We start from the raw sequence: 81258 nt of genomic DNA on the forward strand, positions 1-81258 counted from the left end.
TTGCCAGTCACTCGGCCTGTGGCCCACCATCACGCAACCCCCGTCGACACCTACCGGTGACATCAACAACTCTTGTGCACCCGTGAACCTACAAGGCACAGAAGTTCGAAGAGAAGGGGCTCCCCGCGACCGATGCCACCGCCTCGCAGAGGCCATGTCGTGAGGGTTCGATCAGCATGGCAACGTCGTCCGGCCAGGCGTGGCCGAGAACTTGGGGGCAGCATGACGGCGGATCAGTTCAATGCGCGTGAGGGCTGCGGTCACTGAGATCTTCTCGGCAACGTGACGGTTGCGGGGCTTGATGATGCCGGACGGTGGGATGGTGATTCGACGTCAGGCGTGAGCGAAGCCTCAAGAAGGAACAAGTGTGCGAAGTTCGTTCCGTACGCCAGAGGCTCCACGTGTCATCCAGTACCACCTACACCGCTGTGCTCGATGCCCGCAGGGCGACCGCCGAGCACCTCGCGAAGTTGCTGCGGGACCACCGAGAACGGCTCAGGACCCGCAGGGTTACCCGCGCCATGGGCGTCGTCAGGCAGGCCGTGCTCGTGCTGCGCTGGTTCGTCGACGGCACCCGGCTGGCCCAACTCGCCCGGGACAAGGGCGTATCCGCGCCGGCCGCCGCATCTGTGGGGTTCCCAGTTTCGCCAGAACGAACTACTCCAAGAATCGGGGTAATTCGGAGTCACTGGGATGTTTCGGTCTCTCTCGGTGCCCTTTCAAGGCGATGGTCACCGTGATGTCGGAGCCGCACGGGGGCGGGGTACGGGCGGACTGCGGAGATTCCGTACGGTCAGCCGGTCAGCTTCACGCTGGCCACCGGGGAGCGGGTCGAGATCGGCACGGCGACCTTCCCGACACGGACTGCGGGACAGGACTGATTCCGCAGCGCTCCGGCGCGGTGGGCGTAGACGTGCCTCGCGTGCCTGCTCGGCGCGGGACTGTGACTCGTTGCAGCCTGGATGTTTGCGTGGTCTCGACCGGCGTTTAATCACTTGACCTGGTCCGTACGGTGTTCGAGTGAAGGACACCCTGATCGGCGAACTCCGCACCGCGTATGACGCCCAACTCCGTGATGTAGCCCCGCCTGGCGGCAGCGCCCGCGTCGAGACGGACGGCCCATTGACCCGTGTCGTCGGTTGGCACCGTGGCTTTGTCACGGGCCCACGCGACCTCGGTCTGTGCGGGGCAGAACTCGACACGCTCATAGAGCGGCAGCGTGCCTTCTACGCTGCCCGTGGTGAGGCGGTCGAATGGAAGACTCGCGCCCATGACCTCCCCGCCGACCTCATTGACCGGCTCACGGCGGCCGGCTTCGTCGCCGAGGACAGTGAGACCGTGCTCATTGGGCACTCCGCAGACCTTGCCGCCGATCCCGTCCTGCCCGACGGCGTGACTCTGCGCCGTGTCACCGCCAGGTCAGACCTCCAGCGCATCGCTGCTATGGAGAGCGTGGTCTGGGGCGAGGACCGGGGTTGGCTCGCCGAGGACTTGGCCGCCCGGGTCGAGAACACCCCAGAGAACATCGTCGTCCTCGTCGCCGAGGCGCGCACCGAAGTCGTGTGCGCCGCCTGGCTGGTGTTCAAAGACGGCGTCGACTTTGGCGGCCTCTGGGGCGGCTCAACGGTCAAGGAATGGCGCGGACAGGGCATCTACCGGGCCATGGTCGCCCACCGAGCCCAACTCGCTGCTGCTCGCGATGTCCCCTACGTCTATGTCGACGCCTCGGCCGACAGCGCGCCGATCCTCACCCGCCTCGGCCTGCACGCGGTCACCACCACGACACCGTATGTCTGGTCGCCCTGAGCTCAGCCGGCCTTCGCCGACTCCTCAGCTCGCGCCCGGATGTGGTCTTCCAGCTCTCGAGGGTTTCGGTGATGTCGTCCGAATGCTTCCCTGTCGGCCGTTCAGTGGTGTCGCCCAAAAGCGTCAGGGGTAGTCGACGTTGCTGGTACGGACACATCGACCCTCGTGATCTTGTCGTTGTCGCTGGACTTGTCGTCCCCGCCCCCGCACGCCGTCAGCAGCAGGGCTGCTGAGGCGGTGTGCGTGGCAGCAACGGGCAAAGAGCAGTGCTTCTCAGGAAGCGTTACGGTGCCCTGCACGCGCGAGGAGTTAATGGGGGCGAAGAGTCACGTGGCTGACGACATATCCAGGGCCAGGGCAGGGCTCAGGGGCAGGTCCGGTGTTCGGCAGGATCCGGCCGGTGCGAGAGCCTGGTGGCAGGCGGATGTGGTGCGGTGGCTGGCGTTCAGCCTGGTGTGCGCCGGGGGGTCGTTGGGGCTGTCCTGGCTGGGGCCCGTAGTGCCGTTTCCGTCCGTGGTGCGTGGGGCGGGGGGCTGCTCGCGATTCTGGTTCTTCCCCTGGCGTCGCTCCTGGTCCCGATGCTCCTGCTGCGTCGCGCACCGCTCAAGAAGCGGAAGCTGGCGTGGCAGTTGATCGTGCCGCTGATCGCCGGAATGGCCATGGGGTTCCTCGGCATGGCCGCCGGGGGCACGGCCGCACTGGCGGACCGGGGTGTGTGGGCCGACGCGGTGGTCGTCAGTGCGGACTACAGCAGCACCAACCACTGCGAACTGCGCACCGTCGACGGACGGGACATCTCGCCCTCGCTCTCGGAGAGCGACGGCTGCGGGGACTGGACGTCGAAGGGCGACGAGCTGCGCGTGCGGTACGACCCCGAAGGCATCGCGAGTCCCGATGACGGGCGCGCCGGCTCCGACGGAGCGGTCCTCGCGACGCTCTTCGGGGCGGCCGTTGTGATGGGTACCTGGGGTGGCGTGCGCCAGAGCAAGTGGGACCGGGCGTATGACGAGGCGTGAGCGAGGGAGCGGACAAGTGGAGCAAGGGCATCCGCGTCAGTCTCGGTTCCGGGGGCGGGACGGGGTCGTGATTGCGCTGTCCGTCGTCGCCGCCGGAGTCGTCGTCGTCTTCGGTATCGGCAGTGTGCGCTGGGTCGCGCGTGAGGGTGCGCCCGTGCTGTACGGGCTGCCCGGAGGTGCCTGGAGCGCCGGGGGCGTTCTGGGGCTGGTCACTCTTCTCGGTTGGGGTGGCGCTCTGTCGGAGAGGCTCGAGAGCCGTACCGCGGCGGCCGGCTCTGGGAAGGCGTCCAGGATGCTGCGCAGGGTGGCCCGCGGCGCGTGCTGGGTGGCTGCCGTAGCGCCCGGCTACTTCCTGATCAGCGGGCTTCCGGGCAAGAACTGTCAGTCGGACGCGCCGGGTTGCTCGTACGTCGCGGGGACCGGTCCCGCGCTCCTCGTGTACGTCGGTTGCGTGGCCACGGTGGGATGGCTCACCTACCGCTGGCGTCGCGCCGTCCTCGAAGAGCGCCGTGCCCGGGAGCGTGAACGCCTGCGGAAGCTGCGCAAGAAGGGAAAGGGGAAGAGCCGCGCCGCCCGGCAGGCGTAGTCGGCAGCACCCAGCCCCGGCGACTGGGGCACGCCCAGGCAGCAGACGAGGGGGCGCCCGCCGCGACGCGCAACCCGTGGTCTCTCGCGGCCTCAGCCCAGCTTCCCGTTCTGCGCCTTCACCACCGTCGGCGAGAGCTTCGCGTCGCTCGGCCTGCCGTTGGCGATCGCCATGCCGTCGACCGAGAAGTAGACGGCGAGCACGTCGCCGCTGCGGACGAACTCGCCGTGCAGGACGTGCTGGACGTCGCGGAAGGTCATCGTGGACGTGAAGCCGAGCGACTCGTCGCCGGCCGGGGTGACCTTCTCCGCCGTGACGGAGTCGTACGGGCTCTCGTTGCCGTTCGCCTTGGCCGTGAAGCCGTCCCCGCACGCGTCCACGGCCTTCCGCGCGTCGGCGAAGGTGGCCTGTGCATTCCCCGGGGCGTAGGACGCCAGGGTGACGTACGTGTAGGTGATGCCCTTCGTAAGCTGTGTCGGCGCGTCCGTCGGTCCCGAGGTCACCCGGGTCAGGTCGGCCTCGGGGGTGCCGAGCGGCAGTTGGTTCATGGCGTACGCGAGGGGTGCGCAGACGGGCTTGTCGACCGTCACCTCGTCCGTCGACTTGGCGAAGGCGTACTCCTCCGTCGGCTCGTCCACGTTGAAGCCGTCCGTGTCGGCCTTCGTGACGATCGTCGCGGCCAGGTGCTCCGCGGGGGAGGGGGCCTCGGCCGTGGATGCCGACGCGGACGCCGACGCGCCTGCCTTCGGCTTGTCGGTCGCCGAGTCCGAGTCGGAGTTGCCGCCGCCGCACGCCGTGAGTGCGGCGAGGGAGAGCAGGGACAGGGAGACGAGGGCTGCCGATGTGGGGCGGTTCACGGGGGACTCCGTTGCTCCGTAGGTTGGCGGGTGTGCGGTGGTCCGGGTGCCGGATCTGAGGGGAGGACGAAGTCAGTCCTTGTCGACCAGTGCGCGCAGTTGCGGGGAGAGTTCCGGTACGTGGGCGCCCGCCGCCTGTGCTGCCTCCAGTGCCTTGACGTACTTCAGGGCCTCCTCGCGCAGCTCGTTCTTCTCGTCGCCCTGGCGGCTGCCCGCCAGCCAGACGAAGACGGCCATGGGGACGAGAAAGACGGTGGCGTATCCGATCGGGGAGCCGTCGGTGTAGGCCCAGGCGGTGCCGATCACGCCGGCGAAGATGAGGAGCCAGCCTGTCTCGTCGTGCCAGCCGCCTACGTCGGCCATGCGTTCGTAGTCCTCGACCTTCGAGGGCTTCGGCGGTACGGGTACGGCGGGGGCGGGGGTGGAGGCAGGGGCCGATGGCTCGGGGGTGGATTCCGATGCCGGGCTTTCGTCGTCCGGTGCGTTGCCGTCCCGATCCGGTGTTGTCGGAACGGGTGTTGCCTGCGCGGCGGCCGGTTGTACCGGCGGATACGTCGGGACGGGGGCGGCGCCCTTCCCTCCTCCGGTCGACGACCGGCCCTCCAGCCACGCCGGTATGTGTGTCAGCGGTACCCCGTGGGCGCGGGCGACGCCCAGCGTCTCGCGGTAGCCGGCGAGTACCGGGTGGATCAACTCGCGCTTCCATCGGACGCGTACGAGTGTGAGGGCCGCGACGGCGACGACAAGGAGGGGTCCCGCAGGAGCGGCCACCAGAAACGGATCTTTGCCCGCGAACGCCGGGAGGATCGGGCCGATGAACGGCCAGACGACCCCCATTATCAGTGTTGATCCGCCCAGCCAGATGAGCGTGCCGTGCTGCGTCGCCTGCAACGCCTGCCGCCGCTCCGCCAGCAGGGCCGTCACCGCCGCGTCATCGGTGTAGTCGACGCCGTGGCGTGTGCCGACGGCGCGTATGGCCTCTGCCGCCCTCGGGTCGGCCGACAGCGCCGCTCCGTTGACCGGGAGTAGATCCACCGTTTCCCCCACTGCTCTCCCCATGCTCCCTGCGTACTCGCCCCGTTACAGTTCCGAACTGTTCCGAGCGAAGATCATGGCACGGGTGGTCGGCCTCCTCGTGAGTGAATCGTGCAGGGCTCATGTGCGCACCGTGACGAACAGCACGCGGATGGTGTCCGGCCCTGGCCGTTTTCCATTCGCGTGAGCACAGTGGGAGTGGCTGCCTGGCGGCCCGTGCTCAAGGGGGTTCCACCGGTGCGAAGTTGCAGATGAGTAACGCTGTGCGGGGTGGGTGGGCAGGGGGCGGGCGCGCCTTGAGGGGCTTATGTGCGGCTGATACGGTGCGATGGCTTGACACTCGCCTTACTGCTGCTCATTTGCCCAGGTCGGGCGGGTGCGTCAGGGGATGTCCCCGGACGTCACCGGTCGGGCGGGCACGGGTGGAGTGTCCGAATTTGCAGATGATTCTGTGTACTTGGGTGATCGGTGCCCGAGTACGTACGTGGCAGACAATTTTCTTGGGTGTACGGGGAGCGGTTGCGTGAAGATCCAGGAGCGTACGGGGGCGGGCGCGGGGCGTTCCGCGGCTCCGGCTCAGCCGTCGGTCGGTGACCGGCTTCCCAGCCCTCCTCGCGAGCGCAAACCGGCGCTGGCCGCGCTGGCGGTGCTGCTGATCCTGCTGGGTGCGCTCGGTGCGACGATGCTCGTGCTGCGGGTCGGTGACCGGATCGAGGCGATCCAGGTGACCGCCGACATCAAGCCCGGAGAGTCCATCAACAAGGACAACATCAAGGTCGTCATGGTGAACGACGACTCCGGCGCCGACTTCGTGCCGTGGGACCAGCGTGAGGGCCTGAAGAAGCTCCAGGCGAAGTCCACGATCTACAAGGGCACCGTGGTCGTGGGCCAGATGTTCACCGGCAAGGCCGACATGGAGGAGGGCAAGGTCACGGTCGGCGTCTCCCTCAAGGAGGGCCAGTACCCGAAGGGCCTGGACTCGGGCGACAACGTCGCCGTCTACCGCGTCGGCAACAAGACCTCCGGCAGCGGCGACGAGGACGGCGCCTCCGGTTCGGCCGGTGCCGACAACTCCCTGCTGGTCGAGCGCGCGGTGGTCGAGGACGCCGAAACGGCCGGCGGCGACACCATCACCAGCACCAACCTGCCCGTCACGCTGACCGTCGACGCCGCCGACGCCGCGGCACTGACGCAGGCCGCGTCCGCCGGCGAGGTCGCCGTCGTTCTGATCCCCGGCAAGTAGAAGGCGGCCCAGAAGCCATGGCCCTCATCGCCCTCGCCGCCGACAAGGGTTCCCCCGGCGTCACCACCGCGGCCGTCGCCCTCGCGGCGGTCTGGCCGCGCCGTGTCCTGCTCGCCGAGACCGACCCGGCGGGCGGCGACCTGGTGTACCGGTCGGCCGCCGCGCACGGCGGTCCGCTGAACCCGAACACCGGCATGCTGTCGATCGCCGCCACCGCCCGCCGCGGGCTCGTACCCGACCAGCTCTGGGACCACGTACAGCCGCTCAGCGGTGGCCTCGAGGTCCTCGTCGGACTCGGCATCTCCGAGCAGGCCGCCGGGCTCGCGGGCCTGTGGCCGACCCTCGGCCGCGCCTTCGCCTCCCTCGCCGACTCCCCGAACGCGCCCGCCGACGTCATCGCCGACTGCGGCCGCGTCAGCGGGGACTCCCCGGCGACCGAGCTGTTTCCGCACGCGGCCCTGGTGCTGCTGGTCTCCCGTACCGAGCCCGAGGCCATCGCCCGGGTCCGGGACCGCGCCGCCGCGCTGAACAACAGGCTGCACGGCGGGCCGCGCGGTGCCGGGAGCCTCGGCACGCCGCTGATCGGCGTCGTCCTCGTCGCCGACACGAACAACGCCGCCAAGCTGTCGGGCCAGGTCAACGACATGCTCGTGCACGCCCAGACCGGCGCCCGCGTGGTCGGCACGATCGCCGACGACCCGGCCGGTGCCGACCAGTTGGCCGGACGCAGGCGCGGGCGGCTGGAGAAGTCGCTGCTCATCCGCTCGGCCCGCAAGGTCACCTCGGACCTGTACCAGCAGTTCGGCGCCGCCTGGTCCATGCCCACCGGACCCGGGCCCGCCGGCGCCGACCTGACCGGTCACCCGGGGGCCGGCCGATGACCGCTGTCGACCACTCCTTGGTCAAGCGGTTTAGGCAGGACGCCGGCGACCGCATCTCCGAGCAGCGCCGCCAGGACCAGGTCGGCGGCGTCACGCCGATGTCCACCGAGGACGAACGGCACTACGCGCGCGCCGTCATCGCGCAGATACTGGAGGAGTACGCCCGCGCCGAGATCAACGCCGGGCGTACGCCGCTGGACGCGGAGACGGAGGAGGCGTACGCCGCCGCCGTGCACGCCGCGCTCTTCGGCGTCGGGCGGCTTCAGCCGCTCCTCGACGACCCCGAGGTCGAGAACATCGACATCAACGGCTGCGACCACGTCTTCGTCGGCTACTCCGACGGGCACGAGACGCGCGGCGAGCCGGTCGCCGAGACCGACGAGGAACTCATCGAGCTGATCCAGATCCTCGGCGCCTACTCTGGCCTGTCCTCCCGCCCCTTCGACTCCGCCAACCCGCAGCTCGACCTGCGACTGCCCGACGGTTCGCGTCTGTCGGCGGTCATGGACGTCGCCCGGCGCCCGGCGCTGTCCATCCGCCGCGCCCGCCTGGGCAAGGTCTTCATCTCCGACATGGTCGGCAACGGCACCCTCACCCCCGAGCTGGGCCACTTCCTGGCCTGCGCGGTCCGCGCCCGCAAGAACATCATGATCGCCGGCGCCACCAACGCCGGAAAGACGACGCTGCTGCGCGCCCTCGCCAACGAGATCCCGCCGCACGAGCGGTTGATCACTGTCGAGCGGGCGCTGGAACTGGGCCTCGATACTTTCCCCGAACTCCACCCCAACGTCGTGGCGTTCGAAGAGCGGCTCCCCAACTCCGAGGGCCAGGGCACGATCGGCATGGCCGAACTGGTCCGCCGGTCCCTGCGTATGAACCCCTCCCGCGTCATCGTCGGTGAGGTGCTCGGCGACGAGATCGTCACCATGCTGAACGCGATGTCGCAGGGCAACGACGGCTCCCTCTCCACGATCCACGCCAACAGCTCGCACGAGGTCTTCAACCGCATCTCCACGTACGCCCTCCAGGCGACCGAGCGACTGCCGATCGAGGCCAGCCAGATGCTGGTGGCCGGCGCGGTCAACTTCGTCGTCTTCGTCCAGCGGCGCAACGACTTCCAGAGCGGCGGACGCCTCCAGCGCATGGTCACCTCGGTCCGCGAGGTCAACGGCGTCGACGGCCGCGTGCTGTCCAGCGAGGTGTTCGCCGAGACGCCCGACGGCCAGGTCGTACCGCACGCCCCCATCGCCTGCCTGGAGGATCTCATCGCCTACGGCTACCGGCCCAACGGAACGTGGGGGTGACGGACGTGACGGTACACACCGCAGAGACTGCACACACCGCAGGCGTGCCGCTCGCGGCACTGGACTCGCTCGGCTCCATGGGCGGGCTGTTCTCCACCACGGTCCTGTACGCGCTCGGCTGCGGCGTCGCCGTCGGGGGCGGCCTCGCCCTCTTCATGGTCGCCGTACGCGGACTGCCCGCCAAGCCCGAGCACGAGAAGCGGCAGGCCAGCGAGCGCGTCAACGAGCTGATCCGCTGGGCGGGCCGGCGCGGCTCCGCCGCGGCCATCGTCGGCCTCGTCGTCCTGCTCCTCACCCGCTGGGCGGTGCTGGGCATCGCGGCCGGCATCCTCGTCTTCTTCTGGGACCGCCTCTTCGGCGGCGCCTCCGAGGAACGCGCCGCCATGAAGCGGGTCGAGGCGCTCGCCTCCTGGACGGAGTCGCTGCGCGACACCATCGCGGGCGCGGTCGGCCTGGAGCAGGCCATCCCGGCCTCGGCCCGTGCCGCCGCGCCGGTCCTGCGGCCCCACCTGGACTCCCTCGTCGACCGGCTGCGCTCCCGCACCCCGCTGCCCGAGGCGCTCCAGCACCTGGCCGACGAGATCAACGACGCGTCCGCCGACATCATCGTCGCGGCGCTGATCCTCAACGCGCGGCTGCGCGGCCCCGGTCTGCGCCAGGTCCTCGGCGCGCTCGCCAAGTCGGCGCGCGAGGAGGTCGACATGCGCCAGCGCGTGATGGCGCAGCGCGCCTCGACCCGCCGGTCCGTGCAGATCGTGGTGGCGGTGTCGGTCCTGTTCGTCCTCGGCCTGTCCATCTTCAACCGGGACTTCGTCGAGCCGTACGGCTCGCCCGTCGGCCAGCTCGTCCTGGCTTGCGTGTGCGGCCTGTTCGCGCTGGGCTTCTGGTGGCTGCGCAAGCTGTCGACCATCGAGACGCCGGAACGCTTCCTGGTCCGGGACGGCTCCGACGTCCAGTTCGTGCGCCCCCGCACGCCGGGCCACCCGGGTCATCCGGGCCATCCGGGTCAGCCGGGCCCCTCCGGCCAGCCGGGACAGCCCGTACAGCGCCTGCCGCAACCGTCCCAGCCGTCGCCGGCGTCTGGAGACGAGGGGGTACGACGATGAACCTGACAATGCCGGTCCTGGTCGGCGCCGTCATCGGCCTGGGCATCTACGCCCTGGTCCGCGCCCTGATGCCGAGCAGACGCAGCCCGATCCAGCAGGTCGCCCGGATCGACGCGATGCGGGCGCGCGGGGCGGCGTACGAGTCGTCCCGCGCGGCGAAGGACACCAGCCGCCTCGGCTCGCTGCGCGCCCAGGTCGGCGCCCGCGTCGCCGAGCTGTACCTCCAGCAGGGCTGGGAGCAGCGCTCGCTGCGCGCGGACCTGGCGGTACTGGACCGTAGCTGGGAGAAGTTCCTGGCGACGAAGGCACTGCTGGCCGCGGGCGGGCTGTTCTTCGGCCCGTTCCTGTTCGCGATCGTCTGGCAGCTCGGCTTCGGCGACAGCCCGATCATCCCGGTCTGGATGGCCCTGCTCTGCGCGGCGCTCTTCTTCTTCCTCCCCGACCTGGAGGTACGCCGGGACGCCGCCGACAAACGCCGTGACCTGCGGCGCGTGATCGGCGCGTATCTGGACCTGGTCTCCATGAGCCTGGCCGGCGGCCGGGGTCTTCCGGAGGCCCTTATGGCGGCGGCGGAGGTGTCGGACGGCTGGGCGACCCACCGTATCCGCAACGCCCTGGCCGACGCCCGCATCACCGGCATCAGCCAGTGGCAGGCGCTGGGGCAGCTCGGTGAGGACCTGGGCGTCGAGGAACTCAAGGACCTCTCCGCCTCGCTCGCCCTGGTGGCGGACGACGGCGCCAAGGTCCGAGAGTCCCTCGCCTCCCGCGCCGAGACCATGCGGCACCGCGAACTCTCCGAGATCGAGGGCAGCGCGGGCGAGAAGTCCCAGTCGATGCTCGTGGCCCAGCTCCTGCTGTGCGCCGGGTTCCTGGTGTTCCTGATCTATCCGGCGGCGATGCGGGTGTTCCAGGTGTGACGCGGCTTTCGACGCAGTTATCTCGGTTCCGATACAGCAGCTCCGAGCCGCTTCGCTCCCAGAACTCCCCGAACTCCCAGAACTGATACGAGAGGACAGAACTCACCATGAACGGACGGAACCTCCGCACCGGCACCACGGGCATCGTGCCCATGGACTTCCTGATCACCTTCCTGCGGGCCCGCGTCGAGCGCGCCCGCTCCGGCGAACTGGACCGCGGCGCCTCGGCGGTCGAGTGGGTCATCATCTCCGCGGTCGTCGTCGCGATCGTCGGCGTGGTGGCCGCCATCATCAACGCCGCGCTCAGCGAGGGCGCCAACAAGGTCGGCGACTGCATCAAGGGTGCGGACGCGGGCAAGACCTGCTGACCGGCCGGTATACGGCTATACGACGGCTGTACGGACGTACAGACGTGCGGCTATACGGCGCTGACGGGGACGAAGTGACGGGACAGACGGGGAGGACGAGGATGCCGACCGGCGTGGGTGGCATCCTCGGGCGGGTGCGCCGCAGGGTGGACGCCGCGCGCGAGGCTGCGGCGACCCGCGGCGACGACTCCGGCATGACCGCGATCGAGTTCGTGCTGCTCACTCCCGTGCTGTTCTTCATGATCTTCGCGACGGTGCAGTTCGGGCTGTACTTCTTCGCCGACCACGTGGCGCAGGCCGCGGCCCAGGCCGGCGCACGCAAGGCCCGCGCGACGGCCGACGCCCAGCCGGGCGCGTGGCGGGGCGAGGCCCACGACGTGGTCGACAGCTACATCCGCCAGCTCGGCCCCCAACTGGTCCTGTCACCGGATGTGAAGACCCTCCAGCCGCAACAGAACACGGTCGGAGTGGAGATCACGGCCCGCATCCCCACCGTCTTCCCGGGCCTGGACCTGACGGTGCACGCCCAGTCGATGGGCCCGGTGGAGCGCTTCGTGCAGGAGGGGGAGAACTAGATGAACCTGCACGGGGACGGGGACGGGGACAAGGGCGGGGACGAGGGCGGGAACCGGGACGACCGGGGCCTGTCCACCATCGAGGTGGTCATCCTGGCCCCCGTGATGATCCTCTTCATCCTCGTCCTGGTGGCCTTCGGCCAACTGGTCGACGGCCGCGGCGCACTCGACGGCGCCGCCAGGGACGCGGCACGCGCGGGCTCGATCCAGAAGGACCACGGGACGGCGATCGCGGAGGCGAAGAAGGCCGCCGAGGCCAACCTCACGGACGTCTGCTCCGGCCCGGTCTCGGTCGTCCAGAAGAGCGCGGGCTTCGAACCGGACACCCTCTTCACGGTCGAGGTGAGCTGCGAGGTACGCGGCCTGGCCTCGATCGGCCTGAACATCCCGACGACGCTGTCGGCGACCTTCAGCTCCCCGCTGGACCCGTACCGGAGGACGGCGTGAGATCTCTCGTACGCGAGTGGCTCGCGGACCGGCGCACCCGCCTTGACGACCGGGGCTCGGGTGCCGGCGCGGTCATCATCTTCGCCCTGGTCTTCCTCTCCCTCTCGGCCTTCGTCATCGACGGCGGCATGTCCATCTCCAAGCGCGAACGCGCCGCGGACATCGCCGAACAGGCCGCGCGCTACGCCGCCCAGGACATCGACCGCGAGGCCCTCTACGACGACGTGGGCGGCCCCGCCCCCATCAACTACGAGAACTGCAACGCCCGGGTCAAGGCCTTCGCCGCCGAGATGGACATGACCGGCGCGGACATCGCCGCGACCCACTGCGTCACGGCCGACGCGGCCCAGGTGGAGGTCGAGGTCCAGCTCACGTACTCCCCGGTCTTCACCGGCATGTTCTACGGCGGCGACGTGGTCGTCCACGGGCAGGCGGTCGCGGAGAACCTGGTGGGCTGACAGGTGGGCTGACAGGTGGCTGACCGGACGGGCCGGGCTCAGGGCTGGTCGTCGCCCCGCATCTTGCGCAGTGCCTGGTCCGCGGTGGCGATCTCCGTGTAGTACTGCCGGTGCACCTTGTACGTGCGGTCGAGCTCGATGTTGTGGTACATGCCGGTCGGCTCGCCGAAGTGGAGGTCGCGGGGGAGGCGTTGCACGCCGCCGCGACGAATGATCAGAATCGCGCGGTCGGTGGCCACGAACGTCCACACCCGCGCGGTGAAGACCGACGAACCGCTCTGCGCGATGAATCCGGTCTGGATCTTCTCTCCGGGCTCCAGGTGCGGCGCAGCCCGTTTGGCGATCAGTGCGACACGTCGTTCCAGGTAGCCCACGATTTCCTTCCCTCCGCAGCGAGACGTGCGCACATCGTAGGGCGGTGCCCCGGGACCGGTCCCCACTACGACAGGCAGCTTCAGCCTCACCGGCCCTGCCTGCCGCCACTGTCGCCCTGCTGAGCAGTCACCCGTCAGTTCAGCGCCGGCGGAGTTGTTCAGCGAGCCGCAGCGCGCGTGCGGGCTGGGACGTCATCGAATATGGGTCAGGGCAGCGGCGGCGACGGACGCCCCCGCGGGACATGTTGTGTCCTGCGGTTCCCCGGGCTCCGGAATGGTGGTGGTGCCGACCAGACGATCGGTGTCGTGCACCGCGACGAAGATGAAGCAGATCCGCTGGAATTCGGCCTGGATGGCCTTGTGCTGCCCCACCGGCACCTGCGTGACGCGCCCGTTCTTGGTCATGGTCTTCGCGTAGGACAGGGGCAGGTCCAGGCCGAGGCTGACGTTCTGTCCAGCCAACTTCCACCTGCAGGTCGGTCCGTTCTTGCCGGACTCCTCCTCTCCCCGGCCGGTGATTCCGAGGGCGGCAAGGTCGTGCTCGTCGAGGGCGAGACACGGCTGCGACGCCAGTTGGCCTTGGCTGTACTTGCTCGGCTGCGCTGCGGCAGAGGGGGAAGCGGAGGACGAGGTGGCGGCGGCGGAGGACGATGTGGGATGCGGGGACGACGACCGCGGCGTGCCCTGCCCGCTCGAACACCCGGTGCCGAGCAGGCACACGGCAACTACAACCCCGAGTCCGGCTGTTCGGCGGGAGCGCCTGCCCCGGAGACGCTGATCAAGATCGAATCGCGGCATGTCGGCACGGTAGTGGCACTGTGCCGGGACCGGTCCCGGCACGGCCCTCAGCGGCGCTACTTGCCGCCGCTGTTGCCCTTGCCGCCCCGCTTGTCCTCCGTCTTCACGGCGTCGTTGACCTTTTTGGTGAGGTCGTCGTCGAGCTTCTTGACCTCGCGGACGACGGCATCCGACATGCTGCCGAGGGCGTCGAGCTGCTGGGTGATGTCCTCGCGGCCGTCCTCCCAGTTGGACTCGAAGTCGTCGAGCGCGTCGTTGACGCTGCCGTCGCCGATGTCGTCCCTGTACGACTCGAAGAGCTTCTTGGTGTGGTTCAGCCGCGTCTTGAGCGACCGCAGCCGGCGCCCGTAGTCCTCCAGCTCGGTCAACGGCAGTGCGAGGTCGCTCTTGCCCATGGCCGGCAGTCCCCTCTCAGATGGTGGTCGCCCTGAGGCTCCGAACCAGCGCGGTGAACGCGCCGCCCGGGACGGTAAGTGTGCCCTGGGAGGGGGCCTTCGAGCCACATATCGCGACTCGGGCGCGCAGTGATCTCCACGCACGTGTTGCCGTTGCCTCCCTCGGAGTAGGAGGACTTCCGCCAGTGGATGCGTCTGGTCACGCCTCGTGCCTCACAGTTCCTTCGTCAAGTGATGGATGAGATCCCGCGTCCGGCCGGGGCCCAGCGACGCCCTTTCCACACCGGGGGCAAGTACGTGTGGGGTGACCTTGTCGCGGCGTAGCTCGTTGATCACGTCGTACAGGAGGGAGAGCTGATGGTCGGCTCGTCGCACGAGGCGCTGCACTGGGTCTTTCAGAAGGACCCCGCGCTGCTGACGCGGGCATTCCAGAGAGTGCTGCACGTTCCGTTCCCGGAACCGCGTGACTTCGCGGTCCTGAACACGGACGTCACGGAGATCGAGCCCGTCGAGCGGCGTGTGGACACGCTGATGCGGGTGGAGACGGACGAAGGGGCCTACCTCCTCGTCATCGAGGCGCAGGGGAAGAAGGATGAGAAGAAGCGCGGAAGCTGGCCGTACTACCTCGCGTATTTGTACGAGAAGTATCGCTGTGAGCCGGTGCTCGTCGTGATCACGCAGAACAGCGCGACGGCACGCTGGGCGGCGCAGCCCATCCGGCGGGGACTGCCCGGCTGGGACTCGATGACGGTGCGACCGCTGGTGATCGGTCCGGACAACGTGCCGGTGATCGCGAATGAGCGGGAGGCCGAGCGGGACGTGCCGCTTGCCGTCCTGTCGGCCATGACACACGGGCGGGGCGCCAAGGCTGCCGCCATACTGGAGCCACTGGCTTTCGCTCTGCGGACCGTCGACGGCGACAGTGCGGCGATGTTCGGACAGCTCATCGAATCGTGCCTGGGGGATCCCCGGGCCAAGGACCTCTGGAGGGACCTGATGTCGGAGATCCGCTACTTCTTCAACAACCCGGTGGCCGAGAAGGTCCGTGAGGAAGGTCGGGTGGAAGGCCGCGTGGAAGGCCGAGTGGAAGGTCGGGAGGAGGGGCGGGCCGAGGTTCGTTCCGAGATCACGCTGGAGATCCTGGAGTGGCGGGGCATCCCGGTGCCCGGTGCCGTGCGGGAGCGGGTGCTCGCCTGCACGGATCCGAAGCAGCTCAAGATCTGGTCCCAGCGGGCGGTTCAGGTCACGCGTGCGGAAGATCTGTTCAGCGGTTGATGGACTGGATCTCCTGGACTTCCATGTCCTGGGTCGTCTCGAAGGTGCCGTCCGGCAGGTCGCCCTGGGCGCCGCCCGTGCCCTCCCAGGAGATTTCCCAGGTGATCGAGGCCTTGAGCTGGTACGGGTTACCGCCCGAGGCGCGCAGGTAGCGGATGCCGCAGGGCGGGGTCTGGTCGGCCTTGCCCTTCGTGTACGGCGTGCCGATGGAGCCGTCCGCGTTGATTTCGCAGTCGCCGGAGGCGGGGAACGTTTCGGCGTCGGCCGTGCCGGGCTCCAGGTGGAGGGCGACGGGCTTCGCGGTCGTCTCCGCCCACAGACCAGTGTGGGGCAGTTCGGCGCGGACCTTGACCTCCTTGAAGGTGCCTTTGTCCAGCCAGACCCAGGTGGGCAGGTTCACCGTGGATTTCGTCTGGGGCTTCAGCTCGACCTCGGTCTTGGGTACGTCGATCTGGTCGTACGCGTAGGCGGCGAGCGTCTCGGGAGTGGGCGCGTGTTCGTCGTCCGGGATGGTGCCGGCGTCCTGCCAGAACATGACGCGACCGCAGTCCCAGGCCTTGGTGTCGTCCTCGTGCCCCTTGCGGACCACGCTGCGCCAGAACATCCCGTCCTTGCCGACGTTGTAGTCCTTGTAGCCCTTGGCCATCGTGTTTTTGGACGAGTTGATGTCGAAGTTGTCCTGCTCCTCGCCCTCCTCGTAGTGATCGACGAAGATTCCCGAGGTCCAGAACTCATGGGCGTTCACGGCGCCCAGGCCGCCGTTCTTCTTCAGGTCCGCGACTGCGGACTTGAGCTGTTCCGGAGTGAAGGCCGGCTCGTACCAGCAAACAGGCGGCTCCCAGTTGGGGTCGACCGAGGTCAGGTCCTCCATCGAGCCGCTGCCGGTTCGGCCGTCGGGATAGGTGAGCTGAATCCTGGACTGGGAGACCGAGGCCAGCAGGGTGCTGCCCTGGCGGTTGCCCTCCGAACTCTCGTCCGCCGGAGGAGTCGTGGTGTTGCCAGGCGTTCCATTGGCATGAGCCGCAGGGGCCAGGCCTGCGATCAGGGCAGCCGAGAGAGCTGCGGACGACCAGTACAGGGCGTGACGAGGCATGGTCATCCCTTGCACTCCTTCACCCGGCCCTGCACCTCGATCTGCCGTGCCTGCCACACCGTGGCCGATTCCTCGGACGGGCTCATCAGCAGGCTGAACTTCTGGTAACTGTCCAGGTTCTCTTCGGTGACGTTGACCTTTCCCGTTTTGACCTTCTTGCTGTAGAACTTCGCCTGATTGCGGCAGAAGGTGACGAGTGTGGACTTGCCTTCACCCACGGGCTCGACGCCGGCGTCGAAGTACCGGTCGTTTCCGGTGACCGTCCAGCCGTCCTTCACCCACGCCTCGATCTGTGACTTGGCGTATTTCTCGGCACCGCCGGTCGAGTAGAACTGATAGGCCGGATCGTTGGGATCCTGCTGCGCGATGCCGTGGTCCAAGGCGCGGATGTAGTTGGCGGCGTCCTCGAGCGCTGCGGCCTGGTCCGCGTCCGACGGCTCCTCGAAGTCGAAGACCAGCTTCAGGTCCTTGGGCAGGCTCACGTCCGGCCGCTCCACGTCGGCCGCGCCCGACGCCGAAGCCGACGTCGAAGAACTCCCCGCCCCCGTCCCCGCCCCCTTGATGTCGTCCGGCGACGAGTCGTCGTCGCTTCCGCCGCAGGCGGTCAGGAGCAGGGCCGCCGTTGCGGTGAAGGTGGCGGCGGTCATGGTGAGGGCGCTGCTGCGGGCCACTGGTGTTCCCCCCGGGGTACGGCGTGTGCGACAGGGAACGAAGTTATCAGGGGGGCGTGCACGCGCTCTGGTCGGATTTCGGGGATTGTGTGCGGGGTGTGAAGGGGTGGCCGACGTAAGCGGGCAAACGGCGTGAAGCGGGCGGAAGTTGTGATGCGGGCCTCTCTCGCCCCTTCGCCGCTGTCGGTGGGAGTCCATAGGATCTCTGTAGGCTCAGCACACCCCTCATACCGGACGCCCCCGCGGCCTCCTCCGCCCACGACCACGACCCAGGACTCCACCCATGCCGCGACGCCGCACATCAAGCTCCTCCAGCTCGACGGCTCCCTCGGCTCCCCGGGCTCCTTCGGCTCCCTCGGGCCGTCCGGCTCCCTCGACTCCGAGGAACCGCACGCCCCAGCCGGTGCGGGTGCGGCGGCGGTCGTTCGGGGACTTCGTCAAGGCGTTCCTCGCCTTCCTGGTGCTGGCCGTGCTGGTCGTCGGGGTGCCCCTCGCGCTGGCCGTCACCGCCGGGTGGCCGTTCCCCGGCGGTGCGCCCAGCCTCGACTGGCTCCAGCGTGAGATCACCGTGCAGACCTTCCTGCACATCCTCACCGTCATCGTCTGGTTCGCGTGGGCGCAGTTCGCCGCCTGCGTGCTCGTCGAGGTCAAGGCCGCGCTGTCCGGCGTCGGGGTGCCGGGGCGGGTGCCCGGGTCCGGGCCCAGTCAGTTGCTGGCCCGGCAGCTCGTCGCCGCCCTGCTGCTCGTCGGCGCCACCGCGGCGAGCCTCACGCCGGGGCTGTCGCAGCTCGGGCAGAGCCTGGAGGGGAACCAGAGGCCGTCCGTCGCCGCCGCCCAGCAGACGCCCGGCGTCTTCGCCCAGCAGCAGGAGCAGGCCGCCGCCACCGCGAACGCCCTCGCCGAGCAGGCGGGACAGGCCGGGCAGGCCGCCGCCCGTGCCGACGGGGGTGCCTCGGCCGCGCACGGCGACACGAAGTACTACCGGATCCAGCCACCCGAGGGACGTCACCACGACTCCCTCTGGGAGGTCGCCGAGCGGCACCTCGGTGACGGGCGCCGGTACAAGGAGATCTTCGAGCTGAACAAGGACCGGGTGCAGCCCGACGGGTCGAGGCTGTCGGAGGCCTCGCTCATCCGGCCCGGATGGATCATGGAGATGCCCGGCGACGCCCGCGGCGGCGAGCTGGTCGAGATGCCCGACGAGGCGCCGAACGTCTCCGAGCAGGTGCAGCAGCAAATCAGCGACTACTCCCAGAGCGGCGACCACGCGCAGGGCGGAGGCGGAAGCGGCAGCGGAGCGCAGGGGAGCGGTGACGCCCAGGTCTCCCTGCCCGAGCAGCGGCCGGTGCCCGCGCCCACGCCCGCGACTCCCGCCACCCCCGTCACACCCGCGACCCCCGCTCCCGGCGCCGGGCAGGAGCACGCCACCCCCGCCGCCGGACAGGACGGGCGCTCCTTCGGGCTGCCCGAAGCCCTCCTCACCGCGCCCCTCCTCGCCGCCGGTCTCCTCGGCGCCCTCGGACGGCGACGCCGGCAGGCGATGTGGCAGTCGGCGCTCGGTGCCGTCGGCGGCCGGCGCGGCATGGAGCCGCCCACGCCGACCGGTGACGCCCAGAACGTGCAGGACGCGCTGCTCGTCGGCGCCGACCCCGAGGGCGTACGCCTGCTCGACCGGTCGCTGCGCGGGCTGGCCGCGTCCCTCGCCGCCGAGTCCCGCCCGCTGCCCGTCGTCTACGCGGCCTGGCTGAGCGGCAACGGCGACCTGCATCTCCAGCTCGCCCAGCCGTCCGGCAGGCCGCCCTCGCCCTGGCAGCAGGGACAGGACCAGACCTTCTGGATGCTGGCCCGCGCGGACGCCGAGCGGTACGAGGACGCCGACACGGCCGCGCCGTACCCCGGTCTCGTCAGCCTCGGCACCATGGACGACTCCCGGCTGCTGCTCAACCTGGAGGCCGTGCCCGGCATGGTCTCGCTCAGCGGCGACGAGGCCGACCGGGCCGCCGTGTTCGCGTCGGTCGCCGCCGAACTGGCCACCAACGGCTGGTCGGACCGTATGACCATCACGCTCGTCGGGTTCGGGGACGACCTCACGCCCCTCGCGCCCAACCGGATCCGTCACCTCGACGGGTTCGAGGACCTCTTCGAGACCATGTCCGCCGAGACCCGGCAGCGGCGCGGCGCGCTCGGGGCCGCCGGGCACGACTCCGTGCTCACCGGCCGCACCGGGCCCGCGCAGCACACGCGTTGGGCCCCGCACCTGGTGCTGCTCGCCGCCCAGCCGTCCGACGAGGACGCCCTGCGGCTCGCCGAACTCGCTGCCGACGCCGGGCGCCTCGGCATCGGCTACCTCGTCGGCACCGGGGGCGCCGACCTGCCGGGCGCCGCCTGGGAGATGGAGATCACCGGCGAGGGCAGGCTGCTCGCGCCGCTCCTCGGGCTCGAGCTGGACGCGCAACTGCTGCCGGCCGCCCAGCGGCGCGCCGTCGTCGAGCTGTTCAGCGACGCCGACCCCGGCTCCGGCTCCGGGCGCGGGCCCGGCTCCGGGCGCGGGCCCGGCCGGCCGGCCAACGCCCCGCCGTTCCTCGTCGACATCAGCGAGCAGGGGCGGCCCGCGGTGTACGCCCGCCTCGTCGGGTCGTACGAGATCATCGGCCTGGACGCGCCCGACGGCGAGCGCAGCGCCCTGCTCCACGAGGCGCTGGCGCTGCTCCTGCTGCACCGCGAGGGCGTCCACCCGCGGGTGCTGTCCTCCGCGTTGTGGCCGCGCGGGGTGACGGGCGACGTGCGCGACGCGCTCCTTGAGCGGCTGCACGCCTGGCTCGGCACCGACCCCGACGGCACGCCGAGGCTCGCCACCGACGCCACCGGGCGGCTCACCCTCGCCAAGTCCGTCGTCTCCGACCTCGACGTACTGCGCTCCCTCTACTACGAGGCCACGCAGGGCCGGGGCGTCGACAGCCGCCAGGTGCGCGGGCGGCTGCTCACCGACGCGCTGGTGCTGGTGCGCGGGCCGCTGCTCGCCGACCGGCCCGAGGGCCGCTACCGCTGGCTCACCCACGAGATCATCGACGCCCAGCTCCCGCTGCTCGTCGCCGACACCGGGCTCGCGCTCTCCGAGTTCCACCTGGAGAGGAACCGCGCGGAGAAGGCCATCGAGGCGCTGAACGCCGCCCTGCGCACCGCCCCGACCGACGAGCGGCTGTGGCACGAACTGCTGCGCGCCACGCACACCACCGACGACACCGGCCGGCTCCGCGCCCTCGCCGCCGACCTGATCGGCCGCAGCGGGGCGCGCGGTCTGCCGCCGCGCACCGAGGCACTGCTCGACGAGCTGCTGCCGACCTGGCGCGACGGCGTCGCGGCAGCGGGCTGAGAGCGGGCTGAGCCGAAGGGCCGGGTGGACCTCCTGATCGACATCGACATTGCCAGCGACATCGCCAGCGACATGGGCATCGACATCGACCTCCTGGTCGTCCTCGTCGCCGCGCTCTGGGGCGCGGCGACGGGTGCGCTGCTGCCACGCGCCGCCTACCGCTTCTCCGCCCCGTCCGGGGAGGCGTGGCGCGAACGGTGCCCCCGGGAACACCCGGTGCGCGGCTGGCTCGGGCGGGCCCGGTGCGGGCAGTGCGACACCGGCCACACGTCGTACGGCGCTCGTACCGCCTCCCTCGCCACCGTCACCGCCCTCGTCTGCGCCGCCCTCGCCGCCGCCACCGGCACCCGCCCCGAGCTGGCCGTCTGGCTGCTGCTCGCGCCGGCCGGCGTGCTGCTGGCCGTCGTAGACCTGAAGGTACGGCGGCTGCCCGACCCCCTGACCCTGCCGCTCGCCGCCGCCGCGCTCGTCCTGCTCGGCCTCGTCGCGCTCGTGCCCGAACACGCGGGGGAGTGGACCACCGCCCTGCTGGGCGCCCTCGCCCTCGGCGCCGGCTACCTCGTGCTGTTCCTCATCAACCCGGCCGGCATGGGCTTCGGCGACGTCAAGCTCGCCCTCACGGCCGGTGCCGTCCTCGGCTGGTACGGCTGGCCCACGCTGATGCTGGGCACCTTCGCAGGGTTCCTGCTCGGCGCGTTCTACGGCGGTGCCCTCCTCGTCGCGCGGCGCGCGGGGCGCAAGACGGCCATCCCGTTCGGGCCGTTCCTCATCGCGGGCGCCTTCCTCGGCCTCCTGATCGGGGCCTACGCGGCCTGAGGACCGACGCCCGACGCCCGACGCGCGAAGACCGGCGCCCGAAGACCGGCGACCGGCGTCCGAAAGGCCTGGCGTACGCTGGGCAGGTCTGTCCACAACCCTTACGAACCTTGCGAAAGGGACGCCGGTGACCGAGAAGGCCGACCTTCAGCCCATCCTCGACCGCGCCGCCGCCGGTGGGCGGATCACCCCGGAGGAAGCGCTCGACCTGTACCGCGACGCCCCGCTGCACGCGCTGGGCGCCGCCGCCGACGCCGTACGCAGGCGCCGGTACGCAGGTACGGAGCACATCGCCACGTACATCATCGAGCGCAACATCAACTACACGAACGTGTGCGTCACGGCGTGCAAGTTCTGCGCCTTCTACGCCGCGCCCAAGGACACCGCCAAGGGCTGGACCCGCGACCTCGACGACATCCTGCGCCGCTGCGCGGAGACGGTCGAGCTGGGCGGCACGCAGATCATGTTCCAGGGCGGCCACCACCCGGACTACGGCGTCGAGTACTACGAGAAGCACTTCGCCGCCATCAAGAAGGAGTTCCCGCAGCTCGTCATCCACAGCCTGGGGGCGAGCGAGGTCGAGCACATGGCGCGGATCTCGAAGGTGTCGGTCGAGGAGGCCGTCACCCGTATCCACGCCGCCGGGCTCGACTCCTTCGCCGGCGCCGGTGCCGAACTCCTGCCGGAGCGTCCGCGCAAGGCCATCGCGCCGCTGAAGGAGTCCGGCGAGCGCTGGCTGGAGATCATGGAGATCGCGCACGGGCTGGGCGTGGAGTCGACCTCCACCATGCTGATGGGCACCGGCGAGACCAACGCCGAGCGCATCGAGCACCTGCGCATGATCCGGGACGTGCAGGACCGCACCGGCGGCTTCCGCGCCTTCATCCCGTACACCTACCAGCCCGAGAACAACCACCTGAAGGGCCGCACCCAGGCCACGCTCTTCGAGTACCTGCGGATGATCGCCATCGCCCGCGTCTTCCTCGACAACGTCGCCCACATCCAGGGCTCCTGGCTGACGACCGGCAAGGAGGTCGGTCAGCTCTCCCTGCACTACGGCGCCGACGACCTCGGCTCGATCATGCTGGAGGAGAACGTGGTGTCGTCGGCCGGGGCCAAGCACCGGTCCAACCGGCTGGAGATCATCGACCTGATCCGCAGGGCGGGGCGCGTCCCGGCGCAGCGCGCCACGACGTACGAGCACCTCGTCGTGCACGACGACCCGGCGAACGACCCCGTCGACGAGCGGGTCGTCTCGCACATCTCGTCCACGGCGATCGAGGGCGGCACGGCGCATCCCGAGCTGAAGCTGCTCGCTTCCAACTGACGGCTGCCGTCCCGATGCTGACGATTCACGCCGCGGACGAGGTCCGGTACGTCTGGGACGAACCGGAGACCGTCAAGGGCGGCGCCGTCGCCGTCGACGGGGTCCGGATCGCCGCCGTGGGGCCGCTTGCCGAGCTGGCGGAGCGGTTCCCGGCGGCGCGGGTGCGGCGCTGGCCCGGTGTCCTCGGGCCCGCGCGCGTCCACGAGGGTCCGCTGCCGGACGCGCCCACGCCGCGCGAGCGGGTCCACGCCGTGCTGAAGCTGGGCGCGGTGGCCGTCCTGGCGGAGCACGCCGGCTCGCCCGCACTGCGGGCCGCGGCCGAGCGCAACGACGTCGCGGTGCTCGCCCGCACCCGTCCCGCCGCCCTCGTCGACCTCGGCCGGGCGGACCTCGCCGTCCTCGACGACGACGGCGCGTGCGTCGCCACCGTGTGCGCGGGGCGGCTGGTGCACCGCAGGCGCTGACCGCGGGTGCTGATGGCGGGTGCTGGTCGCGGGTGCTGAACGCGGGCCGCCGGCCGCATGCGCGCTGAACGCGGCCGTCAGCCCGCCGTCGTCAGCCCGCGAACGCCTCCCCGAAGGCCCCCGCCTCCTGCGTCACGCCGCTGCAGTCGGTCGCCGCGTCGTCCGCGTCGGTGTCGGTGTCGGCGTCGCCCGCGCCGGTGTCGTCCTCCGTGCACTGCTGGTCGCGGAAGGCCGCCCACATCGACACCCAGGCGATCCCCTTCTCCTCGGCGAAGGCGCGGACCTCCGCCGCGTCCGCGAGGGTGAATGTCTCGCCGGCGACGTCGTTGACGCCGAGCATCGAGGTGAGCGCCATGCCCCGCCAGGCGTCCGCGTCCGACGTTCCGAAGACCTTCCTTAGCTGGGTGTGGGCGGCCTTCGCCGAGGTGAGGGCGTACTCGCCCATGTCGCCGGTGTACGACTCGCCGTAGTTCATGGTCATGAGGTTGACCGTGGAGACCTGTACGGCGTGGTCGTTGGCGGACGCCAGCAGGGCCAGGCCGTCGGCGTCCAGGCCGGAGGGCATGACGGGGAGGGTGAAGGAGACCTTCAGGTCGGTGCGTTGCTTCTGGAGCAGCGCGATCGCCTCCGAGCGCAGGGCGACGGAATCGGCGTCGGTCAGCTCGTCGCCCTCGATGTCGAAGTCGGCCTGCGTGGAACCGGCCGCGTCCAGGGCCTCGCCGTACGCCGCCGCCAGTTCCGACGCGCTGTCGCAGGCCGCCGCCAGTTCCGTGCCGGAGGAGCCGCCGAAGGAGACGCGGACGGTGGCACCGGACTGCCCGGACTGCTTCAGCTTCTCGACGCGGGAGGCCACCGAGGCGTCGTCGATGTCCTGCACGCCGTTCCAACGCGGGGCGCAGTCGTCGCCGGAGGAGATGACGAACGCCAGGTTGTACGTCGCCGGGGAGCCCGCGGAGTCGTTCGCGGAGGCGGTGGTGGCGCTGACGTAGGGGGCGTAGGCGGTGGTCGTCGCGGACGACTCGGATGGTTCGGATGGTTCGGCGGGGGCCGCATCGGTGGTGCCGGTGGCGCTGTCCTGTCCCGCGCAGCCCGCGGTGGTCAGGGCGAGCAACAGGGCGCACCCGGCCGCCGCCTTCCGGTAAGCCCTCATGTGCGTACGCTCCCGATCTCGTCGGCTCTCGCCGGTGTCCGTGTTCGGACGAGTGAATGTCGCACGTCTAGCTGGGTCTTCGCTGAGGAAAAGGCGCGGTTCGGCGTCATCTCCCAGGAAACGGACAGCGTGGACCGCTTTTCACCGGGATCTCACAACAAGCGCCCAGTTCACGACTGGCAAAGCTCCCTAACGTCCCGGGAATGCACTCCGAGCCTGCCTACGCATCCCGCGCCGACGTGCGCGGTCGCCGTCGCAAACGCGGCAACGAGTCCGCCGAGGGACCCGTGTTCGTCGACAGCACCGGACGCCGCGCCCGGCTGCTGCGCCGGTTCGGCCTCCTGCTGGGTGCCGTGTGCGTCGGCTACGCGGCCATCCTGGGCCTGGCCTTCATGGGGGTCGGCATCTCGGTCAACCCGGCCTCGCTGCTGCCCTTCGGGGCCGGCGGTGGCGGAGGGGACGGCCCGGGGCCCGGCGGAGGCGGCGCACGCCCCCAGGGCGGTGTCGCTCCCACGGGCGCCCCGCCGAGTGGGGCTCCCACGGGCGCCCCGCGGAGCGGCGGCCCCGCCGCCTCCCCGAGCGCTCTCCCCACCGCAGGCGCCACCGCCGGCGCAGCCACCGCCACCGCTGCCCCCACCGACTGACCGGACGTCCCGCTTCCATGACCACGCCCACCACACCCCCTTCCCCGCCCGCACGGGGCCGCCGCCGCGCCCCCTCCCGCATCGAGCGGGCCGCCGGCCGGGCCGCCGCGCTGCAACGCCCACGCGTCCTGCTCGCCCTGCTGCTCCTGCTCGCGCTGACCTGCGCGATGCTCCTCGACGGCTATCTGCGCGCCGAGGTCGGCGGAGACGAGCGCGTCCGTACCGGCGCCAGTGCGAGCGACGTACCCGACGACGTCCTCGACGGCGGGCCGATCCTCTCCTTCCCCGGCGGACAGGCGACCACCGTCTCCGTCCCGGACAAGACGATCGTGCTGACCTTCGACGACGGTCCGGACCCCACCTGGACGCCGCAGGTGCTGGAGATCCTCGAGAAGTACGACGTGCCCGGCACGTTCTTCCTGGTCGGCTCGATGGTCTCGCGCAACCCGGACATCGTGCGTGACCTGGTCGAGCAGGGCAACGAGGTGGGCGTCCACACCTTCACCCACGTCGACCTCTCGTACCAGAGCGACGCCCGTGTCACGCGCGAGATCGAGCAGACCCAGCTCGCCCTGGCGGGCGCGGCCGGCATCACCACCACGCTGTTCCGGGCGCCGTACTCCTCCGAGACGGACGCCATCGACAACTACAGTTGGCCCGTCTACCAGAAACTCGGCGAGGACGGCTACACCAGCGTCTTCGTCGACACCGACAGCGACGACTGGAAGCAGCCCGGCGTCTCGAAGATCGTCAAGTGGGCCACGCCGGAGGACGACGAGGGCGCGGCCGTCCTCTTCCACGACGCCGGGGGCGACCGGGCGCAGACGATCAAGGCGCTGCCGAAGTACATCAAGAAGATGAAGGCGAAGGGCTACACCTTCACCACCGTCAGCGGCGTCACCGCCGAGCAGCAACAGCAGCAACAACAGCAACAACAGCAACAGCAGGAGCCCTCGGGTGGGCCCGCCGCCGCCCCTGGGACCGATTCCGGCAACGCCCTCCAGGCCGCCCACCACAAGGCCACCGGCGCGACCCTCTACGAGGGCAAGGCGCTCATCGCGGCCGTCGCCGTCGCCGAGTGGACGGTGCCGGCCCTGTCGGTGGGGCTGGTGATCGTGGGCGTGGCCGTGATGGGCCGGTTCGGGATGATGCTGATCCTCGCCCGCCGCCACTACAGACAGCGCAACAGACGCCGGTTTAGCTGGGGGCCGCCCGTCACCGGGCCGGTGAGCGTGATCGTCCCCGCGTACAACGAGAAGGAGTGCGTCGAGAGCACCCTCCGCTCGCTGGCGCGCAGCACGCACCCCATCGAGATCGTCCTGGTGGACGACGGTTCGACGGACGGCACCGCCGACATCGCCGAGTCCCTCGGCCTGCCGAACGTCCGCGTCGTCCGGCAGGACAACGCCGGCAAGCCCGCCGCCCTCAACAACGGCGTGCGGCACGCCCGGTACGACATCGTCGTGATGATGGACGGCGACACCGTCTTCGAGCCCGACACCGTACGGCACCTGGTGCAGCCCTTCGCCGACCCCGGCGTCGGCGCCGTCGCGGGCAACGCCAAGGTCGGCAACCGGCGCACCCTCATCGGCGCCTGGCAGCACATCGAGTACGTGATGGGCTTCAACCTCGACCGGCGCATGTACGACCTGCTGCGCTGCATGCCGACCATTCCGGGCGCGATCGGCGCGTTCCGGCGCGAGGCGGTCCTCCAGGTCGGCGGCATGAGCGACGACACCCTCGCCGAGGACACCGACATGACCATCGCCCTGCACCGCGCGGGATGGCGGGTGGTCTACGAGGAGCACGCCCGCGCCTGGACGGAGGCGCCGGGGTCGCTGGGCCAGCTCTGGTCGCAGCGCTACCGCTGGTCGTACGGCACGATGCAGGCGCTGTGGAAGCACCGCCGCTCCCTGACGGACAAGGGGCCCTCGGGCCGCTTCGGGCGGGTCGGCATGCCGCTGGTGGTGCTCTTCCAGGTGGTCACGCCGGTCTTCGCCCCGCTGATCGACGTCTTCACCCTCTACTCGATGATCTTCATCGACTTCCGGGCGGCGCTGCTCGCGTGGCTCGCGGTGCTGGGCGTGCAACTGGTGTGCGCGGCGTACGCCTTCCGGCTCGACCGGGAGAAGTACCGGTACCTGCTGATGATGCCGCTCCAGCAGTTGGCGTACCGGCAGATGATGTACCTCGTCCTCATCCACTCCTGCGTCACCGCCCTGACCGGCGGCCGGCTGCGCTGGCAGAAACTGAAGCGGACGGGCGAGGTGGGTACGCCGGCGGGGAACGGGTGATGGGGGCGCACAGCAAGGGGGCGACGCGTGGGGCAGGGGCGGCGGCGCGTCCTGACGGTGCCGGTGCCGGTGCCGCTGCCGGGGCCGTGGCCGGTGGGCCGGCGCGGGACCGGTACTTCGACACCCTGCGCGCCCTCGCCCTCGTCCGGGTCGTGGCGTACCACGCCTTCGGCTGGCCCTGGGCCGGGCTGGTCTTCCCGTCCATGGGGGTCATGTTCGGCCTGGCCGGCACGCTGATGGCGAAGTCGCTCCAGCGGCCCGCGGCAGCGGTGGTCCGCGGTCGGCTGCGCCGCCTGCTGCCGCCGTTCTGGTGCTGGGGTCTGTTCGTGGTCGGCGCGATGCTGGTGCGCGGCTGGATGCCGGGGTGGCAGATCGTCTACTGGGTCGTGCCGCTCGGCGACCCGCCGGGCAGCGCCTGGGCCGAGCAGGCCTGGGAGATCCTCTGGTACCTCAGGACGTACCTGTGGTTCGTGCTGCTCTCCCCGCTGCTGCTGCGGGTGTTCCGGCTCGCGCCCGTGCCGGTGCTGCTGCTGTCGCTCGCCCCGATCGTGGTGTTCCAGTTCCTCTGGCAGCCGCCGGAGAACCGCTTCGGCACCGGACTGCTCGACCTGGCGACGTACCTCTTCTGCTGGATCCTCGGCTTTGCGCACCGCGAGGGCGTGCTGGCACGTCTGAAGCCGGCCGCCGTCGTCGTCCTGTCGCTCGCGGCCCTAGCCTGCGGCGCCTGGTACGCCTTCGCGCACCAGGGGGAGTACGGCACCTACGACGTGGACGACATCCCGTTCGCGCAGGCCTTCTGGTCGGCCGGGTTCGTGACGCTGCTGATGTACTCCAAGGCGCGGCTCGGGCTCGACTTCTCGGGCCTGGTCCGGTGGCGCCGACTGGACCGGCTGGTGACCGTGTTCAACGCGCGTGCGGTGACGGTCTACCTCTGGCACGAGCTGGCCCTCGTCCTGGCGGTGCCGCTGATCGACCTGTTCTGGGACGTGCCCGCCTTCGAGGCGTATCTGCCGCTGGAGAGTCAGTGGTTCCTGCTGGGGGTGGGCTGGGTCCTGATCGCGGTGTTCGTGCTGCTGTTCGGGTGGGTGGAGGACGTCGCCGCGCGAAAGAGGCCGCGCCTGCTGCCGTGAGCCGCGCCTGCTGCCGTGAGTCGCGGCTGTGCTGCCGTGAGCCGGAGCTGCTGCCTGAGCCGCGCCTGCTGCCTGAGCCGGGGCTGCACCTCCGTGGCGCGACCCGGTGCTGCAACAATGGGCCCGTGACCCGCGCTTCCCTGAACAAGCAGCCGCACGAAGTCGCCTCGATGTTCGACCACGTCGCGGAACGGTACGACCTGACGAACGCCGTGCTCTCGCTCGGCCAGGACCGGGCGTGGCGCAAGGCGGTCGCCCAAGCCGTCGACGCCCGCCCGGCGCAGAAGGTCCTGGACCTCGCGGCCGGCACGGCGACCTCCTCCCTGCCCTTCGCCCGCACCGGTGCCTACGTCGTCCCGTGCGACTTCTCCCTCGGCATGCTCCAGGTCGGCAAGGAACGGCACTCCTGGCTGCCGTTCACCGCGGGCGACGCGACGCGGCTGCCCTTCAAGGACGACGCCTTCGACGCCGTGACCATCTCCTTCGGGCTGCGCAACGTGCAGGACACGGACGCCGCGCTGCGCGAGCTGTACCGGGTGACGCGGCCCGGCGGCCGGGTCGTCATCTGCGAGTTCTCGCACCCGACCTGGGCGCCGTTCCGGACCGTCTACACCGAGTACCTGATGCGCGCCCTGCCGCCGGTCGCCCGCGCGGTGTCGTCCAACCCCGACGCGTACGTCTACCTCGCCGAGTCCATCCGCGCGTGGCCCGACCAGCCGGCCCTCGCGGCGCGGCTGGGCAGGGCCGGCTGGTCCCGGGTGGCGTGGCGGAACCTGACGGGCGGCGTGGTGACGCTGCACCGGGGGTTCAAGGCAGGCTGAGGGCGGCGCAGCGGGGCTGCGGCGTCGGCTCGCCCGGCTCGGTCAGCTCCCGCTCGAGCCCGCCCAGCGGCGGCCTCGGCACGCGCGGCTCACGGATGCCCCCGCCGCCCTCGCCCTCACCCTCGCCGAAGTCGAACCACACGTACACCATCGACTCCCGCGGCACCTGCGCGCCGGGCTGCGGATACTGGCGTACGACGTAGTCGACGACGGCGAGCCGGACATCGGGCCGGTCCGGCGCGTTCAGGGACAGGTCCTGCGCGCGGGCGGCCTCGTGCGCGTCCACGGCCATCAGACCGACCAGGCGCGGTACGCGAACATCGGGACTCTTGGATACCAGGCGCACGGACGTCACCCCCAGCGGTACCCGGCAGAGTAGCTCCGCCGCGCACCGCCCGGAAGCGTCAAGTGGCTTACTGTGACAATTGATTACTCTACGTTATGTAGCGTGAAGGGGTGTGGAGGGAACGGGTGCGGAGGGAAGGGGAAGCGGGAGGGGGAGGCGGTAGCAGTGCCCCTGCCGCTCGGACGACGGGATCGTGAAGACCTCGGCGAGCCGCATGCCCAGCCGCTCCGTGACCGCGATGGAGCGGGTATTGCGCGCGTCGACCATCGCGACCACCTCCGCCACACCGGTGGCACCCACCCGCTCCAGGGTCTCCCGGGCCGCCGCCGTGACGTACCCCTTGCCCCAGTGTGCCCGCCCGAGGCGCCAGCCGATCTCGATCTCGCCCTTGGGGCCCCAGTCGCCCGGCCACGGCTGGGCGCCGGTGAAGCCTATGACCTGCCCGGAACCGTCCACCATGGTCCACAGACAGAAGCCGTGCTCGGCGTCGTGCCGGCGCTGGCGGGCGGTCAGCTCCTCGTAGACGGACAGCTCCGCGGACCTCCCGCCGTGGAACTCCATGACGTCCGGGTCGTCGAAGAGCCGGTGCCAGGCGACGGCGTCCTCGTCGGTGGGGACGCGCAACCGTACAACGGGGAGAGGTCGCTTCACTGGGCAGCCCTTCAGCCGGGTGATCGATGACGCTGAATAGACTGCCCATGTCCAGTGCCCGTCGGCACGCACATTTCCAACTCTGGGGAGATCCCGCCGTGACCGAGCCCCTCTCCGACAACACCGCCGATGTGATCGTCGTGGGCGCGGGGCCAGCCGGCTCCACCACCGCGTACCACCTGGCCAAGGCCGGGCTCGACGTCCTCCTGCTGGAGAAGACCGCCTTTCCCCGGGAGAAGGTCTGCGGCGACGGCCTGACCCCGCGCGCGACCAAGCAGCTCGTGGCCATGGGCATCGACATCTCCGAGGAGGCCGGCTGGCTGCGCAACAAGGGCCTGCGCATCATCGGCGGCGGCTCCCGCCTCCAGCTCGACTGGCCGGATCTGGCCTCCTTCCCCGACTACGGACTCGTCCGCAAGCGCGACGACTTCGACGAGCAGCTCGCCCGGCAGGCCCAGAAGGCCGGCGCGCGCCTCCACGAGCGCTGCAACGTCGGCGCCCCCGTCGTCGACGACCGCACCGGCCGCATCACCGGCGTGCACGCCAAGCTGGGGGAGGACAAGCGCGAGGTCACCTTCCACGCGCCGCTGGTGGTGGCCGCCGACGGCAACTCCACGCGGCTGTCCCTGGCGATGGGCCTGCACCGCCGCGAGGACCGTCCGATGGGCGTCGCGGTCCGCACGTACTTCACCTCACCCCGCCACGACGACGACTACCTCGAGTCCTGGCTGGAACTCTGGGACCGGCGCGGCGCGCAGGACCGCCTGCTGCCGGGCTACGGCTGGATCTTCGGCATGGGCGACGGCACCTCGAACGTCGGCCTGGGCGTCCTGAACACCTCCGCCGCCTTCAAGGAACTCGACTGGCGCGAGATCCTCAAGGCCTGGTGCGCGTCCATGCCTCAGGACTGGGGCTACACCCCCGACAACATGACCGGCCCGATCCGCGGCGCCGCCCTGCCCATGGCCTTCAACCGCCAGCCCCACTACACCAAGGGCCTGCTTCTCGTCGGCGACGCCGGCGGCCTGGTGAACCCCTTCAACGGCGAGGGCATCGCCTACGCCATGGAGTCCGGCCAGATCGCCGCCGACGTCATCGTCCAGGCCCACGCGCGGGCCACCCCGGCCCAGCGGGAGATCGCCCTCCAGCGCTACCCGCGCGTCCTCAAGGACACCTACGGCGGCTACTACAACCTGGGCCGCGCCTTCGTGAAGCTCATCGGCAACCCGAAGGTCATGCAGATCGCGACCCAGCGCGGCCTCACCCACCCCATCCTGATGAAGTTCACCCTGAAGATGCTCGCCAACCTGACGGACCCGACGGGCGGCGACGCGATGGACCGCATCATCAACGGACTGAGCAAGGTCGCACCGAAGGCCTGAGGGCCTCAGTCGCTGCTTCGGTTACTTCGGTCGCTTCGGTCGAGATCCGCGGCGTTGGCGGACCGGCGCGCGAGGACCTCCTCGCGCCGGTCCGCCGACTGCCGCAGCGCCGCCTTCCGTTCCCGGCCGGACAGCCGGTCCAGGTAGACATGCCCGTTCACGTGGTCGGTCTCGTGGGCGAGGCAGCGCGCGAAGTACCCGGTGCCCTCGACGACGAGCGTTGCGCCGTCCTTGTCGAGGCCTCGCACGACCGCCCGGTCGGGCCGCGGTACGGCCATGACGGCGCCCGGCACCGACAGGCACCCCTCACCCTCGTCCAGCAGCCGCCGTGCGGCCGGGGCGAGGGGGTCCAGCACGGGATTGACGATGTGTCCGACATGCCGGACTCCGTCGTCGTCGGGGCAGTCGTACACGAACAGGCGCAGATCGACCCCCACCTGATTGGCGGCCAGCCCGGCTCCCTCGGCGACGTACATCGTGCGGAACATGTCGTCGATGAGCGCGGCGAGGTCGGGCCCGAACTCGGTGACGTCCCGGCACGGCCTGTGCAGCACCCCCTCGCCGACCTCGGTGACGCGCCGCACCGATCCGCGCCGGGCGTCGGGGGCGAGCGGGGGATAGGAGGCGGTGGGCCGCCCCTGGACGAACACACTCGGCATGACGTTCTCTCCTTCGGCTCGTGGACGGGCCGATGGGGACCGGCCCGCGCCGAGCATGCCAGGAGACGCCGGAGGGACGCCATGGAACGTCAGGGGACGCCACGGAACTTCAGAGGACGGCCATGGAACGTCAGGGGCGTCAGGAGAGCCGCGAGACCCCGAAGGGTCGCAGCCCTCGAGCGGCTGCGACCCTTCGCGCGAATATGTCCGCGTTGTGCGTGGTTTGCGTTGTGCGTGGGTTACAGCACGCGCACCGCACCGCTCGGCGGGTCGTACGACAGCGGCTTCTCGACGACACCGGTGGACGAGTTCTGCGCGCCGACGAACATGCCGTCGCCGACGTAGACGCCCACGTGGTACGCGCTGCCCGCGCCGCCCCAGTACAGGATGTCGCCCGGCTGGAGGTTGTCCAGCCCGACCTGGGTGCCGGCGGTCGACTGGGCCTGAGAGACGCGAGGAAGGCTGATGCCGACCTGGTTGAAGGCGGCCTGCACGAGTCCGGAGCAGTCGTAGGCGGACGGGCCGGTGGCGCCGGAGACGTACGCCTTGCCGACCTGGGCCTGGACGAAGGAGACGACGGCGGCGGCCGAACCGGTGGCCGTGGACGTGCTGGTGCTGCCGGTGTCGGTGGAGGAGCCGGTGTCCGCGGAAGCGCTCAGGGTGGCGCGCTCGGCGGTGCGGGAGGCGCGCTCGGCGGCCTCCTTGCGTGCGGCCTCCTCGGCCTTCTTCTTCTCTTCCGCGGCCTTCTTCTTGGCCTCGGCGAGGTCAGTCTTGGCCTGCTTGGCGGCCTTGGCGGCCGCCGCGTCGCGCTCGGCCTGGAGCTGGTAGCTCGCGGCCGCCTGCTGCGTGACGTCCGCGGACTGGGCGACCTGAGCGGCCAGGTCGGCCGTCAGGGTGGGCAGTTCGAGCGTCTGCGTCACTGGTTCGGCCGCGTTGGCCGCACCCGACGCACCGGCCACTGCCAGGGTGCTGAGGACGCCACCGGCAACTCCGGTCCGCATCGCGATGGTCGACGCGCTGCGGCGGGGCTTCCGGTGGCTGCGTATGTGAGCGGTGTGGGACATAGGGACAACCGGTATCAGTAGCTCCTCCATACCTTCAAGAAACGTGTCCTGCGCCACAGTTGTTCAATCGAGTCGTCGAATCCCGGGCGTGTCGCTCTTTATTGACGCCGTAACGGACATTGCGGGCGGCCGTGATCGGCCTGTGATCACGGGCTTTGATCGTTTCGCCCGAATTGACCCGCGCTTACCACTGGTTGGGACACATGGCCAAGCCCGGTTCTCAGACGCCTTTCATGAATGTGGCGCAGGTCACGGAACGGTTACCCAGGTGCTCGCGTCCGTCGCGTGCGACCCGACCCCGGCCGGACCGAAGCAGTCCGAGTCGGCCCGAGGGGGCCCGAGGGGGCCCGAGGGGTCCGAGCCGGCTCGCGTCCGCTTCGCGCCGGCCGGGGCCGACGCTCGTGAACGCGTGCACGTGTCCACATCGCCCCCGGCTCTCCCTCTCATGTGTGAACGCGTCCTCTATCAATCGTTCGCGTCCAGCACCAATTTGCATGCAAGGGAAGCATCTTGATATTGAGACGCTCCTTGCCCCCAAGCCCTGGCCAGCGGTGATGAGCGAAAATGTCACCTCTGGTGATCGACTGGACGCTTCCTGTGTGAAGATCACCGCTCATCCGACTTCATGATCGTTCGTCAGGTGGTGGAGATCACAAAGCTTGTGTAATACCCCGTGTCGCAGATCACAGAGTGGCGGGCATAAGATGCGAGGCAGTTGGGCTTGTGACCTGCTTCACATGTTCGCGATCTTCGTCGGGACGGGCGGGGCTCGTGGGGCTGTTGGGGCGGCTGTGAGTCCGATGCAACCGCCAGCAGTCAGTGCCGACTGAGAGGAGCGAGGAGCGGTGAACGCGTATGCGCCCATCCTCGTACTGGGAGCCCTCGGGGCAGGCTTTGCGATCTTCTCCGTGGTCATGGCCACGCTGATCGGTCCGAAGCGGTACAACCGGGCGAAGCTCGAGGCCTACGAGTGCGGCATCGAGCCGACCCCCACGCCGGCCGGCGGCGGGCGCTTCCCCATCAAGTACTACCTGACGGCGATGCTCTTCATCATCTTCGATATCGAGATCGTCTTCCTCTACCCCTGGGCCGTCACCTTCGACGCCCTGGGGATTTTCGGGCTCGTGGAGATGCTGCTCTTCGTGCTCACCGTCTTCGTCGCGTACGCGTACGTATGGCGGCGCGGCGGCCTGGAATGGGACTGAGGGGCCTTTGACATGGGACTCGAAGAAAAACTGCCGAGCGGCTTCCTGCTGACCACCGTCGAGCAGGCCGCGGGCTGGGTACGCAAGTCGTCCGTCTTCCCCGCCACGTTCGGCCTCGCCTGTTGTGCCATCGAGATGATGACCACCGGCGCCGGCCGCTACGACCTGGCGCGGTTCGGCATGGAGGTCTTCCGCGGCTCACCGCGGCAGGCGGACCTGATGATCGTCGCGGGCCGGGTCAGCCAGAAGATGGCGCCGGTGCTGCGGCAGGTCTACGACCAGATGCCGGACCCGAAGTGGGTGATCTCCATGGGGGTCTGCGCCTCCTCGGGCGGCATGTTCAACAACTACGCCATCGTCCAGGGCGTCGACCACATCGTCCCGGTCGACATCTATCTCCCCGGCTGCCCGCCGCGGCCCGAGATGCTGTTGGACGCCATCCTCAAGCTCCATCAGAAGATCCAGGGCTCCAAGCTCGGGGTCAACGCCGAGGAGGCGGCCCGCGAGGCGGAGGAGGCGGCGCTCAAGGCCCTGCCCACGATCGAGATGAAGGGGCTGCTGCGGTGAGTGACGCGAACGACACCGCGGGTGACGCGAACGAGGTCAACCCCGAGAAGGACCTGTCCGCGGAGAACCTCCCGGGCCAGCGTGGTCAGGGAGGCGAGGAGATCCGCGTCCAGCGCGGCATGTTCGGCGCCAACAACGGCGGCGACACGTCCGGCTACGGCGGCCTGGTCCGCTCCGTCCGACTCCCCGGACCGGCGAGCAGGCCCTACGGCGGCTGGTTCGACGAGGTCGCCGACGAACTCGAGGGCGCGCTGGAGGAGCAGGGACTCCTGCCCGACAACGCCATCGACAAGACGGTCGTCGACCGCGACGAGCTGACCTTCCACATCGAGCGCGAGCACCTGGTCCGCGTCGCCCGCACCCTGCGCGACGACCCGGCCCTGCGCTTCGAACTGTGCACCGGCGTCAGCGGCGTCCACTACCCGCACGACAAGGGCCGCGAGCTGCACGCCGTCTACCACCTGCGCTCGATCACCCACAACCGGCTGATCCGCCTCGAAGTCAGCGCTCCCGACAGTGACCCGCACATCCCGTCACTGGTCGCCGTCTATCCGACGAACGACTGGCACGAGCGCGAGACGTACGACTTCTTCGGCATCGTCTTCGACGATCACCCGGCCCTGACGCGGATCATGATGCCGGACGACTGGCAGGGCTTTCCGCAGCGCAAGGACTACCCCCTCGGCGGCATCCCCGTCGAGTACAAGGGCGCCCAGATCCCGGCTCCGGACCAGCGGAGGTCGTACTCGTGAGCAGCACACAGTCAGCGTCCGCGGCCTCCGCGCGCGAGACCACCGAAGGCACCGTCTACACGGTCACCGGCGGCGACTGGGACGAGGTCGTCCAGTCCGCGGCCCGAGCCGACGACGAGCGCATCGTCGTCAACATGGGACCGCAGCACCCGTCCACGCACGGCGTGCTCCGCCTCATCCTGGAGATCGACGGCGAGACGGTCACCGAGGCCCGCTGCGGCATCGGCTACCTGCACACCGGCATCGAGAAGAACCTCGAGTACCGGAACTGGACGCAGGGCACCACGTTCGTGACGCGCATGGACTACCTGACGTCGTTCTTCAACGAGACGGCGTACTGCCTGGGCGTCGAGAAGCTCCTCGGCATCGAGGACGAGATCCCCGACCGGGCCACCGTCATCAGGGTCCTGCTGATGGAGCTGAACCGGCTCTCCTCCCACCTGGTGGCCATCGCCACCGGCGGCATGGAACTCGGCGCCACCACGATCATGATCTACGGCTTCCGTGATCGTGAACTGATTCTCGACATCTACGAGCTGATCACCGGCCTGCGGATGAACCACGCGTTCATCCGCCCGGGCGGACTCGCCCAGGACCTGCCGCCCGGCGCGGTGGACCACATCCGCGAGTTCGTGAAGAAGATGAAGAAGAACCTCCCGGAGTACGACAAGCTCGCCACCGGGAACCCCATCTTCAAGGGCCGCATGCAGGACGTCGGCTACCTCGACCTGGCCGGCTGCATGGCCCTCGGCGCCACCGGCCCGGTCCTCAGGTCCACCGGCCTGCCGCACGACCTGCGCAAGACCCAGCCGTACTGCGGCTACGACACGTACGACTTCGACATCCCGACCGCCGACACCTGCGACGCCTACGGCCGCTTCCTGATCCGTCTCGAGGAGATGCGCCAGTCGCTGAGGATCGTCGAGCAGTGCCTGGACCGGCTCAAGCCCGGCCCGGTCATGGTCGCCGACAAGAAGATCGCCTGGCCCGCCCAGCTCGCCCTGGGACCGGACGGACTGGGCAACTCCCTCGACCACATCAAGAAGATCATGGGCACCTCCATGGAGGCCCTGATCCACCACTTCAAGCTGGTCACCGAGGGCTTCCGCGTGCCCCCGGGACAGACCTACGCGGCGGTGGAGTCGCCCAAGGGCGAGCTCGGGGTGCACGTCGTCTCCGACGGCGGCACCCGCCCCTTCCGGGTCCACTTCCGCGACCCGTCCTTCACCAACCTGCAGGCCATGGCGGCGATGTGCGAGGGCGGCCAGGTCGCCGACGTCATCGTCGCCGTGGCATCCCTCGACCCCGTGATGGGAGGCGTCGACCGGTGACCACCTCTTCTTCGGAGCGGGGCGTCAGCCTGGGCATGCCGGAACTGCCCGCGCCCGCCTACCCGGACGACGTCCGGGCCCGGCTGGAGACCGACGCGCGCGAGGTCATCGCCCGCTACCCGGACTCCCGGTCCGCCCTCCTGCCGTTGCTGCACCTCGTGCAGGCGGAGGAGGGACACGTCACGCGCACCGGGATGCGGTTCTGCGCGGACATGCTGGACCTCACCACGGCCGAGGTCACCGCGGTCGCCACCTTCTACTCCATGTACCGGCGCGGGCCCAGCGGCGACTACCAGGTCGGCGTCTGCACCAACACGCTGTGCGCGGTCATGGGCGGCGACGCCATCTTCGAGTCCCTCCAGGAGCACCTGGGCGTCGGCAACGGCGAGACCACCGAGGACGGCAAGGTCACCCTGGAGCACATCGAGTGCAACGCGGCCTGCGACTTCGCGCCGGTCGTGATGGTCAACTGGGAGTTCTTCGACAACCAGACCCCGGCGAGCGTCCGCGGCCTCGTCGACGACCTGCGCGCGGGACTGCCGGTGACGCCCACGCGCGGTGCGCCGCTGTGCACCTTCAAGGAGACCGCCCGGATCCTGGCGGGCTTCCCCGACGAGCGGGACGGCGCCGTCGCGGCCGGCGGCAGCGCGGGTCCCGCCTCCCTGGCCGGCCTGAAGCTGGCCAAGGGCGAGGTGCCCGCCGCGCGCGTGGTGCACCCGCGGGACGGCGGACCGCACGACGCACCGCAGGAGCGGGCCGTGCACGACCCGTCCCCGACGGAACACCTCAGCTCGCACGACGCGCCGCAGGACACATCGGCCTCCGACCCCTCCCACCCGTCGCCCACCACCACCCGTGATGGAGGGGCTTCGCCCCGCCCTGCTGACCAGGCGGGGCCCACCGCCGAGGAGGGGGAGTGATGACCGTGGCAGCCGAGATCAAGGGCAGCAGTCCGGAGAAGCTGCTCGCACCCGTGCTGTCGGCCTTCTGGGACGAGGACGAGTCCTGGACTCTCGACGTCTACCGGAGGCACGAGGGGTACGAGGGGCTCCGCAAGGCGCTGGCGATGGCGCCGGACGACCTGATCGCGTACGTCAAGGAGTCCGGTCTGCGTGGACGCGGCGGTGCCGGGTTCCCGACGGGGATGAAGTGGCAGTTCATTCCCCAGGGCGATGGCAAGCCTCACTATCTAGTTGTCAACGCCGACGAATCGGAGCCGGGGACCTGCAAGGACATCCCGCTCCTCTTCGCGAACCCGCACAGCCTCATCGAGGGCATCGTCATCGCGTGTTATGCCATCAGGTCTTCGCATGCCTTCATCTATCTGCGTGGTGAAGTCGTCCCAGTGCTGCGGCGGTTGCACGAGGCCGTGCGCGAGGCCCACGCGGCCGGCTTCCTCGGCGAGAACATCCTGGGCAGCGGACTCGACCTCACCCTCACCGTGCACGCGGGCGCCGGCGCGTACATCTGCGGTGAGGAGACCGCACTGCTCGACTCGCTCGAAGGCCGCCGGGGTCAACCGCGGCTCCGTCCCCCCTTTCCTGCCGTCGCGGGCCTCTACGCGTGCCCGACTGTGGTGAATAACGTCGAATCGATCGCGTCAGTTCCCGCGATCCTGAACAAGGGCAAGGACTGGTTCAGGTCGATGGGCAGCGAGAAGTCCCCGGGCTTCACGCTCTACTCGCTCAGCGGCCACGTCGCGGGTCCCGGCCAGTACGAGGCCCCGCTCGGCATCACGCTGCGCCAGCTCCTCGACATGAGCGGCGGCATGCGCCCCGGCCACCGCCTCAAGTTCTGGACGCCCGGCGGCTCCTCGACGCCGATGTTCACCGACGAGCACCTCGACGTCCCTCTTGACTACGAAGGAGTGGGCGCCGCGGGTTCCATGCTCGGCACGAAGGCGCTCCAGTGCTTCGACGAGACGACCTGCGTCGTGCGCGCCGTCACCCGCTGGACCGAGTTCTACGCCCACGAGTCCTGCGGCAAGTGCACGCCCTGCCGCGAAGGCACGTACTGGCTCGTCCAACTGCTGCGCGACATCGAGGCCGGCAAGGGCGTCATGTCCGACCTCGACAAGCTGAACGACATCGCCGACAACATCAACGGCAAGTCGTTCTGCGCCCTCGGCGACGGTGCCGCCTCGCCGATCTTCTCCTCGCTCAAGTACTTCCGCGAGGAGTACGAGGAGCACATCACGGGCCGCGGCTGCCCCTTCGACCCGGCCAAGTCGACGGCCTGGGCCGACCGCACGGAGGTGAAGGCATGACAGTGGCCACCAATGCTCCCTCGGGAGGGGGAGAGGCGGCGGTCCCGCCGGAGGATCTCGTCTCGCTGACGATCGACGGCGCCGAGATCAGCGTGCCCAAGGGCACCCTGGTCATCCGGGCCGCCGAGCAGCTCGGCATCGAGATCCCCCGGTTCTGCGACCACCCCCTCCTCGACCCGGCCGGCGCCTGCCGCCAGTGCATCGTCGAGGTCGAGGGCCAGCGCAAGCCCATGGCGTCCTGCACCATCACCTGCACCGACGGGATGGTGGTGAAGACGCAGCTCACCTCGCCCGTCGCCGAGAAGGCCCAGCACGGTGTGATGGAGCTGCTGCTCATCAACCACCCGCTGGACTGCCCGGTCTGCGACAAGGGCGGCGAGTGCCCGCTGCAGAACCAGGCCATGTCGCACGGCCAGTCCGACTCCCGCTTCGAGGGCAAGAAGCGGACCTACGAGAAGCCCGTGGCGATCTCCACGCAGGTGCTGCTCGACCGCGAGCGCTGCGTGCTGTGCGCACGCTGCACCCGGTTCTCCAACCAGATCGCGGGCGACCCGATGATCGAGCTGATCGAACGGGGCGCGCTCCAGCAGGTCGGCACCGGCGAGGGCGACCCCTTCGAGTCGTACTTCTCCGGCAACACCATCCAGATCTGCCCGGTCGGCGCGCTCACCTCGGCGGCGTACCGGTTCCGCTCCCGGCCCTTCGACCTGATCTCCTCGCCGTCCGTGTGCGAGCACTGCTCCGGCGGCTGCGGGACCCGCACCGACCACCGGCGCGGCAAGGTCATGCGGCGCCTCGCGGCCAACGAGCCCGAGGTCAACGAGGAGTGGATCTGCGACAAGGGGCGCTTCGGGTTCCGGTACGCACAGCAGCGGGACCGGCTCACCACGCCCCTGGTGCGCAACGCGGAGGGCGAGCTGGAGCCCGCCTCCTGGCCGGAGGCCCTGCAGATCGCCGCGCAGGGGCTGCTCGCCTCCAAGGGGCGCACCGGCGTCCTGACCGGCGGGCGGCTCACCGTCGAGGACGCCTACGCGTACAGCAAGTTCGCGCGCGTGGCGCTCGACACCAACGACATCGACTTCCGCGCGCGCGTGCACAGCGCCGAGGAGGCCGACTTCCTGGCCGCCCGGATCGCCGGCCGCGGCCGGGACCTCGACGGTACGGGCGTCACCTACACCGCGCTGGAGAAGGCGCCCGCCGTGCTGCTGGTCGGGTTCGAGGCCGAGGAGGAGGCACCCGGCGTCTTCCTGCGGCTGCGCAAGGCCTGGCGGGGACACGGGCAGAAGGTCTTCTCGCTGGCCACGCACGCCACACGGGGCCTGGAGAAGGCGGGCGGCACCCTGCTCCCCGCCGCCCCCGGCACCGAGACCGAGTGGCTGGACGCCCTCGCGAGCGGCGTCGGACTGGAGACGGGCGGCGCCCAGGCGGCCGAGGCCCTGCGGGCCGAGGGTGCCGTGATCGTCGTCGGCGAGCGGCTGGCGTCCGTGGCCGGCGGTCTCACCTCCGCCGTACGGACCTCCGCGGCGACCGGCGCCAGGCTGGTGTGGATCCCGCGCCGGGCCGGGGAGCGCGGCGCGATCGAGGCGGGCGCGCTGCCGTCGCTGCTGCCCGGCGGGCGCCCGGCGACCGACCCGCGCGCACGCGCGGAGGTCGCCGCCCTCTGGGGCCTGGCCGACCTTCCGCACCGCTACGGCCGTGACACCGGCGAGATCGTCGAGGCCGCGGCCCGCGGCGAACTCCAGGCGCTGCTGGTGGCGGGCGTGGAGGTCGCCGACCTTCCCTACCCGGCACGCGCGCGTGCGGCACTCGACGAGGCCGGGTTCGTGGTGTCGCTGGAGCTGCGGCCCGGCGAGGTCACCGAACGCGCCGACGTCGTCCTGCCCGTCGCCGCGGTCGCCGAGAAGCCCGGCACCTTCCTCAACTGGGAGGGCAGGGTGCGCTTCTTCGAGGCCGCGCTCAAGCCCGACCAGATGACCCGCCCAGTCGCTCCCGCCGACGCCCGCGTCCTGCAGATGCTGGCCGACGCCATGGACGTACACCTCGGCCTGCCCGATCTGCGCACCACGCGCGCGGAGATCGACCGGTTCGGAGCCTGGGACGGGCCGCGGGCCGGTGAGCCGCTGCAGACCGCGAGCGCGCTGCCGCGCCCGGCCGCCGGCGAGGCCGTACTGGCCGGGCACCGGCTGCTGCTCGACCGGGGCCTGCTCCAGCAGGGCGACGAGGCGCTCGCCGGTACCCGGCACGCCGCACGCGCGCGCGTGTCGGCCGCCACGGCCGCCGAGGCGGGCGTCAAGGACGGCGACCTCCTCGCCGTGACCGGTCCCGCCGGAGTCGTCGAACTCCCGCTTCAGGTCACCGAGATGCCCGACCGGGTGGTCTGGCTTCCGCTGAACTCGGCCGGCACCGGCGTCGCCTCCGACGCCGGGGTGCTGCCCGGAACCCTCGTCCGCATCGGTCCGGCGACGCCCGCGGGCGCAGCCCCCAAGGAGGTGGAGGCATGAGCCCGTACCTCGCCGCTGAAGACCTCTCGATGTTCGGCACCGACCCCTGGTGGCTGGTCGTCATCAAGGCGGTGTTCTGCTTCGCCTTCCTGATGGTGACCGTGCTGTTCTCCATCGTGTGGGAGCGCAAGGTCGTCGCCTGGATGCAACTGCGCGTCGGCCCGAACCGGCACGGCCCATGGGGCATGCTCCAGTCGCTCGCCGACGGCATCAAGCTGATGCTCAAGGAAGACGTCGTCGTCAAACGCGCCGACAAGGCGGTGTACGTCCTCGCGCCGGTCGTCGCGGCCATCCCGGCCTTCATGGCGATCGCGGTGATCCCCTTCGGGCCGGCCGGCAACGAGATCTCGATCTTCGGCCACCGCACCGCCATGCAGCTCACCGACCTGCCGATCGCCATGCTGTTCATCCTGGCGGTCGCCTCGGTCGGCATCTACGGCATCGTGCTCGCCGGCTGGAGCTCCGGATCGACGTACCCGCTGCTCGGCGGGTTGCGGTCCTGCGCGCAGATGATCTCCTACGAGATCGCGATGGGCGCCGCGTTCGCCTCGGTGTTCCTCTACTCCGGTTCGATGTCGACCTCGGAGATCGTCGCCCAGCAGGACGACCGCTGGTACATCGTGCTGCTGCCGGTCTCCTTCATCCTCTACATCGTCACGATGATCGGCGAGACCAACCGCGCCCCCTTCGACATGCCCGAGTCCGAGGGCGACCTGGTGGGCGGCTTCAACACCGAGTACTCGTCGATCAAGTTCGCGATGTTCATGCTCGCCGAGTACGTGAACATGGTGACGGTCTCGGCGGTCGCCACCACGCTGTTCCTCGGCGGCTGGCGGGCCCCGTGGCCGATCAGCACCTTCTGGGAGGGCGCCAACCACGGCTGGTGGCCGCTGCTCTGGTTCGTGGTCAAGGTCCAGTTGTTGCTGTTCTTCTTCATCTGGCTGCGCGGCACGCTTCCCCGGGTCCGCTACGACCAGTTGATGAAGCTCGGCTGGAAGGTCCTCATCCCGGTCTCCCTGGTCTGGCTGATGCTGGTCGCGACCGTGCGGGCCCTCAGGAACGAGAACTACGGCTTCAGCGACATCGCCCTCTACATCGGCGGCGGCGTCCTGGCTCTGCTGGTGCTGTCCTTCGTCGTGGACATGTACCGCGACCGGGGCGGGCAGGCCGGGGAACCGGCCGAGGGCACCGCCGGGGAGCCGGCCGCCTTCGACCCGATGGCCGGCGGGTTCCCCGTACCGCCGATGCCCGGTCAGGAGTTGCCACCGGTGCCCAGGCGCCGTCCCCGCCGGGAGCGGGAGCTGATTGTCAGTGGTGGGCCCGATACTCAGAGTGACGGATCTCTGGGCGGATCACTGGACGGATCTACGGATGGAAAGGAGGCGTCCGATGGCTGAGGAACCCAAGGAGACCGACCCCGGTTTCCTGAACCCCGTGGCCGGCTTCGGCGTGACCTTCAAGGCCATGTTCAAGAAGCGGCTGACCGAGCAGTACCCGGAGCAGGAGAAGACCACTGCCCCGCGCTTCCACGGGCGGCACCAGCTCAACCGCCATCCGGACGGTCTGGAGAAGTGCGTCGGCTGCGAGCTGTGCGCCTGGGCCTGTCCCGCCGACGCCATCTACGTGGAGGGCGCGGACAACACCGACGAGGAGCGCTACTCGCCGGGCGAGCGGTACGGCCGCGTCTACCAGATCAACTACGCCCGCTGCATCCTGTGCGGCCTGTGCATCGAGGCGTGCCCCACGCGCGCGCTGACGATGACCAACGAGTTCGAGCTGGCCGACTCCAGCCGCGCCAACCTCATCTTCACCAAGGACCAGTTGCTCGCCGGTCTGGAGGAGGGGATGGTCGACTCGCCCCACGCCATCTATCCCGGCACCGACGAACAGGACTACTACCGGGGCCTGGTGACCGAGGCCGCACCGGGCACCGAACAGCAGGTCGCCCACTCCGAGGGAGAGGTGGTCCAGGAGGCCGCCTCCACCTTCGGCCCGGAGGAACCGGCGTCGGAGGAGGTGATCCGCCGATGAGCGCGCAGCTCGCCGCCGCAGCGACGCTCTCCGTCGGCACCTCCACCGGAGAGGCCGTCCAGTTCTGGATCCTTGGTACGGTCGCGGTGATCGGCGCCCTGTGCACCGTCTTCATGAGGAGGGCCGTGCACAGCGCGCTGTGCCTCGCCGGAACCATGATCGTCCTGGCGGTGTTCTACCTCGCCAACGGCGCCTACTTCCTCGGCATCGTGCAGATCGTCGTCTATACGGGCGCCATCATGATGCTGTTCCTGTTCGTGGTGATGCTCGTCGGTGTCACCGCGGCGGACTCGCTGAAGGAGACCATCAAGGGTCAGCGCTGGCTGGCCCTGCTGTCCGGTCTCGGCTTCGGCATCCTGCTGATCGCCGGCATCGGCAACGCCTCCATCACGGAGTTCACCGGCCTCGCCCAGGCCAACGCGAACGGCAACGTGGAGGGCATCGCGTCCCTCATCTTCACCAAGTACGTCTTCGCCTTCGAGATCACCGGCGCCCTGCTCATCACGGCCGCCGTCGGCGCCATGGTCCTCACCCACCGCGAGCGCACCGAGCGCGCCAGGACCCAGCGCGAGCTGTCCGAGCAGCGCGTCCGCGAGGGCAAGCACCTGCCGCCGCTGCCCGCACCCGGCGTGTACGCCCGGCACAACGCGGTCGACATCGCGGGCCTGCTGCCCGACGGCACCCCCTCCGAGCTGACCGTCAGCAAGACGCTGCGCGAGCGGGGTCAGATCCGTGACGTGTCGATGGAGGCGCTGGGCGACCTGAAGGCACTGGAGGAGCGGTCCGAGGACCGCCTGGAACGCAAGGCGGTCGGCCCGGCGGGCTCCACGCGGTCCGACTCCGAGCGGTCCGAGGAGGCGTCGAAGTGAATCCCGTCAACTACCTCTACCTCGCGGCCCTGTTGTTCACGATCGGCGCCACCGGTGTGCTGGTCCGGCGCAACGCGATCGTGGTCTTCATGTGCATCGAGCTGATGCTCAACGCCTGCAACCTCGCGTTCGTCGCCTTCTCCCGGATGCACGGCAACCTCGACGGCCAGATCATCGCCTTCTTCACGATGGTCGTCGCCGCCGCGGAGGTCGTGGTCGGGCTCGCGATCATCGTGTCCCTGTTCCGTTCCCGCCACTCGGCCTCGGTCGACGACGCCAGCCTGATGAAGCTGTAAGGGGCTGAAACGTGGAGAACCTGATTGCGCTGCTGGTGGCGGCGCCCCTGCTCGGAGCCGCGGTCCTGCTGTGCGGCGGACGCCGGCTGGACGCCGTCGGTCACTGGATCGGCACGCTGCTGGCCGCCGTGTCCTTCGTGATCGGCGTCGTCCTCTTCGCCGACCTGCTCGGCAGCGGCGCCGAGGACCGCACCCTGACGCAGCACCTGTTCAGTTGGATCCCGGTGGAGGGATTCCAGGCCGACGTCGCCTTCCGGCTCGACCAGTTGTCGATGACGTTCGTCCTGCTGATCACCGGCGTCGGCTCGCTCATCCACCTGTACTCGGTCGCGTACATGGAGCACGACGAGCGGCGCCGCCGCTTCTTCGGCTACCTGAACCTGTTCCTCGCGGCGATGCTGCTGCTCGTCCTCGCCGACAACTACCTGCTGCTGTACGTCGGCTGGGAGGGCGTCGGACTCGCCTCCTACCTGCTGATCGGCTTCTGGCAGCACAAACCGAGCGCCGCCACCGCCGCGAAGAAGGCCTTCCTGGTCAACCGCGTCGGCGACATGGGCCTGTCCATCGGCATCATGCTGATGTTCCTGTGGTTCGGCACCTTCGCCTTCGGGCCGGTGCTCGGCGGCCACGGGGAGGCCGGACTCGCGGGCTCGGCCGACGAGGGCAAGCTCACCGCGATCGCCCTGATGCTGCTGCTCGCCGCCTGCGGCAAGTCCGCCCAGGTGCCGCTGCAGTCCTGGCTCGGCGACGCGATGGAGGGCCCGACCCCGGTCTCCGCCCTCATCCACGCCGCGACGATGGTGACGGCGGGCGTCTACCTGATCGTCCGCTCCGGCGCCATCTTCAACGGCGCGCCCGACGCGCAGTTGGTGGTCACCATCGTCGGCGCGGTCACGCTGCTGTTCGGTGCGATCGTCGGTTGTGCCAAGGACGACATCAAGAAGGCGCTGGCCGGTTCGACCATGTCGCAGATCGGCTACATGGTGCTGGCCGCCGGCCTCGGCCCCGTCGGCTACGTCTTCGCGATCATGCACCTGGTGACGCACGGCTTCTTCAAGGCCGGGCTGTTCCTCGGCGCCGGCTCCGTCATGCACGGCATGAACGACGAGGTCGACATGCGTCGCTACGGCGGACTGCGCAAGTACATGCCGGTCACCTTCGTCACCTTCGGCCTCGGCTATCTCGCCATCATCGGCTTCCCGGGTCTGTCCGGCTTCTTCTCCAAGGACAAGATCATTGAGGCGGCGTTCGCCAAGGGCGGCACCGAGGGCTGGATCCTCGGCGCCTGCGCCCTGCTGGGCGCGGCCATCACGGCGTACTACATGACGCGCGTGATGCTGATGACGTTCTTCGGCGAGGAGCGCTGGCGCAACGCCCCGACGCCGTCTCCCGCGAAGCCGGACGTGGAGCCCGCCGCCGAAACCCGCGGCGACTACGAGCCGCCGCACCCGCACGAGTCGCCGAAGACCATGACGATCCCGATGATCGTGCTGGCCGTCGGGTCGGTCGGGGCCGGTGCCTTCTTCAGCATCGGCGACCGCTTCCTGCACTGGCTCGAGCCCGTCACCGGGCACAGCCACGGCGACGCGCCGATCAGCGCCGGTACGGTCACCGCGGCGACGGTGGCCTGCATGGTCGTCGGCGTCGCGATCGCCTGGGCCCAGTACGGGCGCCGTCCGGTCCCGGCCGTCGCCCCGCGCGGGTCGCTGCTCACCCGGGCCGCCCGGCGCGACCTGCTCCAGGACGACTTCAACCACGTCGTCCTCGTCCGCGGCGGCGAGCACCTCACACGCTCCCTGGTCTACGTCGACCACACCCTGGTCGACGGAGTCGTCAACGGCACGGCGGCCTCGGTCGGCGGCCTGTCCGGGCGGATGCGCAAGCTGCAGAACGGCTTCGCGCGCTCGTACGCGGTCTCGATGTTCGGCGGTGCGGCACTCCTCGTCGCCGCGACCCTGCTGATGAGGGCGGTCTGATACCGATGTCCTTTCCCCTGCTGACAGTCACGGCGGCCCTCCCGGCCGTCGGGGCGATCGCCACGGCAGCCGTGCCGGCCGCGAAACGCACCGCCGCCAAGTGGCTGGCGCTGCTGGTCTCGCTGGCCACGCTCGGGCTGGCGATCGCGGTCCTGGTCCGCTTCGACCCCGACGGCGACCGCTACCAGCTCACCGAGTCCCACTCCTGGATCGCGGACTTCGGCGTCCGGTACGAACTGGGCGTGGACGGCATCGCGGTGGCGCTGATCGCGCTGACCGCCCTGCTGATCCCGTTCATCATCCTGGCGGGCTGGCACGACGCCGACCCGCTGGAGACCGGCAGCAGCCGGTGGCGGCCGACACAGGGCTTCTTCGCCCTGATCCTGGCCGTCGAGGCGATGGTGATCATCTCTTTCGAGGCCACCGACGTCTTCCTCTTCTACATCTTCTTCGAAGCCATGCTGATCCCCCTGTACTTCCTGATCGGCGGCTTCGGGGACCGGGCGCACGAGCACGGCGAGAAGACGGCCGCCACCCAGCGGTCCTACGCGGCGGTGAAGTTCCTCCTCTACAACCTGGCCGGCGGTCTGATCATGCTGGCCGCGGTGATCGGGCTCTACGTGGTCGCCGGGAACTTCTCGCTCGCCGAGATCGCCGAGGCGCGGGCCAACGGTTCGCTGGACATGGCGACCAGCACCGAGCGCTGGCTGTTCCTCGGCTTCTTCTTCGCCTTCGCGGTGAAGGCACCGCTGTGGCCGCTGCACACCTGGCTGCCCAACGCCATGCAGGAGTCCACGGCCCCGGTCGCCGTGCTCATCACGGCGGTCGTCGACAAGGTCGGCACCTTCGCGATGCTCCGCTTCTGCCTCCAGCTCTTCCCGGAGGCGAGCAAGTGGGCGACGCCGGTGATCCTGGTGCTGGCGGTCGTCAGCATCATCTACGGGGCGCTGCTCGCGGTCGGCCAGCGGGACATCAAGCGGCTGATCGCCTACGCGTCGATCTCGCACTTCGGCTTCATCATCATGGGCATCTTCGCGATGACCAGCCAGGGCCAGTCCGGCGCCACGCTGTACATGGTCAACCACGGCATCTCGACCGCCGTGCTGATGCTGATCGCCGGATTCCTGATCTCGCGGCGCGGCTCGCGCCTCATCGCCGACTTCGGCGGTGTGCAGAAGGTCGCCCCGGTGCTGGCCGGCACCTTCCTGATCGGCGGTCTTGCGACCCTGTCACTGCCGGGCCTGGCGCCCTTCGTCAGTGAGTTCCTGGTCCTGGTCGGCACGTTCACGCGCTATCCGGTGATCGGGATCATCGCCACCTTCGGCATCGTTCTCGCCGCGCTCTACACGCTCGTCCTCTACCAGCGGACGATGACGGGCCCGGTGAAGCCCGAGGTGTCCGCGATGCCCGACCTACGGGTTCGTGAGCTGGTGGTCGTGGCGCCTCTGGTGGCGTTGCTGATCTTCCTGGGCGTCTTCCCGAAGCCCGTCACGGACATCGTCAATCCCGCGGTGGAGCAGACCATGTCCGACGTACACAAGAAGGACCCCCAGCCTGAGGTGGAGGCGGCCAAGTGAGCGCAACAGCCGTCCACAGCCTGTGGACAACGGCGGCGACGGCGGCCGATCCGATCGCCAAGATCGACGCGCCGGAGATCGAGTACGGGCAGTTGTCGCCCGTCCTCATCGTCCTCGGCGCGGCGATCATCGGAATCCTGGTCGAGGCATTCGTGCCCCGCCGGTCCCGCTACTACGTACAGATGTTCCTGTCCGTCGTCGCCCTGGTCGCGGCCTTCGCCGCGGTCGTCGCGCTCGCGGCGGGCGGATACGGCACGACCAAGGCCGGCATCGCGGCGATGGGCGCCATCGCCGTCGACGGACCGGCCCTGTTCCTGCAGGGCACCATCCTGCTGACCAGCCTGGTCGGCCTGTTCACCTTCGCCGAGCGGCGGCTCGACCCGGAGGCGCACGGCAACCGCGTCGACTCCTTCGCCGCACAGGCGGCGGCCGTGCCGGGCAGCGAGAGCGAGCAGAAGGCGGTGAAGGCAGGGTTCACCACCACCGAGGTGTTCCCGCTGCTGCTCTTCGCCGTCGTCGGCATGCTGGTCTTCCCGGCGGCCAACGATCTGCTGACCCTCTTCGTGGCCCTGGAGGTCTTCTCCCTCCCGCTGTACCTGCTGTGCGCGCTGGCCCGCCGCAAGCGGCTCATGTCGCAGGAAGCGGCCGTCAAGTACTTCCTGCTCGGCGCCTTCGCCTCCGCGTTCACCCTGTTCGGCATCGCGCTGCTCTACGGCTACGCGGGCTCGATGTCGTACGGCACGATCGCCGAGGTCGTCAACGGCACCGTCCAGAACGTCACCCCGGCGCTCGCCGACACCATGGGCAACGACGCGCTGCTGCTCGTCGGCTCCGCGCTGATCGTCATGGGATTGCTGTTCAAGGTGGGCGCGGTGCCGTTCCACATGTGGACACCGGACGTGTACCAGGGCGCGCCGACACCCGTGACCGGCTTCATGGCGGCGGCGACCAAGGTGGCCGCGTTCGGCGCCCTGCTCCGCATCCTCTACGTCGTCCTGCCCGGCCTGCGCTGGGACTGGCGGCCGGTGATGTGGGCGGTGGCGATCGTCACCATGCTGGGCGGTGCGATCGTCGCGATCACCCAGACGGACATCAAGCGGCTGCTGGCGTACTCGTCGATCGCGCACGCGGGCTTCATCCTCGCCGGTGTCATCGCCACCACGCCGGAGGGCATCTCGTCCGTCCTCTTCTACCTCGCGGCGTACTCCTTCGTCACGATCGGCGCCTTCGCGGTCGTCACGCTGGTGCGCGACGCGGGCGGTGAGGCGACGCACCTGTCCAAGTGGGCCGGGCTCGGTCGCAGGTCACCGCTGGTGGCGGCCGTGTTCGCGGTATTCCTGCTGGCCTTCGCCGGCATCCCGCTGACCTCCGGGTTCTCGGGCAAGTTCGCCGTGTTCAAGGCCGCGGCGGAGGGCGGCGCGGCTCCGCTGGTCGTGGTCGGCGTGATCTCGTCGGCGATCGCGGCGTTCTTCTACATCCGCGTGATCGTGCTGATGTTCTTCAGCGAGCCGCGCCCGGAGGGCCCGACCGTCGCGGTGCCGTCACCACTGACGATGACGGCGATCGGTGTCGGAGTCGCGGTCACGGTGGTGCTCGGCGTGGCACCGCAGTACTTCCTGGACCTGGCGGGTCAGGCGGGCGTGTTCGTGCGCTGACGCGTGCGCTGCGTGCGCTCGCCGGTAGGACCGCGGCGGCCCGGCACCCCAGGAGCAAGGGTGCCGGGCCGCCGTCGCGTGCTCTGGGTGCCTACGCGTTGCCAGGACGGGCCTTGATGGCCGTCAGGTCGAGGTCCATCGGGAAGGGCGCACTTACCTTCATGCGTTCGCGGAAGATGCCGACGCTGGTGTAGGCCTCGACGGTGGGCTCGAGCTCGAAGGCATGCACCACCGCGAGACCCTTCTCGCTCTCGACCCTCCAGTAGTGCGGGATCTTCGCCCTGGCGTACTTCAGAGGCTTGGTCTCGCGGTCTCGGGAGACCGATTCGGTGGAGACCACCTCGACTGCCAGCAAGACGGCCGATGACGGAAACCGGGTCTGGGCCGACTCCGTCCAGGCGTCTGCCCGAAACACGATGACGTCCGGCTCCGGCCTGTTCTGCACGTCGATGTCGATCGTGAACTCACGGAAGACCTCGAACTCGGCAGGTGCCAGCGACTGCAACTGCCACTTGAAGAAGTCGACAGCTCGTTCATGAAAGGCGGTCTGCGGACTCACGAAGACCAGGCTCCCGTCGATCAGCTCCGTATGCGGAGGCAGGTTCGGAAGCTGGTCCAGGTCGTCTGCGGTCCAGCCGCCCTCCGGCGGGATCGGCCAGGTGGGCTTGGACGCCTTCGGTGCGACGCTCATCAGTGCTCCCATGGGACGGAGTCTCGCGGGTGCAATCAGACTATCCGCCGGAAACGGGCGAGTCTCCCGCGAACGTGTGAACGACCGTCGCGCCCTTGACGCGGGTGTCGGTGTGCAGCCTGTGGATAACTCCGAGGCTGTCGGCGCGGACCCCTATCGTTGAGGCAGTGGTCGGGACAGGACGGACCAGACGGGCCAGACGGGCCAGACGGGCCAGACGGGCGAGGCAGGGCGTACGGGGGACGGGACGATGGGCGGGACGGGCGTGATCGGCGAGATGTCAGAGGCGACGGCGGAGACGGCGGAGAAGGCGGAGACAGGGGTGGGGCGGCTGGACAGCGAGACGCTGGCCACGCTGCACCGGGTCTTCGGGTACGAGGCATTCCGCGGCGAGCAGGAAGCGGTCGTCGACCATGTGGTGGCGGGCGGCGACGCCGTCGTGCTCATGCCGACCGGCGGTGGCAAGTCGCTGTGCTACCAGATTCCGTCCCTGGTCAGGCCCGGCACGGGCATCGTGGTCTCGCCGCTGATCGCGCTGATGCAGGACCAGGTGGACGCGCTGCGGGCGCTCGGCGTGCGCGCCGGGTTCATGAACTCCACGCAGGACTTCGACGAGCGACGCGTGGTCGAGGCCGAGTACCTGGCCGGTGAGCTGGACCTGCTGTACCTGGCGCCCGAGCGGTTGCGCCTGGAGAGCACCCTCGACCTGCTCTCCCGCGGCAAGATCTCCCTCTTCGCCATCGACGAGGCACACTGCGTCTCCCAGTGGGGCCACGACTTCCGGCCCGACTACCTCGCCCTGTCGCTGCTCGGCGAGCGCTGGCCGGACGTGCCCCGCCTCGCGCTCACGGCGACGGCCACCGACGCGACCCACCGCGAGATCACCGAGCGGCTGAACATGCCGGCGGCGCGGCACTTCGTGGCCAGCTTCGACCGGCCCAACATCCAGTACCGGATCGTGCCCAAGGCCGAGCCCAAGAAGCAGTTGCTGAGCTTCCTGCGCGAGGAGCACCCCGGGGACGCGGGCATCGTGTACTGCCTCTCGCGCAACTCCGTCGAGAAGACCGCCGAGTTCCTGTCGCGCAACGGTGTCGAGGCGGTGCCGTACCACGCGGGCCTCGACGCGGGCACCCGCGCGGCGCACCAGTCGAGGTTCCTGCGCGAGGAGGGCCTGGTGGTCGTGGCGACCATCGCCTTCGGCATGGGCATCGACAAGCCGGACGTGCGGTTCGTCGCCCACCTGGACCTGCCCAAGTCGGTCGAGGGCTACTACCAGGAGACCGGCCGCGCCGGCCGGGACGGGCTGCCGTCGACGGCCTGGATGACGTACGGCCTCAACGACGTCATACAACTGCGCAAGCTGATCCAGTCCGGCGAGGGCGACGAGGCGTTCCGCCGCCGGGCCCAGTCCCACCTGGACGCGATGCTCGCCCTGTGCGAGACCGTCCAGTGCCGCCGCGGCCAGCTCCTCGCCTACTTCGGACAGGATCCGGACCGGCCCGGCTGCGGGAACTGCGACACCTGCCTGACCCCGCCCCAGACCTGGGACGGCACGGTCGCGGCGCAGAAGGTGCTGTCGACGGTGGTGCGGCTGAAGCGTGAGCGTGGGCAGAAGTTCGGCGCCGGGCAGATCATCGACATCCTGCTGGGCAAGCGCACCGCCAAGGTGATCCAGTTCGACCACGACCAGCTCTCCGTGTTCGGCATCGGCGAGGAGCTGGCCGAGGGCGAGTGGCGCGGCGTCGCCCGGCAACTGCTGGCCCAGGGGCTGCTCGCGGTCGAGGGGGAGTACGGCACGCTGGTGCTGACCGAGACCAGCGGCGAGGTTCTGCGGCGGGAGCGGGAGGTGCCGCTGCGCAAGGAGCCCAAGAAGCCGGCCGCGGCCAAGGCGGCGGGCGGCGCCCGCGGCGACCGCAAGGCGAAGGCGGCCGCGGCCGAACTGCCCGCGGAGCTGCTCCCCGCCTTCGAGGCGCTGCGCGCCTGGCGCGCGGAACAGGCCCGAGAGCAGGGCGTCCCGGCGTACGTCATCTTCCACGACGCCACCCTCCGGGAGATCGCCACCGTGTGGCCCACCTCGGTCGGGCAGCTCGGCGGGATCAGCGGGGTCGGCGAGAAGAAGCTGGCGACGTACGGGGAGGGTGTGGTCGAGGTGCTGGCGGGACTGGACGGACCGGCCGCCGCCACACCCGTGCCCCCGGCCCCGTCGACCAACGCGGGCACCGGTCCCGGTTCGGGCACCGGTCCCGGTTCGCACTCCGGCGCGGACGACTGGCCCGAGCACGAACCGGAGCCCGAGCCCGACGACTGGATATAGGCGGCTGGGCGACTGGACGCAGGGGACTCGCCGGGGAGGCTTCCGCGTCCGCGGGATCACGCCAGCGCCGTCAGGCCCGGGGCGAAGGTGATCAGGAGGGGGATGAGGGGGACCAGGGCGGCTGTCGCCGTGGTCAGGGCCCGGTGGCGGCGGGTCAGGCGGGGTTGGGGTTCCAGGAGGCGGTCGACACGTTCGCCGAGGAGGCGGTGGCTGGAGGAGCAGGACAGGACGCCGCGGTGCTGGTTCAGCTCGATCAGGGCCAGCGCGGTCGTCAGGTGGCCGCAGCGGCGGGACGCGGTGTCGTCGGCGGAGAGTTCGACCAGGCGATGCGTCTGGTCGCAGAAGTGCGCGAAGAGCGGGACACGCGGGAAGCCCGTGGCCAGGGCCGTGGACAGGTGCAGCAGCCAGTCGTGGCGGGCCCGGGCGTGGCCGCGCTCGTGGGTGAGGACGGCGTCCAGTTGGTGGTCGGTGAGGCGGTGCAGGGCGCCGGTGGTGACGATCAACTGGGGCGGGTTGCCGGGCATCCACCAGGCGTCCGGGTACTCGTCCTCCAGGACCAGCAGGGGACCGCGTGCGGCGGGGAGCCCGGCGGGCAGGTCGGGGGCGCGCTCGCGCAGGTGGGCGCGGGACCGGGCGCGCCGCCGGCGGGCCTCGACGAGCTCACGGCCGAGCATCGCGGTCGTCCAGGCGGCACCGCCCGCCAGCAGCAGGGTGAGGGCGGCCGCCCAGGGCGGGCCGGCGGAGAGGTTGTACGCCGCGGTCACCGCGGGCGGCGCCGGCGCGAAGAGCTGGGCGCGGACGGTGCCGAAGACGGCGGCGGCACCGAGCACGAGAGCCGTCAGACAACACAGCAGGACGGTGGCGACCAGGCACTGCCACACCCACAGCCCGACCACGGGATCCCGCTCGGGCCACCCCGAACGCGTCAGCGCGCGAGGCACCGGCACCGCGGCGGTCACGGCGACGACGAACAGCAGGAGCAGGCAGACGGTCATGCCACTGGCTCCGGATCCTGGTCGAAGGATGGGCGGCTCTGGCTGTACAAGGGCTGAGCATGTGCTCAGCATGTGCTGTACAGGGGCTGTACAGGTGCTGTGCTGGATCGGTGTCGTGGTGGTGCGGCTCCCGGTCCTGCCGGAGTAGGGGGGACGCGCCACGCACACCGCCCGACGCCAGTATGACGGGGCCGGGCGGTGTGGGTCAGGGGTCGGCGCCACCGGATCCGGAATCCCGGAGTACGGAATCCCGGAGTACGGAAACCACCGGCACCCGCCCCGCGGGGCGCTCCGTCAGGCGCCCCGTCCGACCACCCGACCGGTCACCTCGCCCAGCCCCACCCGGATGCCGCCCGGCCCCGGAGCCCAGGCCGACAACGTCACCACGTCCCCGTCCTCCAGGAACGTCCGTTTGCCGTCGGGGAGTTCCAGCGGATCGCGGCCGTTCCAGGTCAGCTCCAGCAGCGATCCGCGCTCCCGCTCGGTGGTCCCGCTCACCGTGCCCGAGCCGTAGAGGTCGCCGGTGCGCAGCGAGGCGCCGTTGACCGTCATGTGGGCCAACTGCTGGGCAGCCGTCCAGTACATGGTGGCGAACGGCGGCTCGGAGACGACATGGCCGTTGACGGCGACGGAGATCCGCAGGTCGTAGCCGCCGGGTTCGTCCCGGTCGTCGTCCGTGTCGTCCAGGTAGGGCAGCAGTTGATGCGTGCGCTCGGGCGGCGCGACCCGCGCCTCCTCCAGCGCGTCCAGCGGCGTGATCCACGCCGACACCGACGTGGTGAAGGACTTGCCGAGGAACGGGCCGAGGGGGACGTACTCCCAGGACTGGACGTCCCGCGCGGACCAGTCGTTGAGCAGGCAGAGTCCGAAGACGTGCTCGCGGAAGTCGCCGAGCGCCACCGGGCTGCCCAGTTCGGACGGCACGCCCACCACGAAGCCGACCTCGGCCTCGATGTCGAGGCGGACGGACGGGCCGAAGACGGGAGCGGCGTCGGCCGGGGCCTTGCGCTGCCCCGATGGGCGTACGACGTCCGTGCCGGACACGACGACCGTGCCGGAGCGGCCGTGGTAGCCGATCGGGAGGTGCTTCCAGTTCGGGGTGAGGGAGTCGGCGGCGTCGGGACGGAAGATCTGGCCGACGTTTCGGGCGTGGTTCTCGGAGGCGTAGAAGTCGACGTAGTCCGCCACCTCGAAGGGCAGGTGCAGGGTCACCGACGACAGCGGGTGGAAGAGGGGTTCGAGGGTCTCGCGGTGGGACGGGACCGTCACCCAGGCCGTCAGCGCGCGCCGCACGTCGGACCAGGCGGTGCGCCCGGCCGCCAGCAGCGGGTTGAGGGTGGGCCGCGCGAGCAGGGACGCGTACGGAGAGCCGAGCGCGTGGGCCGCCGCGCCGGCGTCGAGGACGTGGTCGCCGAGCCGGACGCCCACCGTCCGCTCCTGCGAGCCGGGGATCGAGAACACACCGTACGGAAGGTTGTGCGGGCCGAAGGGATCGCCCTCGGGGACATCGAAGGGGGGCATCGGGTGCTGCCTCGCTTTCGTGCTCGCCATGTGCGCGGTGCGCGCCGTGTGCGCCACGTGGTCGGTGTGCGCCACGTGGTGCGTGGTCGGGCCACACGTTACGGGGGACATACCGGTCTTGGGCAGTGCGGAGGGAGATGGCGTCGCGTGGCGGGAGAGGGCGCGCGCAGGCACGCTGACGTGCGGGGAGCGCCGCGGGCGCCGGGGCGCGGGAGGAGGAGAGCGACCCGTAGGGCGTCCCGTCGGCGTACGCCCGCGTGAACGGGCCCGGATGTGGCGCTCCGTTTCTGCCTGTGCACACGCGGTTGTCCACAGGCTGGCACGCAATCTTGACGGAGCGGTGCGAACTGGGTGACTCTGGGCGGGTGTCCGAGGGCCTCGGGGAGGGGGACTTCGACGGCACATCAGGGGGAGCGGATGGCCATTGGGGAGGCCGGTCCGGGTTCGGTGCGGGACGGTTCGCGGTCGAGGAGGCGACTGGAAGCGACCCTGCGCGGCAGACTCGGCCGGGAATGCGTGTACGTACCGTCATGCCGTTTCGGGCTGTACGCGGCACTGCGTCACTGGTGCCCGCCCGGCGGCCGGGTGTTGATGTCGCCGGTCAACGACGACGTCATCTTCTTCGTCGTCCTCGCGGCCGGGCTGCGTCCGGTGCAGGCGCCGCTCGACCCGTCGGACGCGTCCATCGACATCGATGCCGTGCCCGAGGAGACGTGGGGCTCGCTGTCCGCCGTACTGACGACGAACCTGTACGGGAACCCGGACCCGGCGCCCCGGCTGCGGGCCCGCTGCGACGCCCTGGGCATCCCGCTGTTCGAGGACGCGGCGCACGCCATCGGCAGCGACGTGGGCGGCCGGCCGGTCGGCGCCTGGGGCGACGCCTCCGTCTTCAGCCTGTCCAAGCACGTCGGTGCCAAGGCCGGGGGCATCCTCGCGGTCGCCGACCCGGGCCTGCGCGACGCGCTGGAGAAGTCCTGCGACGACCTGCTGCTGCCGCGCCGCACGACCGCCGAACTGGCCTACGCCGTAAGGCCGTACGCGGAGGCCGCCGTCCGCGGGCTGCGGCTGCGGCGGGCCGCCTGGGCCACGATGCGGCTGCTGGGGCTGATGGAGCGCGAGGAGATCCGGATGCCGCTGCGCCCGGACGAGCTGGCACGCGCGGGCGCAGCGGCACCCGGCCTGGACGCGCACGACCCCTGGGTCCGCGTCGACATGCACGACTACCGGCTGCGGGCCGGCCGGTTCCGGCTCGGGCGGGTCGGGCGCGGGCTCGACCGGCTGGACGACGTACTCGCGGACTGCCGGGCCGGTACGGAGCTGCTGCTGTCCACGCGCTGGGCGGGGCCGGCCGTCCGGGCAGCCGCGGGCGCGGGCGCAGCCGGAGCCGCGGGCGCGGGCGCAGGCGAGGGCGCGGGCGAGGGCAGTCGGTCGGCGGCGGGCACGGTACAGCCGTTGTTCCGGGTGCCGTTGCTGGTGGCGGACCGGGACGCGGCCGTCCGCGCGCTGGCCCGGCGCGGCATTGTCGTCGGCTACCTCTACGACCCGCCCCTGGACGACTACGCGGGCGCGGCCTTCACCGATCCGTCGCCCGCCCCCGAGGGGGCCCGCTGGTTCGCGCGGCACGCGCTGCCCGTGGATCCGCTGCGGGCCCGCGCGGTCCTCGCCGCGCTGGAGGAGTCCGGAGTACGACCGGCCGAGGCGCCGGAAGGGCTGGGTCCGTCCGGTGGCTGAGACCCGGGTGCACGAGGCCGCCGCGGCACCCGCGGGCGGCGGCTCGGCCCTGCCCCGGGGCGGACACGGTGGCGACTCGCTCTTCAAGAACGCCTACTTCCTGATGCTCAGCACCGGCGTCTCCGCCGTGCTCGGCCTGGGCTTCTGGCTCGTGGCCGCCCGCTACTACTCGGAGGAGGCCGTCGGCCAGGGCTCCGCGGCCATCGCCGCCATGCGGCTGCTCGCCAGCATCACGGCGACCACGATGATCGGCGCCGTCGTCCGTTTCGTGCCGCGCGCCGGCCGCGCCACCGGAGGGCTGGTGTGGCGTGCGTACGCGGCGAGTTCGGTCGTCGTCGCCGTGGCCGCCGTCGTCTTCCTGCTCACCCTCGACCTGTGGGGCGCCTCGTACGCCCCGCTCGGCACGCTCGAGGCGGGGACGCTGTTCGTCGCCGCGTCCGTGGCCTGGGCGCTGCTCACTCTCCAGGACGGCGTGCTGACCGGGCTGCGCAAGGCGGAGTGGGTGCCCGCCGGGAACGCCGTGTTCTCGGTCGGGAAGCTGATCCTGCTGGCCCTCTTCGCCACCACACTGCCGGTGCTCGGCATCTTCGTGTCCTGGGCGGTGGCCATCGCCTTCTCCACCGTGCCGCTCGGCTGGCTGATCTTCCGCAGACTCATCCCGCGCCAGACCGCCGCCGACCGCGCGGTGGAGCCGCCCGCCGTCCGCGAGATGGGCCGCTTCCTGGCCGGGGACTCGCTGGGCGCGCTCTTCAGCCTGGCGATGATCAATCTGTTGCCGGTGATGGTCGCGGTCAACTTCAGCGCCGCGGAGAACGGCTACTTCTATGTGGCCTACACCGTCGGCGGAACCATGGAGTTCATGGCCGTCAACATGGCCTCCTCGCTCACCGCGCACGCCTCGCACGACCCGCGCCGCCTCGCCGACGGCGTCCGGGGAGCGCTGCGCCGCATGACGCTGCTGCTGGTGCCGGTCGTCGTCTTCCTGGTCGTCTTCGCCCCGCAGATCCTCGCCCCCTTCGACGCGGACTACGCCGAGCACGGCTCCACGGTGCTGCGGCTGCTGGCCATCGGGGCGCTGCCGAGGGTCGTGGTCGAGCTGTACATCGGCGTGCTGCGCGTCCAGGGCCGCACCGGTGTGCTCGCCGCCGTGCAGGGCACCATGTGCGTCCTCGTGCTGGGCAGCGCGGCGATGCTGTTCACGCCGGCCGGGATCGCGGGCGCCGGCTGGGCGGTGCTGGTGAGCATGACGGTGGTCGCCGTCGGCTGCGCGCCCGGCCTGCGCGGGGCGCTGCGCGGCATGGACGACGCCGGCGGAAAGGGTCCGCGGGCGGGTGGCAGACGGCGCCGGCGCCGGGACCCGGTCGCCACCGGCCCGGACTACGGCACCCGATGGGCACGGCTGAACGCGACCGCCGGCTACGGCACCAACTGGGCACGCTGGGCGGACTACGAGCGGCGCAGACCCGGCCAGGACGCGGCCGGGACGGCTGACACGGCCGACGGGGCTGACGGGGCTGACGCGGCTGGCACGGCTGGACTGTTCATCGGCCGTCCCGGGTACGAGCGCGAGGCGCTGCAGGCGGACACCCTGGCGCTGGTCGTCCGGCCGCACCAGACCGACGCGGACGCCGGGGCGGCGGGCGGCGCCGCGGCCGGGGTCGGCGCTGGGACGGCCGGGGCCGACGCCGGGGACGGCCGGGAGCGGTGGCTGAGGGGCGTTCTGTGGTACCTGCTCGCCATCGCCACGGCGGTCTTCTGGGCGGCGCTGCGCGGCCTGCCGTGGCTCGGCGGTGCCTCCGGCGCGTCCGGGGATTCCGGAGCCGAGCTGACGGGACGCCGGTTGCTGGAAGAGCTGCCGTGGCCCGCAGTCGTCGCGGGAGGCCTGCTGCTCGTGGTGTTCGTCGCGTCGGTGACGCTGTGCACGGCGCGTACCGCATGGCTGCCCGGTGCGGCACTCGGATCCGCGCTGCTCGCCCTGCACACCGCGCCCGTGGCCCTCGGTTGGCAACCCCGGGCGGTCGACGGCGCGTTCTACACGAGGTCGGCCGGTGCGCTGGCGGAGACGATGGGGCTGAGCGGGCCCGGACCCTTGCTGCGGTGGGTGCCGCAGGTGGCCCTCCTCCTGTGCCTGGTTCCGCTGGGGCTGCTGCTCGCGCGCACGGTCGGGCGGCTGACGTGGCCCGGGTGCTGGGGAGTCCTGTATCTCGTCGCGGTGGGCGGCTGGGTGTGGCGGCAGGCGCTCGCGCCCGCGGCACTGCCGCTGCTCGCCGCCCTCGCCGCCCTCGCCGTACTCGTCGGCGTTGCTGCCCTCGCTGCCCTTGCTGTCCTCGTCCGGCTTCCGGGCCGGAAGGCCGGTGCGGTCAGCGGGACGGCACGGGCTGGTGGAAGTACCCGTTCTTCCCCGCCTCCCGGTAACCCTCGAGCCCCGGTCCGTCGTTGACCGTCAGGTCGCACGCGGGCTCCTCGGAGGGCGGCCGGTTCCAGTGCACCAGCGCCCTGACCTGCGGGAGCTTCTTCACGTCGGCGGGGATCCGCGTGTACCAGTCGCGCTGACGCGTCGGGTTGTCTGCGTCGGGCGCGGTGGCGAACTCCGCGAGCATCACCGGCTTGTCGTCGGTGATGTTCTCGCGCAGCCATTCGTAGCTGGGCCGCTGGCTGCGCAGGAAGCTCTTCCAGTCGGTGGTGTTGTGGCACTGGTAGTAGTTGTACTGGTCCATGGCGATCCAGTCGACGTACTCGTCCCCGGGGTAGAGCGCCTTCATCTCGTCCGCGCTGCCGAGGTAGCCGGAGACGGTCCACACCCACACGACGTTGTCGGCGCCCAGCTCACGGAACCGGTCGTGCAGATGACGGTACGCCGCGACGAACTCCTCCGGCGTGCCCGCGCCTTCCTTGATGCGGGCGTCGGTCTCCTGGTCGAAGGAGATGAAGACCCGTTTGCCGTAGGACTTGATGCGCCGGATCTGCGGGTCGAGGATCTCCTCGTCGTACTTCCCCGAGGCGATGTTCTTCCAGCCGAGCTGGGTCTCGGTCCAGTTCTCGTGGTGCGGCTCGGTCCAGATCGTGGACTCCCAGGCCAGCATGAGCAGCCGGTCCCTGCCCAGCTCCTGTTCGTCCGGGGTGAGCAGTTGGCCGTCGAGCTCGGTGCCCGACATGTCGTGGTAGTTGTAGACGAGGTCCAGCTTGCGGCCGATCCGCTTCTCGAAGCCGAGCACCGCGTCCTTGAGCGACCCGTTCCCGGCGTACGGCACGTACGCGCCCCACCAGGCCCCGCAGCCGGGAACGAGCGTCTCGCTGGGCGCGCACGGACCGGTGGGCGCCTCGCCGGAGGCCGCGTTGTCGGGCAGGGCGTCCCCGGAGACGTCCGGTTCCTCGGAGCGGCCGGCCCAGACGCCGAGCCCGGCGATCAGTGCGGCCACCGCCACCAGTACGACGGCCGTATAGGCGCGCTTCGCCGTGCCCATGCCTGTCACCCCACGGGAATCGGACGGCTCGTGTCCCCGGTGCCCGCCCGTCATGTGCCGCCACCGGGGGCGGACCTGCGTTTGGCGGGTTCGGCCGCGCCGCGACGGGCGGCGGGCAGCGGGAGTCCCGGCAGCGCCGCGGTGACCGTGGTGAAGACGGCGAGCGAGACGATGAACGCGGCCATCGAGAAGGCCTCCACCAGGAACAGCGCGGTGGCGGCGAGCACACCGAGCGAGAGGCTGACGGGCGCGGCGAACGCGGCGGCCTCCAGCCGCGCACCGGCGGCCAGGCCGCTCGGCTGCGGATACAGCGCAGCGCAGCCCGGTCCGAACAGGGTGAAGAGCAGCACCGGTATCCAGCGCAGCGGTGACGGGCCGGGTACGGCGGTGGCGGCCAGCGCCAGCCAGCCGGAGGCGGCGACGAGGACTCTGAGATGTGTCGGGGTCACTCTGACGCCCCGGATCTCTTCGGCGCGGCCGGTGTCCTGGGAGCCGGTGGAGCCCCCGGTGGAGTCGGTGAAGTCTGTGGTGTTCATGGACTGACCTGACCGCCCTTCGTCGCTTCGGTTCTCGGATCACCTGGTGGTCGTCATGGGATGGACGTCATCGGATGGTCGTCATGGGGTGGCCGTCATCGGATGGTGGTCATGGGGTGGCCGTCATCGGATGGTGGTCATGGGGTGGCCCGGCGGTACTCCAGAACCACCCCGTAGGGATGGCTCTCGACGGTGCGGAAGAGCGGCGAGGCCGACAGTTCCGTGCGCAGCCTCGCGAAGCCGTCGGGCGGCAGCAGGCCCTCTCCGGCGGTGTAGACGTCCTGGGTGCGGGTGAGGATCACGTACGCCGTCGTTCCCGGCGGGATCCCGTCGGCGAGGTAGCCGGCCGGGTCCTTCAGCATCCGCTCGTTTTCGGGGAGTTCCTGCTCGGCGAAGTACCAGTGCTCGAGGCTGTCGTAGCGGTGCAGCGCCTGCGGGAAGGAGCCGGTGGTGGCGAGGATCAGCGAGTCTTCGGGGGCGTTGTCGAGGGTCCGGGTGACCAGGGCGGTCTCCGCGGGCGGCGTGTAGTACATCTTCTCCTTGCCGTAGTACGACGGCAGGAAGCCGGCCAGCAGCACCAGCAGGACCGCCGGCAGGACAGCAGGCAGCACCGCCGGCAGCGCGACGGCCGCGACCCTCTGCCGAGGCGCCTTCACGACCCTCGGGCGGTCGCGGTGGGCGCCCGCGAAGGCCGGCACGAGTGCCGCGGCGGCGAAGAAGGCCCCGCCGGGCAGGGCGAACAGGTAGACGCGGAAGAGCATTTCGCCGCCGTAGTCGTTGACGACGAACAGCGGCACCGGCGCGACGGAGACCAGCAGCAGTGGCAGCGCGCTGCGGGTCAGCCGGCGCCGCAGCACGACGGCACCACCGGCGAGCGCGGTGACCGCCAGCACCATCGCCACGTTGGCCGTACCGGCGAGTTCGGGCCCGGGGCCGGTGAGCTGACCGGCGTAGCCGGCGCGGGAGTTCTGGGTCAGTTCGCCGAGGGACTCCTTGAGGGTGGAGAGCGTCTCGACGAACAGCGGCCGCCCCATGGTCAGGTCCCAGGTCAGCATCAGCAGCCCGGCGACGGCCAGCAGCCCGACGTTGCGGTAGCGGCGGGTGAGGTTGAGGGCGAGCAGGCAGACGCAGAGCATCACCGGCGTGAGCTGGTGCGTGGCGTTGATGGCGGCGATCAGCGGGGCGAGGATCACCACGCAGATCGCGCGCTGTCCGCTTCCGGTCGGCGGGGGGACGCTGGCCGCCGCCGGATCGAGGAAGGCGCGGTCGCGCAGTTGTCCGGCGGAGCCCGGGCGCACGAAGTGCCGCAGCACCACCGCGATGACCGCCAGATGCAGCAGGTACGCGAGTCCCTGCGGGGCGAAGTAGTCCTGGCCCACCCAGTTGGCGAGCTGGAAGATCCAGACGGCGGTCCACACCAGTCGCCAGTCCCGGCAGAAGGTGCGGTAGATCAGCACCAGCACCGGCGTCATGAGCAGCCCGAGGACGATCGGTGCCCAGTTGGCGTACGCGGCGGCGCTCTCCACCCCGAAGGCGCGGACCAGGCCGCCGTTGAGCGTGAAGAACCCCGGCCACTGGTCGTACGCCGACATGTTGCCCGACAGCGCCGCCTCCGGCCGGAGTTCGCCGTTGGCGAGCAGCGTGTTGACGACGGCGTCGTGCTTGGAGGCCCACGGGTAGCGCACCGCGTCGTAGAGCACCGCCGGTGGTGCCTTGAGGGCGAACAGCATCGCGGCGCAGTGCGCGGCCGGCCACCAGGGTGCGGTGGCCGCGCGCCGCAGGCTGAGGACGAAGCCCGCGGTGAGGACCAGCAGCGAGAGGTAGTAGGTGACGGGCAGGCGGTCCAGCAGGCCGTAGTCGCCCATCTCACGGAAGCCGATGCGGGGCAGCGCGTACACCCACAGCGCGGTGGCGAGCAGCAGCGTCAGCAGGCCGAGGGTGCGGGGGCGGCGGAGGGCGGCCCGCCAGGAACGGGCGGCCCGCCAGGAACCGGGCTCACCGGGCTCACCGGGCGCCCCGCCGGTGGGCCCTCCCGGGGTGGTGAGGGGATCTGCGGGCGGCGGCATGCTGCTCTCGGCGGTCGGTACGGGCACATGTTGCTGCACGCTGAAGCTCCCTCCCCTGGGGCCAAGTATAGGAATTTACTCGGCTTTTCACACCCAAATCATCCGGTTCCCCGCCGCTCGCTCACCCGGCGAACACGGGGCCGTGCAGGACGGCGCGGGCCCGGCGGTACCACCGCCAGCCGACCGTCTTCGGGCCGTCGCGATAGGGGGCGGTCCGGGCGCCGTCCCCCGCCAGCCAGCCCTCGACGTCGGCGACCGTGTGGCCGCGCCGCACGATGAGCCGGGCGATGCGGTACCGCTCGTCGCGGTCCGAACTGAGCGCGTGCCGCACGGCGGTCGCCGTCTCGTACCCGGCGCGGGCCGACAGCGCCCGGACCTTCGCGCTGTTGTAGCCGTGCGGGTAGGCGAGGTGACGGACCGGATGGCCCAGGGCGTCCTCCAGTACCGCCTTGGAGGTACGCAGTTCGTACGCGAGGTCCTTGGTGGACAGGGTGTCGAGCTGGGCGTGGGTGACGGTGTGGCTGCCGATCTCCATGCCGGAACGTTCCAGCGCATCCACCGCGTCCAGGGTCGTCATCGGGGCGGGCGGCAGCAGACTGCGGCCGCCCGGGGTGATGGCCCCGGTGGTGAGATAGGCGGTGGCGGGCAGCGCGCGCTCGGCCAGCGCCTCGGCCGTGGGACCGGGCAGGTCGGCGAAGCCGTCGTCGAAGGTGAGCAGCACCGGCCGGGGCGGCAGCGGTGCCCGCCGGGCGAGGTGGTCGGCGAGCGCACTGATCGTGACCGGCGTCCTGCCGCTGTCGATGATCGCGTCCAGGTGCGCGGCGAACTCCTTCGGGGCGACGCTGAACTCGGCGATCCACGAGGGCGGATCGTCCATCACCGCGTGGTAGAGGAGGACGGGGATGTGCCGTGCCCAGGCCGCCTCGCTCATCGCGCCTCCAGTCCGGCCGTGCGCAGGGCGAGGCGGGCGCGCAGATAGCCGACGGGCCCGTACAGCATGCCCCGGCGCTGCAACCGCGACAGGCGCCGCGGCCAGGGATGGATCCGTTCGTCGTGGGCTCCGGGGGTGCCGGGGGCGCCCGGGGCGCCGCCGTCCCCCGTGTCCCGTACGGCGGTCAGGCCCCGCGCGTGTGCCAGCCCGCCCGGCAGCCGGACGAGGAGGGCGGGCAGCAGCGCGGGCCGGTTCACCAGGACCGCGGTGAGATACGCGGTGAGGCCGGCGCCGTAGCCGAACGCCTGGGCCTCCAGGTCCCGCCAGCTCTCCCGGTGGTGGTGCCAGACCAGCGCCGAGGGGGTGTAGCGCAGCCGCTGCCCCTGGGCGAGGACGCGGACGAACCCGTAGAGGTCGTCGCCGCCCCGCGCGCGCGTGCCGGCGCCGGTCGCCGGGTCGAAGCCGCCGACCGTCCGCAGTACCGCCGTACGGAAGGCCATGTTGGCGCCGGAGCCGAACCGGCCCGCGGTGAACGGGAACAGCGGCTCGTCGGCGGGCGGATGCTCCGGGTCGTACGTCCGTGGCGTGAACCCCTTCGCGAAGCCGCCGTGGCTCTCCAGGAGGACCTGGGCGGGGGTGCGCAGCCGCGCGGGCAGGATCAGCCCGGTGGTGCAGCCGAGGCGCGGGTCGGCGGTGAAGGGCGCGGTCAGCTCGGTGAGCCAGCGCGGGTCGGCGACCACGTCGTCGTCGGTGAAGGCGACCACCTCGCTCCGCACGAGGGCGAGACCCCGGTTGTGCGCGACGGCGAGGCCGGGCACCGGTTCGCACACGTACCGGACGCGTTCGCCGTACTTGCGCAGCACCAGGTCCCGCGTCTCGCCGGTCAGGGGCGCGTTGTCGACGACGACGACGTCGAAGTCCGGGTGGTCCTGCGCGAGGAGCGAGTCCAGGGCGCGGGCGAGCGGACCCGGGCGCTCCCGGGTGGCCACCACGACCGTGGCGGACGGCGGCGCGGACGGCGGCGCGGACGGCGGTGCGGGCGATGGCTCGGGCAACGGCGCGGGCAACGGCTCGGACGGCTCCCCGCGGGGCAGCTCCCGGGCGAGCACGGCCAGTACCCGGGTGGGATCCGCCCCCTCGGGCACCTGCCCGACCAGCGTGCCGACGGGCCGACCCGCCCGTCTGACCAGGAGGAACACCGCACCGGACGTGACCGGTGGGCACCCCGGGCCGGGTCTGAGCACCGCGTGCCCGTCCGTCTTCCCGGCGTTGACCGCGTGCCCGTCCGTCTTCCCGGCGCTGACCGCGTCCTCGTCCACCTCCCTGGCGTCAACCGCGTTCCCGTCGCTGACCGCGTCCCCGGCCATCTCCCCGGCGCTGACCGCGCCCCCGTCCGCCTGCCCGTCGCCGACCGCGTCCCCGGCGCCATCGGCACCCGCGGCGCCCACGGCACCCGCGGCACCCCCCGCACCCGCGCCCCCGAGATCCAGCTCGGCCACCTGCACCGGCCCGATGCCGAGGAACTCCGCCGTTTCTCGCCGTGTCTCCGGTCGCGCACGCCCCGTACCGGCCATGCGCCCACCCCCCTAGTGGTTGCCTCCGTCAGGACTGGCGCAGCCGGCCCGCGCTCCTCAACGTCCGTGCCGCCAGTGACGCCAGCCGGGGCCGGTCGCGTACGAAACCGTGCGCGCGGCGCGCCGGTTCGCGGCCGAGCCAGTGCAGTGCGGCGCCCGCCCCCACGCGCGTCGCCGCCCCCTCGTAGACGGGCATCTCGCCGGTCTTCAGGGAGTCCTTGTACTCCGCCGGGCCCCGCCCCATGTCGAGCAGACCGATGCCCTCGGCGGCCGCGGCCTCGGCCATGCGCAGATGCAGCACCAGTCCCGGCGAGTACTTCGCGAAGTCCGGGTCGTACGCCGGGAACCAGCAGGCCAGGACCGTCGCCGAGCGCAGCCCGAAGTGCGCGGCGACCGGCCGGCCGTCCGCGTAGAGCACGGACAGCGTGCCGGTGCACCCGGGCGCCCGCGTCTCGGCGAGCCGGGCGACGAGCCGGGTGATCCACTCCTGTGCGAACCGGTCCCGGCGCCCCGTCCTGCGGTACTGCGCCGACTTCCACTCCATGAGCGTGCGCAGCGCGGCCGGATCGCGCTCGTCGAACACGAAGCGGACGTCTCCGGCCCGGCGGCCCAGCCTGCGCTCCTTGGCCAGTGTGGTCTTCAGGAACTTCGGAGACCGGTCGCGCAGTACGTCCTCGTACGCCTCGTAGCCCTTCTCCACGTCGATGACGTAGGTGGCGTGCTCGTCGGCCGCGCACGGCACGAACAGCCCCTGCCCCGCCTCCAGGTTGTCGAAGGCGAAGCTCGACAGGGAGCAGGCCCGCAGCAGTTCGTGGAGGTCCGGGGTGAGGTCCCGGCGCAGTACCGCGCCCTGGCAGTCCGACACCCCGAGCCCGATCGCCCGGCCCTGGCCCAGTGGACCGCGCTCGTACGGCAGGAAACCGGCCGCCTCACCGCCGTCGTGCAGCACCGCCACCCGCGCCCGCGGGCGTACGCGGCCCACGACGTCGGTGAACTCCGGTTCCATGAACGGGTTGCGCGGCGCCGCCGACCTGGCGCGCAGCTCGCGCCAGTGCTCCCGCTCCCCCTCGCCCAGTTCCTCCGGCCTGAGCACACGCACACGTCCGCTGTTCAACCCGACCCCCCGATCAAGTCCCCCCTGAACAACAGTGAAGGTACCCCCGGGGGCCGCCCGGCGGGTAGGTAGCGGACCATCTTGTTGCCAACCGGCGCACAGGCCTTTAACCGGCCTTAGCCGATGATGTGCCAGGTTTCGGACATGATCGGGCACGCTCGTGCATCCTCGTGCGGGTTCGAACGCGTTCGCTACGTCCTCGTTCGGAAGCGGTCGCGGGTGAGTCGGACGGATGCGGTGTCCGTATTCTCTGATCATGGACCGCACCGCATATGCACTCGTCGCGACCGACCTGGACGGCACGCTGCTCCGCGGCGACGACACCGTCTCCGACCGGTCGCTGGCCGCGCTGGCGCGGGTGGCCGGGGCCGGTGCGCGGCATCTGGTGGTGACGGGGCGGCCGGCCCCCCGGGTGCGGTCTCTGCTCGACCGCCTCGGCGCCACGGGGCTCGCGGTGTGCGGGCAGGGCGCGCAGGTGTACGACGTCGGCGCGCACCGGATGCTGTGGTCGGTCACCCTGGACCGGGAGCTGGCCGAGACCGCGCTCGGCAAGATCGAGGCCGAGGTGGGCCAGGTGCACGCCGCGGTCGACCAGGACGGCGTGGACGGGCTGACGCTCATCGAGCAGGGGTACCTGATGCCCCACCCGAAGCTGCCCGCGGTGCGCGTCGGGCGGCGCGACGAGCTGTGGACCACCCCGATCAGCAAGGTGCTGCTGCGCCACCCCGAGCTGACCGACGACGAGTTGGCGGCGACGGCGCGCGCGGTGGTCGGTTCCCTCGCGACGGTCACGATGTCGGGGCCCGGAACGGTGGAACTCCAGCCGTGCGGCATCACCAAGGCGACCGGTCTGGCACTGGCCGCCGAGCATCTGGGCCTGGAGCGGCGGCGGACGATCGCCTTCGGCGACATGCCCAATGACATCCCCATGTTCCACTGGGCGGCCCACGGCGTCGCCATGGCCGGCGCCCACCCCGAACTCAAGGCGGTGGCCGACGAGGTCACCCTCACGAACGAGGACGACGGCGTGGCCGTCGTCCTCGATCGGATCTTCGCTACCTCGTAGTACGGCTCAGTACAGCTCCGTACGCGCTTTGGTACGGCTCAGTACGCGCTGAAGACGTTGTCCATCGAGCCGTAGCGGTCGGCCGCGTAGTTGCAGGCCGCGGTGATGTTGGCGACCGGGTCGTACGGGTCCCAGGAGGTGCCCTCCACGTGGTACGCCTGGAAGGTCGGGTCGATCACCTGGAGCAGGCCCTTGGACGGGGTGCCGTTGACGGCGTTGATGTCCCAGTTGTTGATCGCGAGCGGGTTGCCGGACGACTCCCGCATGATGTTGCGGTGGATGCCGTCGTACGACCCGGGGATGCCGTGCTGCGCCATGATGTCGAGCGACTCCCGGATCCAGCCGTCGAGGTTGTCCGGGTACGTGGTCGCCGCCGTGGTGGCGGTCGTGGCGGTGGTGGCGGCGGCCGGGGTGGCCGCGGAGGCCGTGGTGGCGCCGATGAGCGGCAGCGCGAGCACCGCGGCGCCGGTGCCGGCCACGGCGAGCTTGCGGGCGAGACGGCTGGTACGGGCGTGACGGTTCTGACCGTTGGCAGACATGCTGTGTCCCTCTCCATACGCCTACGAGGTGAGCTGTCGGGTTCGGGCGGGGAGGTGCCCGGCCGCGCCCTGACGGGTACGGCTTCACCCCGAGCCGCTCCGGTGGTGACCGGTGCGGCGACTTACCTGGGTCCCCCGCTCCTGCCTGCGAGTTTGTTGGGTGGATGACTGTGCTTCCGGGCGGTGGCAGGATTCGGCGTCCGCCCGACAGGCCGGGAACGTATGCGAGAGCACATGTCCGGAACAAGTGCAGGAATCACCCAACATGCCTGTTGACCTTGGTCTGAGGCGTTTGAGGCTCTTGATCCTTTGCGGTTGCCAAGCCCCAACTGGCTTGCGGGGCATAGGGAGGGCACGGATTCCGGCGGGGTTGCCTGAAGGCGTCCCGGAGTGAGCCAACTCACGGGCATCAACAAGCGCGGCAAAACGGGCATTAGTCCCAACTACTCTTCAACCGGCCTTCGGCGGGGACGGCTTCGGGTGTCGGGCGAGATGAAGAGGGAAGCGGGGTGGGGAGCGGGTGACGTTCTCGGAGTGCGGGCCGTTGGGAGGAGTGATGGGATCTTGGGTGGCGGCTTCCGGCCCGCTCGCGCTCAGGCGCGCATTCCCTCTGGCGATATCAATCAAAATCTGCTCATATCACCTGATCAAAAACATACCGTTCATGATCCGATATCGACCGGCCTGTAGCGGTGGGCGCTAGCGGTGATCGAAACGTGACCGGATACGCTGACTTGAGTGGTGGCAGCGACCTATCGACAAACCAGGTAATCGCCAGTAGACACCAGCAGACAGGAGACCCCTCGTGACCGTCGTCGGGCCGTTCGGGCTGAGCGTGCGGGACCAGGTTCTGGAAGCCGATGTCCAGGCCGGATTGGTTGCTGTCGAGGAAGGGTTGCTTGAGGCAACCAAAAGCGAGGTGCCGTTCATCACGGAGGCCGCCCAGCACCTGGTGCGGGCCGGCGGCAAACGGTTCCGACCGCTGCTGGTGATGCTCTCCTCCCAGTTCGGCGACCCCTACGCCCCCGGGGTCGTGCCCTCGGCCGTGGTCGTGGAGCTGACCCACCTCGCCACGCTGTACCACGACGACGTGATGGACGAGGCGGCCGTGCGCCGCGGGGTGCCCAGCGCGAACACCCGCTGGGACAACTCGGTCGCGGTCCTCACCGGCGACTTCCTGTTCGCCCGCGCTTCACAGATCCTCGCCGACCTCGGGCCCGAGGCGGTCCGCGTCCAGGCCCTGGCATTCGAGCGGCTGGTCACCGGTCAGATCCTGGAGACGGCCGGCCCGCAGGACGGCCGGGACCCGGTCGACCACTACCTGGACGTGCTGGGCGGCAAGACGGGCTCGCTGGTGGCCGTCTCCTGCCGGTTCGGCGCGATGATGTCCGGCGCCGACGAGACGGTGGTGGACGTGCTGACCCAGTACGGCGAGCGCCTCGGCGTCGCCTTCCAGCTCGCGGACGACGTCCTGGACATCGCCTCCGACTCCCAGGAGTCGGGCAAGACGCCCGGCACCGACCTGCGCGAAGGCATCCCCACCCTGCCGGTGCTGCGGCTGCGCGAGCGCGCCGCCCGGCTGGGGATCGCCGAGGACATCGCGCTGTGCGAGCTGCTCGACTCCGACCTGAGCGACGACGCGCGGCACGCCGAGGCGCTGCGCCTGCTGCGGGCCCACCCCGCACTGGAGCAGGCGCGGCGGGACACCGTCCGGTACGCCAAGGACGCCCGGGCGGCGCTGGCCCCGCTGCGGGAGTGCGACGCGAAGGCCGCGCTGGTGGAGCTGTGCGACGCGGTCGTGCACCGAGCCGGCTGAGCACCGGGCCGGTCGAACACCGAGCCGGCTGAGTGCCGAGCCGGCCGAGCGCCGAGCTGCCGGGTGATGTGCCGCCGGGTGCCGCCGGGTGGTGTGGCCCCACCCCCTACGGGCCGGGGGAGACCTCGCCCCTCCGTGTCATCCCGCAGGAGTAGGCGGAGTTGAGCCCGCGGTCTGACGATTCCGCTCCGGTGATTTGGTCAGATGGACACCACGGAAAAACACCAATCCTCACCGATTCGGGTGAGAATGGCGGCGCACGGGTCAACAAGTGCGAGGTCGCGAGACAGCCGCCGCCGACGACGGAGGTAGGGCACACATGGCACCGATCGATTCCGACGACAACACGACCGCCGGGGCGGGCGAGGAGCTGCGGCCCGGACGGCGCAAGGCCGCGCGGTACGTCGTCCCGGTCACGGTGATGGGAGTGGCGGCCGCGACGATCGGGCTCGTCCCCGCGCTCGCCGACTCCGGGGACCCCGACCTGCCGAAGGTCACGGCGGAGCAGCTCATCGAGAAGATCGCCAAGTCGGACGTCCAGCAGTTGTCCGGCACGGTGCGGATCAGCACGGACCTGGGCCTGCCGGACCTCGGGGGGCTGGAGAGCGGTCTGATGTCCGGAATGTCCGGCGGTCCGGGCTCGGGCGGTGACGACGAGGGCTCCGCCGCCGACCCCTCGGCCAAGCTCACCGAGCTGGTGTCCGGCAGCCACACCCTGCGGGTCGCGGCCGACGGTCCCGACCGGCAGAAGGTGTCCCTGCTGGAGGACGCCGCGGAGTACAGCCTGATCCACAACGGCAAGGACGTCTGGGGCTACGACAGCAAGTCCAACGAGGTCTACCACTCCACCGCCCCCGCCCCCTCCGACGCCGCCGAGCGGCCGGAGAAGGACGTGCCGGCCACCCCGAAGGACTTCGCCGACCAGGCGCTCGCGGCGATCGACGACACCACGTCCGTGACCGTGGACGGCACCGCGCAGGTGGCCGGGCGGGACGCGTACAAGCTGGTCGTCAAGCCCAAGCAGGACGGGTCCACGGTCGGGGCGATCACCGTGGCCGTGGACGCCGAGACCGGCACGCCGCTGAAGTTCACGCTGACCCCGACGAGCGGCGGCGCCGCCGTCGTGGACGCGGGCTTCACCAAGGTCAGCTTCGCGAAGCCGGACGCGTCGACGTTCGACTTCACGCCGCCCGAGGGCGCGAAGGTCACCGAGGGCGACGAGGCGGACAAGGCCCCGGAGCACGGGCGCAAGGCCCCCGAGCGCGGGGGCAAGGCCGAGGGCGACCTCGCCAAGGGGATGGACGGCCTCGAGGTCATCGGCGAGGGCTGGAACTCGATCGCCACCTTCGACACCGGCGGCCAGGGTCTGCCCACGGCTCCCGCGGGCGGCGACCTCGGTGACCTCGGTGACCTCGGCGGCTTCCTCGGCTCCTTCGGCGACCAGGTCAAGGGCGACTTCGGCTCGGGCACGGTCTTCAAGACCCGCCTGGTCAACGCCCTGATCACGGACGACGGCAAGGTCTACGCCGGTGCGGTCACCAAGGACGCGCTGGTGAAGGCGGCCGACGCCGCGAAGTAGGCCGTACGCCGACTGCGTACGGCCACTGCGTACGGCCACTGCGTACGGCCACTGCGTACGGTGACCGTGTACGGCGACGAGGACGAAGAGAGGGAGCCGATGGCCGAAGCGTCCGCCACGGAGCGGGAGCGCCCGGACCAGGAGAGCCCGGACCAGGAGCGCGCGGATGACGCAGTCATCGCCACCCGCGCGCTCACCAAGCGCTACCGCGGCGGACAACTCGCCGTCGACGGTCTGGACCTGACCGTCCCGGCGGGCAGCGTCTTCGGCTTCCTCGGCCCCAACGGCTCCGGCAAGACCACCACCATCCGCATGCTGATGGGCCTGATCGAACCCACCTCGGGCAGCGCCCGGGTCCTCGGCCGGCCCATGCCGCGCGCGGTCCGCACCGTACTGCCCCGGGTCGGCGCCCTCATCGAGGGCCCGGCCCTGTACGGCTTCCTCTCCGGCCGCGACAACCTGCTGCGCTACGACGCCGCCGACCCCACCGCCGACCCGCGCACCCGGCGCGAGCGCGTCGGGACGGCGTTGGACCGGGTGGGCCTCGCGGCCGCCGCCGGCAAGAAGGCGAAGGCGTACTCGCTCGGCATGAAGCAGCGACTCGGCCTCGCCGCGGCACTGCTCCAGCCGCGCCGCCTGCTCGTCCTGGACGAACCGACCAACGGACTCGACCCCCAGGGCATGCGCGAGATCCGCGCCCTCGTACGCGAACTGGCCTCCGACGGCACCACCGTCTTCCTCTCCTCCCACCTGCTGGACGAGATCGAGCAGGTGTGCACGCACGCCGCCGTGATGGCACAGGGGCGGCTGATCGCCCAGGGCGCGGTGGCCGACCTGGCGGCCGGAGCGCGCGGCCGGCTGGTGGTGACCACGCCGGACACGGGCGAGGCCGCCCGGGTGCTGAAGGAGCAGGGCGCCGGGGACGTGGTCGTCGCCGAGGACCGGGTGACGGCGGAACCACCGGACCGCGATCTCGCCGAGGTGAACGCCGCCCTGGTCGCGGCCCGCGTCCGGGTCCGCGGCTTCGTGTCGGAACGCGCCTCCCTGGAGGACGCGTTCGTCGCACTGACCGGGGAGGGTTTCGATGTCGCGGGCTGAAGCGCCCCAGGAGCCGATGACGGGGGCCGCGGCGCCGACCCCGGTGCGGGCCGCCGGCGCTCCGCGGGCCCCGAGCCCGCTGTGGTCCTTCGGACTCCTGCGCAGTGAACTGCTGATCACCTTCCGGCGCTGGCGCACCCTCGCCCTGCTGGGCGTGCTGGCCGCCGTGCCGATCCTGGTGGGCATCGCCGTGAAGATCGAGACGAGCGACGGGTCCTCGGTCGGCGGCGGCGGTGGCGGCGAGGGACCGGCGTTCATCTCGCAGGTCAGCAACAACGGGCTGTTCCTGGTCTTCACCGCGCTCGCCGCGACCCTCCCGTTCTTCCTGCCGATGGCCATCGGCGTCGTCGCGGGCGACTCGATCGCGGGCGAGTCCAGCGCGGGCACCCTCCGCTACCTCCTGGTCGCCCCGGCCGGCCGCTCCCGGCTGCTGCTCACCAAGTACGCGACGGTGATCGCCTTCTGCCTCGCCGCCACCCTGGTGGTCGCGGTCTCGGCGCTCGCGGTCGGCGCGCTGCTGTTCCCGGTCGGCGACCTGATCACCATCTCCGGCACCCGGATCACCTACACCGAGGGCCTGGGACGGGCGCTGCTGATCGCCCTGGTCGTGGCCGCCTCACTCGTCGGCGTGGCGGCCCTCGGCCTGTTCGTGTCCACCCTGACGGGCAGCGGCATTGCGGCGATGGCGACCACGGTCGGGCTGCTGATCACCATCCAGATCCTCGACCAGATCCCCCAGCTCGACGCCCTCCAGCCGTACTTCTTCTCCCACTACTGGCTGTCCTTCGCCGACCTGATGCGCGAACCGGTCTACTGGGACGACCTGGTGAAGAACCTCGGCCTCCAGGCCCTCTACGCGGCGGTCTTCGGCTCGGCGGCCTGGGCCCGGTTCACGACGAAGGACATCACCTCCTAGCCGTGGCCCGCTCGGGGTCGGCCGGGCTCGCTCGGGGTCGGCCGGGCTCAGCGCACCCGCCGGGTGAGGCGGCACAGGGAGTCGGTCCCCCTCGGCGGGCCCGCGTCCACCTCGCCCAGGCGCCAGGCGGGGACCCACGGGACGCGGTGGACGTCCACGGTCGATTCGAGCAGCCTCACGCGCTGGGCGAGCGGCCGGGGGAGCCGCCCGGGCGCGTCCGCGACGAGGACGACGGAGTCGAGGTCGACTCCCGCCGGAGCCCGCCCGCGCCGGAAGTCCTCCACGCCCCGGGCGACGGCCACCAGTCCGGCCGCGTGCGTACGCGCCACCAGCAGGACCGACGGCGGGTCCGCCGGGCCGGGCCAGCGGCGCCCGCAGTCGTGCCCGCCGTACACCGCGGCGAGCGTCGAGACCCCCGCGCCGCCGTGCGTGCCGACCCAGGAGTGGTGCCGCGCGAGCGAGGCGGGCGGTGGCTCCGGTGCGGGCGGCTCCGGCACGGTCACCGGTCCGCGGATCCATATCTCCGGTCCCTGTCGCATGCCTGACCGCCTGCCCGCTCTCCTCCCGCGTCACTCGCCCGCCTCCCGCGCCCCGCGCCCCGCCTGCCACACCCTTACGCGCCCGCCAGGCACCGACCCGCCCACCGACCCGCCGATACCGGCGTGACCTCCTGGAACGAGCCTGTGACACCCCGGTGACGTGAGAATCGCGAGCGAGCGGAGAGACTCGACTGTAGGCGCACGACAGGCATGACAGGTACGACAGGCATGACAGGCTCTGGACGGCATGGAACAGAAACCGCCGACGGAAGCCGCCGATGAGTGGGGGAACGATGTCTCGACTCGGCCGCGACAAGCAGCGGGACCACGGGCGCGCCGAGCGCTCGCCCGACCTTGCGGCGACGCCGATCGACGTCCGCGTGCCGGAGGCCGACTCCGGCGCACGCAGTGCTTCGGTCGACGGTTCACTGGTCGTCGCGGCGCCGGGGGAGGAGATCCAGAACGCCGTTCTGAACCGCCTCCACCACCTCGCCCTCGCCCTCGGCCACCCCGTCCTCGCCACGATCCACGACCGGCGCATCGGCTACTCCGTTCCCCTCCGGGTCGACCCCGACGGCTCCAGCCACCTCGCCGCGGAACCGGTGCCGACGGCACCCGAGGAAGCCCCCGGGGAAGCACCCGAGGAAACCCCTGAGGACGCCATCGAGGAGGCACCCGTACGGCAGGACCGGGCCACGCACGTCCTGCGCCCGGTGGAACCCGTGCGGGACGGTGTCTCCGCGCCGACGTTCACCCTGCGCGCCCTTCCGGAACCGGCCGAGAGCGCCCCCAGGGGTACGGCACCCGGCACGGTGGCGCCGCCGACGGGTGCGTTCGGGCCGCCGCCCAGCATGGACGGTGCCTCCACGACCGGCACCTCGGAAGACGCGGAGCCGCAGCCCGTACCCGGACCGTTCACCGCGCCCAGGCCGGCCGCCGCACCGGAACCCGTCGTCGCGCCCAGGCCGACGGCCGCACCGGAACCCGTCGTCGCCCCCAAGCCGGTTCCCGCCCGCAAGCCGGAGGCCGTCCCCGAGCGGAAGGCCGCCCCCGCCTCGGACCTCGTCCGGGACCTCGACCCCGACCCCAAGCCCACCCCCACCCCCGCCCGCGGCTTCGACGCCGTGGCCGAGGCCGTGCTCGGGGACGAACCGATCACCGCCCCCGGCGACGCCACCGTCCCCGCGCTCCTCGCGGAGCCGACGTCCCGGATCAACGAGGCCGTCAAGGAGGGACGTACGGAGGCCGCGGCACGGCTGGCGGAGCAGACGGTGACGGATGCCTCGCAAACGCTGGGGCCGGAGCACCCCGAGGTACTCCGGCTCCGCGAACTCACCGCGTACATCGCCTACTTGTCGGGCGACCCGGGTCGTGCCTTCCACCTCTCCCTGGACCTGTCCCGGATACACCGGCGCACGGGCGACGCCGAGGCCGCGTACGGCAACGTGCAGAGCGCCGCGACCGCCTGGCGTGCCGTACGCGACCCCGCACGGGGCCTGGAGCTGGGGCGCGACCTGGTCGGACTGTGGGACGAACTCGCCGCCGAGCAGGGCCCGGCCGCCGAGGACGCGGAGCAACTGGAGTCCGCCCGCGCCCGCATGAGCCGCCTCGCCGACCGCGTCCGCGCCCAGACCGGCTGACCGGACACGGCGCAGGCGCGGACGACCAGGCGCGGACGACACACGCGGACGACACCCGCGCGGTCGGCGCACGCGGGGGCGTCGACCGCGGGGGCGCCTGCCCTACTGCGACAGCTCCCACATGGCGTACGCGATGGCGTCGCTGTTGTGGTCCAGGGCCGTGTCGTTGATGTTGGCGGTGGTGTCGCAGGACGAGTGGTAGCAGCGGTCGAACGGCTGGCCCACGGTGCCGCCCCACTTGGCCGCCTGCGCGGACGTCTTGCGGTAGTCGGCGCCGCTGAAGAGGCCGCCCACGGGGACGCCCGCGTTCTTGAAGGGCGCGTGGTCGGAGCGGCCGTCGCCCTCGGTCTCGATCTCCGTGGAGATGCCGAGACCGGCGAAGTAGTCCTTGAAGGTCTTCTCGATCGTGGGATCGTCGTCGTAGACGAAGTAGCCGGGGTTGGGTGAGCCGATCATGTCGAAGTTCAGGTAGCCGCTGATCTTCGCGCGCTCGGCGGAGCCGAGACTGTTGACGTAGTGGCGGGAGCCGACGAGTCCCAGCTCCTCCGCACCCCACCAGGCGAAACGCAGGTGCTTGGTGGGCTGGTAGCCGGACCGGGCCACGGCGAGCGCGGTCTCCAGGACCGCCGAGGAGCCCGAGCCGTTGTCGTTGATGCCGGGGCCGGAGGTGACGCTGTCCAGGTGTGACCCGGCCATGACAACCTGATTCGCGTCGCCGCCGGGCCAGTCCGCTATCAGGTTGTACCCGGTGCGGCCGGAGGCCGTGAACTGCTGGACGTGGGTGGTGAACCCGGCCGCGTCGAGCTTGGCCTTCACGTAGTCGAGCGAGGCCTGGTAGCCCGGGCGCCCGTGGGCGCGGTTGCCGCCGTTCGCCGTGGCGATCGACTGCAACCGCGTCAGGTGGGCCTTGACGTTGGCTATCGGTATGTCGGGCGCCGCGGCGACAGCCGCGGGTCCGGAGGCAGGTGTGGAGGGCGCGGACGCGGACGCCACGCCGGCGGCGGAACCGCCGGTCACCAGTGTGGCGACGGCGACGGCACCGGCGGTCAGCGCACGCCCGGAAAGGGGGAGCTTCATGTGGGGGGCTCCGGATTCCTAGGGAGTCCCTGGGGAGGGGACTCCGCAGTGAATGGGGTGCCTGGACGGTGTGGTCGGGACTGACCCTGCGTCAAGACCGCTATTCGGCCACGGCATCGCGCATCCGGAAGCCCCCTGGTCGCGACTAATGGACGCAGAACTCGTTCCCTTCGGGGTCCGCCATCATCACCCACTCCCCGCCCGGCTCTTTCACCTCCCGCAGCACGCTCGCTCCCAGCGCCCGAAGCCGGTCGACCTCCTGCTCGCGCCGCCCGTCCCGCGCGTGCACGTCGAGATGGACCCGGTTCTTGACGGTCTTGGCCTCCGGTACGCGCTGGAAGAGCAGTCGCCGGCCCAGCCCGGTGCCGCTCTCCTCCTGGACGGGGTCGTCGGGGTGCCGTACGGCGACCAGGTCCCGCCAGGCGCGGCGGCCGTGGGACTCGACGGTCAGCTCGGCCGGTACCGCTCCGAAGCCCAGCAGTTTCTCGATGAGGGCGCTGTTGTCCTCCACCTCGTAGTGGAGGGCGGCGGCCCAGAAGTCCGCCTGCGCGTGCGGGGCGGCCGCATCGATGACGATCTTGAAGTGCAGGGGAGCCGGCCCCGAGGTCGATGTCATGAAGCCAGTCAATGGGATGCATGAACGGACAGGCAACGGAATCGCCGGAACCGACCCCGGCTTCCCCGGAGGCTGGCGGGGCGGGGCGAGCGAGGAGCGGCGTACCAGGGGCTACGGCGTGGGACGCGCCGTCGCGTCGCGGTGCCCGGGCGCGGCGGAATCGGCCGCCTGCGTCCCGGAGGCCACGACCCCTGTCCCCGGCTCCCGCGCGGCGGCGCCCCCCTTGACCGGCGGTACGCCCGTGCCCGCCCGGTCCAACTGCTCCCTGAGCGTCCGGGCGGTCCGGCGGGCCGTGCGCAGCGCGTCCCAGGTGAGCAGCGTCAGCGCCAGCCACACCAGCGCGAACCCGGCCCAGCGCTCGGGCGGCATGGCCTCACCGAAGTAGAGGACACCGAGCACGAACTGGAAGACCGGCGCCAGGTACTGCAGCAGCCCCAGCGTGGACAGTGGTACGCGGATCGCCGCCGCGCCGAAGCAGACCAGCGGGATCGCGGTGACCACGCCGGTCGCGGCGAGCAGGGCCGAGTGCCCGAGGCCCTCCGTGGTGAAGGTCGACTCGCCCTGCGAGCCCAGCCACAGCAGATAGCCGAGCGCCGGCAGGAACTGGATCGCCGTCTCCGCGGTCAGCGACTCGACGCCACCGAGGTTGACCTTCTTCTTCACCAGGCCGTACGTGGCGAAGGAGAAGGCGAGGCAGAGCGAGATCCACGGCGGTTGGCCGTAACCGAGGGTGAGGACGAGTACGGCCGCGAAGCCGGTCCCGACCGCCGCCCACTGCGCGGCCCGCAGCCGTTCCTTGAGCAGCAGCACGCCCATCGCGATGGTGACCAGCGGGTTGATGAAGTACCCGAGCGAGGCCTCGACGACATGGCCGCTGTTCACGGCCCAGATGTAGACACCCCAGTTGACGGTGATGACCGCGGCGGCCACCGTGACCAGGGCGAGTCTGCGCGGCTGCCGGAGCAGCTCGCCGGCCCAGGCCCAGCGCCGTACGAAGAGCAGGGCGACGCCGACGAAGACGAGGGACCACACCATCCGGTTGGCGAGGATCTCGCCGGCCCCGGCGGGCTTGAGCAGCGGCCAGAACAGCGGGATGATCCCCCACATCCCGTACGCCGCGAAGCCGTTCAGCAGGCCTATTCGCTGCTCACTCCTGGACGACCCGGCCACGGGCACCTCCTTCTACGCACACGGCCTACGCACACGGCATGCCGGAACGGGGAGGCATGCCAGGACGAAGGTAGCGCCGCACCCGGCCGCCTGTCATGCCCGTATCGGAATACGGTCATGACAGGCGGCCGGGTGTCGTGCAGCCGTGCAGCCGCCGTGCGGGTCGGTGTGGCGGTCAGTCCTTGAGCGGGGCGGCGGCGACGGCGGCGACGGCGGTGGTGACGGCCTCGGCGAGCGGTGTGGTCGGACGGCCGGTCAGCCGGGACAGGTCGCCGGTGGAGACGACCAGCTCGCCCTTCCCGATGGCGGCGTCCACCCCCGCGAAGACGTCCGCCAGCGGCCCGGGCACCCCGGCGCCGGTCAGGATGCCGGTGTAGGCCTCGATGGAGACGGGGTTGTAGACGATCTCCTTGCCGGTCTGCCGGCTCAGCTCGGCGGCGTACTCGGCGAAGCTCCACGCCTCGTCGCCGCCCAGCTCGTACGCCGTGTTCTCGTGGCCCTCGCCGGTCAGTACGGCGACGGCGGCGGCCGCGTAGTCGGCGCGGGAGGCGGAGGATACCCGGCCCTCGCCGGCCGCCTGCACGACGGCGCCGTGCTCCAGGACCGGGGCGAGCTGCTCGGTGTAGTTCTCGTGGTACCAGCCGTTGCGCAGCAGCACGTACGGCACGCCCGAGCCGACCAGCACCTTCTCGGTGGCGCGGTGGTCGTCGGCGAGTGCCGCCTTGAGGCTTTCGGGGGCGCTGGTGTAGGCGAGCAGGGCGACGCCGGCCTTCTTCGCCGCCTCGATCACGATCGTGTGCTGCTGGACGCGGCCCTTGTCGAACTCGTTGCCGGAGATCAGCAGCACCCGGTCACCGGCGGCGAACAGGCCGTCGAAGGTCCCGGGGGAGTTGTAGTCGGCGATCGCGAGCCGTACACCGCGGGCGGCGAGGTCGGCGGCCTTGTCGCGGTCCCGGACGACCGCGGTGACCTGGTCGGCCGGCACCTTGTCCAGCAGTTGCCGCACGACGTGGCGGCCGAGGTGTCCGGTGGCTCCGGTGACGACGATGCTCATGGCTTCAGTGCTCCTAGCGGGATGTGCGTTTCCACCAACCCTAGGAGCTGCGCTATCTGAACGAAAGTGCCCACTTTGAAGTAAGGTACGCACCTCGCGGTAAGGGTAGAGGCCCGGACGTTCCCCGTCCGGGCCTCTCGCGTGCTGTGAACCGGTCACCGGTCACCGGTCACCGGTGTCAGCCGACGACCGTCCAGGTGTCGTTGCCGGCGAGCAGCGCGGCGAGGTCGCCCTTGCCGTTCTGTTCGACGGCGGTGTCGAGCTGTTCGGCCATGAGGGTGTCGTAGACCGGCCGGTCGACCGAGCGCAGGACACCGATGGGGGTGTGGTGGAGGGTGTCGGGGTCGGCGAGGCGGGAGAGGGCGAAGGCGGTGGTCGCGGACGTGGCGTGGGCGTCGTGGACGAGGATGTCGGCCTCGTTGTCCGCGGTGACGGTGACGATCTCCAGGTCGCCGGTCCGCGGATTCCGTACGACGCCTTTGGTGCCGTCGGTGCCGAAGCGGATGGGCTGCCCGTGTTCGAGGCGGATCACCGCTTCCTCGGCCTGCTGCCTGTCCTTGAGGACCTCGAAGGCGCCGTCGTTGAAGATGTTGCAGTTCTGGTAGATCTCGATCAGTGCCGTGCCGGGGTGTTCGGCGGCCTGGCGCAGGACCTCGGTGAGGTGTTTGCGGTCGGAGTCGACGGTGCGGGCGACGAAGGACGCCTCCGCGCCGAGGGCGAGGGAGACCGGGTTGAAGGGTGCGTCCAGTGAGCCCATCGGCGTGGACTTGGTGATCTTCCCGGCTTCGCTGGTGGGGGAGTACTGGCCCTTGGTCAGGCCGTAGATCCGGTTGTTGAAGAGGAGGATCTTGAGGTTGAC

At 70.9% G+C, this 81258-nt stretch carries 74 protein-coding genes, 1 pseudogene and 1 riboswitch; of the genes and pseudogenes, 46 read left to right on the forward strand and 29 right to left on the reverse strand.

Annotated elements, in window-relative coordinates:
• Positions 1-401: 401 nt before the first annotated feature.
• From KUM40_RS41805 to KUM40_RS34100, 4 genes and pseudogenes are all read left to right on the forward strand, one after another.
• Positions 402-611 (forward strand): annotated as a pseudogene (locus tag KUM40_RS41805) (IS5/IS1182 family transposase); the annotation flags it as partial.
• Between the two features lie 409 nt (positions 612-1020).
• Positions 1021-1806 carry a GNAT family N-acetyltransferase gene (locus KUM40_RS34090; RefSeq protein ID WP_217170171.1) on the forward strand — a complete coding sequence of 262 codons (786 nt, stop codon included), beginning with the start codon at positions 1021-1023 and terminating at the stop codon, positions 1804-1806.
• A gap of 578 nt (positions 1807-2384) precedes the next feature.
• A complete protein-coding gene (locus KUM40_RS34095; protein WP_254396077.1) occupies positions 2385-2822 on the forward strand; it encodes a hypothetical protein in 438 nt (145 codons plus the stop codon).
• A 67-nt stretch (positions 2823-2889) separates the two neighbouring features.
• Positions 2890-3408 carry a hypothetical protein gene (locus KUM40_RS34100; RefSeq protein WP_308401295.1) on the forward strand — a complete coding sequence of 173 codons (519 nt, stop codon included), beginning with the start codon at positions 2890-2892 and terminating at the stop codon, positions 3406-3408.
• A gap of 92 nt (positions 3409-3500) precedes the next feature.
• On the opposite strand, the gene KUM40_RS34105 is transcribed toward KUM40_RS34100, so the two are convergent.
• Together KUM40_RS34105 and KUM40_RS34110 are read right to left on the reverse strand one after the other, a co-directional pair.
• Positions 3501-4265, reverse strand: a complete 765-nt coding sequence (locus tag KUM40_RS34105; RefSeq protein ID WP_217170173.1) for a hypothetical protein — start codon at positions 4263-4265, stop codon at positions 3501-3503.
• A 72-nt stretch (positions 4266-4337) separates the two neighbouring features.
• Positions 4338-5300: a hypothetical protein gene (locus KUM40_RS34110; protein WP_217170174.1), complete on the reverse strand. Its 963-nt coding sequence runs from the start codon at positions 5298-5300 to the stop codon at positions 4338-4340.
• Positions 5301-5823: 523 nt separating this feature from the next.
• Here KUM40_RS34110 and KUM40_RS34115 point away from each other — a divergent pair.
• From KUM40_RS34115 to KUM40_RS34155, 9 genes are all read left to right on the forward strand, one after another.
• Positions 5824-6543: a hypothetical protein gene (locus tag KUM40_RS34115; RefSeq protein WP_217170175.1), complete on the forward strand. Its 720-nt coding sequence runs from the start codon at positions 5824-5826 to the stop codon at positions 6541-6543.
• A 17-nt stretch (positions 6544-6560) separates the two neighbouring features.
• Positions 6561-7424, forward strand: a complete 864-nt coding sequence (locus KUM40_RS34120) for a hypothetical protein (protein WP_217170176.1) — start codon at positions 6561-6563, stop codon at positions 7422-7424.
• On the forward strand, positions 7421-8728 hold the full coding sequence (locus KUM40_RS34125; RefSeq protein WP_217170177.1) for a CpaF family protein: 1308 nt from the start codon (positions 7421-7423) through the stop codon (positions 8726-8728). The genes KUM40_RS34120 and KUM40_RS34125 overlap by 4 nt, the downstream gene beginning before the upstream one ends.
• Positions 8729-8805: 77 nt before the next feature.
• Positions 8806-9834 (forward strand): type II secretion system F family protein, encoded by a 1029-nt coding sequence (locus KUM40_RS34130; protein WP_217170296.1) that lies wholly within the window; start codon positions 8806-8808, stop codon positions 9832-9834.
• Complete coding sequence (locus KUM40_RS34135) at positions 9831-10751, forward strand: type II secretion system F family protein (protein ID WP_217170178.1); 921 nt, start codon at positions 9831-9833, stop codon at positions 10749-10751. Before KUM40_RS34130 ends, KUM40_RS34135 begins: the two co-directional genes overlap by 4 nt.
• 107 nt (positions 10752-10858) lie before the next feature.
• Positions 10859-11119: a hypothetical protein gene (locus KUM40_RS34140; RefSeq protein ID WP_217170179.1), complete on the forward strand. Its 261-nt coding sequence runs from the start codon at positions 10859-10861 to the stop codon at positions 11117-11119.
• Positions 11120-11220: 101 nt separating this feature from the next.
• Complete coding sequence (locus tag KUM40_RS34145; RefSeq protein WP_217170180.1) at positions 11221-11694, forward strand: TadE family protein; 474 nt, start codon at positions 11221-11223, stop codon at positions 11692-11694.
• Positions 11695-12141 (forward strand): TadE/TadG family type IV pilus assembly protein, encoded by a 447-nt coding sequence (locus KUM40_RS34150; RefSeq protein WP_217170181.1) that lies wholly within the window; start codon positions 11695-11697, stop codon positions 12139-12141.
• Entirely contained in the window at positions 12138-12599 is a 462-nt protein-coding gene (locus KUM40_RS34155; RefSeq protein WP_217170182.1) for a TadE/TadG family type IV pilus assembly protein, read from the forward strand. The genes KUM40_RS34150 and KUM40_RS34155 overlap by 4 nt, the downstream gene beginning before the upstream one ends.
• 38 nt (positions 12600-12637) lie before the next feature.
• On the opposite strand, the gene KUM40_RS34160 is transcribed toward KUM40_RS34155, so the two are convergent.
• From KUM40_RS34160 to KUM40_RS34175, 4 genes are all read right to left on the reverse strand, one after another.
• On the reverse strand, positions 12638-12973 hold the full coding sequence (locus tag KUM40_RS34160; protein WP_217170183.1) for a hypothetical protein: 336 nt from the start codon (positions 12971-12973) through the stop codon (positions 12638-12640).
• 192 nt (positions 12974-13165) lie between these two features.
• Entirely contained in the window at positions 13166-13693 is a 528-nt protein-coding gene (locus KUM40_RS34165) for a DUF3558 family protein (RefSeq protein WP_217170184.1), read from the reverse strand.
• 134 nt (positions 13694-13827) lie between these two features.
• Complete coding sequence (locus KUM40_RS34170) at positions 13828-14166, reverse strand: hypothetical protein (protein WP_217170185.1); 339 nt, start codon at positions 14164-14166, stop codon at positions 13828-13830.
• On the reverse strand, positions 14136-14369 hold the full coding sequence (locus KUM40_RS34175; RefSeq protein ID WP_374227445.1) for a DUF397 domain-containing protein: 234 nt from the start codon (positions 14367-14369) through the stop codon (positions 14136-14138). Before KUM40_RS34175 ends, KUM40_RS34170 begins: the two co-directional genes overlap by 31 nt.
• A gap of 154 nt (positions 14370-14523) precedes the next feature.
• Between KUM40_RS34175 and KUM40_RS34180 the strand changes: the two genes are divergently transcribed.
• Positions 14524-15441, forward strand: coding sequence for a hypothetical protein (locus KUM40_RS34180; RefSeq protein WP_217170186.1), 918 nt, complete (start codon positions 14524-14526; stop codon positions 15439-15441).
• Here the strand turns inward: KUM40_RS34180 and KUM40_RS34185 are convergent.
• Both KUM40_RS34185 and KUM40_RS34190 read right to left on the reverse strand, forming a co-directional pair.
• Positions 15431-16534: a hypothetical protein gene (locus KUM40_RS34185; RefSeq protein WP_217170297.1), complete on the reverse strand. Its 1104-nt coding sequence runs from the start codon at positions 16532-16534 to the stop codon at positions 15431-15433. The genes KUM40_RS34180 and KUM40_RS34185 overlap by 11 nt on opposite strands.
• A gap of 2 nt (positions 16535-16536) precedes the next feature.
• Positions 16537-17205, reverse strand: coding sequence for a hypothetical protein (locus tag KUM40_RS34190; protein WP_308401296.1), 669 nt, complete (start codon positions 17203-17205; stop codon positions 16537-16539).
• Between the two features lie 403 nt (positions 17206-17608).
• Here KUM40_RS34190 and KUM40_RS34195 point away from each other — a divergent pair, with 403 nt between their 5' ends.
• The 4 genes from KUM40_RS34195 to KUM40_RS34210 all read left to right on the forward strand — a co-directional run bounded on the left by KUM40_RS34195 (position 17609) and on the right by KUM40_RS34210 (position 23185).
• A complete protein-coding gene (locus KUM40_RS34195; protein WP_374227446.1) occupies positions 17609-20578 on the forward strand; it encodes a BTAD domain-containing putative transcriptional regulator in 2970 nt (989 codons plus the stop codon).
• A gap of 72 nt (positions 20579-20650) precedes the next feature.
• Positions 20651-21394 (forward strand): A24 family peptidase, encoded by a 744-nt coding sequence (locus KUM40_RS34200; protein WP_217170299.1) that lies wholly within the window; start codon positions 20651-20653, stop codon positions 21392-21394.
• 127 nt (positions 21395-21521) lie between these two features.
• Entirely contained in the window at positions 21522-22721 is a 1200-nt protein-coding gene (gene mqnC / locus KUM40_RS34205; protein WP_217170188.1) for a cyclic dehypoxanthinyl futalosine synthase, read from the forward strand.
• A gap of 14 nt (positions 22722-22735) precedes the next feature.
• Positions 22736-23185, forward strand: a complete 450-nt coding sequence (locus tag KUM40_RS34210; RefSeq protein WP_217170189.1) for a hypothetical protein — start codon at positions 22736-22738, stop codon at positions 23183-23185.
• A gap of 91 nt (positions 23186-23276) precedes the next feature.
• On the opposite strand, the gene KUM40_RS34215 is transcribed toward KUM40_RS34210, so the two are convergent.
• Positions 23277-24335 carry a chitinase gene (locus tag KUM40_RS34215; RefSeq protein WP_217170190.1) on the reverse strand — a complete coding sequence of 353 codons (1059 nt, stop codon included), beginning with the start codon at positions 24333-24335 and terminating at the stop codon, positions 23277-23279.
• 203 nt (positions 24336-24538) lie between these two features.
• Between KUM40_RS34215 and KUM40_RS34220 the strand changes: the two genes are divergently transcribed.
• From KUM40_RS34220 to KUM40_RS34235, 4 genes are all read left to right on the forward strand, one after another.
• Positions 24539-24979: a hypothetical protein gene (locus KUM40_RS34220; RefSeq protein WP_217170191.1), complete on the forward strand. Its 441-nt coding sequence runs from the start codon at positions 24539-24541 to the stop codon at positions 24977-24979.
• Between the two features lie 17 nt (positions 24980-24996).
• Complete coding sequence (locus KUM40_RS34225) at positions 24997-27273, forward strand: bifunctional polysaccharide deacetylase/glycosyltransferase family 2 protein (RefSeq protein ID WP_217170192.1); 2277 nt, start codon at positions 24997-24999, stop codon at positions 27271-27273.
• Entirely contained in the window at positions 27273-28403 is a 1131-nt protein-coding gene (locus tag KUM40_RS34230) for an acyltransferase (protein ID WP_254396080.1), read from the forward strand. The genes KUM40_RS34225 and KUM40_RS34230 overlap by 1 nt, the downstream gene beginning before the upstream one ends.
• Before the next feature lie 125 nt (positions 28404-28528).
• Positions 28529-29224, forward strand: coding sequence for a demethylmenaquinone methyltransferase (locus KUM40_RS34235; RefSeq protein WP_217170193.1), 696 nt, complete (start codon positions 28529-28531; stop codon positions 29222-29224).
• Here the strand turns inward: KUM40_RS34235 and KUM40_RS34240 are convergent.
• Both KUM40_RS34240 and KUM40_RS34245 read right to left on the reverse strand, forming a co-directional pair.
• Positions 29211-29570 (reverse strand): PASTA domain-containing protein, encoded by a 360-nt coding sequence (locus KUM40_RS34240; protein WP_217170194.1) that lies wholly within the window; start codon positions 29568-29570, stop codon positions 29211-29213. The two genes, KUM40_RS34235 and KUM40_RS34240, sit on opposite strands and share 14 nt — an antisense overlap.
• A 93-nt stretch (positions 29571-29663) precedes the next feature.
• Positions 29664-30221 (reverse strand): GNAT family N-acetyltransferase, encoded by a 558-nt coding sequence (locus KUM40_RS34245; protein WP_217170195.1) that lies wholly within the window; start codon positions 30219-30221, stop codon positions 29664-29666.
• A 47-nt stretch (positions 30222-30268) separates the two neighbouring features.
• Here KUM40_RS34245 and KUM40_RS34250 point away from each other — a divergent pair, with 47 nt between their 5' ends.
• Positions 30269-31603 carry a geranylgeranyl reductase family protein gene (locus KUM40_RS34250; protein ID WP_217170196.1) on the forward strand — a complete coding sequence of 445 codons (1335 nt, stop codon included), beginning with the start codon at positions 30269-30271 and terminating at the stop codon, positions 31601-31603.
• Between the two features lie 5 nt (positions 31604-31608).
• On the opposite strand, the gene def is transcribed toward KUM40_RS34250, so the two are convergent.
• Positions 31609-32262, reverse strand: coding sequence for a peptide deformylase (def, locus tag KUM40_RS34255; RefSeq protein WP_217170197.1), 654 nt, complete (start codon positions 32260-32262; stop codon positions 31609-31611).
• A 239-nt stretch (positions 32263-32501) separates the two neighbouring features.
• Complete coding sequence (locus KUM40_RS34260) at positions 32502-33326, reverse strand: C40 family peptidase (protein WP_217170198.1); 825 nt, start codon at positions 33324-33326, stop codon at positions 32502-32504.
• 845 nt (positions 33327-34171) lie between these two features.
• On the opposite strand from KUM40_RS34260, the gene KUM40_RS34265 reads away from it, so the two are divergent.
• From KUM40_RS34265 to nuoN, 14 genes are read left to right on the forward strand one after another with little or no spacing between them, the layout of a single operon-like run.
• A complete protein-coding gene (locus KUM40_RS34265; RefSeq protein WP_003974383.1) occupies positions 34172-34531 on the forward strand; it encodes an NADH-quinone oxidoreductase subunit A in 360 nt (119 codons plus the stop codon).
• Positions 34532-34543: 12 nt separating this feature from the next.
• Entirely contained in the window at positions 34544-35098 is a 555-nt protein-coding gene (locus tag KUM40_RS34270; protein ID WP_217170199.1) for an NADH-quinone oxidoreductase subunit B family protein, read from the forward strand.
• Positions 35095-35850 carry an NADH-quinone oxidoreductase subunit C gene (locus KUM40_RS34275; protein ID WP_217170200.1) on the forward strand — a complete coding sequence of 252 codons (756 nt, stop codon included), beginning with the start codon at positions 35095-35097 and terminating at the stop codon, positions 35848-35850. The genes KUM40_RS34270 and KUM40_RS34275 overlap by 4 nt, the downstream gene beginning before the upstream one ends.
• The gene (locus tag KUM40_RS34280) at positions 35847-37181 is read left to right on the forward strand and encodes an NADH-quinone oxidoreductase subunit D (RefSeq protein ID WP_217170201.1); all 1335 of its coding nucleotides are present in this window, start codon (positions 35847-35849) and stop codon (positions 37179-37181) included. Before KUM40_RS34275 ends, KUM40_RS34280 begins: the two co-directional genes overlap by 4 nt.
• Entirely contained in the window at positions 37178-38101 is a 924-nt protein-coding gene (nuoE, locus tag KUM40_RS34285; RefSeq protein WP_217170202.1) for an NADH-quinone oxidoreductase subunit NuoE, read from the forward strand. The genes KUM40_RS34280 and nuoE overlap by 4 nt, the downstream gene beginning before the upstream one ends.
• Positions 38098-39447, forward strand: coding sequence for an NADH-quinone oxidoreductase subunit NuoF (nuoF, locus tag KUM40_RS34290; RefSeq protein WP_217170203.1), 1350 nt, complete (start codon positions 38098-38100; stop codon positions 39445-39447). The genes nuoE and nuoF overlap by 4 nt, the downstream gene beginning before the upstream one ends.
• A complete protein-coding gene (locus KUM40_RS34295) occupies positions 39444-41948 on the forward strand; it encodes an NADH-quinone oxidoreductase subunit G (protein ID WP_217170204.1) in 2505 nt (834 codons plus the stop codon). Before nuoF ends, KUM40_RS34295 begins: the two co-directional genes overlap by 4 nt.
• Positions 41945-43345, forward strand: coding sequence for an NADH-quinone oxidoreductase subunit NuoH (gene nuoH / locus KUM40_RS34300; RefSeq protein ID WP_217170205.1), 1401 nt, complete (start codon positions 41945-41947; stop codon positions 43343-43345). Before KUM40_RS34295 ends, nuoH begins: the two co-directional genes overlap by 4 nt.
• Complete coding sequence (gene nuoI / locus KUM40_RS34305; protein WP_217170206.1) at positions 43338-43979, forward strand: NADH-quinone oxidoreductase subunit NuoI; 642 nt, start codon at positions 43338-43340, stop codon at positions 43977-43979. Before nuoH ends, nuoI begins: the two co-directional genes overlap by 8 nt.
• Positions 43976-44848 (forward strand): NADH-quinone oxidoreductase subunit J, encoded by an 873-nt coding sequence (locus KUM40_RS34310; protein ID WP_217170207.1) that lies wholly within the window; start codon positions 43976-43978, stop codon positions 44846-44848. The genes nuoI and KUM40_RS34310 overlap by 4 nt, the downstream gene beginning before the upstream one ends.
• Entirely contained in the window at positions 44845-45144 is a 300-nt protein-coding gene (nuoK, locus tag KUM40_RS34315) for an NADH-quinone oxidoreductase subunit NuoK (RefSeq protein ID WP_059299944.1), read from the forward strand. The genes KUM40_RS34310 and nuoK overlap by 4 nt, the downstream gene beginning before the upstream one ends.
• Before the next feature lie 11 nt (positions 45145-45155).
• Positions 45156-47120 (forward strand): NADH-quinone oxidoreductase subunit L, encoded by a 1965-nt coding sequence (gene nuoL / locus KUM40_RS34320; protein ID WP_217170208.1) that lies wholly within the window; start codon positions 45156-45158, stop codon positions 47118-47120.
• 5 nt (positions 47121-47125) lie between these two features.
• The gene (locus KUM40_RS34325) at positions 47126-48697 is read left to right on the forward strand and encodes an NADH-quinone oxidoreductase subunit M (RefSeq protein WP_217170209.1); all 1572 of its coding nucleotides are present in this window, start codon (positions 47126-47128) and stop codon (positions 48695-48697) included.
• Positions 48694-50352 (forward strand): NADH-quinone oxidoreductase subunit NuoN, encoded by a 1659-nt coding sequence (nuoN, locus tag KUM40_RS34330; protein ID WP_217170210.1) that lies wholly within the window; start codon positions 48694-48696, stop codon positions 50350-50352. The genes KUM40_RS34325 and nuoN overlap by 4 nt, the downstream gene beginning before the upstream one ends.
• 91 nt (positions 50353-50443) lie before the next feature.
• Here the strand turns inward: nuoN and KUM40_RS34335 are convergent, their stop codons facing one another.
• Positions 50444-51043 (reverse strand): Uma2 family endonuclease, encoded by a 600-nt coding sequence (locus tag KUM40_RS34335; RefSeq protein WP_217170211.1) that lies wholly within the window; start codon positions 51041-51043, stop codon positions 50444-50446.
• Positions 51044-51293: 250 nt separating this feature from the next.
• On the opposite strand from KUM40_RS34335, the gene recQ reads away from it, so the two are divergent.
• A complete protein-coding gene (gene recQ / locus KUM40_RS34340; protein ID WP_217170212.1) occupies positions 51294-53357 on the forward strand; it encodes a DNA helicase RecQ in 2064 nt (687 codons plus the stop codon).
• A gap of 56 nt (positions 53358-53413) precedes the next feature.
• Here recQ and KUM40_RS34345 read toward each other — a convergent pair whose 3' ends face one another.
• Positions 53414-54352 carry a M56 family metallopeptidase gene (locus tag KUM40_RS34345; protein WP_217170213.1) on the reverse strand — a complete coding sequence of 313 codons (939 nt, stop codon included), beginning with the start codon at positions 54350-54352 and terminating at the stop codon, positions 53414-53416.
• A 294-nt stretch (positions 54353-54646) separates the two neighbouring features.
• Entirely contained in the window at positions 54647-55873 is a 1227-nt protein-coding gene (gene fahA / locus KUM40_RS34350) for a fumarylacetoacetase (RefSeq protein WP_217170301.1), read from the reverse strand.
• A gap of 489 nt (positions 55874-56362) precedes the next feature.
• On the opposite strand from fahA, the gene KUM40_RS34355 reads away from it, so the two are divergent.
• On the forward strand, positions 56363-57604 hold the full coding sequence (locus tag KUM40_RS34355) for a DegT/DnrJ/EryC1/StrS family aminotransferase (protein WP_254396119.1): 1242 nt from the start codon (positions 56363-56365) through the stop codon (positions 57602-57604).
• Positions 57597-60044 (forward strand): lipopolysaccharide biosynthesis protein, encoded by a 2448-nt coding sequence (locus KUM40_RS34360; RefSeq protein WP_217170215.1) that lies wholly within the window; start codon positions 57597-57599, stop codon positions 60042-60044. The genes KUM40_RS34355 and KUM40_RS34360 overlap by 8 nt, the downstream gene beginning before the upstream one ends.
• On the opposite strand, the gene KUM40_RS34365 is transcribed toward KUM40_RS34360, so the two are convergent.
• The 6 genes from KUM40_RS34365 to KUM40_RS34390 all read right to left on the reverse strand — a co-directional run bounded on the left by KUM40_RS34365 (position 59965) and on the right by KUM40_RS34390 (position 67274).
• On the reverse strand, positions 59965-61068 hold the full coding sequence (locus tag KUM40_RS34365; protein ID WP_217170216.1) for a glycoside hydrolase family 26 protein: 1104 nt from the start codon (positions 61066-61068) through the stop codon (positions 59965-59967). The two genes, KUM40_RS34360 and KUM40_RS34365, sit on opposite strands and share 80 nt — an antisense overlap.
• A gap of 50 nt (positions 61069-61118) precedes the next feature.
• The gene (locus KUM40_RS34370) at positions 61119-61604 is read right to left on the reverse strand and encodes a hypothetical protein (protein WP_254396082.1); all 486 of its coding nucleotides are present in this window, start codon (positions 61602-61604) and stop codon (positions 61119-61121) included.
• 137 nt (positions 61605-61741) lie between these two features.
• A complete protein-coding gene (locus tag KUM40_RS34375; protein WP_217170303.1) occupies positions 61742-63670 on the reverse strand; it encodes a hypothetical protein in 1929 nt (642 codons plus the stop codon).
• 121 nt (positions 63671-63791) lie between these two features.
• Positions 63792-64601: a polysaccharide deacetylase family protein gene (locus KUM40_RS34380; protein WP_254396083.1), complete on the reverse strand. Its 810-nt coding sequence runs from the start codon at positions 64599-64601 to the stop codon at positions 63792-63794.
• Positions 64598-66175 carry a glycosyltransferase family 2 protein gene (locus KUM40_RS34385; RefSeq protein ID WP_254396084.1) on the reverse strand — a complete coding sequence of 526 codons (1578 nt, stop codon included), beginning with the start codon at positions 66173-66175 and terminating at the stop codon, positions 64598-64600. The genes KUM40_RS34380 and KUM40_RS34385 overlap by 4 nt, the downstream gene beginning before the upstream one ends.
• 28 nt (positions 66176-66203) lie before the next feature.
• Positions 66204-67274 (reverse strand): GNAT family N-acetyltransferase, encoded by a 1071-nt coding sequence (locus tag KUM40_RS34390; RefSeq protein WP_308401297.1) that lies wholly within the window; start codon positions 67272-67274, stop codon positions 66204-66206.
• A 271-nt stretch (positions 67275-67545) separates the two neighbouring features.
• Between KUM40_RS34390 and KUM40_RS34395 the strand changes: the two genes are divergently transcribed.
• On the forward strand, positions 67546-68355 hold the full coding sequence (locus KUM40_RS34395; RefSeq protein ID WP_217170217.1) for an HAD family hydrolase: 810 nt from the start codon (positions 67546-67548) through the stop codon (positions 68353-68355).
• A gap of 38 nt (positions 68356-68393) precedes the next feature.
• Here KUM40_RS34395 and KUM40_RS34400 read toward each other — a convergent pair whose 3' ends face one another.
• Complete coding sequence (locus KUM40_RS34400) at positions 68394-68894, reverse strand: transglycosylase SLT domain-containing protein (RefSeq protein ID WP_217170218.1); 501 nt, start codon at positions 68892-68894, stop codon at positions 68394-68396.
• Between the two features lie 4 nt (positions 68895-68898).
• Positions 68899-69067: riboswitch (cyclic di-AMP (ydaO/yuaA leader) on the reverse strand.
• Positions 69068-69699: 632 nt separating this feature from the next.
• Between KUM40_RS34400 and KUM40_RS34405 the strand changes: the two genes are divergently transcribed.
• The 4 genes from KUM40_RS34405 (at position 69700) to KUM40_RS34420 (ending at position 74303) form a co-directional block, all read left to right on the forward strand.
• Positions 69700-70710: a polyprenyl synthetase family protein gene (locus KUM40_RS34405; RefSeq protein WP_217170219.1), complete on the forward strand. Its 1011-nt coding sequence runs from the start codon at positions 69700-69702 to the stop codon at positions 70708-70710.
• Between the two features lie 319 nt (positions 70711-71029).
• Positions 71030-72289, forward strand: a complete 1260-nt coding sequence (locus KUM40_RS34410) for a DUF2092 domain-containing protein (protein WP_217170220.1) — start codon at positions 71030-71032, stop codon at positions 72287-72289.
• Between the two features lie 99 nt (positions 72290-72388).
• Entirely contained in the window at positions 72389-73387 is a 999-nt protein-coding gene (locus KUM40_RS34415; RefSeq protein ID WP_217170221.1) for an ABC transporter ATP-binding protein, read from the forward strand.
• The gene (locus KUM40_RS34420; protein ID WP_374227447.1) at positions 73374-74303 is read left to right on the forward strand and encodes an ABC transporter permease; all 930 of its coding nucleotides are present in this window, start codon (positions 73374-73376) and stop codon (positions 74301-74303) included. Before KUM40_RS34415 ends, KUM40_RS34420 begins: the two co-directional genes overlap by 14 nt.
• Before the next feature lie 47 nt (positions 74304-74350).
• On the opposite strand, the gene KUM40_RS34425 is transcribed toward KUM40_RS34420, so the two are convergent.
• On the reverse strand, positions 74351-74842 hold the full coding sequence (locus tag KUM40_RS34425) for a DUF6668 family protein (protein ID WP_217170222.1): 492 nt from the start codon (positions 74840-74842) through the stop codon (positions 74351-74353).
• A gap of 293 nt (positions 74843-75135) precedes the next feature.
• Between KUM40_RS34425 and KUM40_RS34430 the strand changes: the two genes are divergently transcribed.
• Positions 75136-76482: a tetratricopeptide repeat protein gene (locus KUM40_RS34430; RefSeq protein ID WP_217170223.1), complete on the forward strand. Its 1347-nt coding sequence runs from the start codon at positions 75136-75138 to the stop codon at positions 76480-76482.
• Positions 76483-76584: 102 nt separating this feature from the next.
• Here the strand turns inward: KUM40_RS34430 and KUM40_RS34435 are convergent, their stop codons facing one another.
• The 5 genes from KUM40_RS34435 to KUM40_RS34455 all read right to left on the reverse strand — a co-directional run.
• The gene (locus tag KUM40_RS34435) at positions 76585-77559 is read right to left on the reverse strand and encodes a M28 family metallopeptidase (protein WP_217170224.1); all 975 of its coding nucleotides are present in this window, start codon (positions 77557-77559) and stop codon (positions 76585-76587) included.
• 145 nt (positions 77560-77704) lie between these two features.
• The gene (locus KUM40_RS34440) at positions 77705-78175 is read right to left on the reverse strand and encodes a VOC family protein (RefSeq protein WP_217170225.1); all 471 of its coding nucleotides are present in this window, start codon (positions 78173-78175) and stop codon (positions 77705-77707) included.
• Positions 78176-78286: 111 nt separating this feature from the next.
• Positions 78287-79345, reverse strand: coding sequence for an EamA family transporter RarD (rarD, locus tag KUM40_RS34445; protein WP_217170226.1), 1059 nt, complete (start codon positions 79343-79345; stop codon positions 78287-78289).
• Between the two features lie 175 nt (positions 79346-79520).
• Positions 79521-80399 carry an SDR family oxidoreductase gene (locus tag KUM40_RS34450; RefSeq protein ID WP_217170227.1) on the reverse strand — a complete coding sequence of 293 codons (879 nt, stop codon included), beginning with the start codon at positions 80397-80399 and terminating at the stop codon, positions 79521-79523.
• Positions 80400-80577: 178 nt separating this feature from the next.
• Positions 80578-81258: thiamine pyrophosphate-dependent enzyme (locus tag KUM40_RS34455; RefSeq protein ID WP_254396086.1), on the reverse strand; the 681-nt coding region annotated here is incomplete at its 5' end.

Origin of the sequence: Streptomyces sp. AC512_CC834, from assembly GCF_019049325.1 — a bacterium.
Taxonomy (GTDB): domain Bacteria; phylum Actinomycetota; class Actinomycetes; order Streptomycetales; family Streptomycetaceae; genus Streptomyces.

Bases quoted from the DNA above. Each gene is read 5' to 3' on its own strand.
- KUM40_RS34095 (WP_254396077.1), top strand. From the start codon at position 2,385: ATGCTCCTGCTGCGTCGCGCACCGCTCAAGAAGCGGAAGCTGGCGTGG.
- KUM40_RS34120 (WP_217170176.1), top strand. From the start codon at position 6,561: ATGGCCCTCATCGCCCTCGCCGCCGACAAGGGTTCCCCCGGCGTCACC.
- KUM40_RS34125 (WP_217170177.1), top strand. From the start codon at position 7,421: ATGACCGCTGTCGACCACTCCTTGGTCAAGCGGTTTAGGCAGGACGCC.
- KUM40_RS34130 (WP_217170296.1), top strand. From the start codon at position 8,806: ATGGGCGGGCTGTTCTCCACCACGGTCCTGTACGCGCTCGGCTGCGGC.
- KUM40_RS34135 (WP_217170178.1), top strand. From the start codon at position 9,831: ATGAACCTGACAATGCCGGTCCTGGTCGGCGCCGTCATCGGCCTGGGC.
- KUM40_RS34140 (WP_217170179.1), top strand. From the start codon at position 10,859: ATGAACGGACGGAACCTCCGCACCGGCACCACGGGCATCGTGCCCATG.
- KUM40_RS34145 (WP_217170180.1), top strand. From the start codon at position 11,221: ATGCCGACCGGCGTGGGTGGCATCCTCGGGCGGGTGCGCCGCAGGGTG.
- KUM40_RS34150 (WP_217170181.1), top strand. From the start codon at position 11,695: ATGAACCTGCACGGGGACGGGGACGGGGACAAGGGCGGGGACGAGGGC.
- KUM40_RS34170 (WP_217170185.1), bottom strand. From the start codon at position 14,166: ATGGGCAAGAGCGACCTCGCACTGCCGTTGACCGAGCTGGAGGACTAC.
- KUM40_RS34180 (WP_217170186.1), top strand. From the start codon at position 14,524: ATGGTCGGCTCGTCGCACGAGGCGCTGCACTGGGTCTTTCAGAAGGAC.
- KUM40_RS34185 (WP_217170297.1), bottom strand. From the start codon at position 16,534: ATGCCTCGTCACGCCCTGTACTGGTCGTCCGCAGCTCTCTCGGCTGCC.
- KUM40_RS34200 (WP_217170299.1), top strand. From the start codon at position 20,651: ATGGGCATCGACATCGACCTCCTGGTCGTCCTCGTCGCCGCGCTCTGG.
- KUM40_RS34210 (WP_217170189.1), top strand. From the start codon at position 22,736: ATGCTGACGATTCACGCCGCGGACGAGGTCCGGTACGTCTGGGACGAA.
- KUM40_RS34215 (WP_217170190.1), bottom strand. From the start codon at position 24,335: ATGAGGGCTTACCGGAAGGCGGCGGCCGGGTGCGCCCTGTTGCTCGCC.
- KUM40_RS34220 (WP_217170191.1), top strand. From the start codon at position 24,539: ATGCACTCCGAGCCTGCCTACGCATCCCGCGCCGACGTGCGCGGTCGC.
- KUM40_RS34225 (WP_217170192.1), top strand. From the start codon at position 24,997: ATGACCACGCCCACCACACCCCCTTCCCCGCCCGCACGGGGCCGCCGC.
- KUM40_RS34230 (WP_254396080.1), top strand. From the start codon at position 27,273: ATGGGGGCGCACAGCAAGGGGGCGACGCGTGGGGCAGGGGCGGCGGCG.
- KUM40_RS34250 (WP_217170196.1), top strand. From the start codon at position 30,269: ATGTCCAGTGCCCGTCGGCACGCACATTTCCAACTCTGGGGAGATCCC.
- def (WP_217170197.1), bottom strand. From the start codon at position 32,262: ATGCCGAGTGTGTTCGTCCAGGGGCGGCCCACCGCCTCCTATCCCCCG.
- KUM40_RS34260 (WP_217170198.1), bottom strand. From the start codon at position 33,326: ATGTCCCACACCGCTCACATACGCAGCCACCGGAAGCCCCGCCGCAGC.
- KUM40_RS34270 (WP_217170199.1), top strand. From the start codon at position 34,544: ATGGGACTCGAAGAAAAACTGCCGAGCGGCTTCCTGCTGACCACCGTC.
- KUM40_RS34295 (WP_217170204.1), top strand. From the start codon at position 39,444: ATGACAGTGGCCACCAATGCTCCCTCGGGAGGGGGAGAGGCGGCGGTC.
- nuoH (WP_217170205.1), top strand. From the start codon at position 41,945: ATGAGCCCGTACCTCGCCGCTGAAGACCTCTCGATGTTCGGCACCGAC.
- nuoI (WP_217170206.1), top strand. From the start codon at position 43,338: ATGGCTGAGGAACCCAAGGAGACCGACCCCGGTTTCCTGAACCCCGTG.
- KUM40_RS34310 (WP_217170207.1), top strand. From the start codon at position 43,976: ATGAGCGCGCAGCTCGCCGCCGCAGCGACGCTCTCCGTCGGCACCTCC.
- KUM40_RS34325 (WP_217170209.1), top strand. From the start codon at position 47,126: ATGTCCTTTCCCCTGCTGACAGTCACGGCGGCCCTCCCGGCCGTCGGG.
- KUM40_RS34335 (WP_217170211.1), bottom strand. From the start codon at position 51,043: ATGAGCGTCGCACCGAAGGCGTCCAAGCCCACCTGGCCGATCCCGCCG.
- recQ (WP_217170212.1), top strand. From the start codon at position 51,294: ATGGGCGGGACGGGCGTGATCGGCGAGATGTCAGAGGCGACGGCGGAG.
- KUM40_RS34345 (WP_217170213.1), bottom strand. From the start codon at position 54,352: ATGACCGTCTGCCTGCTCCTGCTGTTCGTCGTCGCCGTGACCGCCGCG.
- fahA (WP_217170301.1), bottom strand. From the start codon at position 55,873: ATGCCCCCCTTCGATGTCCCCGAGGGCGATCCCTTCGGCCCGCACAAC.
- KUM40_RS34365 (WP_217170216.1), bottom strand. From the start codon at position 61,068: ATGGGCACGGCGAAGCGCGCCTATACGGCCGTCGTACTGGTGGCGGTG.
- KUM40_RS34370 (WP_254396082.1), bottom strand. From the start codon at position 61,604: ATGAACACCACAGACTTCACCGACTCCACCGGGGGCTCCACCGGCTCC.
- KUM40_RS34375 (WP_217170303.1), bottom strand. From the start codon at position 63,670: ATGCCGCCGCCCGCAGATCCCCTCACCACCCCGGGAGGGCCCACCGGC.
- KUM40_RS34380 (WP_254396083.1), bottom strand. From the start codon at position 64,601: ATGAGCGAGGCGGCCTGGGCACGGCACATCCCCGTCCTCCTCTACCAC.
- KUM40_RS34385 (WP_254396084.1), bottom strand. From the start codon at position 66,175: ATGGCCGGTACGGGGCGTGCGCGACCGGAGACACGGCGAGAAACGGCG.
- KUM40_RS34395 (WP_217170217.1), top strand. From the start codon at position 67,546: ATGGACCGCACCGCATATGCACTCGTCGCGACCGACCTGGACGGCACG.
- KUM40_RS34400 (WP_217170218.1), bottom strand. From the start codon at position 68,894: ATGTCTGCCAACGGTCAGAACCGTCACGCCCGTACCAGCCGTCTCGCC.
- KUM40_RS34410 (WP_217170220.1), top strand. From the start codon at position 71,030: ATGGCACCGATCGATTCCGACGACAACACGACCGCCGGGGCGGGCGAG.
- KUM40_RS34415 (WP_217170221.1), top strand. From the start codon at position 72,389: ATGGCCGAAGCGTCCGCCACGGAGCGGGAGCGCCCGGACCAGGAGAGC.
- KUM40_RS34420 (WP_374227447.1), top strand. From the start codon at position 73,374: ATGTCGCGGGCTGAAGCGCCCCAGGAGCCGATGACGGGGGCCGCGGCG.
- KUM40_RS34425 (WP_217170222.1), bottom strand. From the start codon at position 74,842: ATGCGACAGGGACCGGAGATATGGATCCGCGGACCGGTGACCGTGCCG.
- KUM40_RS34430 (WP_217170223.1), top strand. From the start codon at position 75,136: ATGTCTCGACTCGGCCGCGACAAGCAGCGGGACCACGGGCGCGCCGAG.
- KUM40_RS34435 (WP_217170224.1), bottom strand. From the start codon at position 77,559: ATGAAGCTCCCCCTTTCCGGGCGTGCGCTGACCGCCGGTGCCGTCGCC.
- KUM40_RS34440 (WP_217170225.1), bottom strand. From the start codon at position 78,175: ATGACATCGACCTCGGGGCCGGCTCCCCTGCACTTCAAGATCGTCATC.
- KUM40_RS34450 (WP_217170227.1), bottom strand. From the start codon at position 80,399: ATGAGCATCGTCGTCACCGGAGCCACCGGACACCTCGGCCGCCACGTC.